The organism is Trueperaceae bacterium, from assembly GCA_036381595.1.
Taxonomy (GTDB): Bacteria; Deinococcota; Deinococci; order Deinococcales; family Trueperaceae; genus DASVCN01.
The window spans coordinates 115,343-207,772 of the sequence record DASVCN010000041.1 but is presented as its reverse complement, the minus strand read 5'-3'; the positions used below and the strand labels follow the sequence as shown (position 1 = coordinate 207,772).

89 protein-coding genes (1 of these 89 running past the window's edge) are annotated in these 92,430 nt (G+C 65.5%); 44 read left to right on the top strand and 45 right to left on the bottom strand.

Annotation, left to right across the window (positions count from 1 at the left end):
* Together VF168_15020 and VF168_15015 are read right to left on the bottom strand one after the other, a co-directional pair.
* A partial coding sequence (locus VF168_15020) for an ABC transporter permease (GenBank protein ID HEX7005495.1) occupies window positions 1–585 on the bottom strand: 585 nt, incomplete at its 3' end.
* Window positions 582–1,658 carry an ABC transporter ATP-binding protein gene (locus VF168_15015; GenBank protein ID HEX7005494.1) on the bottom strand — a complete coding sequence of 359 codons (1,077 nt, stop codon included), beginning with the start codon at window positions 1,656–1,658 and terminating at the stop codon, window positions 582–584. The genes VF168_15020 and VF168_15015, both read right to left, overlap by 4 nt.
* A gap of 149 nt (window positions 1,659–1,807) precedes the next feature.
* Here VF168_15015 and VF168_15010 point away from each other — a divergent pair, with 149 nt between their 5' ends.
* Window positions 1,808–2,785 carry an ABC transporter substrate-binding protein gene (locus VF168_15010; GenBank protein HEX7005493.1) on the top strand — a complete coding sequence of 326 codons (978 nt, stop codon included), beginning with the start codon at window positions 1,808–1,810 and terminating at the stop codon, window positions 2,783–2,785.
* Window positions 2,786–2,924: 139 nt separating this feature from the next.
* Here the strand turns inward: VF168_15010 and VF168_15005 are convergent, their stop codons facing one another.
* The 7 genes from VF168_15005 to VF168_14975 all read right to left on the bottom strand — a co-directional run bounded on the left by VF168_15005 (window position 2,925) and on the right by VF168_14975 (window position 15,382).
* Window positions 2,925–7,124, bottom strand: coding sequence for a VWA domain-containing protein (locus tag VF168_15005; protein HEX7005492.1), 4,200 nt, complete (start codon window positions 7,122–7,124; stop codon window positions 2,925–2,927).
* On the bottom strand, window positions 7,121–7,651 hold the full coding sequence (locus tag VF168_15000) for a hypothetical protein (GenBank protein HEX7005491.1): 531 nt from the start codon (window positions 7,649–7,651) through the stop codon (window positions 7,121–7,123). The genes VF168_15005 and VF168_15000 overlap by 4 nt, the downstream gene beginning before the upstream one ends.
* 353 nt (window positions 7,652–8,004) lie before the next feature.
* Window positions 8,005–9,012, bottom strand: a complete 1,008-nt coding sequence (locus VF168_14995; protein ID HEX7005490.1) for an AAA family ATPase — start codon at window positions 9,010–9,012, stop codon at window positions 8,005–8,007.
* Window positions 9,013–9,047: 35 nt separating this feature from the next.
* A complete protein-coding gene (locus VF168_14990) occupies window positions 9,048–10,493 on the bottom strand; it encodes a hypothetical protein (protein ID HEX7005489.1) in 1,446 nt (481 codons plus the stop codon).
* Window positions 10,494–10,547: 54 nt separating this feature from the next.
* The gene (locus VF168_14985) at window positions 10,548–12,575 is read right to left on the bottom strand and encodes an ABC transporter substrate-binding protein (protein ID HEX7005488.1); all 2,028 of its coding nucleotides are present in this window, start codon (window positions 12,573–12,575) and stop codon (window positions 10,548–10,550) included.
* Window positions 12,576–12,767: 192 nt separating this feature from the next.
* Entirely contained in the window at window positions 12,768–14,480 is a 1,713-nt protein-coding gene (locus tag VF168_14980) for a PQQ-binding-like beta-propeller repeat protein (protein ID HEX7005487.1), read from the bottom strand.
* Between the two features lie 89 nt (window positions 14,481–14,569).
* Window positions 14,570–15,382, bottom strand: coding sequence for a c-type cytochrome (locus tag VF168_14975; GenBank protein HEX7005486.1), 813 nt, complete (start codon window positions 15,380–15,382; stop codon window positions 14,570–14,572).
* 654 nt (window positions 15,383–16,036) lie between these two features.
* On the opposite strand from VF168_14975, the gene VF168_14970 reads away from it, so the two are divergent.
* Entirely contained in the window at window positions 16,037–17,002 is a 966-nt protein-coding gene (locus VF168_14970) for a hypothetical protein (protein ID HEX7005485.1), read from the top strand.
* Window positions 17,003–17,245: 243 nt separating this feature from the next.
* Here VF168_14970 and VF168_14965 read toward each other — a convergent pair whose 3' ends face one another.
* Window positions 17,246–17,923 (bottom strand): metallophosphoesterase family protein, encoded by a 678-nt coding sequence (locus tag VF168_14965; protein HEX7005484.1) that lies wholly within the window; start codon window positions 17,921–17,923, stop codon window positions 17,246–17,248.
* Window positions 17,924–18,176: 253 nt separating this feature from the next.
* On the opposite strand from VF168_14965, the gene VF168_14960 reads away from it, so the two are divergent.
* Window positions 18,177–19,172, top strand: coding sequence for a hypothetical protein (locus VF168_14960; protein ID HEX7005483.1), 996 nt, complete (start codon window positions 18,177–18,179; stop codon window positions 19,170–19,172).
* A gap of 59 nt (window positions 19,173–19,231) precedes the next feature.
* On the opposite strand, the gene VF168_14955 is transcribed toward VF168_14960, so the two are convergent.
* From VF168_14955 to VF168_14930, 6 genes are all read right to left on the bottom strand, one after another.
* Window positions 19,232–20,233, bottom strand: a complete 1,002-nt coding sequence (locus VF168_14955) for an aldo/keto reductase (GenBank protein ID HEX7005482.1) — start codon at window positions 20,231–20,233, stop codon at window positions 19,232–19,234.
* 81 nt (window positions 20,234–20,314) lie between these two features.
* Window positions 20,315–21,466, bottom strand: coding sequence for a hypothetical protein (locus tag VF168_14950; protein HEX7005481.1), 1,152 nt, complete (start codon window positions 21,464–21,466; stop codon window positions 20,315–20,317).
* A gap of 235 nt (window positions 21,467–21,701) precedes the next feature.
* The gene (locus tag VF168_14945) at window positions 21,702–22,823 is read right to left on the bottom strand and encodes an amidohydrolase family protein (protein HEX7005480.1); all 1,122 of its coding nucleotides are present in this window, start codon (window positions 22,821–22,823) and stop codon (window positions 21,702–21,704) included.
* On the bottom strand, window positions 22,823–23,854 hold the full coding sequence (locus VF168_14940) for an SIS domain-containing protein (protein ID HEX7005479.1): 1,032 nt from the start codon (window positions 23,852–23,854) through the stop codon (window positions 22,823–22,825). The genes VF168_14945 and VF168_14940 overlap by 1 nt, the downstream gene beginning before the upstream one ends.
* Before the next feature lie 43 nt (window positions 23,855–23,897).
* Complete coding sequence (locus tag VF168_14935; GenBank protein ID HEX7005478.1) at window positions 23,898–24,809, bottom strand: N-acetylmuramic acid 6-phosphate etherase; 912 nt, start codon at window positions 24,807–24,809, stop codon at window positions 23,898–23,900.
* 134 nt (window positions 24,810–24,943) lie between these two features.
* The gene (locus VF168_14930; GenBank protein ID HEX7005477.1) at window positions 24,944–25,426 is read right to left on the bottom strand and encodes a hypothetical protein; all 483 of its coding nucleotides are present in this window, start codon (window positions 25,424–25,426) and stop codon (window positions 24,944–24,946) included.
* 141 nt (window positions 25,427–25,567) lie between these two features.
* Between VF168_14930 and VF168_14925 the strand changes: the two genes are divergently transcribed.
* Window positions 25,568–27,166: a DEAD/DEAH box helicase gene (locus VF168_14925; protein ID HEX7005476.1), complete on the top strand. Its 1,599-nt coding sequence runs from the start codon at window positions 25,568–25,570 to the stop codon at window positions 27,164–27,166.
* 148 nt (window positions 27,167–27,314) lie between these two features.
* Here VF168_14925 and VF168_14920 read toward each other — a convergent pair whose 3' ends face one another.
* From VF168_14920 to iolD, 7 genes are all read right to left on the bottom strand, one after another.
* Complete coding sequence (locus tag VF168_14920; protein HEX7005475.1) at window positions 27,315–28,481, bottom strand: PAS domain S-box protein; 1,167 nt, start codon at window positions 28,479–28,481, stop codon at window positions 27,315–27,317.
* A 224-nt stretch (window positions 28,482–28,705) separates the two neighbouring features.
* On the bottom strand, window positions 28,706–29,737 hold the full coding sequence (iolC, locus tag VF168_14915) for a 5-dehydro-2-deoxygluconokinase (protein HEX7005474.1): 1,032 nt from the start codon (window positions 29,735–29,737) through the stop codon (window positions 28,706–28,708).
* A 13-nt stretch (window positions 29,738–29,750) separates the two neighbouring features.
* Window positions 29,751–31,253, bottom strand: a complete 1,503-nt coding sequence (locus tag VF168_14910; protein ID HEX7005473.1) for a CoA-acylating methylmalonate-semialdehyde dehydrogenase — start codon at window positions 31,251–31,253, stop codon at window positions 29,751–29,753.
* Between the two features lie 40 nt (window positions 31,254–31,293).
* A complete protein-coding gene (locus VF168_14905; protein ID HEX7005472.1) occupies window positions 31,294–32,217 on the bottom strand; it encodes a sugar phosphate isomerase/epimerase in 924 nt (307 codons plus the stop codon).
* A gap of 52 nt (window positions 32,218–32,269) precedes the next feature.
* Window positions 32,270–33,100, bottom strand: coding sequence for a 5-deoxy-glucuronate isomerase (gene iolB / locus VF168_14900; GenBank protein HEX7005471.1), 831 nt, complete (start codon window positions 33,098–33,100; stop codon window positions 32,270–32,272).
* Complete coding sequence (gene iolG / locus VF168_14895) at window positions 33,097–34,140, bottom strand: inositol 2-dehydrogenase (protein ID HEX7005470.1); 1,044 nt, start codon at window positions 34,138–34,140, stop codon at window positions 33,097–33,099. The genes iolB and iolG overlap by 4 nt, the downstream gene beginning before the upstream one ends.
* Window positions 34,141–34,162: 22 nt before the next feature.
* Window positions 34,163–36,034 carry a 3D-(3,5/4)-trihydroxycyclohexane-1,2-dione acylhydrolase (decyclizing) gene (gene iolD / locus VF168_14890; GenBank protein HEX7005469.1) on the bottom strand — a complete coding sequence of 624 codons (1,872 nt, stop codon included), beginning with the start codon at window positions 36,032–36,034 and terminating at the stop codon, window positions 34,163–34,165.
* Between the two features lie 206 nt (window positions 36,035–36,240).
* On the opposite strand from iolD, the gene VF168_14885 reads away from it, so the two are divergent.
* A complete protein-coding gene (locus VF168_14885) occupies window positions 36,241–37,005 on the top strand; it encodes an alpha/beta hydrolase (GenBank protein ID HEX7005468.1) in 765 nt (254 codons plus the stop codon).
* A 45-nt stretch (window positions 37,006–37,050) separates the two neighbouring features.
* Here the strand turns inward: VF168_14885 and VF168_14880 are convergent, their stop codons facing one another.
* The 7 genes from VF168_14880 to VF168_14850 all read right to left on the bottom strand — a co-directional run bounded on the left by VF168_14880 (window position 37,051) and on the right by VF168_14850 (window position 44,330).
* Window positions 37,051–37,812, bottom strand: a complete 762-nt coding sequence (locus VF168_14880; protein ID HEX7005467.1) for an HAD hydrolase family protein — start codon at window positions 37,810–37,812, stop codon at window positions 37,051–37,053.
* A 21-nt stretch (window positions 37,813–37,833) separates the two neighbouring features.
* Window positions 37,834–38,898 carry an ABC transporter ATP-binding protein gene (locus tag VF168_14875; protein HEX7005466.1) on the bottom strand — a complete coding sequence of 355 codons (1,065 nt, stop codon included), beginning with the start codon at window positions 38,896–38,898 and terminating at the stop codon, window positions 37,834–37,836.
* A gap of 25 nt (window positions 38,899–38,923) precedes the next feature.
* A complete protein-coding gene (locus VF168_14870) occupies window positions 38,924–41,140 on the bottom strand; it encodes an iron ABC transporter permease (GenBank protein HEX7005465.1) in 2,217 nt (738 codons plus the stop codon).
* 116 nt (window positions 41,141–41,256) lie between these two features.
* Entirely contained in the window at window positions 41,257–42,264 is a 1,008-nt protein-coding gene (locus VF168_14865) for an ABC transporter substrate-binding protein (GenBank protein HEX7005464.1), read from the bottom strand.
* 96 nt (window positions 42,265–42,360) lie between these two features.
* Entirely contained in the window at window positions 42,361–43,422 is a 1,062-nt protein-coding gene (locus tag VF168_14860) for a Gfo/Idh/MocA family oxidoreductase (GenBank protein HEX7005463.1), read from the bottom strand.
* A 31-nt stretch (window positions 43,423–43,453) separates the two neighbouring features.
* Window positions 43,454–43,819, bottom strand: coding sequence for a VOC family protein (locus tag VF168_14855; protein ID HEX7005462.1), 366 nt, complete (start codon window positions 43,817–43,819; stop codon window positions 43,454–43,456).
* Between the two features lie 160 nt (window positions 43,820–43,979).
* On the bottom strand, window positions 43,980–44,330 hold the full coding sequence (locus VF168_14850) for a hypothetical protein (GenBank protein ID HEX7005461.1): 351 nt from the start codon (window positions 44,328–44,330) through the stop codon (window positions 43,980–43,982).
* A gap of 80 nt (window positions 44,331–44,410) precedes the next feature.
* Between VF168_14850 and VF168_14845 the strand changes: the two genes are divergently transcribed.
* A complete protein-coding gene (locus tag VF168_14845; GenBank protein ID HEX7005460.1) occupies window positions 44,411–44,932 on the top strand; it encodes a hypothetical protein in 522 nt (173 codons plus the stop codon).
* A 91-nt stretch (window positions 44,933–45,023) separates the two neighbouring features.
* On the opposite strand, the gene VF168_14840 is transcribed toward VF168_14845, so the two are convergent.
* Window positions 45,024–45,416 carry a VOC family protein gene (locus VF168_14840; protein HEX7005459.1) on the bottom strand — a complete coding sequence of 131 codons (393 nt, stop codon included), beginning with the start codon at window positions 45,414–45,416 and terminating at the stop codon, window positions 45,024–45,026.
* A gap of 147 nt (window positions 45,417–45,563) precedes the next feature.
* Between VF168_14840 and VF168_14835 the strand changes: the two genes are divergently transcribed.
* The 18 genes from VF168_14835 to VF168_14750 all read left to right on the top strand — a co-directional run bounded on the left by VF168_14835 (window position 45,564) and on the right by VF168_14750 (window position 62,495).
* The gene (locus VF168_14835) at window positions 45,564–45,824 is read left to right on the top strand and encodes a hypothetical protein (protein ID HEX7005458.1); all 261 of its coding nucleotides are present in this window, start codon (window positions 45,564–45,566) and stop codon (window positions 45,822–45,824) included.
* Window positions 45,825–45,830: 6 nt separating this feature from the next.
* Entirely contained in the window at window positions 45,831–46,223 is a 393-nt protein-coding gene (locus tag VF168_14830) for a M23 family metallopeptidase (protein HEX7005457.1), read from the top strand.
* A 100-nt stretch (window positions 46,224–46,323) separates the two neighbouring features.
* On the top strand, window positions 46,324–47,256 hold the full coding sequence (locus tag VF168_14825) for an ABC transporter ATP-binding protein (GenBank protein HEX7005456.1): 933 nt from the start codon (window positions 46,324–46,326) through the stop codon (window positions 47,254–47,256).
* Window positions 47,256–48,074, top strand: coding sequence for an ABC transporter permease (locus tag VF168_14820; protein ID HEX7005455.1), 819 nt, complete (start codon window positions 47,256–47,258; stop codon window positions 48,072–48,074). The genes VF168_14825 and VF168_14820 overlap by 1 nt, the downstream gene beginning before the upstream one ends.
* A gap of 71 nt (window positions 48,075–48,145) precedes the next feature.
* Window positions 48,146–49,282, top strand: coding sequence for a sensor histidine kinase (locus VF168_14815; protein HEX7005454.1), 1,137 nt, complete (start codon window positions 48,146–48,148; stop codon window positions 49,280–49,282).
* Window positions 49,279–49,878: a response regulator transcription factor gene (locus tag VF168_14810; protein HEX7005453.1), complete on the top strand. Its 600-nt coding sequence runs from the start codon at window positions 49,279–49,281 to the stop codon at window positions 49,876–49,878. The genes VF168_14815 and VF168_14810 overlap by 4 nt, the downstream gene beginning before the upstream one ends.
* 75 nt (window positions 49,879–49,953) lie before the next feature.
* Complete coding sequence (locus VF168_14805) at window positions 49,954–51,141, top strand: glutamyl-tRNA reductase (GenBank protein ID HEX7005452.1); 1,188 nt, start codon at window positions 49,954–49,956, stop codon at window positions 51,139–51,141.
* The gene (hemC, locus tag VF168_14800) at window positions 51,138–52,055 is read left to right on the top strand and encodes a hydroxymethylbilane synthase (protein ID HEX7005451.1); all 918 of its coding nucleotides are present in this window, start codon (window positions 51,138–51,140) and stop codon (window positions 52,053–52,055) included. Before VF168_14805 ends, hemC begins: the two co-directional genes overlap by 4 nt.
* Window positions 52,052–52,738: a uroporphyrinogen-III synthase gene (locus tag VF168_14795; GenBank protein HEX7005450.1), complete on the top strand. Its 687-nt coding sequence runs from the start codon at window positions 52,052–52,054 to the stop codon at window positions 52,736–52,738. Before hemC ends, VF168_14795 begins: the two co-directional genes overlap by 4 nt.
* Complete coding sequence (gene hemB, locus VF168_14790; GenBank protein ID HEX7005449.1) at window positions 52,735–53,796, top strand: porphobilinogen synthase; 1,062 nt, start codon at window positions 52,735–52,737, stop codon at window positions 53,794–53,796. Before VF168_14795 ends, hemB begins: the two co-directional genes overlap by 4 nt.
* Window positions 53,787–54,956 (top strand): HAMP domain-containing sensor histidine kinase, encoded by a 1,170-nt coding sequence (locus tag VF168_14785; protein ID HEX7005448.1) that lies wholly within the window; start codon window positions 53,787–53,789, stop codon window positions 54,954–54,956. Before hemB ends, VF168_14785 begins: the two co-directional genes overlap by 10 nt.
* Window positions 54,953–55,696 (top strand): response regulator transcription factor, encoded by a 744-nt coding sequence (locus VF168_14780; protein ID HEX7005447.1) that lies wholly within the window; start codon window positions 54,953–54,955, stop codon window positions 55,694–55,696. The genes VF168_14785 and VF168_14780 overlap by 4 nt, the downstream gene beginning before the upstream one ends.
* Complete coding sequence (gene hemE, locus VF168_14775) at window positions 55,693–56,811, top strand: uroporphyrinogen decarboxylase (protein ID HEX7005446.1); 1,119 nt, start codon at window positions 55,693–55,695, stop codon at window positions 56,809–56,811. Before VF168_14780 ends, hemE begins: the two co-directional genes overlap by 4 nt.
* Complete coding sequence (hemF, locus tag VF168_14770) at window positions 56,808–57,749, top strand: oxygen-dependent coproporphyrinogen oxidase (protein HEX7005445.1); 942 nt, start codon at window positions 56,808–56,810, stop codon at window positions 57,747–57,749. The genes hemE and hemF overlap by 4 nt, the downstream gene beginning before the upstream one ends.
* A gap of 65 nt (window positions 57,750–57,814) precedes the next feature.
* Window positions 57,815–58,558, top strand: a complete 744-nt coding sequence (locus tag VF168_14765) for an SDR family oxidoreductase (protein HEX7005444.1) — start codon at window positions 57,815–57,817, stop codon at window positions 58,556–58,558.
* A gap of 83 nt (window positions 58,559–58,641) precedes the next feature.
* Window positions 58,642–59,796, top strand: a complete 1,155-nt coding sequence (gene hemH, locus VF168_14760) for a ferrochelatase (protein ID HEX7005443.1) — start codon at window positions 58,642–58,644, stop codon at window positions 59,794–59,796.
* A 105-nt stretch (window positions 59,797–59,901) separates the two neighbouring features.
* Complete coding sequence (locus VF168_14755; GenBank protein HEX7005442.1) at window positions 59,902–61,728, top strand: S9 family peptidase; 1,827 nt, start codon at window positions 59,902–59,904, stop codon at window positions 61,726–61,728.
* An 11-nt stretch (window positions 61,729–61,739) separates the two neighbouring features.
* On the top strand, window positions 61,740–62,495 hold the full coding sequence (locus VF168_14750; protein ID HEX7005441.1) for an endonuclease/exonuclease/phosphatase family protein: 756 nt from the start codon (window positions 61,740–61,742) through the stop codon (window positions 62,493–62,495).
* A 106-nt stretch (window positions 62,496–62,601) separates the two neighbouring features.
* Here the strand turns inward: VF168_14750 and VF168_14745 are convergent, their stop codons facing one another.
* From VF168_14745 to VF168_14725, 5 genes are all read right to left on the bottom strand, one after another.
* Window positions 62,602–62,946, bottom strand: coding sequence for a hypothetical protein (locus VF168_14745; GenBank protein HEX7005440.1), 345 nt, complete (start codon window positions 62,944–62,946; stop codon window positions 62,602–62,604).
* A gap of 130 nt (window positions 62,947–63,076) precedes the next feature.
* Window positions 63,077–64,846, bottom strand: coding sequence for a GMC family oxidoreductase (locus VF168_14740; GenBank protein ID HEX7005439.1), 1,770 nt, complete (start codon window positions 64,844–64,846; stop codon window positions 63,077–63,079).
* Between the two features lie 31 nt (window positions 64,847–64,877).
* Entirely contained in the window at window positions 64,878–65,909 is a 1,032-nt protein-coding gene (locus tag VF168_14735) for a gluconate 2-dehydrogenase subunit 3 family protein (GenBank protein HEX7005438.1), read from the bottom strand.
* A gap of 26 nt (window positions 65,910–65,935) precedes the next feature.
* The gene (locus tag VF168_14730) at window positions 65,936–66,805 is read right to left on the bottom strand and encodes a cytochrome c oxidase assembly protein (protein HEX7005437.1); all 870 of its coding nucleotides are present in this window, start codon (window positions 66,803–66,805) and stop codon (window positions 65,936–65,938) included.
* Between the two features lie 166 nt (window positions 66,806–66,971).
* Window positions 66,972–67,544, bottom strand: a complete 573-nt coding sequence (locus tag VF168_14725) for a DNA-3-methyladenine glycosylase I (GenBank protein ID HEX7005436.1) — start codon at window positions 67,542–67,544, stop codon at window positions 66,972–66,974.
* Window positions 67,545–67,615: 71 nt separating this feature from the next.
* Here VF168_14725 and hemG point away from each other — a divergent pair, with 71 nt between their 5' ends.
* The 5 genes from hemG to rplI all read left to right on the top strand — a co-directional run bounded on the left by hemG (window position 67,616) and on the right by rplI (window position 71,176).
* Complete coding sequence (gene hemG, locus VF168_14720; GenBank protein ID HEX7005435.1) at window positions 67,616–68,986, top strand: protoporphyrinogen oxidase; 1,371 nt, start codon at window positions 67,616–67,618, stop codon at window positions 68,984–68,986.
* A 244-nt stretch (window positions 68,987–69,230) separates the two neighbouring features.
* A complete protein-coding gene (gene rpsF, locus VF168_14715) occupies window positions 69,231–69,578 on the top strand; it encodes a 30S ribosomal protein S6 (protein HEX7005434.1) in 348 nt (115 codons plus the stop codon).
* A 45-nt stretch (window positions 69,579–69,623) separates the two neighbouring features.
* Complete coding sequence (locus VF168_14710) at window positions 69,624–70,445, top strand: single-stranded DNA-binding protein (GenBank protein HEX7005433.1); 822 nt, start codon at window positions 69,624–69,626, stop codon at window positions 70,443–70,445.
* Window positions 70,446–70,733: a 30S ribosomal protein S18 gene (gene rpsR, locus VF168_14705; protein HEX7005432.1), complete on the top strand. Its 288-nt coding sequence runs from the start codon at window positions 70,446–70,448 to the stop codon at window positions 70,731–70,733. It abuts the gene before it with no gap.
* Window positions 70,730–71,176: a 50S ribosomal protein L9 gene (gene rplI, locus VF168_14700; protein HEX7005431.1), complete on the top strand. Its 447-nt coding sequence runs from the start codon at window positions 70,730–70,732 to the stop codon at window positions 71,174–71,176. Before rpsR ends, rplI begins: the two co-directional genes overlap by 4 nt.
* A 50-nt stretch (window positions 71,177–71,226) precedes the next feature.
* Here rplI and pyk read toward each other — a convergent pair whose 3' ends face one another.
* The 4 genes from pyk to dnaA form a co-directional block, all read right to left on the bottom strand.
* The gene (pyk, locus tag VF168_14695) at window positions 71,227–72,651 is read right to left on the bottom strand and encodes a pyruvate kinase (protein ID HEX7005430.1); all 1,425 of its coding nucleotides are present in this window, start codon (window positions 72,649–72,651) and stop codon (window positions 71,227–71,229) included.
* On the bottom strand, window positions 72,648–73,922 hold the full coding sequence (gene eno / locus VF168_14690) for a phosphopyruvate hydratase (GenBank protein HEX7005429.1): 1,275 nt from the start codon (window positions 73,920–73,922) through the stop codon (window positions 72,648–72,650). Before eno ends, pyk begins: the two co-directional genes overlap by 4 nt.
* 54 nt (window positions 73,923–73,976) lie before the next feature.
* Window positions 73,977–75,065, bottom strand: a complete 1,089-nt coding sequence (dnaN, locus tag VF168_14685; GenBank protein ID HEX7005428.1) for a DNA polymerase III subunit beta — start codon at window positions 75,063–75,065, stop codon at window positions 73,977–73,979.
* 550 nt (window positions 75,066–75,615) lie between these two features.
* Window positions 75,616–76,971, bottom strand: a complete 1,356-nt coding sequence (gene dnaA, locus VF168_14680) for a chromosomal replication initiator protein DnaA (protein ID HEX7005427.1) — start codon at window positions 76,969–76,971, stop codon at window positions 75,616–75,618.
* Between the two features lie 210 nt (window positions 76,972–77,181).
* Here dnaA and mnmG point away from each other — a divergent pair, with 210 nt between their 5' ends.
* The 13 genes from mnmG to dnaJ all read left to right on the top strand — a co-directional run bounded on the left by mnmG (window position 77,182) and on the right by dnaJ (window position 87,829).
* Entirely contained in the window at window positions 77,182–79,008 is a 1,827-nt protein-coding gene (gene mnmG / locus VF168_14675; GenBank protein HEX7005426.1) for a tRNA uridine-5-carboxymethylaminomethyl(34) synthesis enzyme MnmG, read from the top strand.
* Window positions 78,989–79,594, top strand: a complete 606-nt coding sequence (locus VF168_14670) for an RsmG family class I SAM-dependent methyltransferase (GenBank protein ID HEX7005425.1) — start codon at window positions 78,989–78,991, stop codon at window positions 79,592–79,594. Before mnmG ends, VF168_14670 begins: the two co-directional genes overlap by 20 nt.
* On the top strand, window positions 79,576–80,334 hold the full coding sequence (locus tag VF168_14665) for a ParA family protein (GenBank protein ID HEX7005424.1): 759 nt from the start codon (window positions 79,576–79,578) through the stop codon (window positions 80,332–80,334). The genes VF168_14670 and VF168_14665 overlap by 19 nt, the downstream gene beginning before the upstream one ends.
* Window positions 80,318–81,133: a ParB/RepB/Spo0J family partition protein gene (locus VF168_14660; protein HEX7005423.1), complete on the top strand. Its 816-nt coding sequence runs from the start codon at window positions 80,318–80,320 to the stop codon at window positions 81,131–81,133. Before VF168_14665 ends, VF168_14660 begins: the two co-directional genes overlap by 17 nt.
* Before the next feature lie 332 nt (window positions 81,134–81,465).
* Window positions 81,466–82,443 carry a malate dehydrogenase gene (locus tag VF168_14655; protein ID HEX7005422.1) on the top strand — a complete coding sequence of 326 codons (978 nt, stop codon included), beginning with the start codon at window positions 81,466–81,468 and terminating at the stop codon, window positions 82,441–82,443.
* Between the two features lie 170 nt (window positions 82,444–82,613).
* Window positions 82,614–82,952, top strand: coding sequence for a helix-turn-helix domain-containing protein (locus tag VF168_14650; GenBank protein HEX7005421.1), 339 nt, complete (start codon window positions 82,614–82,616; stop codon window positions 82,950–82,952).
* 203 nt (window positions 82,953–83,155) lie between these two features.
* Window positions 83,156–83,587: a Fur family transcriptional regulator gene (locus VF168_14645; GenBank protein HEX7005420.1), complete on the top strand. Its 432-nt coding sequence runs from the start codon at window positions 83,156–83,158 to the stop codon at window positions 83,585–83,587.
* Complete coding sequence (locus tag VF168_14640; GenBank protein HEX7005419.1) at window positions 83,574–84,545, top strand: GNAT family N-acetyltransferase; 972 nt, start codon at window positions 83,574–83,576, stop codon at window positions 84,543–84,545. Before VF168_14645 ends, VF168_14640 begins: the two co-directional genes overlap by 14 nt.
* An 82-nt stretch (window positions 84,546–84,627) precedes the next feature.
* Complete coding sequence (locus VF168_14635) at window positions 84,628–84,837, top strand: hypothetical protein (GenBank protein HEX7005418.1); 210 nt, start codon at window positions 84,628–84,630, stop codon at window positions 84,835–84,837.
* Window positions 84,837–85,733 carry a hypothetical protein gene (locus tag VF168_14630; protein ID HEX7005417.1) on the top strand — a complete coding sequence of 299 codons (897 nt, stop codon included), beginning with the start codon at window positions 84,837–84,839 and terminating at the stop codon, window positions 85,731–85,733. The genes VF168_14635 and VF168_14630 overlap by 1 nt, the downstream gene beginning before the upstream one ends.
* Window positions 85,726–86,211, top strand: coding sequence for a hypothetical protein (locus tag VF168_14625; protein ID HEX7005416.1), 486 nt, complete (start codon window positions 85,726–85,728; stop codon window positions 86,209–86,211). Before VF168_14630 ends, VF168_14625 begins: the two co-directional genes overlap by 8 nt.
* Window positions 86,211–86,606 (top strand): DUF2089 domain-containing protein, encoded by a 396-nt coding sequence (locus VF168_14620; protein ID HEX7005415.1) that lies wholly within the window; start codon window positions 86,211–86,213, stop codon window positions 86,604–86,606. Before VF168_14625 ends, VF168_14620 begins: the two co-directional genes overlap by 1 nt.
* Before the next feature lie 47 nt (window positions 86,607–86,653).
* The gene (gene dnaJ, locus VF168_14615; GenBank protein ID HEX7005414.1) at window positions 86,654–87,829 is read left to right on the top strand and encodes a molecular chaperone DnaJ; all 1,176 of its coding nucleotides are present in this window, start codon (window positions 86,654–86,656) and stop codon (window positions 87,827–87,829) included.
* 13 nt (window positions 87,830–87,842) lie between these two features.
* Here dnaJ and VF168_14610 read toward each other — a convergent pair whose 3' ends face one another.
* Window positions 87,843–88,094 carry a hypothetical protein gene (locus VF168_14610; protein HEX7005413.1) on the bottom strand — a complete coding sequence of 84 codons (252 nt, stop codon included), beginning with the start codon at window positions 88,092–88,094 and terminating at the stop codon, window positions 87,843–87,845.
* 67 nt (window positions 88,095–88,161) lie between these two features.
* Window positions 88,162–89,082, bottom strand: a complete 921-nt coding sequence (miaA, locus tag VF168_14605) for a tRNA (adenosine(37)-N6)-dimethylallyltransferase MiaA (protein HEX7005412.1) — start codon at window positions 89,080–89,082, stop codon at window positions 88,162–88,164.
* A gap of 44 nt (window positions 89,083–89,126) precedes the next feature.
* On the opposite strand from miaA, the gene VF168_14600 reads away from it, so the two are divergent.
* Together VF168_14600 and VF168_14595 are read left to right on the top strand one after the other, a co-directional pair.
* Window positions 89,127–89,504 (top strand): Hsp20/alpha crystallin family protein, encoded by a 378-nt coding sequence (locus VF168_14600; protein ID HEX7005411.1) that lies wholly within the window; start codon window positions 89,127–89,129, stop codon window positions 89,502–89,504.
* Between the two features lie 3 nt (window positions 89,505–89,507).
* Complete coding sequence (locus tag VF168_14595) at window positions 89,508–90,509, top strand: heme-dependent oxidative N-demethylase subunit alpha family protein (protein ID HEX7005410.1); 1,002 nt, start codon at window positions 89,508–89,510, stop codon at window positions 90,507–90,509.
* Here VF168_14595 and VF168_14590 read toward each other — a convergent pair.
* The 3 genes in view from VF168_14590 to VF168_14580 are tightly spaced (each overlapping or abutting the next) and all read right to left on the bottom strand, a layout consistent with a single transcriptional unit that may run on beyond the window.
* A complete protein-coding gene (locus VF168_14590; protein ID HEX7005409.1) occupies window positions 90,478–91,266 on the bottom strand; it encodes an LptA/OstA family protein in 789 nt (262 codons plus the stop codon). The genes VF168_14595 and VF168_14590 overlap by 32 nt on opposite strands.
* The gene (locus VF168_14585; protein ID HEX7005408.1) at window positions 91,266–92,189 is read right to left on the bottom strand and encodes a hypothetical protein; all 924 of its coding nucleotides are present in this window, start codon (window positions 92,187–92,189) and stop codon (window positions 91,266–91,268) included. The genes VF168_14590 and VF168_14585 overlap by 1 nt, the downstream gene beginning before the upstream one ends.
* Window positions 92,174–92,430 carry the final stretch of a hypothetical protein gene (locus VF168_14580; GenBank protein ID HEX7005407.1) on the bottom strand. The gene runs 337 nt beyond the window's last position, so 257 of the gene's 594 nt are visible here — the last part of the coding sequence; its start codon lies off the right edge, out of view; the stop codon is at window positions 92,174–92,176. Before VF168_14580 ends, VF168_14585 begins: the two co-directional genes overlap by 16 nt.

Below are 92,430 nucleotides of genomic sequence, written 5' to 3'. Positions count from 1 at the left end.
GAAACCCTCGAACGTGCGCATCCGGTTGGCGATCACGATACCCAGCGTTGTCAGCGTGAATCCGAGTAGCGCCATGAATGCGACCCCGGTGAGCGCCCGGCTGAAGCTCAAGCTGACGTCGGTGAATCGGGCCAGTAGCAGGACGATCAATCCGTGACCTAGCGACACGGTAGTTCCTCCCAGCACTTTGCCGAGCAGGACCGCGCTGCGGGACATCGGTGACACGAGCACTTCTCGAAGAAAGCCGAACTCCCGGTCCCAGATAACGGAAATCGCCGACTGCACTGCGGTGTACATCATGTTCAGGACAATCACAGCCGGGAAGATGAACTGAAGATACGTGTAGGGCACGACGAAGCGGACTTCGCCGTAGACCTCGCCCCTGAAGTATGGATTCAACCCGATGCCAAGGATCAAAACCCAAAGGAGGGGACGGCTGACCCCGCCGATCAGTTGCCCCCGGTCGCGTGCGGCGCGCTTTATCTCACGCAGCCAGATCGCATAAATGCCATAGACGATGTGCAGAGCCCATGGAACTGTCGTTTGTGGTGGCCCCTTCGATTTCGCATACCCGGCCTCGGTCACCGCGTGTGCTCCCCGCCTCGACTGCCGAAAGCCCTCGTACGCTCTTGGGGCGTGGCTTCACGATCGCGCAGGTCCCGCCCAGTGAGGCTCAGGAAGACAGTCTCGAGGCTAGAACGTTCAGCGGCCACCGAGACGACCGATGACCCGAAAGTTGAAATGAGGTCGGCCAGCGAACTGCTGTCCGTCACGGGAACGACCAACTCACCGTCCTCAGCTTCGATACTACCTGGATAGCGAGTGACGACTGCTGTCCGAACGTTTTCGTCGACCATCACCCTGAGGAACTCGCGTCCGTGTTGCCGTCGGAGTTCATCGGGGGATTCGGTCGCGATGACCTTGCCACCGTCGATGATGCACACGCAGTCGGCCGCCTCGACCTCCGCGATGTAGTGAGTGGTTACCAGGATCGTGAGCTCTCGCTGGTTATGAAGTTGGGCCACGTAGGACCAGATCCGCTCGCGGGACTGTGCATCCAACCCGACGGTCGGCTCGTCGAGGAAGATCACGCGGGCGTCGTGGACAAGTGCCCGAGCTATCTCGAGTCGGCGCTTCATTCCTCCCGAGAGGGTACGCACCATCTTGTCGCGCCAGTCTCCCAGGTCAACGACCTCGATCAGGTCGCTTATTCGCTTGCGCCTCAAACTCGTGGGCACCCCGTAGATGAGGCCGTGAAATTCGAGGTTCTCGCCGACGGTGAGTCGATCATCAAGCGTCGACTCCTGAAATACCACCCCTAGATTCTTCCGCACGGAGAGCGGGAAACGCCTTACATCGAAACCGGCCACGGTCACCGTGCCCGAATCGGCGCGTTGGATGGTAGCGAGAATGTGGACGAGGGTCGTCTTGCCGGCGCCGTTCGGTCCCAAAAGCGCAAAGACCTGGCCCTGTTCAACTGACAGGGATACGTCGTCGAGGGCCAGGGTCGCGCCGTGTCGCTTGGTCACCGACCGCACATCTATTATCGGTTGTATCTCGATTCTTCTCACCGCTTTCCCGCGAGAACTGTGAGCTAACACAGCAAGAATACCAGTGCCAGGATCGGGCGCCTCCAGATGGCGAGTGGCGGTCCGCAAGGGTTCATATCGTGAGCTCGGCCGGCGGGGCATTTCTCTTTTACCGCCTCGCCTGTTCTACAAAATCACGTACAACGGATCACCCAAACCCGTCCGCTTGGTGCTACCTTGATCTCCTAGGTGCAGCAGCGAAAAGGAGGCGATAAGCCTTGGGACTGTTTCTCAAGCAGGTCACGGCGGTTGCCATATTGCTTCTGGGGTTCTCGCTCGCCCAGCAGCAGCGGGTCCTCAACGTGGGCATGGAGGCGGTTGGAACCTTCTCCTGGATCAACTTCGCCATGCAGCACTACGGTTTCGACGAAGAGTTGGACTTCGACATCCAGACAACAACCTACGGCACCAAGCAGGCGAAGCAGCTGGCGCTCCAGGCGGGGGAAACGGACCTCGTTGTCGATGACATCACCGGCGTGGCCGTATGGCACGATCAGGGGTTGGAAGTAAAGGCGATCTATCCCTATAGCCTCGCGACCGGTGGGATCGTGGTCCGGGCCGACAGCGACATCAGAACCATCGAGGACTTGAGAGGACGCACGATCGCCGCGACGGATCTGGGGGACAAGAGCCTGTTGATCCTCCGCTCTCTTGCCGTCAGCCGGTTCGGCTTCGATCCACAGCAGGACGCGGAGGTAGTAGCGGCGGCGCCACCGCTCATGTCCGAGCTGCTCCGACGTGGCGAGATCGACGCTGCCATCCCGCCCTGGCACTTCGTCGCTCGCATGGTGGGTAGCGGGGAGTTCCGGGAGATCGCCTCGGCGGTCGACATGCTAGACCAGTTGGGTGTTTCGGCCGACCTGCCGATACTCGTGGTGGCCGCCCGCACGTCCGTCGACCCGCAGCTCCTGACTGACTACCTGGCCGCCATGAACAAGACGATCGAGCGGATGCGTAGCGACCCGCAGATCTTCCAGATGATCCTCGACCAGGAACTCTACAGCCTGCCGGACGAGTCCGTCTTTCCGCAAGTGATCCAACGGTGGGAAGAGGGCGTGCCGCAGCGGTGGGACCAGGAAGTGATCGACGGCATCGTCGCGTTGATCGACGACATGGTTGATCTTGCTGGACCCGAGGTGGTGGGAGTGGAGGCCGGGGACGCAGAGGCGTTCACGGCGGAGTACAACCCGGACTAGACTAGTGCGGCGCTAACCCAACAAGTCCGCAACCTGGGCAGCAGCTGTGAAGCGACGGTGGGAGCCGTCGTGTTGTCCAGGGGCTCGTCTGGTCTCTTCCGCGTGCCGGCCCTATGCGAGCCAGAGCCGAAGCTTAACTCTAGGCTGCCCACCTCCCGGCACCACGCCGTTTCTGGCGTCGGCCGGAATGGTTGGAACCAGGTCTCGAAGCGCGATGCATCCCCAGTGCTTCGAGCGTCAGCGCTACCAGCCAGGCGGTTACGGCCAGCCACGCCCAAACGGCAAGGCGAGGGGTCAGCTCGATGGTCAGACGGTCGCTCACCAGGCCTGATCCATCGTCTAGTAGTAATCGGCCACCGCTCATTCGCATCAGTTCAGAAACAAGCTCTGCCCTGCCCGTACCGGGGCGTTCGCTGGAATGGCGTGAAACGAACGCTGAGGCCTCGTCGGTCCAATCCTCTCCGCCGGTAACCTTTGCTCGCACCTCGTAGCGGCCTTTGTCGAAAGCGTCGAGGCTACCAGCGTAGGCACCTCTGCCGACTTCATCGAGAAGGACGGGGCCCACGCGGCCTTGCGGTCCGTTCGCCCAGGCGATGACTCGCGCCCCCTCTACCGGTTGCCCCGTATCATCCAAGATCCTCGCCTCGGCGAGCAGTGAATCGCCCACTTGCCGGAGATCGAGTGCGAGTCCGGGTTGCTGTATGGGGGCGGCCAGCCATAGCAGCGTGTTCTGCAGGAACTCGGTTGCGAACTCGGAGTCCGTCCAAGCCTCCCCCCACTCACCGGTAACAGGAGTGGACAGCGCTACCACTCGACCGATGCCGTGGCGCCAGGATGCGAGAAGAGGGTCGCCTTCTTCCGTCCTCGCGTGTACTTCGGCCTCCGGCTTGAGGGTTGTGCGCACGTAGCCCTGCACCTGCGGGAACTTCTCAGGCAGCTTCTCGAGAAAAACTGCGCGCCGCGGGTCGAATCTCGGCTCGACGGGTCCCTTTCGAACCGGATTTCCGGATAGAAGCATCGCCTCCTGTGAGAGGATGCTTGGCAGCGACCTCACGTCCTCGCTGCGGTGGAAGGCGCCTCCGCCCAACCGGGCTATGTCCTCCAGCAGAGCTACATCGGCACCTTGTCCCACGGCCACGGTGCTGACGGTGATGTCGGCAGCGGCTATTGACTCGAGGAGCGGGCCGAAGGGCGCGTTCTGAGAAAGGCCGTCTGTCATCACGATGATGTGTTTTGCCTCGGCGTCTGTGGCCTGGAGTTGCCGGAAAGCAACCTGCAGGGCCGGGTAGATGTTGGTTCCGCCGCCAGGAGTGATCTGTTCCAGCCGCTCGCCAACATCTCCGGGCGGTCCGATCGGTTTGAGTACGTGAGCGATATCGTCGAACAGGATGATGGCTACCCGACTGTCGGGGTGGAGCAGTTCGACAGCTTCGATGGTCGCTTGTTTGGTGAACGCCAGCCTGGAGACTCCCGCAACGGTCTGTTGCATGCTGCCGGAACGGTCGAGAACGAAGGCGATTGCCGCTTGGGGCTGCTCGCCGGGAACCCGGGCCGATAGAGGCGAGAGCTCTTCGAGGGGTGTACGCAGGTAGCCGCCGGGCCCGAAGGCATCCTTTGCGCCGGCTATCAATACGCCCCCGCCGTACTCGCGAACCCAGCGCTCGATGCTCTCCTGCATCAGGGGGTGCAGGTCGACCGCAGGCACGTCGAGCAGAACGACAGCATCAAACTCGAGTAAGCCCTCAGGCGATACCGGGACATCGTATGGTGTCCAGGTTGTTACCTCAAAGTACTGCTTCTCGAGCAAGGCCGCGAGTTCGGCAGCGGCCTCCTCTTCGTTTACCAGCAGCGCCACCCTCCCGCCCGGCTCGACCTCGACAAGGCGTACCAGCTCATCTTCCGAGCCAACGAAACGGGCTCTCACTCGGTGCGGGCCCGGCTCCTCGGCGCGCCACTCGAAGACGTGTCCGGTTCCGGAGCGCTCCAGCCGCTCGTCGTCGAGGAATACCTCTACATCATGGCTTTCTCCAGCAGGAACACTCGAAGCGATGCGAATCTCGATCACGTCGCCAGATCTCACCGTATCGGGTAGCTCGACTGCCGTTATCCGAGCCTCCTCGCTTCTATGCGGTAAAGGCAGCAAATCCACCTTCACCCCGGGTGGCGCGACGATGCCCGATGAAGCGTCATCCCCCTCGGGGACCCCGACAACTAGCCTGCCCCCCTGCGGCCCGAGCGACGCGAAACCTAGTTCCAGTGCCGAGACCAAGTCGTAGCCGGAACTGCTCTCTAAGCGTGCCTTCGGCGTGGATAAGGAGACGCGTGGTGCCGCAAGCTCTCCCGGTCCTCTCATCGAGACGACGGCGCGAGCCCGCTCAAGAGCAGAACCCAACACTTCGCGAACAGGCGGGTTAGTAACGGTCGACGGATCGATCACCAGCGCTGTGCGCTCGTGCCTCAAAAGGGTTGGCGAGTCGACGCCGAGGGCAAGGAGCAGAAGTGCCGCAACCGAGGCGAGACGGGCGACCACCGACGCCCAGTGGGCGATAGGCCCGACTTCTCGGTTGCTCGCGAGTCGCCTGCGCAAGGCCCTGAATGAATCCAGGGCAAGGAGCAGCGCCGCAAGCAGGGCCAGAAGACGGTCGATACGTGCCCAGGGAAAGGGAACCTTGGCTTCCGATCCGAACTTCTCGAGCTCGACATCGAGGTCGGTCTCGGGGCTCGCCTCCATATCCACGACGATCGGTCGACCGTCGTGCTCGTGAACGCCAGGTTGCACCCGCGTAAGACGCGACCCGGTCGCGAAGCAGTACTGGCCGATGATGCACCGGGCTCCGGTCAACTGACCGTGTAGCGGCTGCGCTGCAACCGCCAACTCCGTCAGGAATTGGGCGAAACCGAGCTCTCTCGCCCACGATCCTTCGCCAATGGCCCAGGCCGACTGCACGTCGATAGTGTCATCGCCCTCGACTACCTGCAGCAGCGGACCCTGATCGGAGCGCAGGAGGACGATGGCGTCGCCAGCAGGCGGTAGGGCGTGCAGCTCCATCGTTGCGAGCGTCGGTATGTCTGTTACGCCGCTCCAGCGTAGCGCTCCGTGCCCAGGCCACAGTTCGGTAGGCACCGCAAGCGGCGCGCCCTGGCCACCTCCTTGCCGCATTCCCGACAACCAGAGAACGACGGGAGCCCGACGATCGGTTGCTTCATAGCCTGGTCCTACCACCGCTAGGTCGAAGGTGCTATCAAGCTGTGCAGTCGGCTCTGCCTCCACGAATGCCGCTCCCGGAATCATCCTCAGTGCCTCGGTCAGTGCCTTGGGTACCTCGCCGGCGAGCAGCACTCGCAGCGGCAACGGCTCGGTCCGCACCAGGATCCGGGCGGTGTTATCGAGAGGAAGCTCGTCATCGGGCAGCTCCAGGTGAAGCAGGCCCGGTCCAGGGAACTCTGTTTCGAACGCAAAGTTCGCCTGCTCGCCTCTGAACCGCACGCTCAGCTCCTCCCATGGCAGTGCTCCTTCAGTTCCTGCCGGCAGGAACGTTGCCTTAACGGTAAGCGGTTCGGCCGGCGGCGGATATGCCGAGATCCGCCCCTGGACCAGCCAGCCACCCTCCTCTGTGTCGAGGGGACTCACGTTCAGGCCAGAGAAGCCATGGGTTTCCAGCGGAGTGCCGAAGGGTGAAAGGTCTATCTCGAGCTCCCCCTGCTGCAGCCAGGGCTCCAGTATCTGTCTGGCTGTACGACTACCGGGGGTATCGGTAAGCACGGTTATTCGCGTGGAATCGCTGGCCAACAGGCCTCGCAAAATCAGCCTCGCCCTGGAGATCGGCACGGGCCCGTTTCCGAACTCTGGGCTCACGCCGTTCAACGCCAGGACCGCCTCTCTCGGCTCGTCAGCCCGGGCCAGGAGCACCGTTGGATCCTCGGCAAGGGTCACGACCGAGAGTTGAGGACCTCCTCTCTTGGCAGCGTCAGTTGCCCCGAGTGCTTGCCGGAGCCAGGTCGTGGCCGCATCGAGCCTGCTGCCCTCGCCGTCCGGCGCCGTCATGCTGCGGGAAACGTCCAGAAGGAAGATCTGATGCTCGACCACCTCGTCGGCGGGACGGGGTCCAGCTAGCGCTACGATCAGTGCGAAGAGTGAAAGCAGCTGCAGTAGGAGCGATGAGTTCAAACGCCAATGAAAGCGGCGGCGGGCGCTCTGGATCGGCGTCAACTTCGCGGCTATGGTCTTCCAGATCAGCAGGCTGGGCACCGTCACGAACCGCGGGTTCCGAGCGTGCCACAGCACGAGCGGCACAGCCAGCAACGCCAGCAACCACCACCATGGTTGGAGGAAGATCATCCGAGGAGGCCTGCCCTTTGCAAGTCTCCGTGCAGGACCTCCGAAACATCTCTATCCGTACGCATCGTGAAGAGCCGCCCGCCAACCTCTTCTATGCCCGTCCCGAGCTTCTCCCTCCACGAGCCAAGTTCGTCCAGATAGGCGGCGTGGGCTTCCGCTTCGAGCGAGAGGTCGAGCATGTCGCCACTCTCCGCGTCCGTCAACCGAGCCCAGCCCTCGACCAGGAGCCGCGGATCCTCTTCTTCTGGAGCCAGCAACTGGATCGCCACGAGTTCCCGCCCCGAGCGCCCGAACGCCTTGGCCGCGATGTCAGGCTCCCGGGTCCACCAATCGCTTATGACGATCGTCAGGCCGCTGGGCCCGAGCATCGAGTTTACATTCGTCGCTACGGTTACCAGGTCGGTCTCTTCGTCATCGGACTTCAGCGGCCGATCCAGCCCGTCGACCAGTTTGGGCAGGTTCCGCGTCGAAGTAACAACGGGCCGCCAGTCGAGGCGGTCCTTGCCGCCGAAGTTCGCCAGCCGCACGCGATCGCCTCCAGAAATTCCGACGAATGCGAAGGCCGTAGCAAGCTGGGCGGCCACTCGAAGTTTGGAAGGTCGCCCGAAAGCCATCGAAGATGAGGCATCGACGAGTATAGCGACATCGAGACCTCTGTCGGCAGCGAAGAGCTTGACGTAGGGCCTGCCTAATCGGGCATAAGCATGGACGTCCAGATGTCTGAGGTCATCGCCGGCGTGATACTCGCGATGGTCGGCGAACTCCATTCCGGCGCCCGGCTGAGTGCTTCGCCTTTCTCCGTCCGGAACCGTTGGAGAGGTCCTGCTCGGCATCAGCCTGAATCGTGCGATGCGTCCCAGCAACTCGTCGTTGACGAGGGTCATCTTGCCCTGGCGACCTCACCCTTGAAGACGGTTCTGAGCACATCGCTTACCGTAATTCCCTCGTTCTCGGAGGCGAAACTCAGTTGCACACGGTGGCGTAGCGCCGGCAGGAGCATGGCATCCAAGTCTTTCACGTCGGTTGCGAACCTGCCCTGCAGCAGTGCGTGAGCCTTGGCCGCGAGCAGCCAGGACTGCGCACCCCGTGGACTAATGCCGAACCTCACGTGTCTCTTTACCTCTTCATAACGGCTTCTGTCCGGGTGGGTGGCCGCGGTGAACCTGGCCACTCGTAGCCTGAGGTCCTGGGCGACCGGCATCGCCCTCACCAGTTGGGTAAGGGCAGGCACGTCGGCCGCTTCGAACTGCCGCTCGAGTTGCCCGGTCTCGGGACCGGTCGTGCTCCTCAGGACCTCGTCGAGTACCGCTTCGGTGGGGAACTCAACGACGATCTTGAGGAAGAAGCGGTCGATCTGCGCCTCCGGAAGGACATACGTACCTTCCATCTCGATCGGGTTCTGCGTCGCCATCACCATGAAGGGCCGCGGCAGTTCTCGCTCAATGCCGGCAACCGTCACCGTTCGTTCCTGCATCGCTTCGAGGAGTGCGGACTGGGTCTTGGGCGTGGCCCGATTTATCTCATCGGCCAGGAGCAGTTGCGTGAACACCGGCCCCTGTTCGAATCGGGTGTGCATTCCCGCGGCCTCGTCATGAACCAAGACGTTGGTTCCGGTGATGTCGGCCGGCATCAAATCCGGGGTGAACTGAATACGCTTGGTGATCAGCCCGAACACATTACCCATCGTCCTGGCAAGCAGGGTCTTGCCAAGTCCGGGCGCTCCTTCGATCAAGGCGTGCCCATTGGCAATCAGGGCGAGCACGAGCTGTTCCACCACCTGCTCCTGCCCCTTGACGATTTTTCCTACCTCGCGTCGAGCAGCAGTAAGGCGCCGCACAACCTCTTCGACGTAGGCGACGTCGAGAGTACTTTCGGTCTCGAAATTCAAATCGGCCCTCCCTCTGGTCGCTTCGCCTGCTGCCTTCACTTCTCAGACTCCTCTTCCTTCGGTTCGAATAGCCGTTGAGCGAGTTGCCGGGCGTGGGCGCCCAGGGCCTGACGGCGCCAGTCGCCGGCGTCGCGACGGATGCTGTCCGTCGTTTCGACTTCCGACAGCGGTCCGGCTGCCACATCCGCCTTCGAGGCGGCCTGGCCGAAGATGGTGGCACCGCCTTCTGCCTCGGAGCCTACCTCGGCGCTCACCTGCACCCTGTTCCCACCATTCACCTCAGCCTGCGGCAGGGCGAACTCGGCTCCTTCCTCGAAGGCCTTTGGTCCCTCCCTCTGGCCTGCGTCGAGGTCCAGCGAGCCACCACCTGCCGCATCGCCAGGCGCATCCGTGGATCTCTGCGCGGCACCTGCAGGGGCAGCGCCCTCCCCGCTCTCTGCTTCCGCGATCAAACCGGCCTCCTCGATCTTCCCAGCGGGAGGCCCCGGATCTACCTGGAAAGAACCTCCGTAAGGATTGTCCACCCGCCGCGACAGCACCATCTCGAGTCGCTCTCGCACGCTCCTCACATTGGAAAGAAGGTCGCTCCCAGAAGGGGGGGCAGAGGGTAATTGGAGACCTGCCACGGGGACGTCGGCACTCTCCATGGACCGCATACTGACGTTTGGGTCGGCGTTGGAGAGTTGCCCTGTTCGTCTCGAGGCAAGCCCGTATCGTTCGCCCACAGCACGTTCCACGTGCGCCAGCAGACTAGATATGTCGCTCTGCCCGACCATGCCGCTCCCCCCCGACTCGCGTAGTTCGAGCGACAGAGTACGAGCCTGTTCCGCGACAGCCAAAGCATAGGCATCCCCCGACCGTCGCGCCTCCTCCTCGAGCGCATCCGCCAGCCGCTCTAATTCAGCCGCGAGCTCACCCGTATCGACTCCTTCCAGCATCGGAGCCGACTCCGTCTGCGCCTGAACGACCTCCCTGTTAAGGTCCCACACTTCGACCATCCTCGCCACACCCAATGAACCGATCGCCACCGCGAGGGCAACGGCATGAAGTGGCAGGAAGCGTAACGGAAGCAGCCGATCCACTCGCACTACCGGGTCGATCCTTTGTAGATCTGCGATCAGGGCTTGCTTCAAGACCTGTGTCAGTCTGTCTCGAGTTGAAGATGTCTCAAGTTCGTAAGCCGTTACGAGTCGCGACTGCAGCCCAAGCGAGTCATCCAGGTAGCGAATCATCCACGCCTCGTCGGGGGTGACCCGCCACGAGTAAGCAACTGCGGCCGCTGCTGCAACGGCTGCCGCAGCACCTATTAGCCACCAGGTGGTCCTCGGCTCGATCGAACTGTTATCGAAGATGCCCAGACCCAAGCCGATCGAAATGATGGGACTGAGGGCGGCAGTTACAACGGCGAGGCTCGTGATCGAGCGGCGCAGGAACCAGCGCCGCCTGCTATGGCGCACTATCCTGGTCAGGTTCTCGAGCAAAACGCCTCCCTCGGGCGACTGCAGCTCAAGCGGTCCATACGGTCAGTCGCGACGCTAGTTCCCTTCTGCTGGCTCTACGCACGCTGAAGACTCCCGCGAAAAACCCAAGACATCCAGCGATCCGCCTGAGCCGCTGGGCACCTGCCCGACTATCTCACCAAATTGCGCTTGGGCTCGCGGGTCGATATCCCACTCGGCCTTTGCACGGGGCCGAACCAGATAGATCGGTTGCCTCAACTGGTGGTTCCACGGCCGGAACGAGAGCCCGACTCCCTTGCCGAGTTCGAACGATTGATCGGGTGACTCCAGGTATTGCGCCAGCGACTCCCCGCTCAGATCCGCGTTATCGGATACAGCCTGGAGGAAGATCATCACCGCGGCGAAGGTCGTCCAGGCGGGAGGGTCCATAGGCGCCGCTTGCCGTGCAAGGAAGGCTTCGTTCAACTCCGCCCCGTCGCCTTCGGACAAGGCAGGGTCCCAGGTGGCGGGCCTAACGAGCGCGCCTAGAGCCGACACATCGGCGAACCGCCGCAGGAAGTTCCGGGTCTGGGCCCGGGTACGAGGCACCAGCACGACGATGGGGGCCTCTTCATCTTTCGGATACTGAGAGAGGAAAAGCTCCTGTTCAGCCGGGGCGAGTGCAAGCAGGACGGCGTCGGCGGCCGATTCCACTGTCTTCTCGATGATGTCTGTGTACACGAACTGCGAGGGAGGAGCGGCAAGGGAGCCCTGAAGCGCATCTTTGAGATGTTCTTTCAGCGCCTCGCCTGCGGGCGACTCCTCGTACACCAAAAACCAGTTTTCGACGCCCTGGTGATCGCCATACCATGTGATCGCCGCATCCGCTAGCATAGCGTCGCTGGCTTCCACATGGAACGTGAGGGACGAGCACTGTTGCCGGAGATTTGTTGCCGTCGAACCAACGTTGAAGAAGATGACATCGGCTTCCTCGGCGATCTCGCTCAGCGCCGAAGCCTGTTCGACACCGAACCCACCGGCAAGGGCGCCAACATTCTCGGTGGCAACCAAACGTTCGGCCGCACGAACCGCAGCAGCGTCGGTCGGCGCATTGGCATGAAGGATGTGTGACGCCGAATTACTCAGGCCGATTCGGCCCTGATACACCTCGGCCAAGAGCGCCCCTCGTCTTGCTGCGTCACCGACTTCAACCAAGTCGATGATGCCGCCAGTCCGACTGGGCGTGATGACGCCGATACTAGTTCTAGGTTCTCTTTCCACTTCTCCTGCATAGGGCGCAGCAATCTGAAGTTCCGGAATCCCGAAGTCTGCGATAACTGCACGGATGTCATCCCATCTTTCGGCCAGGGCGATATTGAGCCTGTCCCGGAACGATTCGTCGCCGGGGCGTACGCCAATAGTCCACGTCCGGGACATGACGATCAGCGACTCTCCGGGAATTACTTCTGGCGTGACTGGTTGAATGCGAAAATCTACTGGGTTCATCTCGTCGAAGGCGATCGCCCCGGGGGCGTAAAGGATCGCGAGGTCAATTTCTCCTTCGGCAAGCGCCTGTAGGGCTGCCAGGTCTAGGTTCGTCCCTCCCTCAGTGCCCACCGGCGGATAGCCGGTCACGTTCTCGGAGAGGCCGAGGTTGGTCAGCACGAGCGCGGGAAGCCCATACTGGTACGTGCCTATCTTCAGCTCTTCGAGGACCGGATCGTTGATCGACTCGATCTCGATGTCGTCCTCTACCCGGGTCACGAATACAAAGGGGACCTTTAGATAAGGCACAGTACCCAGCACATTCGAGGCGCCCTCGGCGATCCCCACAATCAGGTCGCAACTACCCGACAACAGTGTCCGTTGAACATTAGCCGAGTCGAGCTGCACCCACTCGTAGGTGAGGTGCGCCCCCAGCTGGTCGGCAAGGATCTCGGCAATTCGATTGTTGAAGCCGCCGTCCTCACGGCTAGACGCGGGATAATCGAACGGCGAAGCGCACGCTCTCATCTCCCATCTGTCCTGCGCCCACGCAGTCGATAGTAGCCCCATCAGGGCTGCGGTCAGGGCAATCAACATAGAGCGAACGGGTCGCACATCGGGCAGGCGTCGAACTTCCATCCTCATGCCTCCGGGCATTCAATCAGTCGAAGACCGCCCGACGTGAAATGTGCCGGGCCAGTGATAATGGACATCAGATACAGAACAGCTAGAAGCATGGGCTGGGGAACTTCCCCAGCCCATGCGCTTCGAGGACAGGAGCGATCGGCCATTGCCACGACTTGAACGTCGGAGCGCTCCCGCCCCACTAGCTCACTGGTCGAGCGCGAAGACGAATACCGCAGCGTTGCCCGCGACGGGGGGTGATACTTCATTCGGATTGTAGTCGGGAATCAATCCAACTTGAGGTGTCCCAAATCCGACGATCGACGCGACGTACTGCACCCCGTCTACGGCGTAGGTAATCGTGCCACCTTGGGAACCAGCGGTAAGCACCTGTTCGAACAGAACCTCCCCCGTCTCAGCATCGAGGGCACGGAAGCGCCGGTCGTGATTAGTAAACATCACCAGTCCACCAGCGGTGGCCACCGGACCCGAATTCATCCCGTAATCGGTGCCCCACTCCCAAACGACTTCGCCGGTAAGCGGGTCAACGGCGGTCAGCTGGCCGAGGTTATCGAACCAATAGGTCTCGTCCCGTGGACCAGCCTGGGCCCGCCATGCCTGCTCGCCGGGCTCCCAGTCTTCGGGCACAACATCCGCGCCGTAGTTGGAACAACCCATTTGGTTGGGACGATAGTAAAGGCCTGTTTCTGGACTGAATGCAGCCGGCGCGATGTGGGCCCAGCGGAAGTGCGGACACACCCTGAAGTACTCTCCGACCTCCTCGAAACGCGCGGCCGGATTGATGATCGGGTTCCAGTCCTCGTCGAAGCCCAAGTGCACAGTGGTTTCTTCTGCAACCTGGTTGCCGGCATAGACCTCGCCGGTCTCAGCGTCAAAGACCATCACGAAGCCGGTCGTAGTTGCGGCGATGACGGCACGGCGCTCTTCACCGTTGACTTCGAGGTCGACGAACATAGGCACAGTGTGCTGGTCGTAGTCCCACTCGTCGCCAGGAACGATCTGGTGGTACCAGTTGAGTTCGCCCGTGTCGACGTCAAGGCTCACGAAGCTGGAAGTGTACAGGTCTGCACTTACCTCGCCATCAGGGTCCCTACGGGCTTCGGACACGCGATCCCACGGGGTCGGTTGACCGGTGCCATAGACGACCGAGTTGGTTTCCGGATCGTAGGCGCCGGCGTTCCAGGCGGAGCCACCACCTACTCCCGTCTCCCAGGAGGGAGGATTCGGCTGCCAAGTGTCGTAAGCGGGGTTGCTGGGGTCGAGCGGAACGGTGTTGAAAGTCCACAGGATCTCGCCGTTCTCGACGTCTAGGGCGTGAATCTTGCCGGGAGCGCCACCGGAATCCGCACCGGTACGGCTCACTATCAGCTTGCCGTCACCGAAGATGGGGTTGGTGGAAAATCCTTCGTTCAGCGACTTATCAGTGATCTGAACGGCCCAGACCTCTTCCCCGGTCTTGGCGTCGACTGCAACTGTCATACCGTAACGAGTGTTGAAGAAGACCTTGCCGTCGAAGACCACGGGGCTACCACGAACGGCTGAGTCAGCGATAACCTCGCCGTCGTTGGGCTTGCTGTACTCCCAGATGACATCGCCGTTGGTGGCGTCCAGGGCGATAACTCCAGTCTGCGTCGACACGTACATTACGCCATCCCAGACCACTGGGCTACCCTGATGACCCTGCTGGAAACCCAAATCCCGGGCCCAGACGAGGCCCAGGTTCTCGACGTTAGAGCGGTTGATCTGGTCGAGCGGGCTAAAGCGCGTCTCCCTTACGTCTCTCCCAAACATCGGCCACTCTTCGGCAGGGGGATTCACGAGCTGTTCATAGGTCTGTGCAGCGCCGAGAGCGAGTGCAGCGGTCATCACTGTCGCGACTGCGCTTCGAGCCAAATTCATCTTCACGTTTTGCCTCCAAAGGAAGGAGATGTCTTTCAGGTGTCGCTTACAACTGGGTGGGGTAATCCTGCTCCAAACGGCGGAACCATTCAATTGAAACGCTCCCGCTCTGTTACCACCTCCTCTTCAGTGACAGGGCCGAAATCGTACCCGAAGGAATTTCGTACATAACTAGCGACGGCCTGAATCTGCTCGTTGGAGAGCACGTCTCCAAAGCCGGGCATGTAGGCGCCGCCGTACATGATCTGTCGGATGAGATCGGGGGCGCTCGATACGGTCTCTTCAGCTTCCGTAATCTTACGAACATGGGTGGCCAGTTCCTGATCACCGTTCATACCGTGGCAACCCGCGCACATCGAGTTGAAGATACTTTCGCCTTCAGCCATTAGGGCTTCCAAGTCAATTTCTTCCTCGGCGACCGAAGCCTGATCTTCAGCTTCAGATCCACCGGCTTCGCCGGAGGCCTGCAAATCAGCACCGATGACAGTGCCATCGGGTGAAATCAGGAACCATTCATCGCCAGATCCTTGCCCTGCCGTGCTGCCTGGGCTGCGGTCGACGAGATAGTGGTAAAGAGGCCAGCCATCGTAGGTGACTTGTTGATTTCCGTCGGGCCGTTCGATAGTACCGACGAGTTGGGGGTCCGCGCCCTCACCGGCCGTAACCTCCCCATCTGTGGTTAGGGGTGGCCAGGCGGCAGCGCAAGCAGCGTTGCAGGCACTGCCCTCCGCCTCGGCATCGCCGAGGAAGACGTAAAGGCTAAGGCCCTCGCTATCCACCAAGTGAGCACCGTATTCTTCGTGCTCCTCGACCTGAACCGTTGCTTGCGCCGTGGCAAAGGCGGAAGTCCCGCCCAGGACTGCCGCAACAAGCGCCCCAACCAAGACTCGTTGCCTGAACATAATAGATCTCCTTTCACTCCCCCAGCTACTGCCCCGAGCTTGTGCATAACGCGGACTCCTGGCCCCCGTCCCCGTTCGGTCTTGTCCTCGTGAAGCCGAGCCGCTGACATATGCCCGCGCCAGGATCTAATTGGCCAACAGACAAGAGAGCTGCTCAACTGCGTCTGGGCCAAGTTAGCGTGCCGGCATGATACACCCGGCCGCCGAAAGATGGTCAACTGACTTCGTTGTCTAAAGGGCACCCCGGACATCGCGTTTGAGATGTGGTAAAGGGGTTCTGCCAACCTTTGTCGGTGCGAAGACCGGACAGAAGACAAGAACCTTGGTAGTGCGCATCCCAAGGGTAAGCCAGTTCTCCTTTATTCCCAGGGTCACGGTCGGTGTGTGGTTCCCTGGCTATCTTTCGGGTAGGTGTCTGGCAGGTCGGCCGGAGACTCAGGTTCTTTGGAATGGGGGAGAATGATGACGAAGTTAAGGCTTGCACTGGCGCTCCTGGTCGTCTTATGGGGTGCCCCGGCGCTCGGTCAGTCCGACCAGGATTCAGGCGGCCCGGCGGGAAGTGGGGCAGCTAGTAACCAGCAGGAGCAAGATTCTGCTAGTGGCGCTTCTGAGAACGGCGAAGCGGCTGGCGAGAAGGCCAGTGAGGACGGGGCTGTGGGCGAAGATGTCGGCGCCGCAGAGGGTGAGGAAAAGGAAGGCTCGGTTTCGGGCGAAGGGGTCGAAGAGGCCGAATCGGCCGAGGGTGCGGCTGCGGAAGGCGAAGCGTCGGATGCAGCTGCCGCGGAAGAGGAAACCGAGGAAGGTGTCGCCGGCGGAGGCGCTGTCGGACAGGCGCCTTGGACATTCCCAGCCTTCGATGCCGATGGGGACGGCGCAATATCGGAGGCGGAGTTCGAGGAGTCGCTCTTCGCATTTGTATCGGCGGGCGCCGGTGAGGCGGGTCTCGAGTCCATCACCTACCTCTCGGCCGTTGAAACATTCGGCCTGAACCAGGAGCAGTTCTCGCTGGTCAAGGTCGATGCGAACGATGATGGGAGCGTTGGCAAGGACGAGTTCGGCGACCTGGCCTCGGCAGCATTCGATCGCTGGGACGCCAACAATGACGATTCACTGGCCAAACAGGAGTTCGCCAGCGGCATGTTCGTCGCTTTCGATAACAACGAGGACGGAGTCATCGCGGCCGAGGAGTTGGAGGATTACGCTTTCTGGTTCGCAAGCGGGCTCGATCTCGAACAGGTGGCCGGCGGCGGTGGTGCAGGAGGCGGCTTCAGCCAGGACTTCTTCCTTACTGGGGATATGACGATGGTTGAACCCCAGGAAGCGGAGGCAGGAGAGCCGGGTGACGCTGGAGCCATGCCGGGTCAGGAAGAAGAACAAGAGGAAGATGCGCCAGGTGAGGTCGGCGAACAGGGTGCACCTGGAGATGTTGGCGTCGGCGGCGAAGAGGACGAGGCTGACGAGTTTGCTGCTGAGGGAGACGAGATCATTCCCGACGACGAGCAGGCACCGGGTGAAGTCGGCGAGCAAGGAGCTCCGGGAGACGTTGGAGTGGAAAAGGTGCCCGGGGCGGAGCCGGAAGGCGGTGACGCCGGACAATCCGGCGAAGCTGGCGATCAGTAAGGAGTTGCCGTAAGCGAAGGATCAGGATACTCGGCAAACTGACTGCGGGCGCTACTTGGGTGGCGCCCGTCAGTATGTCGGCAAGCAGCAGAGGCGAATAGGTTCAGTAATTTCTGGAGCGGTAACTGCGTGGGCACCGGAGGTACTGCAGAGCCACTGGGATTCGAACTCCCACTCTTGCGCATTGGCTAAGACCCTGTGTTTCTGGAGGGCAAGCGCAGCGAGACGGACCGTCACCGAAAACTAATGAGAGCTTCGAGCCGGCGGAGCTAATGGGGCTCGCCCGACTCTGAACTCCCTCTCCCCCTCATCGAAGATCGCGTAGCTCGCCCCCGCCACGCCATCCCTCGGTACGCTCACGCTTCCGGGATTGAGGAACGCCCTCGCGCCTTCGGCCAGTCGTATTCGCCCGCCATTTGGCCCGAAAGGCCGGAGCGACCAGCCGGCTCCCGGCTCCTGGATGTAGGCGGCCGGGACGTGCGTATGTCCAACGAAGTAGAGGTCGCGCTTCATGTGGCTGGCGTTGGAGCGGGCGAGAGGGACGCTTATCAGGTACTCGAAGCGCCGGCGAAGGGCGCCATGGACGGCTCCCCACGACTCGTCCAGGTGCCGCTCTCGCAACCCGTCGAGGTAGGAGAGGTCGTCGGGCGCGAGCTGGGCGAGATTCCTACTTAGCGTGGCGACGACGGGGCGAGCCGCGTTTGGCCTGCGCCCGGCCCGCAGTTCGTCGAGCATCTCCTCGTGGTTGCCCTTGATACCGGCGCGCAACGGGAGTGACCGAAGCAGAGCGACTGCGCCGGCGGCGTCCTCGCCGTAACCAACGGCGTCTCCAAGGAAGATCGCCTCGTCCCACCCCTCAGCCCCGGCATGCGCAAGGACCAGTTCCAGCGAGCGCGGGTCGGCGTGGACATCGGACAGCACGAGGAGTCGCACACCTCATAATCGCATCCGTGCCGAGTTGGTGATCCATTGGGACCAGGCGCTCCTCCTATCCTGCTGCAGCCGCGCCAGGAACCCGATGCAGGGAGTCCGGATCTGCTGTCGAGCCGGCGGCGGCCGGGCCCCGGGGCACAGAATCCGCACGGTCCCACGGTGTCCACCTCGGGGCACTGCCTACGTTGGATTGGTATCGGCCCACCTCGAGGTGGGCAGCAGTCGACAAAGGGGGGAAGATATGAAACGGATCTGGTTGATGCTCATCGCCGTGGCGTTCTTCGTAGCGGCGCCGGTGGTCGCTCAGGAAGCGGGTAGCGCAGGAGAGGGGGGCGCCGCGGAGGAGAGCGCTCCGGGCCTGCCCGGTGACAACGAAGGCGATGATGCGGTCCAGGATACGGAGGTGGTCGGGGCCGACGAAGGTGAAGGCGCTGAACCCGCTGAAGACGCTGCGGGCCTGCCCGGAGACAACGAGGGGGACGACGCCGTCCAGGATGCCGAAGTGGTCGGTCAGGATGAAGGTGAAGAAGGTGCCGACGCTGCAGTAGCCGGCGGTGGAGCGGCGGGCGATCAGCCCTGGACGTTCACAGCCTTCGACGAGAACGGTGACGGCTTCCTCAGCGAGGCCGAGTTCCGTGGCGGATTCTTCGAGTTCATCTCCGACGAGCCGGCACGGATCTCACAGGATCGATACGAGGGTGCGATAGATACTTTCACTCTGGGAGGCGTGCCCGACTTCGAGACCGCGGACGCGAACGGCGACGGGTTCCTCGATGAGGAGACCGAGTTCTCCTCTGCCTTCGCTCCAGACCTGTTCCAGAGCTGGGACGCGAACTCCGACAGCCAACTTAGCGCCCACGAGTATGTCAGCGGCATGATGGCGACATTCGATGCCGACGCCAACGGCACGTTCGACCAGCAGGAGTTCCAGGCCAACGCCCAGTGGTTCGAGACCGGATTTCGGGTTGCCGGTGGCGGCGGAGCCGAGGGAGGCTTCGACGAGTCGTTCTTCCTGGGCGAGTCGGCGGGAAGCAGCTTCGAGTCAAGCCCCGCGGACGACGCCGGCATGGACGACGCCACCGAAGAAGTCGACGAAGCCGCAGCAGGTGACGCAGGGGACGACGCCACCGAAGAAGCTGAGGACGCCGCCGCGGATGAAGCAAGTGACGACAACGCCGCGGACGACGAAATGAACGACCCCGCAGAGGACGCAGGGGACGACGCCAACCAGCAGTAACCCGGAGCCATGTAGGAGGGGAGGGGCGCGGCACGGTGCCCCTCCCCTGCTCGTGATGCCTACCGCCTCTCGCGCAGATCCGGTAGTGGAGCGGGCCGATTGTCCACTATCCGTTCGATCCGCTCCAACACCTGTGGGGTGAGCTTCTCGACCAGGTCGAGTGCCTTCATGTTCTGCTCGACCTGCTCGGGTCTCGTCGCCCCGGTTATGACGCTCGAGACGTTCGGGTTCTTCAGGCACCAGGCGAGCGCCAGTTGCGCGGTGGAGGCTCCCAGCTCCTCGGCCAGCGGTCCCAGCTTCCGGACGGCCACGAGTTGCGCCTGCCCTTCCGGGGATTCCAGGCGCTTGCGTAGCCACTCGTAACCCTCGGTCGCGAAGCGGCTTCCCTCGGGGATGCCGTCGTTGTACTTCCCGGTAAGGAGCCCGCTCGCCAGCGGGCTGAAGGTAGTCAGGCCCAGGCCGAACGCCTCGTAGAGCCTCGTGTACTCGACTTCGACCCGTTGGCGGTGGAACAGGTTGTACTGCGGCTGCTCCATCGTCGGGCCAACCAGGTGCTCGCGGCGAGCGACTTCGAACGCCTCGCGGATCTGTTCGGCAGACCATTCGGAGGTCCCCCAGTAGAACGCCTTGCCCCGCTCGAGCAGGTAGTTCATCGCCCGCACCGTCTCCTCGACCGGAGTGTGCAGGTCGGGTCGATGGCAGAAGACCAGGTCGACGTAGTCGAGTTGCAACCGCTCGAGCGCCGCTTCCGTTCCCTCGATGAGGTGCTTGCGTGACAGGCCGCGGTCGTTGGGTCCGTCCCCACCCCAGAAGATCTTGGTCGAGACCACCAAGTCCGACCGTTTCCAGCCCGCCCGGCGGATGACGTTACCCATCATCCTCTCGGCCTGGCCGCTGGCGTACACCTCGGCATTGTCGAAGAAGTTGACGCCGGCACGGTAGGCAGTGTCCATGCATTCGAACGCCAGCTCCTCGTCGATCTGTTCGCCGAAGGTCACCCAGGCCCCGAAAGAAAGCTCGGAGACCTTGAGCCCCGAGCGTCCCAGATATCGGTAGTTCACGTACTCCTCCCAACGGTTCCCTAAGAACTGCGACAGGATAACGTCGGCCCGCCGCCTCGACGGTGCGGCTCGCTCCTGAAACTAACCGCTCAGCGGCGGCCGCGGCCACCTGCGCCTGAGCTGCGACGAGGAGAGGTCCTCCCGGAAATCCTCCTCGGCCAAGGAGAGGAACATCCCTTCGGACGCCTCGGGCACATCGAGTTCGTCGAGGGTGAGGAAGTTGCCGTCGCGCAGCCGGCCGGCGACCAGGAAACGCGCTCCCAGGTCTCGGAGCTCGGCGATCGCCCGGTCGCGCGCCGCGGGCGAGCCGTAGAAGCGGGCCTCCAACAGCCGGGCGGCGGTGTCGGCGCCGACCACGAAGGTGCGACCGGAGAAGAGCCTCGCCTTCTGACTGAAGAGCGGGACCCGAGTTAGCAGCAGATGGAAGTGTCCGAGGAACTGCCCAGCCCGCCGTCTGGCCTCCTCCAGCCCGATCTCGGCCTTCTCGGCATTGACGAGGGGGAGTTCGAACACCACCGGGGTTCCCAATCGTGACGAGGCGGCCTCGGCCAACCTCAGGTGGCCCCGGTGCACGGGGTTGAACGAACCGCTGAAGATAGCCGCGTTCTCGGGAAGCTCCCCACCCTGGCTGCCGTCGGGCGCCAGGAGCAACCACTCCCGCTCGCCGCGAACGAACTCCGCGGCCGGGCCTTGGGCCTCCAGCTCCAACCGCAACTCCTCGCCCTCCATCAGGGACGGGAGGGGGGCGCCGAGGACGCCGCTGGCGTCGGCTACCGCGCGGATCGCCAGCTCGCTCACCAGCTCTTCCTCACCCGCTCGGTCCCTCTCACCTTTGGCCAGGGTCACTCCGTAATGAGTGGTGCCGAAGCCGTCCCGGACGGCGATCTCGCAGCGGTGCTCGCCGCGCTTCTGTCGATCCGTAGCGATCGTGGCCGTTAGACCGAGGCCGAAGACAGCGGCCGTGGGCGCCAGTATCCCTGCCCGCTGCCGTGCGTGCCCGGCGAGGGCGGCAGCCACCTCCGGCGAGGTGAAGCGTCGCGGTTCGAAGCCAACGGCCTCCATCAGGGATGCGGGAGCGTAGCGGTCGGTCGCCTCGAGGATCGTTCGCGACGAGCCACCGACCGAGTGGAGCCACCAGAGCGCTCGAGAGCCCGCCCCGGCGAACTCCATCACCATCAGTGGCGCGCTGGCGTGGATCTCGGCCAGCAACGCCGCCCGATCGGTTTCGGTCACGGGGCCCAGCCTAGCCCACTTCGGCTGGCTTCGCCAGCTACATCCGGAGTCCGCCGGAAACGCCTCCAGGACGCTCCGAAGAGGTCTAGGGTGCAGCTCACTGCCACCTCAGGTCCAAGAGTTCATCATCGTTCGCGAGCCGGGGGCGGCTTGGCAGCATTTGGGTTCTGGCCGCATCTGGCGAGGCATCCCGCAGAAGAGCGGGATGCTTTGTTTCAGCGGCCCCCGTCCAGTCTCAGTGGGCCCCGCCGAAAGCCGGCCGCCCGCCCACCCACACCGCCTCGACGCGGTACTCCTCGTCGAGGGTCACCAGGTCGGCACGCATGCCCACGGCCAGCTGGCCACGGTCGGTGAGCCCCAGGTAGCGAGCGGGAGAGCCGGAGACCAGGTCGGACGCCTGCGCCAGCTGGACTCCGCAGGCGAGAGCGTTGCGCAACGCCTGGTCCAGGGTGAGTACGCTGCCGGCTAGCGTTCCGTCGGGCAGCCGCACCGCGCCACCGCTCACCTCCACCGCCTGGCCGCCCAGTTCGCTCGGGCCGTCGCCGAGGCCCGCCGCCCGGATGCAGTCGCTCACGAAGTGGAGCCGCTTCCCCTTGGCAGCCCGGGCGGCGTGGAAGCTGCCCGGCGCTACGTGATGCAGGTCGAAGATCAGCTCGGCGTGAGCATCGAGAAGGCCCAGTGCGGCCCCGGCCACGCCAGGATCGCGCCCCTCGATCCCGCCCATGGCGTTGAACAGATGGGTGAAGCCGTACTCGGTCTGCTCCTCTCTCATCAGCACCGCGAGGTCGAGCACCTGTTCGTAACTGGCGGTCGTGTGGCCCACGCTCACCCTCACGCCGGCGCGGGCGAAGGTCCTGGCAGCTTCGAGCGCCCCCGGCAGCTCGGGCGCGATCGTCACGACTCGCACGACGCCGGGCTCGAGCACCTGGGCGATGAGGTCCGGCTCGGGCAGCTGGGTGCAGGGCGGCTGGGCCCCCAAACGGCGGGGACTGATGAAGGGGCCCTCGAGGTGGGCTCCAGGGATGTCCGGCAGCGGGCCGTCGCCCGGTTCCGCCCGGACCTCCCGGACACCCTCGAGCGCTCCGAGCACTCGCTCCCAAGGGTTGGTCATCGTCGTGGGGAGGATGGTGGTGGTGCCGTGCCGCAGGTGGAACTGAGCCAGGGCGCGCACCCCGTCGGGACCATCCATCGTGTCGCCTCCACCGCCGCCATGGACGTGCGAGTCGATGAAACCCGGGAGGATCAGTGGCCCGTCGACGTCTCCGGGGAGTAGCTCCTCGATCCGTTCGCCGAAGCGGATGGTGCCACGCTGGAGGCCGGACGGGGTCAGGAGGAGCCCCCGGAGCTCGCGCGACATCAGATGGTCCTCGTGACCTTGGAGATGTTGCGGGGCCTGTCGGGGTCGTAGCCCCGGGCCGCGGCGAGCTGGAGTGCGAGCAGTTGGCCGGCGAGCACCAGCAGGAACGATTCGGTGACGGGGTGGCGGTTCCCGGGCAACCGTACCGCGGCGTGAGCGCCGGCCAGCAGCGATCCGGCGCTGGAGATCACCGTGAGATCTGCGCCCAGGCCTAGCAGCCGCGCGGCGACCTCCGAATTGGAGTCGAGCGTGTGATCGGCGGTCGCGAGCAACAGGACCGGCTCCCGCGGAGAGACCGCCGCGATCGGCCCGTGCTGGAACTCGGCGCTGGAGTAGGCCTGGGTACCCATGTAGCTCGTCTCCTTAAGCTTGAGGGCGACCTCCTGGGCGATGGCGAACGAGTAGCCTCGGCCCAGCACGTAGGCATCGGCGGCATGGGTGAGGCGCAGCGCGGCGTGGCTCACGGCTTCGCGTTCGGCCAGCAGCTCGCGCATGGCCCCGGGCACCGCCTGCAGGGCGGCGAGCAGCTCCTCGTCGCCCGACCAGTGGGCCACCAGCAGGGCCAGCAGCATCATCTGAGTCGAGAAGGTCTTCGTGGCGGCCACCGCCTTCTCCTCACCGGCGCCTTGCGCCAGGTGATAGTCGGCCGCCGTGGCGAGCGGGCTCGAGTCGTCGTTGGTGATCGAAACGGTGAGCGCGCCGGCCGCCTCGAGCGCCTCCAGTGAGAGGCGCACGTCCTCGGAGCGACCGGACTGGCTTACTGCTATCGCAACCGCTTCGGTGACCCTCATCCTCGAGCGGTACACGGTGAGCACACTTGGCGGCAGGCTCGCCACCGGCAGTCCCAGGTAGTTGCCGGCCAGGTAGGCGAAGAAGGAGACGGCGTTGTCGGACGATCCGCGGGCGAGAGTGACGACCATGGGGCAGTCCGCCTCCCTCAGCGCCCGAGCTACCGCTACCGGCTCAGCGGCGTCGAGGAGCCGCTGCAACACCTCCGGCTGTTCGAAGATCTCCCGTTCGAGATTGCTCACTCGAGATCAGCTCCACTCCAGCCGAGGTTCGACGCTCTTGCGCTCACCCGGCGTCGACCCCCAGCGCTTCGAGCGTGTGGCGCACCCGCTGCCCGTGCTGCTCGAGGAACTCCCTGGCTTCCGGGGCGCCCACGCCTGCTCTCAGGATAACTATCGCGACTCGGATCTCCCCGCCGGCCGCCTCCAGCGCTGCCCTGGCACGGCCGGGGTCGGCGCCTGTCGCCCTCACCACGATCGCAACGGCCCGCTCACGCAGCTTGGCGTTCGACGGAGACATGCCCACCATCAGGTTCCGGTAGGCGCCACCGAGACGTACCAGAGCCGCGGTGGAGAGGGCGTTCAGGGCGATCTTCTGGGCGGTGCCGGCAGAGAGGCGGGTCGACCCGGCCAGCACCTCGGGGCCGGTGTCGAGGCAGACCGGGTAGCGGGCAGCGGCCAGCAGAGGGGTGGCAGGGTTGTTGGCGACCCCGACGGTGGCGGCGCCACGTTCGGCGGCGGCGCGCACGGCAGCGACCGTGTAGGGCGTCCGGCCGCTGGCCGCGATCCCGATCAGGACGTCCGGTTCACCGACTCCCGCCTCTTCGACCGCTCGGTCCGCGGATCCGATATCGTCCTCGGCCCCTTCCCGGGCTCGCGCCCCGGCGTCGACCCCGCCGGCCAACAGCACCACGGTGCGGTCGAAACCGAACGTGGGCGGTAGCTCGGCGGCATCCTGCAAGGCGAGCCTGCCCGAGGTGCCGGCACCCGCGTAGAGCAAACGGCCGCCTCCGGCGAGTCGCTCGACGATCGCTTCGGCCGCGGCCTCGAGTTGCGGCAACGCCCTCTCGACCGCCTCGACCGCGCGCCGGTTGCCGTCGACCAGTTCGGCCAGGGTCCTCGACAGAGGCCAGCGGTCCAGCTCCCAAAAGCGCTCGCTCGCGGCCTCGGTTCCCGCCAGTCCGAACGGCTCAGCCATCCCCGTTCGCTTTCGCCCTGACGGGTAGCAGACGCTGTGACACGGCGCGACTCCCGCCGCTTGTTCCGAAGGTGAGTAGCATGACGGATGTTACCGCGGGCGCTCGCCCGCTCTGCGAGGGCCTCTCCCACGGCTCAGGCCGCGACCGTCAGCCGCTCCTGCTGCCGGCGCCGTACCGTCTTCCCCTTACCGACGTCATCGGGGTAGACGAAGCCGATCATCCAGAGCAGCCAGAGCGACATGACGCGCATGGGCCGCCAGCCCAGAGCGACGGTCAGCAGTCCCACTCCCAACAGAGCGAAGGTGATCCCTTCGAAGAAACCGTAGGCGAGTACCAGGAAGAGACCCACCAGGAAAGTTACGACGCTGGCGAAGAAGAAGCTGAGGGGGATGGCGATGAGCTCGTTGCCCTCGAGCCTCCTGAAGCGAGAACCGCAATAGGGGCACTCGTCTTTCACTCCGAACGGTCCCTTGGTGACCTTGGCCCGGCCGCAGGCAGGGCAGCGGAGGCCTAAGTTCGTGGTGAAGAGCCGGCGCAGGGCGAGGCCCACGTCGTCCACCGCGACCTCTCGGTAGAAGTCCTGCATCTCTTTGCCGTCTGAGGGGGTAGCGGCCACCGCTCGATTCTATGCCCGGGTTCGCGGGGCGCCTGTCGGCGGGGAACGGTGAGTCAGAAGGTTCAGCTCGAGTGGATGGCACGGTAGATTCGTAGTCGGGCGCCCCGACAGCGGCCGACCTCGTTGCTCAGATTGGAACCGATGTTCGAACAGTACGATCTCCCCGAAAGCGTAGAGAACGCACTCCGGGAGCGGAAGATCACCAGCCCGACACCGGTGCAGTCGGCGACCCTGCCGCACGCGCTGGCCGGCGGCGACGTGCTCGGCCAGGCCCGCACCGGTACCGGCAAGACGCTGGCCTTCGCCATCCCCATAGCTCGCAGGTTGGCGGCAGACCGCAGCCGTGGGCGTCCTCCGCGGGCCCTGGTACTCACGCCGACGCGAGAGCTTGCGCTCCAGGTGGCGGGCGAGCTCGCCTGGTTGGCCCGCCACCTCGACATAACCACCGTCTACGGCGGCACCGGCTACGGAAGCCAAGCGGCCGAGCTGAATCGCGGCACGGACGTGGTAGTGGCCACCCCGGGCAGGGCGCTCGACTACCTGGGCCGCGGCATCCTCGACCTCTCCGCGGTGGAGATAGCCGTCCTCGACGAAGCCGACGAGATGCTCTCGATGGGCTTCGAGGAGGATGTCGAGAAGTTGCTGGGGGCCACTCCGCCGGAGCGGCAGACGCTGCTCTTCTCCGCCACGCTGCCCGACTGGGCTCGGCGCCTCTCCGAGCGGCACCTGCGTGATCCGCTCAAGGTGAACGTCGTGCGTGAGGAGGCTGTCGGGTATCACGAGCTCGCCATCGAGTCGTCACTCGGGAGTCGCCAGTCGGTACTGGCCGACGTGCTCCACGCTCATGGCGGCGCCCGCTCGATCGTCTTCGCCAACACCAAGGCCGAGACCGACAAGCTCGCTCAGGCGCTTACCCAGTCGGGCATCCCGGCCGAGTCGATCCATGGCGACCTGAACCAGGCCCAGCGAGAGCGGGCGGTGGAGCGCCTCAGGTCCGGGCAGGTGAAGGTCCTGGTGGGAACCGACGTGGCCGCCCGCGGTCTGGACATCCCCGAGGTCGACCTGGTCGTCCACTACCGGTTGCCCAACGACCCGGGCAGCTACCAGCATCGCTCGGGCCGCACGGGCAGAGCCGGGCGCTCAGGCAAGGTCGTGATCTTCCACGGGCCGCGCGAGCGCAGCGCCCTGACGCGACTCGAGCGGGCCGTGGGACGCCGCTTCGAGCACGTCCCCCCACCGCGACCCGAGGAGGTGCAGGACGCCAAACTCGAGTCGCTGCTGGCCCGCATCGAGGAGCAACCCGCTGCCGACCGCGAGACCTGGCAGGGGGTAGCCCAGCGCTGGCTGGCTCAGGGAAACGAACAGGCCATCGCGGGTCTCCTGGCCATTACGCTGGGGGGCAAGCCCGCCCCCAGGAGCCTGCTCACCGGAGAGGAGGGGTGGGTGACCCTGGCCGTGCGGGGCCGCGTCGTCCGTACCCCACAGGTGGTGCGATTCCTGATGGAGTCCGGCGCCAAGGATGTCGGCCGGATAGTCGAGGTCGGCAAGGCAGGGGCGCTCGCCGACGTGAGGCCGGCCGACGAGGAGCGCCTGGTAGGCGTCGAGAACGCCGGACTGACGGTCGAGCGGGCTACGTCCGTTCCGCGCCACGCCACGGACGGCGGTGGACGCAGTGGAAAGCCGCGCAGCGGACGCCGCCGCGAAGGACGCAGTTCGAGGACCGGAGGCTCGGGCCGCTGAAGACGTGAGACGAGACCGAATCGGCCTCGTCTCACCAACGCCCCCCGGCGTCAGCCCCGTAGGGCCGTGCCGAATTACAACGCGCGGGGCCTGGCGGGAAGTAGGGGCGGGAGTACCGGAAGTACCGGTTGAAGGGTACTGCCCACGACTACAGGCCCAGGCCCCGCTCCCGGGCCCAGACGACCGCTTCGACGCGCGACCTGACCCCAATCTTCTCGTAGACCGAGGTGATGTAGTTCCTGACCGTCTGCGTGGCGATGCCGAGTTCGTGGGCGATATCCGCGTTGCTTCGCCCGCGCGCCAGCTGCTCCAGCACCTGCCGCTCGCGCCGGGTGAGTTCGCCCACCCGAGTGCGGTCGACGGTACCGGAACGGATCTCGGCCAACCTCTCGACGACGGAGCGCGAGAACCAGCTGGCATCCTGCATCACGTCCTGGATCGCCTGCATCAGCTCCTCCTCGCCCCGCTTGCGCTCGGTGATGTCGAAGAACATGAGCAGTCGCCCGCCTTCCCCGTTGAGCGGGACCCTCACCTCCGACGCCAGCACCGTCCTGAGCTCGTCGTCCCTGGTGCGGAACTGCAACTCGCGGTCACGGAAGCCGTCCCGTCCATCGGGACCACTGTTGGTGCGGCTCGGCTGAGACGAGTAGTGGTCGGTCAGGTCGTCGATCGTCAGCTCGGTGACCTCGTCCTCGCGATAACCGCTCAATCGGCAGAATGCCTCGTTCACCTCCACGAAGCGCCCGTCTGCGCCATGGATGACGGCAGCCGCGAACGGGCCTGCCCGGAAGATGGCGGCGAACAACCGTTCGCTGCGCTTCAGTTCCTCGAGAGTCTCCCTCAGCTCGGCGGTGCGCTCCTCGACCCGCCTCTCCAGCTCGAACTGGGCCCGCTGCAGGGCATCCTCGGCCTCCTTCTGCTCGGTGTTGTCCCGCATCACCTTCACGAAGCCGAGTACCTCGCCCGCTTGGTCGTGGATTGCCGAGAGCACCCCGTTGGCCCAGAACCTGCGGCCGTCCTTCTTCAGGTGCCAGCGGTTGTCACCCGCAGTGCCCTCGCGCACGGCCGTCTCGATCTCCTTGCCCGGCTCCCCGTCGGCCACGTCCTCGGGTATGAAGAGGATATTTCCCGACTGGCCGATGAACTCGTCGCGGCCGTAGCCGAGCGTCTCCTCGACGCCGCGGCTCCACGACGCGATGCGGTTGTCACGGGTCAGCATGAAAACGGCGTACCCTCGGATCTCTTCGAGGAGTTGACGGTAGCTGGGGTGGGGCTCGAACGGTATGTGACGCTCATCCTCACGTGGGTCCGGCACTCCAAAGAGGTTAATGGGCACCGGTAGGCACAACCGTATGACTCGCCAGCAACCGATCTGAGAGGCGTGAGGGGTCGCAACCAGTTGATCGAGAGGCTCGAGGGGTCGCAACAGCTTCACGGAGAGGCCCGAGGGGTCGCAACCGTTCTACTGAGAGGCGTGAGGGGCCGAAACCGCTTCCCGGAGATGCTCGAGAGGTAGCCGGTCGAGTAGCGAGCTAGCGGCTAGAAGCCTCCGCGCTCCTCGACGAAGTTCAACGCCTCCTCCTCGAAAGCCATGAAGTTGGCGCAGCCGTGGCGGGTGACGACGATGGCTCCGCAGGCGTTGCCCATGCGAGCGCTGCGGTACCAGTCCCAGCCTCTGCTGCGGCCGTAGATGAGACCGCCGGCGAAGGCATCCCCGGCCCCCAGGATGTTGTGCACCTCGACGGGGAAGCCCGGTGCGACGACGGGCTCCTCGCCCCTCACGTGCACGGTGGCTCCGGCGCGGCCGCGCTTGACGACCAGCACCTGCGGACCGGCCGGCAAGCCGAGGATGGCCTCGATGTTCGCATCGATGTCTCCGCCGATCTCGGGCGCCGAAACCTGCTGATCGACTATCCGCAGCTGCTCCGGGTCGGTGAGCATGGCGGCGTTGATCTCCTCCTCGGTCCCGATCGCCACGTCGACCAGGCCCAGCAGCGCCCTGACGTTGACCCCGAACGCCCTCGGGTCGTGCCACTGGTCGGCACGGAAGTCGAGGTCCATGTAGACGGTGGTACCCGCCTGGCGTGCCCGCTCGGCCGCGAGGAAGGTGGCGCTGCGACTCGGCTCCCGGCTGAGGCCGGTACCGGAGACCTCGATCGCCCCCGAGTCGTGGATCGGCGTGCGCAGGACGTCGTCTATGGTGATCTGCATGTCCGCCGCGTTGTCCCGGTAGAACACCAGCGGGAACCGGTCGGGCGGTTCGATCCCCAGCAGGACGGCGCTGCTCCTGGCGCCCGGCTTCCGGGCGACGTAGCCGGTCTCGATCCCCTCTTCCTGGAGGAAACGGAGGATGAACGATCCCACCTTGTCGTCCCCTACCCCGGTGAGCAGAGCAACATCGAGTCCCAGCCGCCTCGCCGCGACCGCGATGTTGGTAGGGCTGCCGCCCACGTAGGCAGAGAAGCTCTCGATCTGCTCGAAGGGCCGGCCGATCTCATTGGCGTATAGGTCGATCGAAGAGCGGCCGATAGTGATCAGGTCGAACCTGCGGCCGCTTCGCCGATCCCCCATCAGGCCCTCGCCATCAGAACTGACGGCTCCACTCCTTTGGCCACCGCTCTACGACCACCTTCGTCTCGGTGTAGAACTCGACCCCGTGCCGGCTCTGAGCGTGCAGGTCGCCGAAGAAGCTCTCGCCCCAGCCGCTGAACGGGAAGAACGCCATCGGCGCCGCGACACCCAGGTTTATGCCCACGTTGCCGGCCCGTACCCGGTGGCGGAAAGCCCTGGCGGCTGCGCCGGAGCTGGTGAAGAGGCAGGCCTGGTTGCCGAATCTGCGGCGGTTGACGATGTCGATGGCCTCATCGACGTCGGTGGCATGCATCATCGACAGAACCGGGCCGAAGATCTCGGTGCCGGCGATCTCACCCGCCGGGTCGACATCCTCGAGGATCGTCGGGTACATGAAGTAGCCGTTCTCGAACCCCTCGACCTTGCGTCCCCTGCCGTCGACCCGCAGTTTCGCTCCCTCCGCGACTCCCTTGTCGACGAGACCGGCGATCCGCTCCCTGCTCTCGGCGCTGATCACCGGACCCATCTCCACGCCCTCGTCGAGGCCGTAACCCACCCGCCGCTCGCTGGCGATCTGCGCTATGCGCTCGCCGATCTCCTCGCGCGCCGCGCCCACGGTGACGGCAACCGACGTCGCCAGGCAACGCTGGCCCGCACAGCCGAATGCGCTGTCGGCCAGGATCCTGGCCGACATGTCCATGTCGGCGTCGGGGAGGATCACGGCTGGGTTCTTGGCGCCGCCCTGGCACTGGGCCCGTTTGCCGTTCGCGGTCGCCCGCGAGTAGATGTACTTCGCGACCGGCGTCGAGCCGACGAACGAGATCGCGCGAACGCCGTCGTGGTCGAGGAGCGCATCCACGGTCTCCTTGCCGCCGTTAACCAGCTGCACCACACCGGCCGGGAAGCCCGCCTCCTCGATGAGCCGGTAGAGGAGCTGGGTCGTCATCGGTACCTTCTCGCTCGGCTTGAGGATGAAGCAGTTGCCGGTCGCCACGGCGTAGGGGAGGAACCAGAGGGGGATCATGCCGGGGAAGTTAAACGGTGTGATGGCCGCCACCACGCCCAGCGGCTGGCGGAACATGTGTTCGTCGATGCCGGAGGCTATGTCTTCGTTGTTGTACCCCTGCATCAGGATCGGCGCGCCGCAGGCGACCTCGACGTTCTCGATGCCGCGTTGCATCTCGCCGAAGCTCTCCTTGTAGGTCTTGCCGCACTCGTTGGTAATGAGCCGTGCCAGTTCATCCTGGTGCGAATCGAGCAGGGCCTTGAGGCGGAATAGGTGCTGGATCCGGTCCACCACCGGGGTGTCGCGCCATGCGGGGAAGGCTTGGGCCCCCACCCGGACCGCCTCGTCCACCTCCTCGGCAGCGCTCATCGGTACCTTGGCGATCGTTTCGCCCGTGGCCGGATTGCGCACCTCGCCATACTCGCCAGCCGAGGACCTTTTCCAGTTGCCGCCTACGTAATTCAGCAGTTCCGCGCCGAGCAGTTCGGTGCTGTCTAGAGTCGCGTCCATCTCTTCCTCCTCCACCACGCCCTACTGGGCGTGCTGTCGTCTAGAGACCCAACGAGCGCAGGAACTCGCGGTTCCGCCTGGCGCTCTCCTTGGGGCTGCCCATTCCCGGCAGAACGTCCTGCTCCACCGTTATCCAACCCTGGTAACCGCGGCCCCGCAACCAGGCGAGCACCGCCCCGAAGTCCACGCTGCCCTCTCCGAGCTCGCAGAATACCCCTTCGCCCACGGCGGCCCGATAGTCGAGCCCCTGCCTTCGCGCCCGATCGGCGACGCCGGGGTCGAGGTCCTTGAAATGGACGTAGCGAAGGTTCTCCTCGAAGCGCTCGAGCCCGTCGAGAACGAGGTTGCCGTCAGAGGAACCGGTGCCGTAGAGGTAGTGTCCGGTATCGAAGACGATACCCAGACCGCTGAGCTCGCAGAAGCGCTCTATCTCGTCCGGAGTCTCGACGTAGCCGGCGCAGTGAGGGTGGAAGACAGTTTCGATGCCGGTTTCCCCCGCGACCCTCTCCGCGAAAGCCCGGGCCCCCTGCGCGAATACCGACCGGTCGTCGGCAGTCAAGCCGAGTTCCTCGGTGATCCGGCCGGCTTTCGCGAGGCGAACCGGGTCGCGGCTGTGTTCGTCGGCCAGCACCAGGAAGGGGCGCCAGTTCCGGTCGCCAACGTCGGCAACCGCCGCCAGCAACCTGGCGATGGCAACACCCTTCTCTGCGCCTTCCGGATGCGCCTTCGGGTCGCGCAGGTAGACCCCGTGATAGGCCCCCAACATCGTCAACCCGCGGGAGGCGAGCTCCTCGCGCAGCCTCGCGGGATCGGTGGGCATGAAGCCGTAGTCTCCGAGCTCGGTGCCGCGGAAGCCGGTCTGCGTGAGCTCGTCGAGCATCTGCGAGTACGGGATCGTCTTCTCGAAGCCTTCGATAGTGCCCCAAGAGCAGGGAGCGTTGCCCACCTGTAACCGGTCGCTCACTCGTCCACCCTGCCGCCGGCTCCGACGTCGGTGAGGACGGCGTCACGTCGGCTCATCTGCCCGAACCTTCCAGCGGAAGACGCAACCTCTCGGCCGAACCCTCCCAGTTGCCACGCACCCAGGCGAGTTGCGGCTCGTCACGCGCTACCCACAGCGGCGTCTCGCCGGCGAGGAAGTTCAGGTAGTAGCAGTCGTAGCCCGGAGCCGCAGCCACCGGGTGATAGCCCTCGCGCACCAGCACGGTGTCACCATTCTGGGCGATGATCACCTCGTCGAGCGAACGGTCGTCGTTGTAGAGCCGCTGCAGCGCCCAGCCGTCGGGCGGCTGGATCCGGTAGTGGTAGACCTCCTCGAGGTCGACCTCGTCGGGCAGCGCCTGCACGTCGTGCTTGTGGGGCGGGTAGGAGCTCCAGTTGCCGGAGGGGGTGTAGACCTCGACGCACAGCAGGTGCTCCGCATCGCCGGGATCGATTACGTGGCTTATCTGCCGGGTGGCGTTGTGGCCCCCTCGGATCTCGACCTTCACGTCATCGGGGGTGATGAGGCGCGGTGCCAGTTTCCCTTCGGCAGGCGCCGACGCCAGGGCGACCTCGATGTCGGTCTCGGCCTTCAGCTCGAACTGCTCGCCGGGCGGCACGTACACGGCATGAGGCAGGCCCGCGAAAACGTCCCTCCGGCCCTCGATGCGCCACTCCTTGCCAGCGGCCGCTACGGTAGCGTCCCCCGAGAGGAAGACGATGCACAACTCGCTCCCGCCGGTTTCATGTGCGACGCCCTTGCCGGCGGCATACCTCTGCACCCCGAACTCGAGGCTCTTCCAGCCGGCTCGTTCCGGCGTGATGTGGACGCCGTTGCCCAGCTCGATCTTGTGTTCCACGTTCACCGCACCTGCCTCTTATGAATCTCCGCCACCCTCACGGGCTTCCCGGTATGGAGGCTCTCGGTGGCGGCGACGGCGACCCGGAGCGACTCCACCGCGTCCCTGGTTCCCGGGCTCGGTGGGCGCCCCTCCCGCACCGCATCGACGAACGCCTGCACCTCCAGCCGATAGGCGTCGCGGAAGCGTTCGATGAAGTAGAAGATGTAGTCGCCGTGGATCCCCTTCTGATCGTAGCGCCAGACGTCCGTCGCGCGTTCGGCCTCGGTGACCAGTTTGCCCTTCTCGCAGTGCACCTCGACCCTCAGGTCGTAACCGTAGATGGTGCGGCGGTGGTTCATCAACACGCCGATCGGTCCCGGATCGCCGGCGAATTCGAGGCTGAGGATGCTCACGTCGATGTCTCCCACCTGGGCCAGGTACGGGTCGGCCATCACCCTGCCCAACGCCGAGACGGTCTCGATCTCACCTACGACGAAGCGTGCCGTGTCGATGTCGTGGATGACCGTGTCACGGTAGATGCCCCCCGACGTGGCAGCGTACTCCCGTGGTGGCGGCGCCGGGTCGGAAGACTGGCTGCGGAACATCTCCGGACGACCCAGCTCGCCCGCTCGAACCGCTCTCGCCAACTCCGCGTAGCCGGGATCGAAACGCCGGTTGAAGCCGATCTGGAAGGGCAGGCCTGCCGTCTCGACCGCGTCCATCGCCTCTATCGTCTCCCCCAGGTCGAGGGCTATCGGCTTCTCGCAGAAGATCGCCTTGCCCGCGGCCGCCGCTGCCATGAGCTGCTGCGCGTGGAGCGAGGTGGGCGAGGCGATGAGCACGGCGTCGACCGACTCGTCAGCCAGGACGCGCTCGAGTTCGGTGGTGGCGTATGCGCCTGCGAACGCGGCCCTCTCGGCTGCAGTCTGGTCGGCGTCCATCACCGCGACCAGCGCGGCTCCGTCGACCGCACCGGCGATGTGGCGGGCGTGCAGGTTGCCGATCCTTCCGGCGCCGATTACGGCGAAACCCAACCGGTCCTTGCCTTCGAAACGGCTGCTCATCTGATCTCCTGTCGGTGAGGGCTCATCGGTAGACCCGCTGCTTCTTTCGGCCTTCTTCGTACTCGGTTCTCGCTCGCTCGACGCTCTGCTGCTCCGTGGCCTGAGCGATCGGAACGTCCCACCAGCCCTCGAAAGACGGCACGCGCCGCTCGGGATCCACGGGAACGACTATCACCCTCACCCCGCCCCGTTCGGCGGCTAGTGCCCGCTTCAGCTCGTCGGCGGTATCTGCCCGTACGGCTCTGGCGCCCATCGCCTCGGCGTGGCGCACGAAGTCGATCGGCACGTAGGGCCCATCGAGTTCACCGTCGGGCTCACGGAAGCGCAGCTCGTTGATGAACGAAGGGGTGCCCGAGGCCCGCTGAAGCCCATGTATCGACTGGAAGCCGTGGTTGTCCACGAGCACGACGGTGAGGTCCAGCCTCTCGGCCACAGCGGTCACGATCTCGCTGTTCATCATCAGATATGAGCCGTCGCCGATGAAGACGACGACCTCCCGCTCCGGTTCGGCCAGTTTGACGCCCAGGCCGGCTGGGATCTCGTAGCCCATGCAGGAGTAGCCGTACTCGAGGTGGTACGCCTTCGGGTCCTCTGGTCGCCACAGCTTGAGGAGGTCGCCCGGCATGCTCCCGGCTGCGCAGACCACCGTCGCACGGCCGCCCACGGCATCGTTCACGAGGCCCATGACCTCCGACTGCGCGAGTTTCGCCGGCTCGCGGACCCGTCGCAGGTCGTCGACGCTGCTCTGCCACTGGCGCTTCAGTTCGCCTAGCTCTGCGCGGTAGGCGGCGCCGGTGCCCCGGTAGCCGCTCGCGCTCAGGAGGTCGCTCAGGTCCTCCAGCGCGCTGCGCGCATCGGCGACGAGCGGGAGGGAGCGGAGCTTGTGGGCGTCGAACGAAGCCACGTTGACCGAGACGAAGCGGACTGCGGGGTTCTGGAAGGCTGTCTTCGATCCGGTCGCGAAGTCGCCCAGCCTGGTGCCGAGGGCTATGACGAGGTCGGCGTCGCGCGCCAACCTGTTCGCCGCCGTCCCCCCGTTGGCCCCCACCGGTCCCGCGTTCATCGGATGGTTCCAGGGGATCACCCCCTTGCCCGCCTGTGTCTCGCAAACCGGAACCCCGAATTCGGAAGAGAACCGTGCGAGCGACTCGCTCGCTCCTGAATAGATCGCGCCGCCGCCGGCGACCATAAGTGGCCGTTGCGACTCGGCGAGCAGCCGGGCCGCCTGTTCGAGCGGTTCCCGTTCGGAGCGAGGCCGCCTGACGCGCCAGACCCGGCGCTCGAAGAAGGCCGCGGGCCAGTCGTACGCTTCGGTCTGCACGTCCTCGGGCAGGGCGATGGTGACCGCACCGGTCTCGGCCGGGTCGGTGAGCACGCGCATCGCTTCGGGGAGGGCCGAGAGCAGCTGCTCGGCTCGACCGATGCGGGTGAAGAAGCGCGATACGGGTCGGAAGGCATCGTTGACGCTCACGTCGTGCTCGGTAGGATGCTCGAGCTGCTGGAGGACCGGATCGGGGATCCGGTTGGCGAAGTAGTCGGAGGGGAAGAGCAGCACCGGGAGCCGGTTGATGGTCGCGCCCGCGACGGCGGTGAGCATGTTGCTCGAGCCGGGGCCTATCGAGGCGGTGCAGGCGAAGGTCGCCAGCCTGTCTCGGTGCTTGGCGAAAGCCGCGGCTGCGTGCACCATGGCCTGCTCGTTCTGCGGCCGGTAGGTCGGCAGGTCGTACTGCGAGCCCAACTCCTGCAGCGCCTGACCCAGGCCGGTGACGTTCCCGTGTCCGAGGATCGCCCAGAAACCGGGGATGAGCCGCTGCTCCTCCCCGTCACGCTCGCTGAACTGCGCAGCCAGGAACCTGACGATCGCCTGGCCGACGGTCAGCCTCGAAGTCTTCATCTACCGCACCTCCGGACTTTCCTCCAATATGACACCTGACCAGGTCGCCAGAAAGGCTGCGGCGGGGGCAGCGGCGACAACTGTTGACACTACACATGAGTGCATCTACACTCATCGCACGCCGGGTAACTGGATCTACCTCTATTCAGGCCGACACGCGCCGCACCGGTCTCCCGACCCCAGTGACGACCAGCATCGGAGGTCAGATGAGGCGAGTACGATCGAAAGACGGAACCGTGATCGCAGTCGAACAGTGCGGCGACGGTCCGCCGGTGGTGCTGGTGGGCGGCGCCTTCAACACCCGCAGCTCTCCGGTTTCCGGGATGCCGCTTGCCCGGCTCCTTGGCAGCGACTTCTCCGTGTTCACCTACGATCGGCGGGGCAGAGGAGATAGCGGGGACGCAGCGCCGTACGCCATTGAGCGGGAGTTGGAGGACCTCGAGGAAATCTTCTGGGCGGCCGGCGGCACCGCCCACCTCTACGGCCACTCGTCGGGGGCGATCCTCGCCCTCACTGCCGCGGCGAACGGCTTGGCGGTGTCCAAGCTCGCGGTGTACGAGCCGCCGATCCGGATAGGTCCCGCTGGCGACCTGGCGACCCGGGTAGCGGGGCTGGTATCCGCAGGCAAGCGCGAGGATGCCGCTTCGCTGTTCATGACCGAAGCGGTGGGCATGCCGCCGCAGATGGTCGCCGGGATGCGCGACGCGCCCTTCTGGCCCGGTCTCGCGGGCCTGGCGCACACGCTCGTCTACGACCTGAGGATCACCGAACGGTTCGAGATGGCCGACGCCTCCCGGATCACCGTTCCGACTCTCGTGATAGACGGTGAGAAAAGCCCGCCAACACTCAGAGAACCGGCGAAAGCGCTCGCCGGGGCGCTACCTGATGGCCGGCTCCTGTCGATACCGGAGCAGACCCACGACGTCGACATCGAGGCGTTGGCGCCGGTGCTGAAGGAGTGGTTCGGCTAGGGAAGCGTCGCGAAAGACGAGCGCCGGGAGCCGCCTGGACCGCGGCTACTCGGCGAGGCTCGAGGTGGCTCTCCGGTTCCGCTCGATCACGGCCCTGTACAGCTCTTCGACCGCGCGAACGTCCTCGAACTCCGAAACCGAGTCGACTCGCAGCTGCACCGCCTCCACGGCATTCGCCGGGGCGCACGAGAACCCGCACAGCTCGAGCCAGGCCAGGTCGCCCAGGCTGTCGCCGATGCCCGCGATCTGAGACAACGGAAGCGCCAGCTCGTCGGCGAGCCAACGCAGGCCCAGACCCTTGTCCACGCCCCGCACCAGCACATTGACGCACTCCTGCGCCGGGTCGAGGACCAGTTCGAGCGCCTCTCGCTCGACGATCTCCTCGAGCAGCCGCTCGATCCCCTCGATGCCTTCATCGGGATCGACTGGGAACACCGTCAGAGAGGCGCTCTTCCCCGGTTGGATGGTGAGTTCCGGCCGACCCCCCAGCTCGCGCGCCAGTACGGCCAGCGACACGCGCCCCCTCTCGACCTCGGCGCGGTAACGAGCGGTGTAGGGCGAGCGAACCGCCAACCCCGCGCCGTTCTCGAAGATGGCGGGCACCCGGATGTCGAGGACCTGCATCAGCGCGTCGACGTACGGATGGGGCCTCCCCGAGAGGATGGTCAGTGGCGGCACGGCTGGGTCGGTCAGGCTCGAGCGGTTCAACTCCGCCACTCGGGCGAGATTCCCGAGGTCGTAGGCAGCGTGTTCGACCGCCACGAGGCAGCCGTCTATGTCTACGACCAGGAGGCGTATCGGTTCCATCCGGAGTCGCTCGAAGCCGTGCTACGCCTGAACCGCCGGCAGCAGGTAGATCCCCGCCGGGTGGAATTCGAGCGAGACCTGATCGCCGCGACGGAGGTCGGGCCTACCCTCGCCACTGATCGTAGCGGCAAGTTCGCCGACGGGCGTTTCGAACAGCACGTCGGTGGCGAGACCGAGGTAGCTGACGCTCTTGACCGTTGCCGGCAGGCCGGGCCCGTCGACGGACACGCGGACCGCTTCTGGTCGGACCATCACGGTGACATCCCCGGGCCCCGTCTCCTGAGCGTGGCGGAAGGTGTGCTGAGCGAGCGTGACGCACTCCCCGTCGAAGCTGCCGGGCAGGAAGGTCGCAGAGCCGATGAAGTCGGCGACGAACCGGTTCGCGGGCCTGGTGTAGAGCTCATGCGGAGAACCGGTCTGCTGGACCTTGCCGTCCCGCATCACGACGATCACGTCGCTTATCGCCAGCGCCTCCTCCTGGTCGTGAGTGACGTAGACGCTGGTTATGCCCAGGCGCTGCTGAAGGTCACGGATGTCCTGACGGACCCGGCGCCTGAGCTTCGCATCCAGATTCGAGAGCGGCTCGTCGAAGAGCAGGACCCGGGGCTCCATCACCAGCGCCCGGGCGAGAGCGACCCGCTGCTGCTGGCCTCCGGAAAGGGCTGCCGAGGAGCGCCTCTCCAGGCCCTGCATGCCCACCATCTCCAACGCCTCGTCGACGCGCCGAGCGAGCTCCGACCCCGAGACCCCTGCGACCCGTAGCCCATAGGCGACGTTGTCGAAGACGTTCATGTGGGGGAACAGCGCGTAACTCTGGAACACCATGGTCACGTCGCGCAGGTTGGCGGGCAGGCGGGTGACGTCGCTGCCGTCGATGAGGATGCGGCCACCGGTGGCCCGCTCCAGACCGGCGATCATCCGCAGGGTGGTCGTCTTGCCGCAGCCCGACGGTCCCAACAGGGTGACGAGGGAACCGGGCTCGATCGCGAGATCGAGCGCGTCGACCGCGACCACGTCGGCGCCGAACTTCTTGGTCACGCCCTCGAGGGCGACCGGCGCGGCGCCGGTTTCCTTGGCGAGCGTCATGCGAACACCTCTCTGTCCGAAGGGGTCATGGCACCACCTCGCCCGGAGCGAATCCCCGTTTGCGGGTGAGGAGCATCAGCAGCAGGATCACCGTGAGCATGGAGACTATCAAGAGAGTACCCATCGCCGCAGCCCGGCCCGTCTGACCCTGCTCGACCCAGCCGAGCAGCAGCACGGTCGTTAGCATGTTGCCGGGACTGACCACGAAGATCACCTGGCTGATGGCGGTCATCGCCCGCACGAAGGCGAAGATGAGTCCACCGATGAGGGGGATGATCAGGAGCGGCACCAGGATCGTTCGCAGGGTGCGGCTCGAGCTGGCCCCCAGTGTCGTCGAAGCCTCCTCGAGACTAGGGTCCACTTGCGCGAGGCCGGCAACGCCGCCTCGGATGGCGACCGGCATGTTCCGGAAGATGAACGCCAGCACGATGATGGTGGCCGTCGAAGTGAGGAGCCACGGGCCGGTGTTGAAGGCGAGGATGTAGGCGACGCCCATCACCGTTCCCGGCGTGGCGAACGATAGCATCGAACCGAACTCGAGGAACCTCCGCCCCCAGAAGTTCTGTCTGACCACCAGATAGGCGATGAGGAAGCCGATGAGGGCTGCCGGAACGGCGCTGATGGCGGCGATCCGCGCGGTGTAGAGGAAGACCGGGATACCGGCATTGCCCAGGTCGCGCCAATGCTCCAGCGTGATGGTCGAGTCCACGCCCCACAGTTTGACGAACGACCCGTAGACGATCGAGGCGTAGAGGCCGATGACCGCGAGGGCCCAGATGAGGAAGCCCGCCAGCAGCAGACCCTCGAGGAACCGCGGCAGCGGGCTGAAGCCTCCCCGCGAAGGCTTGCCGGTCACGGTTACGAACGAGCTCTGCCCGAGCCACCGGGACTGCGCGTAGAACACCAGCAGCACGATGATCAGCAGGAATACGCCGTAGACGGCGGCCTCACCGGGATCGAAGCGGGCCGAGAAGGAGGCGAACACCTCGGTTGCCAGATAGTTGCGGTCACCGCCCAGGATCAGCGGGTTGCCGAAGTCGGCGAACGATTCGATGACGCTGAGCAGGAAGGCGTTGGCCAGCGCCGGCCGCACCAGCGGCCAGGTGATCGTGCGGAAGGTGTGCCAACGGCTCGCGCCGAGGGTAGTGGAGGCCTCCTCGAGGGCGGCGTTGAGGCCGGCGACCGAGCCCTGGATGACCAGGTAGGCGATCGGCGTGAAGGCGAGTATCTGCGCCAGCGCAACTCCCGACATGCCGAAGATCCAGCTGCTTGACATCCCGAGGATGTCGTGGGTGAGGAGTCCTCGCCGACCCAGCAGGAAGATCATGGCGAACGCCAGGATGAACGGTGGAGTGATGATCGGGAGGAGGCTGACCGCTCCCAGGGTGCGCCGGACAAGCCCCGACCGGGTTCGTTGTCCCAGCAGGGCGAAACCGAATCCAAGGATCGTAGCCACGGTGGCGACGACGACGGCGAGCGTCATGCTGGTGACGATCGCTCCGCGAGCGAAGAGCGCGAGACCCAGCGCAAGGCCGCCAACGGCTCCCAGCAGGCCACCCAGAACGATACGGGCCAGCCGGGCGTTGCGCAGTATCGGCCAGAGGAAGCCGGCGGCCGCGCCCCCCGCGCTGAAGTAACCGATCAGAGCCGGTTCGTTGCGAGCCGTGTACGGGTTGCTGATGAACAGGAAGCGCGGGCTGTTGACGGTAGCGATGATCTTGTCGAAGGTGAAGCGGCCATCGATATAGACGGCCGCCTGCAGCACCATGAAGAGTGGGTAGATGATCAGAAGGACGATCAGCAGACCCACGAAGAGGATGCACGAGGCGATGAACGGGTCGCCCTGTATGCGCCCGGAGAGGCTGAGTCCGTAGCCGCTCACTACCACCAGGGCAGGCAGCGAGATTAGCGCCCCCAAACCGAAGGGGACGCCGGTGGCGATCAGCCAGCCCACGCCCGCGACGAAGCCCACGAGTCCGGCGGCGGCGAGCGCGTTGCCGCGGCGTGGGGGTTCGGCGGGAACGAACGAGGCGACCAGAGCGACGATGGCCATCAGCGGGACCAGCCAGAGCCAGGGCGAGTCGATGTTCCAGGGCCGCAGGGCCGGTTCGATATCGAAGAAGGGGCGGTCGGGCCGCCCGAACGGTAGCGCAAGGAAGGCTGCGAGGCCGACTAGCGCGAAGATCCAGGCCGAACTTCTGCGGGTGAGGGAACGTGACTTGGAGATCGTGCTGACGGCCAACTGCTGCTCCTGTCGGTTTGCGGCGGACTCCCTCGAAAGCGCAAGCCCTCGAAAATCGTGAGGCGCCCCCGCCCGGTAGTTCCGGGAAGGGACGCCGACTGCTCAGGTGTTCGTGCTCAGCGGGGCAGTGGGAAGATCTCGTTCGTCCAGCGTTGCACGAGGCTGTCGCGCACCTCGGGGCTGCCGTACTTCTCGAAGTCGTAGTCGATCAGGTTGATCTCGCTCAGCTGCGGCGAAGCCGGGTGTACCGGGGTCGCCTGATTCGACTGGATCTGGAACGAGTTGCCCTGCTGCGCTGCGATCGTCTGCGCCTCGGGCGTGAGGGCCCATTCGATGAACTCGATGGCGGCGTCGCGGTGAGGCGCATTGGCGATGAGGCTGAGCCCGCCGATCTCGTAGCCGGTGCCCTCGCATGGAGCGACGGTGGTTACCGGGAACCCTTCCTGGGCGAACTTGACCCCGTCGTGCATGAACTGGATCGCGACCGCGACATCACCGCGACCGGCCAGTTGGCCAGGGGCGCTCCCCGACCGGGTGTACTGCTGGATGTTCTGGTGGAGCGCGGCCAGATACTCGAACGCCTGCTCCTCGCCCATGATCTGCACGAGCGTCGCGATGATCGTGTAGGCGGTGCCCGAGGAGTTGGGGTCGGGCATGGCGAGCAGGTTCTTGAAGCCGGGGTCGGTGAGGTCCTCCCAGCAGCGCGGGACTTCGAGGCCTTCCTCCTCCAGCACGCCCTCGTTCACGGTGAAACCGATGGCGCCCGTGTAGAGCGGGATGTAGGTCTCACCTACCGCCCGGGTGAGGCTGGGGATGAGCTGGTCCCAACTGGACGGCTTGTAGAACTCGGTGAGGCCCTCGTTGAACGCCACCAGGTGCGGATCGCCGGTACCCCCGAACCAAACGTCGAACACCGGGTTGGCGGCTTCGGCACGGATGCGGGCAAGCGCCTCGCTCGAGCTCAGCCGGACGAACTCCAGTTCGTTGCCGGTCGCCTCTTCGTAGGCCGGTCCCAGCGCTTCGCACCAGGCCAGGTCGGGGCTGCACAGCACGTTCAGGGTCTGCGCCATGGCTGCGCCGCTCAGCAGGAGAAGGATGGCCGCTACGAGGGTAATACGCTTCATCGTTACCTCCAGGGGACTCGAGGCCCCTACTTTCCGACGCGTTGATGGTATTCGTTTATGGCTACAGGAGCAGGATAAGACGGTCCCCGGCGGGTGTCAATTCAGATTCGCGCCGGATGTGCTGCCCGGCGAGGTGGCGCCGCCCGAGGGCAGGGGAGCGAACTCCTCGACCCTCACCGTCTCGCCGCCCTTGAGCGAGTGCTGGGCTGCCAGTGCGAGCCGCAGGCTCAACCACGCCTCGCGTGGCGCCGGATCGAGGGGAACGTCCTCGAGTACGTTGGAGACGAACGCCTCCAGTTCGCGCTGATAGGCGGGTCCGAAGCGCTCCTCGAAGCTCCGGGGCCGGTCGAAGCCGCCGCCCCGCTCGTCGTAGACCAGGAGGTCGGGCTGGCGGTCGATCTCCAGGTGGAGCCTGCCGCGCTCACCGAGCACTTCGGTGCGTATCTCGTAACCGTAGGCGGTGCGTAGTGCGACCTCGAGCGTGCCTACTGCCCCGTTCTCGAAACGCAGAGTAGCCACGGCCGTGTCGAACAGGCCGTGCGGTGCCAGTTCCGGCACTGCGAGGGCCGAACCGATGGCGCTCACCTCTGCGACCTCGCCGACCAGGAAGCGAGCGCAGTCGAGGTCGTGGATGCCCATGTCGACCAGGAGGTCGCCACTGGTGATGAGGTATTCGAGGGCGGGTGGATATGGATCCCGGGCGACCGCTCGGTACCCCTCGAGGCGTCCGAGCTCCCCGGAGCGGAGCCGCTTGCGCGCCTCCACGTAAGGAGGGTCGAAACGCCGATGGAATCCCACCATGGCTGGAGTTCCTGTTCGTTCCACCGCTTCGACCACCCGCCACCCTGCCTCGAGATCGTGAGCGAGAGGCTTCTCGACGAAGAACGGCTTGCCGGTTTGGGCAGCCGCCACCGCCAGTTCTACGTGGCTGCCCACCTGGGTCGCGATCGCAACCGCGTCCACATCGCGGTCGGCGAGAACCTCCCGGTAGTCGGTGGAGAAGCCGGCGCCGAGAGGCTGCGCGACCTGCCTCGCCCGCTCCATATCGTTGTCGACGACGGTGACGAGCTGACAGTCCGGGATCGATGCCAGCCGACGGGCGTGCCCGGCTCCGATCCGGCCCGCCCCTATGAGTGCGACCCGCAAGCGTTTAGGCATGCGGCGATATTACGTCACCAACGTCGCTGTTTCAGCGGCCGGCGGCCCGTCCGATTATGGAGATCTCGTTACCGTCCGGGTCGAGCAGTTCGAAGTAGACGAACTCCCCGAGCGCCTTCGGCTCCGTCACCCGCTCCCCCATCTCCGCCAGCTCTCGCCGCACTCGCTCCGGCTGCGGGGAAGTGAGGTTGAAGTCGTCCGTCCCGGGGGGCGGGACCTCGTCGACCCGGTGCAGCGTGATAGTGGCTTGCTCAGAGGAGCCGGCCAGGAAGCGCATGTCGAGGTATTCACCCCAGTCGGCTACCGCCTCCAGTCCGAGCACCCGCTCGTACCAGGCTCGGGATCGCTCCATGTCGCTCACCGGGATGAAGACGGTGTTTACTCGAAGATCGTTCATGAAGAGACCTCTTCCGGTTCGACGAGCACTATCTCGTTCCCGTAGAGGCCCGCGAAGTGTCCGTCGTGCGGACCAGTAGCACGGTTCGCCAGATGTAGTCGATCATTTCCCTCCAGCCCGCCCTCCCCGTGGCCCCGGACTTGATAACACGACGCGGCGACTAGCTTTCAGGAACGGCGCGGGTGGTGAGCGAAGCGACGATCGAGAAGAGTCCGATGACCAGGTGTGGCCACCGGATGGTGTCGGCGAAAGCGAAGAGCCAGGGTGAGAGTCCGAGCAGCACTCCTGTGAACAGGTCCAGGCCCAGGTGGCCCGGCATGGCCAGGCGCCGCCAGACGCCGACCTCGTAGTCGGTGACCGAACTGTAGAGAAGTACGCCGACGCCGAAAGCGACGGTCACCCAGGTCTCGGCACCCCCTCGGGAGAACCCAAGCAGCCACGGCGCCGCTAACAGCAGAGCAGCCACGACGTAGTCGACTACTCCGTGGACGAGTGTCGGTATGACTCTCAAGCCTTGCCCCTCCCTCCTTCGGGAAGCCCGCCTCCCCGGCCAGCGCACCTGGATGGTGCAGGCCGGTCGGGACGACCGGGATGAACTTCCTCATGCCACGCAGCCCGGTCCTGCTCTACTCTCTGCCCATGCCGAGAAGCCGGAAAGTGTCCATCCCGCGCATCCAGCGTACGCTCGCAGCGGCCCTGATCCTGACCGTCGTCGGCGGCACCGCCTGCGCCCAGCTCCTTGCCGAGGTCGTCACCGTCGCTGCGGCATCGGCACAACTCGATCCCGCCATCCGGTTGCCCTCTGGCAGCTACCGGGTCATGGGTCAGATCCCACCGTCGCTCCTCGCCAAGGTCGAGGGCGCCGGCGCTTACGGCGATTGGGAGGCTTACACGGCTCGCGGAGTGGCCGCACGACTGTTCCCGGCTCAAGTCCACCAGCTGACCAACAGTTTCGCCCTGGCCGGCTACTTCCAGCAGAGCCGAAGCGAGCGAACGGTAGGCGATGAGACTCATACCCGGCACATCTTCGCAGATATGGAGGGCGGAACGATCCTCCTCTACGTCATCGAAACGCCCGAAGAACTCGTCTGGCTCATCGGGCGAAGCGGCTGAACGCCCGCGCTCTCGCACCTGATCGGCACTCCCGAATGACAGAAAGCCTGGTCTCGGGGACGTTCACGAGGTCGTTCGCGAGGAGGCGTAGTCAGCCGCCGCGCTGCTCGACCAGCATCAACCTGTTGCCTTCGGAGTCTTCTATCGTCGCGTAGGTTCCCCACGGCTGGGGGTCGGGGTCGTGCAGGAACTTCACTCCCCGCTCGAGCAGCTCCTCGTGCGTCGACTTCATGTCGGTCACGGCGAGCGTGATCGACTGTGTCTTGCCCATCGTCTGAGCGTAATGCTGCCAGTTCTCGTCCATCAGGTAGAGGATCAGTTCCGTTTGCCCGGCAGGCGGCGCGACGGCTATCCACCTCGCGCTCGAACCCGGGCCTAGCGGAGCCTCCACCTTCAGCTCGAAGCCCAGCTTCTCCGTGTAGAAGGCCTTGGCGCGGTCCTGGTCCTTGACGAACACTGAAATGGTGCCGACGAAGTCGATCATCGCTTCCCACGATCCCTTCTGCTGACTGCGGTGCTCCCGTCAGATGGCAGATTCTAGCGCTGAGCGTCGGCAGGAGTGGCGGCTCCCCGCATCCGGCACCACCGGTCGCTACCACGGAACGACCCCCCGATGCCCTACTATCTGGGCATGCCATCGCTTCGGGGCGCTCTTCTCTGCCTCTGTATGGCAGCGCCCAACCTTGCCCTGGGCCAGGTGCTGCCCGACGGCGTGACCCAGATTCCCTTCACCTGCCCCGCGAGGGAACGGCGCCAGGAACCCGTGACAGCGACGAACCCGGCCGAAGCTCCCGACCTGGCGCGGCGGGCCCGCTACCGTGAGGTCTTCCCCGCCTACGTCGCCGCCGTGCCGCCCGAGCCCGACGCCGTCCTGCTGATGCCCCTACCCTGAGTGGGCGTGAGATCTGTAGCCGACACCTGGGGAGGTCCCCGCGACGGCGGCAGTGCCCACGAGGGCCAGGATATCTTCGCGCCCGTGGGCACGCCCGTCCTGGCAGCCGCTCCGGGCTTCGTCTACCGGATCGGGGATCAGCGCCGGGGCGGGAACGTCGTGATCGTGGTCGCAGCCGGCGGTCACCGCCACTACTACGCCCATCTCGACAGCTTCGCCGACATAAGGGAGGGTCAGTGGGTCGACGACGACACCGTCCCCGGTTACGTCGGCAACAGCGGCAACGCCGCCGGTACCCCGCCCCACCTGCACTTCGGCGTCTACGCTAGCGGCCAGGGCGGGTGCGACTGGAACGCGATAGACCCTCTCCCCCTGCTCATCGACCGGCCGCCGCCCTAGCGGCGTGCGGCAAATATGACAACTGTCAACCGGAGCTGATGACGACCCTCAATGTTACGGGAACTCCATCGTGGGGGATGCTCGGGCAGAAGGAGGAAACATGTCGATCACACCAGTAGACGGTGCAGAACCTATGGCCACGATGTCGGCGGTGAGCCGCTCGTACGGCCCGGTTCGGGCGCTTGCGGACGTCGACTTCGAGATGGGCGCCGGCGAGGTCGTCGCCCTGCTGGGCCCTAACGGTGCGGGCAAGACGACCCTCGTGAGCCTGCTCCTGGGGATCATCCGGCCCACGGTCGGGAGGGTCCGGCTCTTCGGAGGCGATCCGCGCGACCCCGAGAACAGCGCCCGGGTCGGCGTCATGCTCCAGTCGTCCGGCGTCCCCGATACGCTCCGGGTACGTGAGCTCGTCGACCTCTTCTCCAGTTACTACCCGAGGCCGCTTCCTCTCGAGGAAACCATCGGCAGGGCGGGACTGGGTGGGTTCGAGGAACGCCTCTTCGGCCGGCTCTCGGGTGGTCAGCGGCAGCGACTGCTGTTCGCGCTGGCCATCTGCGGAAACCCCCGGCTGCTCTTCCTCGACGAACCAACGGTCGGACTCGATGTCGAGTCGCGACGCGCCTTCTGGCGCCAGGTACGGGAGTTCACCGGCGAAGGCCGCTCCGTTCTACTGACCACCCACTACCTGGAGGAGGCTGACGCCCTCGCCGACCGCGCCGTCGTGCTGGATGCCGGCCGGGTGATCGCCCAGGGAACGAAGGAGGAGATCAAGAGCAGGACCGCCGGAGCCAGGATCCGCTGCGTGAGCCGGGTGGAACCTGGAACGGTGGCGACGTGGCCAGGAGTTACGACGGCTCGGATGATCGGAGAGTCCCTGGAGATCCTTGCCACGAGGGCCGAACCAGTAGTGCGGAGGTTGCTGGACGAGGACCCTGAACTGGGCGCGCTAGAGGTCGGCCGTGCCGCACTGGAAGATGCGTTCCTCGCCCTCACAGACGTGTCCGGTGATCGGGATGAAGGGATGGCCGCCTGATGGCCCTACTAACGAACAGGGCGGCGTCTCCGGTCGCCGACAGCGGAAAGGGCCGCGGCCGGCGCGCCCTCGCCTTCCTCAAAGAGGCGAAGTACGAGTTCCTCAAGCTCTGGCGCTTGCCGGTGTACTCGCTCTCGACCCTCGTCTTCCCCGCCATGTTCTACGTGATCTTCGGCCTGACGTTCGCCGGTCAGTACACCGCCGGCGTGTCGCTCACCACCTACATGCTCGCCACCTACGGGGCTTTCGGCGTGATCGGTTGCGCCCTCTTCGGCTTCGGGGTGGCGGTCGCGGTGGAGCGGGGTCAGGGCTGGATGCTGCTCAAACGGGCCTCGCCGATGCCGCCCCTCGTCTACTTCGCGGCGAAGCTGGCGATGGCGCTGCTCTTCAGCGGCCTCGTGATCACGATGCTCTTCTCCCTCGGCGCCCTCGTCGGCGGAGTCCGGCTGCCCGTTCTAGGCTGGCTGCAGCTCTTCCTCACCCTCCTCGCCGGAGCTTTGCCGTTCTCGATGATGGGCCTCGCGTTCGGCTACCTGCTGGGTCCGAACTCGGCCCCGGCCGTCCTGAACCTCGTCTACCTGCCGATGGCCTTCGTCTCCGGCCTGTGGATCCCGATAGACGTTCTGCCCCAGGCCATCCGCCAGTTCGCCCCCCTCCTGCCCCCCTACCACTACTCCCAACTCGCCCTCGGCACCATCGGAGCAGACCGGGGCGGTGATCCGCTCCTGCACCTCGCGGTACTGGCCGGCTACACCCTCCTTTTCCTTGCGGTGGCGCTCGTCGGTTACCGCCGTGACGAGGGCCGGACGTTCGGGTGAGCACTGATCCTCCTCGCCTCCGCTCGGGGGAGCCGTCGGCTGGCTTCCCCGAGCCAGGCCGGAGATAATCGATGTCGATGCCTCGACTCGACCTCCCCCGGGCGGCGCCCGTGGCCTACATCTACCTGATCTGGCTGCTCTTCCTCTTCTCGCAGCCGATCTTCGATCCGCAGGCGACCTGGCTCGACTGGGCACTGGTGCCGCTGATGATCGCGATCTTCCTGCCCGTCTATTTCTACAGTTGGACGAGCGGGAGGCGCGGTCGGCTCCTCAGCATCGCCGTCATGAGCCTCCTCGGGCTCCTCTTCGTGCCGCTCAACTCCGGGGCGGGGAGCTTCTTCATCTACGCCTCAGCTGCCGTCGGTTTCGCCCTGCCGCCGCGCCGGGCCGCGGGCCTGATCGTGGGCATCCTCCTGCTGGTGCCCTTCTCTGCCCTCTACTCGGGTATCCCCTGGCCGTACACCCTCTTCTACCTGGTGCCGGTCTCGCTGATGGTCGTGCTCATCGGCACCGTCAACATCTTCGAAGCGCAGCGGGAGCGAGCGAACTCCAAGTTGCGGCGCGCCCAGGAGGAGATCGAGAACCTCGCCAAGATCGCCGAGCGGGAGAGGATCGCGCGGGACCTTCACGACCTCCTGGGGCACACCCTCTCCACCATCACCCTCAAGGCCGAGCTCGCCTCACGGCTGGTCGAACGCGATCTGGAGCTCGCCGTCAGGGAGATGCGCGACGTGGAGGACATCTCACGCCAGGCACTCGCCGAGGTGCGGGCTGCGGTGCGCGGCTACCGGTCCCGGGGCATCCGCGCGGAACTGGCGAGCGTCGAATCGGCACTCGAGGCGGCCGGCATCCGGTTCGTGAGCAGCCTCGAGCCGGTGGAGCTCCCTCCGGTCGCCGAGGGCGTGCTGGTGCTGGCGCTGCGCGAAGGGGCCACCAATGTCGTCCGCCATTCGGCCGCCAGCAGCTGCCAGGTGACGCTGTCGGCAGAGGGCGGGATCGTCAGGCTGACGGTCGAGGACGACGGCAGGGGGATGCAGGAGCCGGAAGGGTCCGGCCTGACGGGGATGCATGAGCGGGTCGAGTCGTTGGGCGGCAGTGTCGAGCACGGTTCCGGACCGGGAGTGGGGACGAGGCTCGTCGTGACCCTGCCCAGCGAGCAGCCGTCCACGAGACCCCTCGAGAGCCGCGAGGCGGAGCCGACCGGATGATCCGGGTCGTGATCGCGGAGGACCAGGGGATGGTCCTGGGCGCGTTGGCGGCGCTGCTGGAGCTGGAGAGCGACATCGAGGTAGTCGCGCAGGCCGGCGATGGCGCCCAGGCGCTCGAGGCGGTCGAGCGCCTGCAGCCCGACATCCTCCTCACCGACATCGAGATGCCCGAGCTCAGTGGCCTCGAGCTGGCGACCAAGGTGAAAGGCCTCTCCGGAACCCGCGTCATCATCCTCACCACCTTCGCCCGCGGCGGCTACCTGCGCAGGGCGCTCGACGCCGGCGCCTCCGGCTATCTGCTCAAGGACTCCCCGGCGGCGAAGCTGGCCGAGGCGATACGACGCGTTCACGCCGGGGGCCGCGCCGTGGACCCGGAACTGGCCGCCGAGGCGTGGGGCGAGCAGGACCCGCTCAGCGATCGGGAGCGACAGGTGCTGCGGCTGGCCGGGGCGGGGCGGAGCAGCGCCGAGATCGCCCGCTCCCTGCACCTGAGCGACGGCACCGTTCGGAACTACCTCTCCGAGGCGATATCCAAGCTCGGCGCAGCCAACCGGGTGGACGCTGCCCGCATCGCCAGGGAGAAGGGGTGGCTCTGACCCGGGGACTGGAAGCGACCCTTGCCGGCACTCGAGACATTTGCCCTGCCACGGACGAACTAAGATGAGGATTCGGTGGAACGACTTGCCCTTATCGGCGTATCCCACAGGCGCGGCGGCGCCAGCGCGCTCGAGGCGTGGCAGAGCGCGTTCGGCGACGACGCACAGGGAAGCCTCAACTCACTCGGCCTCTCCGAGTTCGTGCCGATCGTTACCTGCAACCGCTGGGACGTTGTCCTGGCCCTTCCCGAAGGCCTCTCGGCCGAGGAGGCGAGAACCCGGCTGACCCCCGCAGGGGTGGAGCGAAGGCCTTACGCCTACCTGGGTGACGCCGCGCTCGAGCAGCTCATCCGTATCGCCGCCTCGCTCGATTCGCTGAACCCGGGCGAAGACCAGATAATGCGCCAGGTGCGCGAAGCGTACGCTCAGGCTCAGCGCCAGGGCACTACTGGCGCCACCACCGCCTACGCCTTCGACGCCGCGCTGAGGATCGCCAAGAGGGTGAGGCGAGAGGTTGCCCTGGCCCCCATGAACACCTCGCTCTTCTCGCTGGCCAGGCCCGAGCTGGAGAGGACCCTCGCACCCGGAGACCTCGTGGCCGTGCTGGGCGCCGGCGAGATGGGCACGCTAGCGGCCAAGACGATCGCTGCTCTCGATGGGGTGAGGCTGCTGGTAGTGAATCGTTCCGAGGAGCGGGCTCGCCAGCTGGCGCGCCATCTGGGGGGGGAACACGCCACCCTGGACAGGTTCATCGAGGCTCCGCCCGACGTCACCGCCGTCGTCACCGCCACTCCCGTGGGCAAGTTGCTGGGCCGCGAGACCCTTGCGAGGATGCCCGGCTTGCGCTTGGCGATCGACATGGGAATCCCGCGCAACGTCGATCGGGAGGCGGCGGCAGCCAGGAGCATCCGCGTGCTGGACGTCGACACGCTGCAGTTGGCGGGCGCGCGCCGGCGCGAAGAGCTGGGGGGCCGTCTGGCCGAGGCCGAGAAGCTCGTACGCGACGAGCTCGAGCGTGCGATCGACGAGTGGGCCGAGAGGCAGTTGGGGCCCGCGATAAAGCGGTTGCGGGAGCTGTACCTGCAGACGATCGGCGAGCGCTTGCCCGATGACGAGGCGAGGCGCCTGGCCCACAAGTTCGCGCACGTGCCGGTCAAGGGGCTGCGCGCCGTCGCGCGGGAGCACGGACTGGAAGCGGCCAAGACGTTCCTGTGGGAGGCGGGCCTGCTCGACGAGGAGGAAGGACGGGGGGCGGTGGAATGAGCGGCTGGAGTGGTGGAACGATCCGCATCGCCACCCGCGGGAGCGCCCTGGCCCTGTGGCAGGCCGAGTACGTGCGCTCCCGGCTGGGCGAGCTCGGGCACCGAGCCGAACTGGTCCCTGTGGTGACGCAGGGCGACATCGACAGCCGACCGTTCGAACGGATGGAGGGCCAGGGCTTCTTCACCAAGGCGGTGCAGGATGCGGTCCTGGCGGGTGACGCGGACCTCGCGGTGCACTCCCACAAAGACCTCCCCTCTGAGAGCGCGCCCGGTCTCGAGATCGCGGCCGTTCCCGAAAGGGCCGACCCGCGCGACGTGCTCCTCGCGCTACCGGGCGCCTACGACGAACGGCCCGCGGCCCTGCCGTTGCGCAACGGCTCGCGGGTGGGCACCAGCGCGGTCAGGCGCCGGAAGCAGCTGGCGGCGCTGCGGCCCGACCTGGAACTCGACGACCTGCGAGGGAACGTGCCGACCCGGGTAGGCAAGCTGCGCAGCGGCGACTACGAAGCGATCATCCTGGCCGCTGCCGGACTCGGACGGCTCGCTCTCGACCTGGGGGGCCTCGAGGTATACACCCTCGATCCCGCACTCCTCGTCCCCGCGCCAGCCCAGGGTGCGCTCGCGCTCGAGATCCGCCGCGGGGACTTCGAGCTGGCCGCCGTCCTCACCGACCTCCACAACGTCCGAGATCACCGAGCGATTTCAGCCGAGCGCGGGCTGATGGCGATGCTGCAGGGAGGCTGCCAACTCGCCCTGGGCGCTCACGCCCAGCTCGACGGCGAGCTCGTGCGACTGCGCGCCTGGTACGAGGGGCAGGGCGTCCTCGTCGAGCACGCCTCCTCCGAAGGAGCGGCCATGCTGGCCTTCGAAGCGCTCGGCCGACCCGACCCGGCGGTCCTGAGGGGCAACTCGTGAAGCGACCGAGAGTCGCCCTCACTCACTCGGCGGGCCGGCTCGACGACCTCGCGGCCCTCCTCGAGGAGCGCGGTTTCGAGGTCGTCAGGAGCCCTCTGGTGGAGACTGTTCCCCGCACCGACGAGCGGACGGCGGCCGCCGCCGCGACACTCATGTCGCTCCCCTGGCTACTCATCACCAGCCGCAGCACGGTCGAAGCGATCGAGGAACTCGGCGGCTTCGCCGAGGGACCGCTCATCGGGGCGGTAGGACCGGCCACGGCCGCAGCTCTGCAGGAAGTCGGTGCCATGGTCACGTTCGTCGCCACCCCCAACAACGCGCGAGGGCTCGCCCACGCGTTCCTGGCGCACCCTCTGGCCCGAGGCCCGGTCGGCCTCCCGCGCGGCAACAGGGCGCTGGAAACGCTCGAGCAGGAGCTGGGCGAGGCGGGTTTCGCCACGCGGCCCCTCGTCGTCTATGACACCCGCCCGCAGCCGTGGCGGGGGGACGGTGCCGACGCGCTGGTGCTGGCCAGCCCGAGCGCCGTCGAGGCGTTGCCCACCGAAGTCGGCAGCCGCTCCCGACTCGTTACCCTGGGAGAGACGACTTCCGCTGCCGTCCGCTCACGCGGCTGGCGCTGCGAGGAGGCTCAGGAGCCTACGGCTCAGGCAACCCTGGCTGCCTTGGAAAGGGTGCTGGCATGATCGAAGATCGAACCGATCGCGAACGCGGTCCCTCCGCTACCGAGGGGTTGCCCCGCCCTCTGGAGCGGCCCCGGCGGCTGCGGAGTGGGGCGGCGCTGCGTTCCCTGGTCAGCGAGACCAGGTTGGCGCCCGAGCAGTTGGTGATGCCCTACTTCGTGGTGCCGGGCAAGGACGAGGTGCAACCGATCGCTTCGCTTCCCGGCGTCTCACGACTCTCGGCCGACCGGCTCCTGCCGGAACTTGAACGGGCGCTGCGCCTGGGCGTCCGTTCGGCGGTGCTCTTCGGCGTGGTGGCCGCGCGCGACAAGGGTCCCGGAGCGGACCGTGCCGACGACCCGGAGGGGCCGGTGGCCTCGGCGCTGCGGGCGGCGCGGCGCGAGTTCGGCAGCGACCTGGTTCTGATCACCGACGTCTGCCTCTGCGGTTACACCGATCACGGTCACTGCGGCTTGCTCGCCAACACTTCGCGCGGGGTGGTCGTCGACAACGACTCGAGCCTGGCTCGTCTGGCGAGCATGGCGCTTACCCACGCCGAGGCCGGTGCCGACATCGTCTCCCCTTCCGACATGATGGACGGCCGGGTCGGCGCCATCCGGGGGGCCCTCGACGCCGCCGGTCACGAGCAGGTCGGCATCCTCTCCTACGCGGTCAAGTACGCGTCGGCCTTCTACGGTCCCTTCCGCGACGCCGCCGGCTCGGCCCCCAAGGGGGACGACAGGGCGCCGAAAGACCGACGTACCTACCAGATGGACCCGGCCAACGCCCGCGAGGCGCTTCGCGAGGCGAGCCTGGACGAACGGGAGGGGGCCGACATGCTGATGGTCAAACCGGCGCTCCCCTACCTCGACGTCCTCGCGCGGCTGCGGCCTCAGACCAACCTGCCGCTTGTCGCCTACCAGGTGTCGGGCGAGTACGCCATGCTCAAGGCGGCGGCCGCGGCCGGGGCGCTCGACGAGAGAGGCGCGGTGAACGAGAGCCTGCTGGCGATCCGCCGCGCCGGCGCCGACCTGATACTGAGCTACTACGCGGTCGAGGCGCTCGAGAAGGGGTGGATCTAGGCCTGGTGTCGGCGAAGTCGTCGCGTGGGAAGAGACAGCGGACCCCGGCCTCGCAACTGGGCACTCGGATAGCGTTCACCGTCATAATCCTGTTCGTGCTGGCCCAGGTCGGTTGGTGGGTCCTGTTCCAGGAACGGTACCTGTCCAACGTCACGGAGTACCGACTGGAGGATTGGCAACGCGACCTGGAGACGGCGAACGAGGCTCTGGCAGCCGGAAGCGTAGCCGCCGATGTGCTGCTCGAGCGGTATCCGCACCTGGCCCTTGGCGAGGACGGCCGCTTCACCATCGACAGCCAGGTGCGAGACCGATTCGTCGGCCAGCAGCGTGGCTACCTGAGGATGTTCGCCTACGAGGTTCCCTTCTTCGTGCTCACCGTCCTGGCGAGCCTCATCTTCATCGCTTCCACGCTGCGCAACGAGCGTGAGCTCAAGCGCCGCCAGCAGAACTTCATGTCGGCTGTCACCCACGAGTTCAAGACCCCCCTCAGCACTCTGCGGCTGCTGGTGGAAACGGCGCTGATGAGGCCGCTCAACCAGGAGAAGTCCAGGAACTACCTGCAGCGGATGGCGGCCGAGATCACCCGGCTCGAGCAGACCTCCGAACAGGTTCTGGCCAGTGCCCGACTGGAACAGGCGAACGTGCCGGCGCCGCTCGCCCCTCACGACCTCAACCGGCTCGTGAGGCAGCAGGTCGAGCACCTGCGGCCCAGCCTGGAAGCGCGGGGGGCGGTCGTCACCCTCGAGCTGCCCCCGGAACCCGTCTCCGTTTCGCTCGACGAGAACGCTTTCGCAATCGCCCTGGGGAACCTCCTCGACAACGCTGTGAAGTACACCCCGGGAGACGTGAAGCAGGTGACGGTGCGGGTCGAGAACGAGGCCGATCTGGCGCTGCTGCACGTGGAGGACCGGGGGGTAGGCATCCCCGAAGGGGAGCGCAGCCGGATCTTCGAACGTTTCTACCGCTCGGGTGATGAGATGACCCGCGAGGCGCCGGGAATGGGGCTGGGGTTGCACCTTGTGAGGAGCACGGTCGAGGCCATGAACGGTTGGGTGCGCTGCGAGAACCGAGACCAGGGAGGCTCGCGTTTCACGGTGGTCCTTCCGCTCAGGCAGGCAGCTGCCGGGGCTCCGCTGCGGGGAGCGGAGGGCGCGGGGTGACGGCGGCCAGGGAGACAGCCGCGCCCGCCGCGGAACGGCCCACGGTCCTCATCGTCGAGGACGAGTCCACCCTCGCCGAGGTCCTGGCCGACAACCTCGTGGACGAGGGCTACCGGGTCGAGGTGGCCCGGGACGGCACCTCGGGAAGGCGTTCTTGGCGGGCCGACAAACCGGACTTGGTCGTCCTGGACGTGATGCTGCCAGGCATGAACGGCTACGAGCTGTGCGAGACGATGCGACAGGAGGGTGACGCCACACCGGTCCTCTTCCTCTCGGCCCGCGGCCTTCCCGACGACCGCGTTCGGGGGCTGCAGGCCGGCGGCGATGATTATCTGCCCAAACCGTTCCATCTACCCGAGTTCCTGCTGAGGGTGAGCAACCTGCTCAAGCGGAAGGGCTGGGGTGCGCCGGCAGGCTCCGAACTCGCCTTCGGCGGTCATCGAGTCGACTTCCGCGCCTGGACGGCCCAGCTGGCGGACGGCCGACGCGAACTGCTGGGTGAGCGGGAGCTGGCGCTCCTCGAACTGCTCGCCTCCCGACCGGGCCAGGTCGTGAGCCGCGACGAGATCCTCGACGAGGTGTGGGGCGAGGACCCGTTCCCCTCCAGCCGGACGCTGGAGCGGCTGGTCACGAGACTGCGCCGCCTCTTCGAACCCGATCCCGAAACGCCGATCTACTTTCACACCGTCTGGGGCGCCGGTTACCGCTTCACCCCGGATGGAGAGGAGACTGTCCCTTGAGCCTGTTCCTGCGCGCCGCCAACGGCGACGACACCCCGAACGCTCCAATCTGGATAATGCGGCAGGCCGGCCGTCACTTGCCCGAGTACCGGGCCCTGAAGGAGAAGCACAGCTTCTGGCAACTGGCCCGAACTCCGGAACTGGCCGCCGAAGTGACCCTCCAGCCGGTCAGGCGCTACGGCGTCGACGCTGCCATCCTGTTCTCCGACATAATGACGCCGCTGCCGGCCATGGGCCTTGCCCTCGACTTCCAGCCGGGGCCGGTTTTCGAGCAGCCGGTGCGGACAGCGAAGGAGGTGGAGTCCCTCCGGATCCCATCTCAGGAGGAGATCGCTCCGTTCGTCGCCGATGCGCTCCGGTTGATACGCAGGGAGTCCCCGGTGCCCGTCATCGGCTTCGCCGGCGCACCGCTGACCCTCGCCACCTACATGGTGCAGGGAGGCGGCTCCAAGGATTATGCCGAATTCCGCGCCTTCCTGCGGCAGGAGCCGATCGCAGCCCACGCCCTTCTGGACAAGCTGACCGAGGTCACGATCCGCTACCTCACCCTCCAGGTCGAAGCCGGCGCTCAGGCCGTCCAGCTCTTCGACTCGTGGGCTGGACTTCACGACGCCCGCTCCTACGCCGAGTTCGGCCGCCCGTACAACAAGCGGGTGCTGGAGGCCATGGCGGGGCTTCGGGTAGCGCGCATCTACCTGGCCGTGGACGCCGCCCACCTCTACGGCGAGATCGCCCAGCTTCCGGCCGAGGTGGTGAGTGTTGACTGGCGGCAGCCGCTCTCCTTCGTCCGCGAACGACTCCCCGGCAAGGTCCTGCAGGGGAACCTTGATCCGTCTCTGCTGCTGGCGCCGCCAAGAACCCTCGTCGCCGAGGCGCAGCGCGTCCTCCACGAGGGCCTCGGCGGCCCCCACATCTTCAACCTGGGACACGGGATCCTGCCGCAGACCGATCCTGGAGCGGTCACCCTGCTCATCGACACCGTGAAGACCTTCGACCGCCAGGCCGCGCGAGATGCTCCGGCGCCGGAAGGGCTCAGACCGGTAGGAGCTTCCATCTTCCTCGACGGCATCGAGGTGGAGCCGGCGGGTCCGGGCAGCGGCGAGGACGACGGGTGAGCCGACGCGACCAGGTCGTCGAGGTTCTCCGCGAGGGCCAGCGCCGACTGATCGAGGCCTACGAGGGCATCGACGGTCTTGGCTCCTTCCGGTCCCACGACTGGGAACGACCCGGCGGAGGAGGCGGCAGCGCACGCGTCCTCGAGGGCGGCCGCGTCTTCGAGAAGGCCGGGGTCAACTTCAGCGCTGTCCACGGCGAAAGGGTCCCTCCTTCGCTGGCGAGGCAGCATCCGCAGGCCGTGGGGAAACCTTTCTTCGCCACCGGAGTTTCGCTGGTCCTGCACCCCCAGAACCCATACGTACCCGCCTTCCACGCCAACTTCCGCTATTTCGAGGTGGGCGAAGCAGGGCGCGAGAGCGACATCTGGTGGTTCGGTGGGGGCGCGGACATGACGCCCAACTACCCCTTCAGGGAGGACCCAGCTCACTTCCACGGATCTCTGCGTGACCTGTGCGAGCGCCACCCGCAGGCCGACTACCAGGCGATGAAGGAGACCTGCGACGACTACTTCTTCATCAGGCATCGAGGCGAGATGCGCGGTGTGGGCGGGATCTTCTACGATGAACTGTCGCCGGTGGGCGAAGGTTCGTTCGAGAGCGATCTGGCCTTCACCGAAGACGGTTTGAAGACCCTCCTGCCCGCCTACCTGCCGATAGTCGAGCGCCGGATGGAGATGCCGTACGGCGAACGGGAGCGCGAGTGGCAACTCTACCGCCGGGGCCGCTACGTAGAGTTCAACCTCGTCTACGACCGGGGCACGCTCTTCGGACTGCAAACCCAGGGGAACATCGAAGCGATCCTGATGAGCATGCCCCCCTACGCCCGCTGGCAGTTCGACTACCAGCCCGAGCCGGGCACTCCGGAAGCCGAGCTGCTGGAGCTGCTGAAGCCGATGGACTGGGTCGACGCGGGCGTTCGCGAAGCCGGTCGCGGTTAGGGAGGAGCTGGAACCGAATCTCGGCCGCCGGGCACCTGCACGTCGCCGCGCGATACTGTCTGACCGTGGAACCGAACGGACGGGTGGCGATAGTTACCGGCGTGAGCCGAACTCGTGGGATAGGTTCAGCCATCGCCTTGGCCCTCGCGGCGGACGGCTGGAGCCTGCTGCTTTCCGGCTGGCCCGCCTACGACGAAGGTCAGGGGCTGCCGCAGGGCGATGGCGGGCACATCGAGGAGCTGCTCGGCGTCGGGGTAGCGGTGGAAACCGTGGAGTGCGACCTCGCTCAGCCCGATGCGGCGAGGCAGTTGTTCGACGTGGCCGAGACGCTGGGCCCGGTGCTCGGCCTGGTCAACAACGCGGCGCACTCCGAACGGACGGTGTTGGCCCAACTGGACGCGGGAACGCTCGACCGTCACTACCGAGTGAACCTTCGCGCGCCGGCGCTGCTGGCTCGCGAGTTCGCGGCCAGGTTCCAGGGAGGGTCGGGGCGGATCGTCAACATGACGTCGGGCCAGGGGATCACCCCGATGCCCGGCGAGTTGGCGTACGCGGCAACGAAGGGCGGGCTCGAGGCGCTGACGTTGAGCCTCGCTGCGGCGCTCGCCCCCAAGGGGATCACCGTGAACGCGGTCGACCCCGGTCCTACCGACAGCGGCTGGATGACCGCGGAGCAGCAACGCTCGCTCATCGCTCCGCTGGGACGGGTTGGTCTGCCCCAAGACGCGGCCAGGTTGGTCACTTTCCTGATGTCCGAAGGGGCCGGCTGGATAACGGGCCAGGTCATCCGGTCTCGAGGAGGCTCGTGAGTCGGAAGGTCGCTCAACGGGGTGCGAATCATCCGAAGCTCGCGACACCTGTACTCCCGAGGCCCTCGCGGTACGATTCCGTCATGAGTTCAGCGAGCGATATCTCGGCGAACGGCCGCACCCCCACAGGGATCGTGATGATGAACCTGGGGGGTCCGAAGGACCTGGACGAGGTGCAACCGTTCCTCCTCGAACTGTTCGCCGATCGCGAGATCATCCAACTGCCCATGCAGGATCAGCTGGGGCCGTTCATCGCCCGGCGGCGCACGAAGGGCGTGCAGAAGAACTACCAGGACATCGGGGGTGGCTCCCCGATCCTCAGGTGGACGGAGGAGCAGGGCCGGGGCATGTGCGAGCGCCTCGACCTCCTGTCTCCGGCGACCGCGCCCCACAAGTTCTACGTCGCCTTCCGCTACGTTCAGCCGAAGAGCGAGGACGCCCTGCAGGCTATGGCTGAAGACGGGGTGAAACGAGCGGTGGCGTTCACGCAGTACCCGCAGTTCTCCTGTGCTACCACCGGGAGTTCACTCAACGAGCTTTGGCGCGCAGCACGTCGGCTGGGATTGCAGAACGCGTTCGAATGGAGCGTCATCGACCGCTGGCCCACTCATCCGAGGTTCATCGAAGCGATGGCCGAGACCGTGAAGCAGGGCCTGGCGCAGTTCTCGGACGAGGACCGCGACGATGTGCTCATCGTCTTCAGTGCGCACTCGCTGCCCATGTCGGTGATCAATCGCGGCGACGCCTATCCTCAGGAGGTGGGCGCCAGCGTCCACGAGGTGATGAAGCGGCTGGATTTCTCGCACGAGTACCTTCTCAGCTATCAGTCCGAGGTCGGCCCCGTGCCGTGGCTCGGACCGTCGACCGAGTCGGTCATCGAGCAGCTCGGCGAGAAGAAGCGGCGCAACGTCCTCATCGTGGGCATCGCGTTCACGAGCGATCACATAGAGACGCTTCACGAGCTCGATATCGAGTACGGTGAGCTGGCGCACGAGGTGGGCATCAGCAACTACAAGCGGGCGCCGGCCTTCAACGGGATGCCCCTGTTCCAGGAGGCCCTGGCGGAGGTCGTCGCTGAGCACCTGGCGAGCGGGGAGGCCTGCTCGAAGCAGTACGGGCTTCGCTGCCCCGGCTGCGTCAACCCACAGTGCCGCAACATCCTCGATCCGGTTGCGCCCTACAAACGCACGAACGTGAGCGTGACCAAGGAGACCAAGAAGTACGTGGAGATGCGCTGAGGTACCGATTCTGGCCCGCACTCCGGATCGCGGCATATCAGCTCGCGCGTCCGCTACATTAGACTGGCCCCTGCCTGTCCCGCCGCGAGCCTTTCGGAAGGAACGATGATGCCTCTACCCACCTTCGAGCAGTTCTCCGCAGTCCGTATCTTGGGCGCCCCCAAATATTCGCCTGACGGATCCCGCATCGCTTACATCGCCAACACGACCGGCTACACGAACCTGTGGACGATGCCCGCCGGTGGCGGTTTCGCCAGCCAGCTCACCAGCTTCAGTCATCGCCGGGTCACCGACTTCAGCTGGTCGCCCGACGGCTCCAGGATCGCCTTCACGAGCGACCTGCACGGCGACGAGATGCACCAGGTGTTCGTGGTGGAGGCCGGTGGCGGTTGGCCCCGGCAGCTCACCGATGCTCCGAGCGTGCAGTACACGCTCGTCGACTGGACCCCCGACGGCGAACGGGTGGTCATCACCGGCAACGACCGCGAACCGACCCAGATGGACCCTCAGCTACTCGACGTCGAAACCGGCGAGACGGAGAGGCTGATGACCGGAGGGCTCTACTACGGGACCCTCGTCTCGCCCGATGGTCGTTATCTCCTTATCCTCGAGATCATCAGCAATACCGACCAGAACATCTACGTTCTCGACCTGGAATCCCGTGAGCGCACCCTGGCCACCCCCCATGAGGGAGAGGCGACCTTCCAGCCGTGCGCCTGGGCGCGCGACAGCAGCGGCTTCTACCTGCTGACCAACCATGGACGGGAGTACGCGGGCCTCGCCTTCTACTCGCTCGAGGGGGGCAAGTGGGGCTTCGCTCACGCACCCGACCACGACCTGGAACTGTTCGACCTGGCCAAGGATGGCCGCACCACCGTCGCCGTGATGAACGTCGACGGGGCCAGCAGGTTGCAGGCGTACTCGCTGGGTGAGGGCAAGGAGTTGCCGGCTCCCGAGCTCCCGCTGGGGGTGGTTGGTTCCGTCTCGCTCCACCCGAACGAAAGGCGCCTGGTGATGTCGTTCGCCCGCGCCACCGAGGCCACGAACATATACGAGGTGGACCTGGAGAGCGGGAGCGTGCGGAAGCTGGAGCAGAGCATGCTGGGGGGAGTCCCGGCGGAGTACCTGGTCGAACCCGAACTCATCAGCTACCCCTCCTTCGACCGTGAGATCCCAGCCTGGCTCTTCCGACCGAAGGGCGACGGTCCCTTCCCGATGGTGCTCTCCATCCATGGCGGACCCGAAGCGCAGGAGCGGCCGCAGTACATCTACTCCGGCCTCTACCAGTTCCTGTTGAGCAGAGGCATAGGGGTGCTGGCCCCGAACATCAGGGGCTCCACCGGTTACGGGGCCAGCTACCAGAAGCTCATACACCGCGACTGGGGAGGGGCCGAACTGCAGGACATCCGCCATGCCGCCGAGTACCTCCGCTCGCTCCACTGGGTCGACCCGGAACGGCTTGCCGTCTTCGGCGGTTCGTTCGGTGGCTTCGCCACACTCTCGGCCGTGAGCCGCCTCCCCGAGTACTGGTCTGTGGGCGTCGACGTGGTCGGACCGTCCAACCTCATCACCTTCGTGGACAGCGTCCCACCGCACTGGAAGCAGATGCTCAAGGCCTGGGTGGGTGACGCCGTGGAGGACCGGGAGATGTTGGTCGAGCGTTCACCGATAACCTACGTCGACGACATCCGGGTACCGATGCTGATCATCCAGGGGGCTAACGATCAGCGAGTGGTGAAGGCAGAGAGCGACCAGATGGTCGAACGCCTGCGCACTCTCGGCCGGGAGGTCGAATACTACGTAGACGACGAGAGTGGCCACGGCCCCGCGTCCCGCGAGGCGGGGGAGCGCTGGTGGCGGATGGTGGCCGAGTACCTGGTCGACAGGCTGCATGGCGAGAGGGTGGATAGCCGCGACGAGGCGGTCGTCTGAGCGGGCCTCAGGTGCAACTTAGGCTCGTCACCTACAACATCAAGTCGGGCCTCTACCACCCGGACGGGCTCGAGGCGGTGGCCAGGGTGCTCGAGGAGGCCGATCCGGACGTCGTGGCCCTCCAGGAAGTCGACCGCGGGACCCGCCGGGCGCGTAACGAGGATCAGACCGCGTGGCTTGCAGCCCGCCTCGAGATGCCCTACCACTGCTTCGGCGCCGCTACCCCGTGGGATGGCGGCGGCGAGTACGGTGTCGGACTGGTGAGCGACCTCCCGCTGGTCGGGCCGAAGGTAGACCACCTCTGGGTGCCGCACGGGGAGGGGGTGGGGCACGGCGCTCGCGAGCCGCGCGTCGTCCTCTCTGCCACTGTCGAGGCGAACGGTAAGGGCGAAGCGCTTACGGTCATGGTGACTCACCTCGGCCTCACCGAGGAGCAGCGGGCCCGACAGGCGCGTCAACTCCTCGAGAGGGTACAGGAGATGGGCGGCAGGCCTGTGGCACTGGCGGGCGATCTGAACGCACATCCCGACTCGCCTGAGGTGCGGCTACTGGCCGAATCGCTCCATGACGTACTCGCTCACGTGCCTGAAACCGAGCGTGTCACCTTCCCCTCGGGTGACCCCGAGATGCACGGGCACGATTTCCTCGCCCGCACCATCGACTACATCTTCGTAAACGGAGCGGCGAAGGCGGTAGAGGCCCGGGTGATCGCAGACTACAGCCTCGCCTCGGACCACAATCCGTGCGAGGCGGTGATAGCCGTCTGAGGCTGGGCTATAGCCGTAGGAGGCTGTCAGCGGCCAGCGCCGCGTCATATGCGAGCCCCGCTGGGGATCGATCGCCGGGTAGGTGGCAGGACTCCCCCTGCGCCGCTCAACTCTCCTTGAACGCCGCGTTGGCCTCCTGCATGACGCTCATGGCCCGGTCGCCGTTCTCGCCGTCGGCTCGAACGACCACCAGCAGGCTCTCCTCGTCGAGCTCCTCTTCGTAGAACTCGGCCTCCTCGCGGTCCAGCCCCAGGCGCATCAGTTCACTCGAGACGGCGCCGTTGCCTGCCCGGAACGCCCTCGCCAGGTCGCCGATCAGCGACCCGTCCCGCTCCAGCTCCCCGCGGCTCAGGACGTGGATGCTCCCCTCCTCCAGGCCAAGGGCGTCGAGTCCCGTCACCGCCTTCTGCGCTGCTTTCTGATCGTCGAACATGCCGACTATCGTGCTCATAGACCGCCTCCTTGCTGTAGTGCACGTTGGATGACGCGGTAGATGACCTGATCATGAGAGGTAGGTCGCTCGTCCACAGTGGCCTGTGTTCCCGTTGCCCATTGATGCAGCGCGCGTGCTGCACGCGCATCTAAGTCAGCAGCTCGGCCGGATCGTCGAAGTAGCGTCGGCTCATCGCGTCACCTGTCATATAGGCGAGCGCGGCCAGGGTGCCGGTGGGATTGGCGGCCGGGTTCTGCGGGTATAGAGCCGCCCCGGTAACGAAAACGTTCGGCGTGTCCCAGACCTGCCCGTACTTGTTGGTCACCGAATCGCCAGGATCTCGCCCCATGATCGCTCCGCCGGTCATGTGGGTGCTGTTGTAGGTGTGGATGTTGTAGTCGGGCATCTCATCTTTGGTGCTGCTGCTGGTCGGACCCATCTCCCGCAGGATCTGGGCTGTGCGATCGCGCATGAAGCGGTAGAGGTTGCGCTCGTTGTCGGTCCAATCGAAGGTGTAGCGCAGGAGAGGCTGACCGTAGACGTCCTTGTAGTTCGGGTCGAGGTCGTAATAGAACCAGCGGTAGGCGGGACTTTCGCCCTGGATGGTCACCGGCACGTACGAGTCCCAGTTGCGCCTCATGGCCTCCTTCCACTCACGCCCCCACCGCTTGCCACCGGTGACCGGCATCCCTCCCACCGAAGTGACCGGTTCCCGCTCACCGATCGTAGAGAAGGCCGAGGAGCCGCCGATGAAGTCGACCTCGCCGTGGTCTATGGCGTTGCCGTAGAAGTCGTAGATGACCTGGAGCGTCGAGGTGTTGCCCATGTAGAGGTTGAAACGACGGCCCTCGAAGACACCGGTAGCGGGGCTGTCCCAGATCTGGTGGGTGCAGTTCATGCCCAACTGGCCGCGGTCGTTGCCGATCCCGTCCGGATGCTCGCGGGAGCGGGAGAGCAGCAGCATCCGCACGTTGCTCAGCGTGTAGCCCGCGAGGACCACCACTTCGGCCGGCTGGAAATGCTCCTCGCCGGTGAGCTGGTCCACGTAGGTCAGCCCGGTCGCCAACCCTTGGTCGTTCGTTTCGACCCCGATGACCTTGGCATGGGCCCTGATACGGTAACGGCCGCTCTGGAGGGCCAACGGGGTATGCGTGGTGATGCCGGTCGACTTGGCGTCGACTTCGCAGCCGAAGCGGGTGCAGAAACCGCAGTAGAGACAGCTGCTCCGGGTCCGACCGAACGGGTCGGTGTAAGCCCGCGACAGGATCCCCGAGGGTTGCGGGAAGGGGTGGTATCCGAGGCCGCGGGCGGCGTCGGCGAAGATGTAGGAAGGGATGGTCGAATCCAGCGGAGGATTGGGGAAGGGCCGGCTGCGAGGGCCCTCGAACGGGTTGCCGCCCGGTATAAGCTCACCGCGCAGATTGCCGGACCTGCCCGAGGCGCCGATGTCGTACTCGAAGGCGTCGTAGTAAGGCTCCAGTTCCTCGTAGCTGACCGGCCAATCCCTTACCGTGCTCCCCTCCGGCAGCTTCTCCTCGCCGTACCGCTCGACGTAGTAGGAGCGGTAGTTGAAGTCGTACGGGGTGAAGCGCCAGAGCATCGCGGACCAGTGAGCCGCGGATCCCCCTACCCCCTGACCTGGATGGAAGGCGCCGAAGCGCCTCATCGGCAGTGAGGGGGAGCGGCTGTCGGGCCGCCAGGTCCAGGTCTCCTCGCTGATGTTCTGCATCATCGCCTTGCGGACCGAGTAGCGCAGGCTGTCGTGATTCCAGGCGAAGTCGGGATCGGCGTAGCGGGTGGGGCCCTGTTCGAGGGAAACGACGCTGCGACCGGCGTTGGTGAGCTTCCAGGCGATGATGGCTGCGGTCCAGCCGGCGCCCATGGTTACTACGTCGACTTTCGGATGGACGACCGTCATGGCGTCCTTCCGATCGGTCGGCAGCCGGCCGTCATCTGCGGCGCTTCCGGCTGTCGCTGCCGGTGACCGGCAGGATCACGTACTCGTTCACCGGTTGGCCCGGATGGAAGTGCGGCAGCTCGGCTATGCTCTGCGGCTCCTTGACGGTGCCTTCGGTCTGGAACTCGACCGGCGTGTATGCCCGCTGCGCCCCCGGATAGCCGAGCAGGTACCAGCCGGCCAGGTTCCTGTTGCCGCCGTAGAGCGGGTCGGCGAACATCCCCTCGATCACGTGGTTACGCACTACTTCGAAGAACTCCCGAAGAGCCGGCGCATGGAAGCCCACCTCATCCTGTGGGCCGCCACCCCTCTGCGGCTGCCCCGGTGCTACCGGGCCGAACACTTCACCCGGCGACTCGGCCATCGTCTCCACCACGGCCTCCTGGTCGCCTTCCGCGAGTTCCACGAAGGGCGCGCCGAAACGCTCCCGGCAGTAGGCGTCGACCTGCTGCACCCCCTTCCGGTAGATCTCTCGAGGCGTGAGGCTCGACTGGTATCCGTAGCGCGGCAGCTTGTCGGCCTCTACCCAGATAGGTTGCGGGCCCTCGGCCTCTTCCGGAGGCTCCTCGCCGAAGTAGGGTTCGGCGAACGGAGGCATCCGGTAGATCGGTTGGGCGAAGCCGTGCCGGTGGGCCAGCAGGTGGTCTATGTAGTTGAGGACCCCGCCCTCACGGGCGCCGGGATCGTCCGCCGTGCCGGGAAGGATGGTTGCTGCCAGGGCTTCTACGGTTCGCGCTTCGTGCGACGAGAAGAACTCGAGGACGTTCGGGTCGGGCGCTTCGGAGGGGGTCATCGGCACCTCCTCGTAAGGGCCCGGTACGAACGACTCGGGGGCGCTGGGCGGCAAGGGCCGAGGCGGGACGGGTGTCGGTTCCCGCGGCGTCGAGGCGTCGCACGACGTCAGGATTCCGGCTGCGATGAGCACCCCTCCGACCTTGAGGAATCCGCGCCGGTCTATCTGCGCCAGCTTCCGCTCTCGCCTCCCATCTCGTTCAGATACTTCGTTCGAGTGGTCGTCTGACATCGGGCTTCCTTTCCCGGCCGGGGCCGTCAGGTGAGCGTTCGCTTCACCGCCGCGGCGCCGAGCATCGACAGTCCGACGCCGAGGGCGAGAAGCGCGTTGAGCCGGGCGGCGGGCCGCGGATCGCTGAGCCCGTGCCCGGCTCGGGAAGCGGTCAGGCTGCGGTAGAGCATCCAGCTTGCGACCCCCAGGTATACGGCCGACGGGGGGATCCACATGAGCAGTCCTGCCAGTTGCTGGTCGGTTGCGGCCGAGTAGCCTTGAACCTGGGCGATACGCCGGTACTGGTCGTACCAGGGTTCGGGCGATAACGTGATCATCGCTCCCAGTACGCCGCCCTGGAGGGTGGCCAGGAAGAGGAACAGCGGCGCGGCGATCGGGGCCAGACGCCGCCGCCCCAGCGGCTGGAGCAGCACCCACCAGAAGAGCATGGCTGCCCCTGTGAGCGAGGCGTGCTCGATGACGTGGACGCTACCTCTGGTCAGCGCTGCCTCGTAGACGGAAGGCAGGTGCCAGAGCCAGAGCAGCAGCACGAACGCGCTCCAGGCGACCACCGGATGAGTGGCGCTCATCCACAAGAGGCCGCCTGCCCGGCTCCTCTTCAGAGTCATCGTTACGGTCCGGCGCCGGCCCGACGGCAGAAGCCAAAGCAGCGCCAGCAGCGGTACGCCTGCCACCAGCAGCGGAGCTGCCACCAGCACCAGGAGGAGGTGCTGGGCCATGTGGGCAGAGAAGAGGAGGGCCGACAGCGCCTCCAAAGGAGGACTCAGGGCGATGCCCAAGGCGATGAAGCCCAGGGATCCTGCGATCGCCCGGCCCCAGGAGATACCCCTGCCGATCCCGGCCCGACGCCAGGCGCGAGCCACGCCACCCAGGTAGAGGAGGACAGCCGACGTCACCAGCAGCGATGACGCGGCTACTGATTGGTTCGCGCTGATCAACTCGCCCCCGATGATGGTCTATCCGTCCGGACCTACTCCGGTGTGGTTCACTTCCCAGCTATAGCACCGCATCCGCAGGAGCCAGGGTCGTGTGGCTCCCAATCGAAGCGAAGAGACCCCTCGATCAGGGGCGCCGCGTCCAAGGCGGGGAGAGCTCGAGGATACGCGCGGCGACCGGGCAGTCGGTCCGGTGCGCTCCAGGCAGGTAACCCGTGCTCATCAGGAACTCGCCCACTATCTCTCCCCCTGTGAAACGGAACGTCGCGCGGAACAGCTTCGTCCACTCGTCGTGTCGAAGTGGGTGATGAGCGTCCAGCCACCCTTTGAACGAGCCGTACTCCTCACGCAACCCTAGTATCCGGCGGGCGTTCTCGATGGCGGCGTCGACCTTCAGCCGGTTACGGATGATCCCGGCGTCGCCGAGCAGTCGCTCGCGCTCGACCGCCCCGTAATCGGCGACCCGTTCCAGAGAGAAGCCATCGAAGGCTGCTCTGAACGCCTCCCGCTTCCGCAGCACGGTGAGCCAGGATAGGCCCGCCTGATTGATCTCCAACACGAGCCGCTCGAACAGCACGTCGTCCTCGGCAACGGGGAAACCGTACTCCTCGTCGTGATAGGGGCCGTGGTACGGATGCCCGGGCGCGATGTCGCAGTAGCTGGAGGCGTTCGCCTGGATCTTCTCGGCAGCCGGGGTCATGTGGGGGAGTATAAGGTCGGCGCGAGCAGCGGGCACATTGTCCCTGCTCCGCTACCCCTGGCGAAAGTATCGTGGGGTTCGTGAGTTTCGACGTCGCAGTTGTTGGTGGGGGAGTAGCGGGGCTCAGCGCCGCCTTCGAGATCAGGCGGAGGCGCCCGGACTGGTCGATCAAGGTGCTGGAGAGAGAAGAGGTCGCAGGCGGGAAGGTTCGCTCGAGCAGCTCCGGCGGTTTCACGTTCGACTGGGGTCCGAACGGCTTCCAGCCTTCCCAGGCGACGTTCGACCTCATATCCCTGCTGGGTCTGGAAGAGGAGCTCATCGAGGCCTCGCCGCGGGCGCGCAAACGTTATCTCTACCGCGCTGGCGGCCTGCGACCGGTACCGCTCAAGCCCCAGGAGTTCCTTTCGAGCGAACTCCTCTCCCCCGCCGGCAAGGTTCGGGCGCTGCTGGAGCCCTTCCTGGCGGGAACACCTCCTTCCGGCGAGGAGACGGTTTTCGCTTTCGCAGCCCGCCACTTCGGCCCTGAGGCGGCCCGCTCGCTGGCCTCTCCGATGGTCCTCGGGGTCGCCGCCGGCGACGCCCGGCAGCTGAGCGTCGACGCTCTCTTCCCCAGGATCAGGCAACTGGAGCGCGAGCACGGCAGCCTCCTCAAGGGGATGGCGAAGATGCAACGGGCTTCGAGAGGAGCCGGCAGACCGGCGAGCGCGGCCCTCTACAGTTTCGCTCCAGGATCGATGGGAACCCTCACTGCCGAGCTGGCCCGGCAGTTGGGGGAGAGCGTCGTCGCAGGCGCCGAGGTCGAATCTTTGAAGTGGGCTGCGGACTCCGGGTTCGAGCTGACGCTGGCAGGGGGAGAGAGGCTGGCAGCGGCCCGCGTCGTCCTCTCTACCCCCGCCTTCGTGAGCGCCGACCTGCTGCACCCGCTCTTGCCCGCGGCAGCCGCCCCACTGCGGCAGATCCCCTACGCCGACGTCACCGTCTTCGCCCTCGCGTTCGGTCGCGTCGACGTGCCGCACGCTCTGGACGGCTTCGGCTTCCTCGTTCCGCGCGGCGAAGGGGTCAGGAGCCTGGGCGTCATATGGACCTCCGCGCTCTTCGAGGGGAGCGCCCCGCCGGGAACGGTACTGCTGCGGGTCATCGCGGGCGGCAGCGTCGATCCGGCCTTCGCCAGCTTGGACGAGGCCGAGGCCTTGGCAGCGGTACGCCGCGACCTTCGCCTCACCATGGGCATCACAGCAGAGCCGCTGATGAGCGAGACCGTTCGCATCCCGCGCGCCATCCCGCAGTACCTGCCGGGCCATCTCTCCAGGATCGGCGAGGCGCTCGCCGCCGTACGGTCCATGCCCGGACTCGCGCTCGCCGGGAACGCCTTGAGCGGCGTGGCGGTGAACGACTGCATACGGGACGCCCAGCGGGTGGCGGATGAGGTGACCGGCAGCTAGGACCACCATATTCCTCGCTCTGCTCCTGCTGGGCTGCCGTCGCCGGGGGGCCGGCCCGGACCAGGGAACACGTGCTACAATCGCAATTTGCCGCATATGCGGCGAGCCTGTGCTGGAGAGGGCGGAGACCTCCCGGCCCATCTTCGGAACCGGCACCCGGTCGATTTCCCTCGAACATCGTCGGATCGTGAACGGAACCGAAGCGTCGGGCGGACCGCCACCGGCCACGTGAAGGAGGTGACTCATGCCGAGCCAAGGTGTATACGATCTCAACCTCATCCTCGACCCGAACCTCAGTGAACAGCAGCTTCAGACGGAGAAGGACGCCGTCGCCGCTCAGGTCGAGCGTGTCGGAGGGGAGGTCGTGGATGTCGACGAGTGGGGCTCCCGACGGCTTGCCTATCCGATACGCAAGCTGAACGAGGGGTACTACATCATCTATCGCCTAAACCTGTCTGGCGAAACGCCCAAGGCGATCGAAGCGGCCCTGAGACAGCGTGATAACGTCATGCGAGTGCTGGTCGTGAAGGATCGTCCGGAGTGGAGGACGAGAAAGCCCGCCGCTCCCCAGGAAGCACAAGCAACCGATTGAGGCCAGCTTAGTGTCTACCGCTTCACCAGGGCGTAGGAGAAGATCATGGCTAGAGGACTGAACTACATATACCTGGCAGGTACCCTTACCCAGGCTCCGGAGTTGCGTTACACCCCGGGTGGCCTTGCCATCCTCGAGATGAACCTGGCCGGCAACGACCACGTCATCGGGGATGACGACCAGCCACGTGAGCTTGCCTGGTATCACCGGGTAACCGTGTTCGGTGCTCAAGCCGAGTCTCTGGCGAACCAGCTCGAAGCCGGAATGCCCGTTCTCGTCGAAGGACGGCTCGACTACCGCTCGTGGGAAAGCCAGGAAGGTCAGCGCCGCAGCGCGCTCGACGTCAAGGCGAACCGGGTCGAGGTGATGGGTTTCGGTCCGCGCAGAGACAGCGCCACCGTCGAGGACGCGAGGGGGCAGCAGCGCCTTCGCAATGCCCTCAACGAGGTGATGATCATCGGCAACCTAACCCGTGATGCCGAACTCCGTTACACCCCTTCGGGAAGCGCTGTCACGCGCTTCAGTGTCGCCGTCAATGAACGATTCCGCGACAAGAGCGGCGCCGATCAGGAGCGCACACACTACGTCGACGTGAACGTTTGGCGCGAGTTGGCCGAGGCCTGCGGAGAGCTGGCCAAGGGTGATCCGGTCTTCGTGATCGGCCGCCTGGTGAACGATTCCTGGACGGACAAAGAAGGTAATCGCAGATACACGACGCGCATCGAAGGGTCGCGCGTCGAGTTCCTGACCCGTGGTCCCGGTGTTGGTGGAGCCGGTACCCGCCCGGAGCCCGTGGCTTCGCGCGCCCAGGCGAGTCAGCTTGATATAGACGAAGAGTTTCCACCGGAAGAGGATCTACCCTTCTAGATGGCAAGAGATAGAGGAAGAGACAGCCGCAAGGGCGGCCGTGACAAACGCGGAGGCGGCCGCAGGGGTCGTCGTCCGAAGGTATGCCAGTTCTGCACCGGCGACCTCGAGATCACCGCATACCACGACGGCAGGATGCTGCGCCGCTTCATCAGCGATACCGCCAAGATCCTGCCCCGTCGCCGTACCGGCACGTGTGCCAAGCACCAGCGCAGGCTCGCTACTACGATCAAACGTGCCCGCACGCTAGCGATCATTCCGATCACGGAGAAGTTGGTCCGCAGATGAACGTCATCCTGCTCGAGCCCGTCGAAAAGTTGGGCGATGCGGGCGAGATGGTCAAGGTCCGGCCCGGGCACGCCCGCAACTTCCTGATCCCTCAAGGTCTGGCGTTGCCGGCTACCAGGTCGAACCGCGCCGAGCTCGAGGCCCGGCTCGCCCAGCGCGCCCGCCAGCTTTCGGAGCAGAAGGGCGACGCCGAGCGTCTCAAGGAGATGCTCGCTGATGCCGTCATCGAGATCCGGGTCAAGGCCGGGGAAGAGCGCATCTACGGCTCGGTCGGCAACCGTGACATCGCCGAAGCGGTTCAGGCCGCCTACGACGTAGAGATCGAACGCCGGAAGATCGACCTCCCCGAGCCGATCAAAACCATCGGGGAGTACACCATCCCCTACAAGCCGCACCCCGACGTGCAGATCGACCTGCAGGTAAAGGTTCTGCCGGAGGAGTAATCCTCACCCGAACGATGGGCGGAGGCGGTTCCCGTAGGGTGCCGCCTCTTCTACTGCATCTTCTCCACGCGGATGAGATTCGTCGTGCCGCGCATCCCGAACGGAACTCCAGCGGTTATGACGAAACGGCTGTCCACCAGGCCCAGTCCGAGCTCCTTTATCGCCTGGCTCGCGACCGTGACCATCTCGTCCGTCGAGTGGATCTCGTTGCTGCGGTGGGGGATGACCCCCCACACGACGCTCATCTGCCGGAAAGCGCGTTCACTGGGCGTGATGGCCAGTATCGGCGATGCGGGTCTGTTCCTCGACACCCTCATCGCCGTCGTACCCGAGGAGGTGAAGGTGACGATCAGGTTGGCGTTCAGGTTGAAGGCCATCTGGCAGGCTCCCAGCGAGACCGCATCGGCGGTGGTCTCGTCGGGCTTGGGGTAATGCTCGCGCATGTTGGTCTGGTAACTGTCGTCTGCTTCTACAGAGCGAGCGATCCGATCCATCATCCGCACGGCTTCCACCGGGTACGATCCCACCGCCGTCTCTGCCGAGAGCATGATCGCGTCAGTGCCATCGTAGATGGCGTTGGCGACATCGCTGGCTTCCGCTCTTGTCGGAGTGGGATTCTGGATCATCGATTCGAGCATCTGGGTAGCCGTAACCACCGGCTTCCCTGCTTCGACGCAGGCGCGGACGAGTCGCTTCTGGATGAGCGGCACCCGCTCCGGAGGCATCTCGACACCCAGGTCTCCCCTGGCGACCATCACTCCGTCCACTTCACTGAGGATCTCGTCGAACCGCTGCACCGCACCCGGCTTCTCGATCTTCGCCATCAACTTGGCGCTCGAACCGGCACGCGCGAGGTAGTGCCTCGCCAGGAGCAGGTCGTCGCGCGAGCGCACGAAGCTTATCGCCACCCAGTCGACCTCGAGTTCCGCCCCGTAGAGGAGGTCTTCGACATCCTTGTCGGTTAGTGCGGGGATGCTCAGGTCGGCGCCGGGGATGTTGATCCCCTTGTTGTTCGACAGGACACCACCCAGCGTCACCTCGGTCTCGATGCGGGGTCCCTTGAGAGCGGTGACCTGAACCGCCAGGCGGCCGTCGTCGAGCAGCAGCGTGTCACCGATCTTCACGTCGTTGCAGAGACCCTTGTAGGTGACGCCGACCCGTTTCGAGTCGCCGGGCGAATCGTCATCGCAGGTGAAGTCGAACCGGGAGCCTACCTCCAGCAAGACGCGGCCGTCCGTGAAGGTGCCGGTCCTGATCTTGGGTCCCTGCAGATCCTGCAGCACGCCAACGGATCTGCCGAGCCGCTCGCTCTCGGTACGGATCATCTCGATGTTCTCGCGGTGCACCTCTCGGGTGCCGTGCGAGAAGTTGAGACGGAAAACGTTGACGCCGGCCTCTATGAGGTCGACGATCATCTCCTTGTTGCTGGTGACGGGGCCCAGCGTGGCCACGATCTTGGTACGGCGGGGGCTCACCCTCGGAACGCCTTCCCGCCCAGGTAGAGGGCCGCGTCACCGAGCTCGTTCTCGATGGCCAGGAGCCTGTTGTACTTCGCGAGCCTGTCGCTGCGGCTGGCGGAACCGGTCTTTATCTGACCGGCATTGACCGCGACCGCGAGATCGGCGATGAAGTCGTCCTCGGTCTCCCCCGAGCGGTGACTGATCATCGCCCGGTACCCGCTGGCCTTCGCCAACTCGATCGCCTCCAACGCCTCGGTCAGTGTTCCGATCTGGTTCACCTTGACGAGGATGGCGTTGCCTACCCCTTCCGCTATCCCCCGTCCGAGGCGCTCGACATTGGTCACGAACAGGTCATCGCCCACCAGCTGGGTGCGGTCGCCGAGGGTTCTGGTGAGCTCGGCCCAGCCGCTCCAATCGTCCTCGGCCAAGCCGTCCTCGATCGAGACTATCGGATACCGCTCCACCCATTCACCCCAGTAGCCGATCATCTCACTGCTGCTCAGGGTCCTGTCCTCGGCCGCAAGACGGTAGTTGCTGCCGTCGAAGAACTCGGTAGATGCGGGATCGAGCCCGACGGCTATCTGGGCGCCGGGCTCGTAACCGGCCTTCTCGATCGCCTCGAGGATCACTTCGACCGCTTCCTCGTTGCTTGCCAGATCGGGAGCGAAACCGCCCTCATCCCCAACGTTGGTGTCGTAGCCCCGGGCCGAGAGCACCTTCTTGAGGTTGTGGAACGTCTCGACCCCGGCCCGCAGCGCCTCGCGGAAGCTGTCGAAACCTAGCGGGGCGAGCATGAACTCCTGCATGTCCACCCGGTTGTCCGCGTGCTTGCCACCGTTGATCACGTTCATCATGGGGACCGGCAACACCCGGGCAGCCGGGCCGCCCAGGTATCGGTACAGCGGCACGTCGAGTGTGGCGGCAACAGCCCTGGCCGCCGCAAGCGACACCGCAAGGATCGCGTTGGCGCCGAGCCGCGCCTTGTTAGGGGTGCCGTCCAGGGCGAGCATCGCTCGATCCAGGGCGATCTGGTCGAAGGCGTCCATGCCGATCAGTTCCGCCGCTATCGTCTCATTGACGTTGCTTACCGCCTTGCTCACCCCCTTGCCCAGGTAGCGGCTGCCGCCATCGCGCAGTTCGACCGCCTCATGGGCTCCTGTGGAGGCTCCCGAAGGAACTAGCGCCGTGCCTTCGGCGCCACTCTCCAGGCGAACGGTGGCGCCAACCGTCGGATTTCCCCGGGAGTCGAGCAGTTCGAGGGCACGGATGTCTTCGATGCGAGTCATGACTGTCCTCCTGCGGACCCCAGCTCTGCATGCAGGCGGCGTGGGCCGCCGCAACTAGCCTGTACGGAGAGGTACCACCATCGCCAGGTAGCCTGGCTTCTCCGGGTTCACCATCACGCTCGGGGCCGTCTCGCGCGAGAGTGAGATGCTGACCTGGCCGGTGAGCGGCGAGACCGCATCCACCAGGTACTTGGCGTTGAACGCCACGGCGATCTCGGGATCGCTCCCCTCCTGGTTGACGGTCACAGCTTCCTGGGCGCGTCCGAAGGCGCCCTCGGCCGTGATCTGCATGGTGCCGTCCTTGACGAACATGTCCACACGATTGTTGGTCGTGCGGTCTGCCATGAGCGCCACCCGCGATACAGCTTCACTCAACGCTTTGGCGTTCGTAGTGACGCTCACCGGGAAGGAGGAGGGGATCACTCGCTCGTAGTCGGGAAAACTACCCTCCATCAGCTTCACGTTCAGGCGAGTGGAGGGCGTGGCAATCATCAGCTGTCCTTCGCCTACCGCCAGGCGCGCGGCTCCGTCATCGAGAATTCTCACCAGCTCCTCGACGCTACGGGCGGGCAGGACGAGGTTGGCATCGAGTCCGCTGGAGCTGTCGAGGTGGTAGTAGGCTAAGCGGAATCCATCGCTCGCCACGGCCCTGGTATGGTTGTCGGCCAACTCCAGCTTGACTCCCCGGAAGATCGCCTGGTAGTCGGCGGTCGCAGCGGCATAACGGACGTTCGAGAGCGCCGTGACGAGGTCGGCGCCATCCAGCTCCCCACCGAAGTCATCGGTGAAGTTTATGACCGGCGCCTGCGAGGCGTCTACCAGCTGAAGCTTCGTCGAGTAGGGCCCGGAGACGATCTCCATCTCCTTCTCGTCGAGGCTCAGCTCGACCTGGTCCCCCGGCAGCGCTCGAACGACCTGGCCGAAGACCTGGGCCGGTACCGCGACGGCACCCTCCCCGGTCACATCTGCCGTGACGCGCGTCTCGATGTCCATGTCCATGTTCGAGCCGCTGAATATGAGCGAGTCTTCCGCGAGCTCCAGCTTTACCAGGCTGAGGCCAGGGTTGGACGAGCGTGCCGGCACGATCCGCTCCACGTGTCCCAATACGTCGGCCAGATGATTCTTAGATACGTGGACCTTCATCAGATAACTCCCGGGGCCATGCCGCACAGAGCATACCCTCTCGGGGGCTCACGTGTCGCCCCTGCTCGGCCGCTGCCGGCGAAGCTTCCTCCTTAGCCAAGCAGTATCACAAGCCCCTCTCCCTCTCACTGGTTGCTCCCGATCCTTGAAACGAGGAGCCCTTTCTTTCCTCGATGATCCTGAGCGATCGGAAACCAACGGGTGAGGGTCTAGGGACTGGAATTTCGGTCTCGAAGAGTGGAAACGACAGTAATAGTAGGTGTTGTGGAAACTGTGGAAAAGGGTCGGCTGGGCTGTACCTCACGAAGATCCGGCTGTTGAGAACACTGTGGATAAGTAGGGGGTGGCTGTGGAGAATGTCCGATCTTGTCCACACGTTTTCACAAGGCGTGTCGGGCACGCTTACTCCACACCCGGGTCCACAGCTTCTCCACAACTTTTCAGCACGGTTGTCCACAGGCTCCGGTCGCGACGACCGTGCGAAGAGAGGAACGACCGCTGGATAGCTTCTGCCAGTGGTCGTTCCGACTCGTCCTTTCTGCCGGTCTGTTCAACCGATTTCGTCGCGGATCGACCTGATCCGCGCGTTCAACCCCCCGTCGCCCTCGAGGCGGTCGGTGACCTTCTGTACCGCGTACATGACGGTCGAATGGTCGCGACCCGAGAAGAACTGGCCGATCTCGGGGTAGGAGTGGCTGGTGAGCTCACGGATCAGGTACATGGCTACCTGGCGAGGAAGCACCAGCTCCTGACGCCTTCCCTTCGACTTGATGTCGGCTGCCTCCACCTCGAACTGTCGGGCCGTCGCCCTGAGCACGTCGTCCATCGTCACACTCATGTCGCCTTGAGTGAAGACGTCGGATAGTGCGTGGGCCGCAGTCTGCCGATCGAGAGCAGTATTGTTCATGCTGGCGTACACGATCACCCGGACGAGCGCGCCCTCCAACTCGCGGATGTTCGAGGTCACCTGACGAGCGATGAAGTCGATTACCTCGTTCGGCAGCTTCACGCCGCGATACTCCGCGTTCATGTTGAGGATGGCGATGCGCGTTTCCAGCTCCGGCGGCTGTATGTCGGTGATGAGACCCCACTCGAAACGGCTTCGGAGCCGGTTCTCGAGAGTGGGTATGTCTTTGGGCGGACGGTCGGAGGAGAGGATGATCTGCTTGCCTGATTCGTAGAGGGCGTTGAAAGTGTGGAAGAACTCCTCCTGGGTACGCTCCTTGCCGGCGATGAACTGCACGTCGTCCACGAGCAGCAGGTCGATCGAACGGTAGCGCTCACGGAACTGCGTCATCCGATCCTCGCGGATGGCGCTTATCAGGTCGTTGGTGAACGTCTCGGTGGTCACGTACTCGACCTGGAGATCCGCGAACCGGTCGGCAACCGAATGGCCGACCGCGTGCATCAGGTGAGTCTTCCCCAACCCGGCCTGGCCGTAGAGGAAGAGCGGGTTGTAGGCGCGACCAGGTGCTTCGGCAACCGCCAGTGCCGCCGCGTGGGCCAGGTTGTTGTTGGGACCCACCACGAAGTTGCTGAAGACGTACTTCGGATTCAGAACCGGTTTGGGTGCCTTGGCCCGCTTCGCCTCTTCCCCGTTCGAACTCTTGTCGGTTCCGCCGTCGCCGGCGAAGAGGTTCTGCTGTTCGTTCGTCTGGAACGGGACTACCTGGAAGCCCACGCGTGGAGAGCTGGCGCCGAGGTCCTTGAGGGCCTGCTCCAGGACGCCGCCGTAGTGGTTCTTGAGCCAGTCCCTGGCGAAGGAGTGGGGCACGCCTATCATGAAGGTGCCCTCCTCTATCCCCAGCGGCTTCACCTGCTTGAACCAGGTCCGGAACTCGACGTCCGGAATCTGATCCTGCACGAAGTCCAGGATATCTTCCCAGATGGCTGTTTCTCGACTCACTGCGGGTGGGGCCTCTCCATTGGCGAAGGGCAGTTTAACAGACCCGGCCGGCCGCTCCGAAGAGGAGAATCGCGCTCCATCGGCCTCCCCTGCCCAGTGTGCGATTCATGGCTCGAGCGACTCTGACGCTATACTGTGGGTTCGTTCGATCCGGTCCGGTACGGACTAGCCGTTCGGCCGGTCGTTGACGATTACCGGATGGGGGTATTGGTGAGCAGTTCGCGATTCGACGCGATCGTGGTTGGCGGAGGTCACGCCGGGATAGAGGCAGCACACGCTGTTGCCCGGCTCGGTGGGTCTGCCGCTCTCGTGCTGCCCAACCCCGATCGCATCGGCCTGATGCCGTGCAATCCCGCGATCGGCGGTCCCGGGAAGTCGCAACTCGTCTTCGAGATCGAAGCGTTGGGCGGCGTCATGGGTCGGCTCGCCGACGCCACCGCGATCCACGCCCGAACGCTCAACGGGAGCAAAGGCCCAGCTGTGCAATCTCTGCGAGTTCAGAACGAACGCGACGGATATGCAGCGGCCGCGAGGGAACTGATCGAGTCGACGATCGGTATCGAGATCGTCCGCGGTGAGGTCGCGGCGCTCCTGGTAGATGGGGGTGAGGTTGCCGGGTGCGCTCTTACGGACGGCCGTGAACTCGACGCACCCAGCGTCGTGCTGTGCACTGGAACCTTCCTGGCGGGTGTCGTCTGGTACGGCAAGATGAGGAGGGAGGCGGGACGGCAGGGCGAGGCGCCGGCACGCCACCTGTCGAAGAGCCTTAGGGCGACGGGGCACGACCTGTTGCGCTTCAAGACGGGCACCCCGCCGCGGATCCGCGCTGACTCGGTCGACTTCGAGGTGCTGCAAGTAGTTCCGCCCGACGATCCGGCAAACTCCTTCACCGGCAACCCCGGCCCCCGGGCGACCGAGAGTCCGACCTGGCTGACGCACACGACCAGGGAGACTCATCGTCTCATAGAGGAGAACCTCGCCGAGTCGCCGATGTACAGCGGTGACATCGCGGGGACCGGCCCCAGGTACTGTCCATCCATCGAGGACAAGGTAGTGCGCTTCGCCGACAAGGATCGGCATCTGCTGTTCGTCGAGCCGGATGGGGTGGAAACCAGCGAAGTATATCTGCAGGGCTTCTCGAGCTCTCTTCCTCCTGTCTTGCAGGACGACATGATCCGTACGCTGCCCGGCTTCGAGAAGGCCGTCATCCAGCGCTACGCCTACGCCGTTGAATACGACGCGCTCGATCCGACACAGCTCGACGTCACGCTCATGTCGAAGCGCTTACCCGGTTTGTTCAGTGCCGGCCAGATCAACGGCACCAGCGGTTACGAGGAGGCGGCGGCGCAGGGTTTGATCGCAGGGGTCAACGCTGCCCGCCGTGCTCGTGGACTGGGCGCCGTGACCGTTCGGCGGGACGAGGGCTACATCGGGGTCCTGCTCGACGATCTGGTGCGCTGGGGAATAGACGAGCCCTACAGGATGCTTACCTCGCGCAACGAGTACCGTCTGTTGCATCGGCAGGACAACGCCACTGAGAGACTTCTCCCGCGCGGGCACGAATGGGGCCTGGTCGGTGACGACAGGTTGGCCGCTAGTCAGCGGAGCCAGTCGCGAGTGATGCATGAGGTCGAGCGGCTGGGGACGGTTCGGGTCGGCGGTGAGTCTGGAGCCAAGCTTCTCTCGCGCCCCGGTATGGGCTACCGAGATGTGGTGGCGAAGGTCGGGGAGCCGGAAGGTCCTCTGTCCCGCAAGGAGGAGGAGCGCGTCGAGATCCTGGTGAAGTATGCGGCCTACATAGAGCGCAGTCGTCGGGAGCTGGAGAAGCGTCAGGAGTACGAGGCCTTGGAGCTGACAGGGATCGACTATGGCAGCGTGCAGAGCCTGTCAAACGAGGGACGGGACGTGCTTCGGCGAAGCCGACCCGCTACGCTAGGTGCCGCTCAGCGTCTTCGGGGCGTCCGTGACAGCGATGTCACCGCCCTGCTGGTACACGTGAAGCGGAAGAGTGTTTCACGTGAAACAGTCGCTGGCTGAATCACTCGAAAGATACGTAGGGCTGATCAGGAAGTACCACCGTTCTCTCGACCTGATGTCCGAGGCGGCTGTCACGGATATAGACAAGATGGTAGCGGAGGCGTTGCGCTACGGCGATCTCGTCGAGTCGCTCTCCCCCGCGCCCTGCCAAGTTATCGACCTCGGTTCCGGAGTCGGTCTACCCGGCATTCCGATGGCGCTCAGGCTGCCGCGACATCAGTTAACGCTGGTCGAGCGCCGCCGCCGGAGGGCGGCGTTCCTCCGCATCGCCGTTTCACAACTCGGCATGGAGAACGTATCAGTTCAGCAGGGGGATGTCCTGGAGATGTCGTCGCCCTGTGCAGAGGTGATCGTCGCGCAAGCGGTGGGCACGCTGAAAGAAGTGTTCGTCTCGACTCGGCACTTGCACGGTGAGAAGGTTTGGCTCGTGAGCCGCAAGGGCGGGGGGTGGAGGGAGGAGGTGAGCGAAGTCGAAGCCCAGACTGGCTCAGCTGTGGACGAGTGCCGTGAGGAGCCGCTCTCGACGCATGGTACGCTGGTCGCAGTTCTGGTGTCTGGAGGTTCCGCTTGCCCACCATCGGGGTGATCAACCAGAAAGGGGGCGTCGGAAAGACCACTACAGCTGTAAATCTCGCCAGTGCCCTGGCTGCGCGGCGGCGTATCCTCCTGGTAGATCTGGATCCGCAGGCCAACGCTAGTTCGGGTCTCGGCATAACCGCTCCGGAGAGGACGATCTACGACGTCCTGGTGGGGCGGGTGCCGGCCCGGCAGGCGGTACTTCACTACGGAGACCAAGGCCTATATGTGATCCCCGCCTCCGCCGACCTGGCCGGTGCTGCGGTCGAATTCGACGCCTCGACCGAGAACATGCAGTTGCTGGCGAGAACGCTTATAGGGGTCAGGCCCAATTACGACTTCATAATCGTCGATGCCCCGCCGTCGATGGGTGCGCTGACACTCAACTCGCTCGCTGCTGCCGATTTGCTCATCGTTCCGCTTCAGACCGAGTACTACGCGTTGGAAGGCATCGCCGGGATGCTCGATACCGTGAGTCGCGTGCAAAGCGGTCTCAACCGTGATCTGACGATCCTGGGGATCCTGCTGACGATGTTCGATACCCGTACCAAGCTCTCCCAACAGGTCGAGGACAACGTGCGAGCACATCTGGGCCCTCAGGTTTTCGAGACCGTAATCCCCCGCAGTATCCGCTTGGCCGAAGCCCCGTCGTACGGCCAGCCGATCTTCGATTACGCTCCAGGCTCGACCGGGGCCGAGGCCTATCTTCAGCTTGCCGAGGAGGTTCTGCGCCGTGTCAGCCAAACCTAGAGGATTGGGCCGGGGTCTGGACGCGCTCCTCCCCAAGGCGGAAAGGGCGCCGCAGACCCTTCCGCTCGACCAGATCAGGCCCGCGCCAGGGCAGCCCCGCAAGGTGTTCGATCCGGCCGCGATCGCCGAGTTGTCAGCGTCGATCGCCGAGAAGGGCGTTCTCCAGCCGCTGCTCGTTAGGCCGGTCGAGGGCGGCTACGAGATCGTGGCGGGGGAGAGGCGCTACCGGGCTGCAAAAGAGGCCGGACTCGAGGCGGTGCCGGTCGTGGTCCGGGAGTTGGACGACCAGGCAGCGCTGGAGATCGCAATCGTCGAGAACCTGCAGCGAGAGGACCTGAATCCGGTGGAGGAGGCGCGGGCGTTCCAGCAGCTGCTGGAGTTCGGCGCCAGCCAGGAGGATGTGGGCCGCGCCGTTGGGAAGAGCCGCAGCGCTATAGCCAACTCACTTCGGCTCCTTTCGCTGCCGCCGCAGGCTCTTGCCGCCTTGGAGTCAGGGAAGATAAGCGCAGGTCACGCGCGTGCGATCCTCGCCCAACCCGAAGCCGATCGGGCGTGGGCGCTGCAGACCATCATCGAGAAGCAGCTGACGGTTCGGCAGGCCGAAGCGCTCAGGAGGCCTTCTGGGAAGCGGCCGCGCGACGTTTCCGACGGCCGGTATCGCTCATTGGAGGAGGAGCTCGCGCGCCATGCCGGCACACGGGTTCGCGTCACAGGGGGCAAGAGGGGCAAGATAGAACTGCACTTCCACTCGGAGGACGAACTGCAGCGGTTGTTGGAACTGCTCGGTTACGAGGCGTAGCGGGGCCGTTTCACGTGAAACAGTGAGCAGGGTTCCAATCGTGTTGGTCGGCAGGGAGGGTGCTTGGTCGAGGAGTCCGCGAGCATGGCGATGCCAGTAGGCCGCGGCTCCTCCTCCCCGTACCAGTCGCGCACACAACTCGTGCGCCGAGCGAAAGTTGCAGTCCCCGATTCGCAGGCTCGCGTGATTGCCGCCCGCCCGGGCTCTGAACCAGAGGGGACAGGGGCTGCGGCCGTCCCGACGCCGCAGTTATGGGGCGTGACGGTCGACGGGTATCGGAACGAGGGGTGTTACCATGCGACCGCTAAGGGCAACAGCCCTCGGAGGTCAACATGAAACAACCCGTTCGCGTGGCGGTCACCGGTGCCGCAGGCCAGATAGGCTACGCCCTCCACTTCCGGATCGCCGCTGGCGACATGCTCGGCAAGGACCAGCCCGTCATCCTCCAACTCCTCGAGATAACTCCAGCCATGAAAGCCCTCGAAGGAGTCGTGATGGAGTTGAACGATGCTGCTTTCCCTCTCCTCCACGGTGTCGAGACGAGTGATGACGCCAATGTCGCCTTCCGTGGCGCGCAGCTGGCGCTGCTGGTGGGCTCGCGGCCGCGTGGTCCGGGGATGGAGCGGAAGGACCTGCTGGAAGCTAACGGCAAGATATTCACGGTGCAAGGGCGTGCACTCAACGACCACGCGGCCCGGGACGTGAAGGTACTCGTGGTGGGGAACCCAGCGAATACCAATGCCCTCATTGCCATGAGCAGCGCACCCTCACTCGCACCGGAACAGTTCTCGGCGATGACGCGGCTCGACCACAACCGTGCCAAGAGCCAACTCGCTGGTAAGACCGGCGCCAGAGTGGCCGACATAAGGAAGATGGTCATCTGGGGGAATCACTCGAGCACCCAGGTACCCGACCTCGACTTCGCCACGGTGGACGGCAGGCCGGCTGCGGAGCTCGTCCCGCGCGAGTGGGTGACCGAAGAGTTCATCCCCCGGGTGCAGAAGCGGGGGGCGGAGATAATCGAAGCTCGCGGAGCGTCGAGCGCCGCCTCCGCCGCTGCCGCCGCCATCGATCACGTACGTGACTGGGTACACGGAACCGCCGACGACGATTGGGTCAGCATGGCCGTACCGAGCCAGGGTCAGTACGGTATCAGCAAGGGCGTCATCTACTCGTTCCCCGTGACGGTCCGGAACGGCCGCGCCGAGGTCGTCGAAGGCCTGGAACCTTCGGATGACGTGCGTGAGCGCATGAAGCGCACCGAGGCGGAGCTCCTGGAGGAGAGGGAGGCCGTGGCCGACCTCCTCTAGGAGGAATTCGTGCGACCTGCTGTGGCTTGGCGCTCCACCGTGAACCGCGCTCATTTCTCGGGCGGTACCGGAGCTGGACGATCCACCATAGGGCAGCTATCGACTACCGACCGTTATGGAATGTCGAGTGGGAACACAAATCTAGCGCCGCTGTGGTAGAATCACGGCAGATGTCAGTCGAAGTTAAACCCTGTCCGGTGCACGCCGCGATCGACCTCCTGCAGACCAAATGGACGCTTCATCTCATCCGTTGTCTGCTCGATGGCCCGGCAGGGTTCAACGAGCTCAGCCGGGCGGCGGGGGGCTGCAATCCCACGACGTTGGCGCAGCGCCTCGAGCACCTCTGCCGGCTGGGTCTCGTCGAGAAGACCGTCATCTCCACGATGCCACCGAAGACCAGTTACGCCCTGACTAACGAGGGCGCGAGGCTGGAGCAGGTCATCGGCGCGATCGAGGGCTGGGCTCGCGAATTCGACGAGCCGCTCGTCGCGGCGGCAACCACGCCCTGAAAGAAGCGGTGCGGGCAACGTGACCGCAGTTCCCGGTTCGCGCCGGGCCTGCATGTCGCTTATGAGGACGGTCCTGACCAGGGCGCAAATCGGAAGTATTCCGACTTGCCCGGATACGTGCTAGACTTCGGCGAGATCCGACCGGTTCCCAGATCCATATGGTGGAGAGCAAGCGCACAGATCGGCAAGATGGACGCGAGGAGTTGAGGGCGTTATTGCGTCGTCACGGCCTCCGCTACAGCCGCCCGCGCGAGGCGATAATGGAGATCTTCCGGGACGGCAGCAGCCACATCAGCGCCGAGAGCCTCCACTGCTCACTCAAGGAGCGTGGCGAGGACGTCAGCCTCTCGACCGTCTACCTGAACCTCAACGTGCTCAGGGACGCAGGCCTGGTGCAGGAGTTCCGCGGCGTCGGTGGCGAGTCGCTCTACGACCACAACGTCTCGCCCCACTACCACCTCATCTGTCGCGAGACGGGGAGAGTCGTTGACGTACCGGCCATCGAGATAGAGGGCGTCCCCCTCGGCCGCTTCCTCAAGGAGCGGATCGAGCAGGAGACCGGGTGGACCATAGACGAGCCACGCTTCGATCTCAGGGGCGTGTCCCCGCAAGCGGCGTCCCGTGACGACGACTGAAGGTGGGATAGGACGGACGGAAGCCCCCGCCAACGTCCGACCCGAAGTGGTCGAGATCACCGGAATCGAAGACCTCAGAGCGTGCGTCGACCTGGAACGCACGATATGGGGCGCGGGCGACATCGATCTGGTACCGCTGAACCAGCTGCGCGCGGCCCAGCAGGCGGGCGGCCTGGTAGCCGGCGCTCGACTGAGTGGAAAGCTCGTCGGGTTCAGCTACGCCTTCCCGGCGTACCGGCCCCGGCTCCATAACGGCCCGGGTCTCCACTCCCACCTGACGGGAGTACTCGAGGCGGTGAGGGGCATGGGTGTCGGTAGGGCACTGAAGGAGTTCCAGAGAAGCTGGTGCCTGGAACGCGGGATCGGCTGGATCGAGTGGACCTTCGACCCGTTGCGGGCCGCGAACGCGAGGTTCAACCTCAACCATCTCGGAGCCGCCGCGGAAGAGTACCTGGTCGACGTCTACGGTCGGCTCGATGACGGCCTAAACCGGGCGCTGCCCAGCGACAGGCTGGTTGCGTCGTGGCGTCTCGACGACTATGCCGGTGCCGCCGCAATCGCCCAGGGTGCCGCCGCAATAGCCCAGGGTGCCGCCGACAAGGGTCCCGTCGACAAGGGTCCCGTCGACAAGGGTCCCGCCAACCAGCGTCCCGCCGACCCTGGTCCCGCCAACCAAGGTCCCGCCGACCCGGGTGCCCCCGAGCACGGCGTGCCGGTGCTCACCGCCAGCGAGCAGGACCTGCCCGGAATACCCCGTCTGGGCGAGACCGCCGACGCGCTCCTGCTGGCCGTGCCAGGCGACCTCGATCGGCTCCTCGCGACCCGACCGGAAGCCGCCTTGAGATGGCGGCTCGCCGTCAGGGCCGCCTTCCGCCACTACTTCGCGTCGGGATACCGGACCACGAGGTTCCTCGACTCTGCATACCTCTTGACTCGGCGGCAGAAGGAACCGCAATAGAAACCACGTCTTTATAGAATGTAAACCTCGGCTTGACAAAACGTTAGGGCGCCTCTACTATGCCTGTCGAGGAGGCGACGACGTGTCTTATCTGCTGGAGAGGGAGATGGAGTATCGGGTGAACCGCTACCACGGCGAGGCGGCCGTTCATAGGGCGGTGCCGCGAGGGCGGGCGTTGCACCGTCTGGCGTCCACACTGCACGGCCTGGCAGACCGGCTGGAGGAGCGCGCCAGATCCGCCGGTCACCCTTCAGAACCCAGCACCGTCGCACTCCAAGGAAGGAATCAGTGATGGACGACCGCCAGAGGATCGAAGCGATGGTCGAAGAGGGACGCATCACCAGGGAGGAAGCCGACCGGCTCCTCGGCGTACTAGACGACATCGATCAGGCCGAACAGAAGCTCGAGGGCATGGACGCCGAGGTGCACTCCGACCCGCTTCCGCCGCGTAGTCCGACCGCTACCCCGGCAGACCCACCGATACCGCCTTCCCCGCGTCGAGCGGACGGGGGGCGCGAGGAACGGCGGCTGCCGGAGGACATCCGCTGGCTGGAGATCAGCCTGCTCGCAGGTGACCTCCAGATCGAGGTATCGGATAGCGTCACGACGCCGTCTGCGTCCACCAGCGGAAGAAGCCATACCGAACTGGAGAGGACCGACGACGGTTTTCGGCTTGGAGGCTCCTCCGGCAACAGGGGGGACAACTTCCTCGAACGCATGATGAGCCGTATAGCTCGGGACGACACCAGGGTCGTAATCCCTGCCGACTGGGGATTGAGGATGAACATGAAGGCCGGCGACGTGGAGATCCACGGCCCACTGCGCTTCCTCGCGGGCCACCTGCTGGCGGGCGACCTCGACGCCGACGAGGTCCACGGCCTCGATCTCGATATAAGCGCCGGCGACATAGATCTGGGGCTGCTGCTGGATGAAGGCCGGCACCGGCTCCACGCCATCGCCGGCGACGTCAGAGTTCGCCTGCTGAACGGTTGCGATGTGAGGGTGAGCGGCAAGGTGAACATCGGCGACCTCAGCCTCCCCGAAGAATGGACGATGAAGAACAAGGGGCTAGGCGCTTCGTTCGAGCACAGCCTCGGGCAGGGGAGAGCCGAGCTGACGCTCGACCTGGGCACGGGTGACCTCGACGTCGGAACCAGGGCCCGGGGCGGTGAGATCCGGCATGGCTGAACAGGACGAACGCCGGCGGATCCTGGACATGCTGGCCAACGGGCAGATCAACGCCGGCGAGGCAGAGGAGCTGCTGAGGGCGTTGGGAGGCGGCAAGGAGGACCCGTTCGATATCGGGCGTACGGTCAGTGAGGCCGTCGACTCCGCACTCGGATCGGTGTTCGGCTCGGGCGAGAGCAGGCGCCGACACCGGGCGGGCCGGCACATCGCCCGCTCGCTCAGGATCGTCATCGATTCGGGCGACGAGGAGAACGGCAGAGGGGGCCGAACGGCGGTGACCGTGCCTCTGGCGCTGGCTAAGTTCGCCGGCAAGCTCATCCCCGAAGAGGTACGAGTCAGGCTCGACAGCGAAGGGATACAGCTTACCGACCTGCTCGAGGCCCTCGACGAGGAACTCCCCGAGGGGAGGCTCGTAGACATCGACACAGGTCCCGTCGAGGGCGGTCAGAGATCCCGGATCATAGTGGAGGTGGCCTGATGGCTGTGAAGCACGCGATGCCTACCCACTGCCCGGTGAGCGGGGAACCGCTCGAAGTAACCAGGCTGCACTGCCCCCAGAGCGGCGTCACCATCGAAGGTAGGTTCCAGCCCAACGAGTTCGCCCTGCTGCCCCCCGAGAACCTGGAGTTCCTGCGGCTCTTCGTCAAGGTCAGGGGAAACCTCAAGGAGGTCGAGAGGATCCTCGGCCTCTCCTACCCCACCATCAGACAGCGGTTCGAGACGCTCGTTTCGGTGCTCGGCTACGAGGCTGCCCCCGAACCCAAACCGGAGCGCAGCCAGCGAAGATCGGAGATCCTCGAGAGGCTGGAGCGGGGCGAACTGAACGCCGAAGAAGCAGCCAAGGCGTTGCAGAGCCTCAAGCGGACCGGCTGAGGGCTGACTAACAGCGTCACAATCGGCCTCGTTATACTGTTGGGTTGATGACTGACTACTATCAGCTTCTGGGAGTTGATCGGGCCGCCGACAACTCCCAGATCAAAGCTGCCTACCGAAAACTAGCCCTCAGATACCATCCCGATCGGAACCCCGGCGACCGGGAGGCGGAAGAGAAGTTCAAAGCGATCAACGAGGCGTACGCGGTGCTATCGGACCCGCAGAAGCGAAGCCGCTACGACAGGTACGGCAGCGTCGACGAGGGGGCACAGTTCACCGGCGACATCTTCGACATCTTCGCCTCCGTCTTCGGCGGCGGTTTCGCCGGAACGGGCGTGAGAACCCCTGCCGCTGGTCGTGGCCGGGCAGGCGAGAACATCGAGGCAGAGGTATCGATCACCCTCGAGCAGGCGCGTGAAGGCGCCGAGATCGAAGTGGAACTCGACCGGATGACCGCCTGCGACAGGTGTCACGGCGACCGGGCCGAGCCGGGCAGCGGCGGCAAGAAGACCTGCCCCACCTGTTCCGGGATCGGCCAGGTGAGAGCGCAGGCCCAGTCGTTCTTCGGCACCGTGATGACGGCTCAGGTGTGCCCCGAATGCCGGGGTCAGGGGGAAGTGATCACTACCCCCTGCGGAAAGTGCATGGGCAGCGGTCGGATGCGGAGCAAGGACAAGGTGACCGTAAACCTTCCCAGAGGGATCGACGGCGGATACCGTCTGCGTGTGCCCCGGCAGGGGAACGCGGGAGTCGACGGTGGCCCCGCCGGCGACCTCTACCTCTACATAGATCTAGAGCCCCACGAACAGTTCACGCGGGACGGCGACGACCTCTACTACGAACTGAGGGTCGGGCTCGCCCAGGCCGCACTCGGGTCGTCGTTCCAGGTACCGACTATGGACGGCCCCGAGATAATCGACCTCCCGGCCGGCACCCAACCGGGCACCGAGTTCAGGTTGCGTGGCAAGGGGATGCCGAGACTCAGGCAGGTAGGGATGGGCGACCAGCTGGTTAGCGTCAAGGTCGAAGTGCCCCTGGGCCTCTCGGCCAAGGCCAAACGGTTGCTGCACGAGTACGCCGAAGAGGCCGGCGAACAGATAGTCGAGCGTGAGACGCTGCTGGGCAAGCTGAAGGGGATATTCGGCAAGCGCGGCAAGAAGCAGTCGAGCGACGGAGACGACTTGGCCGCGGGCGAGGAGAACGCGGCGTCTACTGCCGGCTGATTACGACCTCGGCTCAGCGCTGCCCGTAGAAGATGAGGCCTACGCCGCCCAGCACCAGCAGCAGCATGCCGAGGTGGAGGAAGCCGTTTATCAGCCAGAAAGAGGCGAAGGTGTTGGACGGCTCGTCCACATCCTTGGTCTCGCCCTCTTCGAAGCGCTCCTCTATCCGTCGGTAGCGAACTATGTAGTAGACGACCCCTACGGCGCCGCTCACCGCCAGTATCAAACCGAGGATCGTTATCAGACTCAGGCCCAAGAGGCTCATCGCATACCCCCGGACGCAATCCTAGGATGCGCCCGTAGGCGTGAATGTAGGCTCGGGGCCGCCGGTACTACTCGAACCCCTTCAACCGTGCGAGCCATCCCACGAGTAGCGGCAGAGCGTCCTGGGCCAGCAGGGGAGACCTCAGATCCGCCGCCTGGCGTCGGAACCAGGTGAGCTGACGCTTGGCGTAGCGTACCGTAGCCAACTGCACCTCGCGTTCCGCCTCTTCCAGGGAGATCTCTCCGCTAAGAGCCCGGGCCACCTCCTTGTAGCCGATCGCCTGCATCGCGGTGAGCGGGGCCGGGAAGCGCTCGAGCAACGAACGAACTTCGGCTGCCAGGCCCAGCTCGAACATCCGCCGGCAGCGCTGGACGATCCTGGGCCGCAGCGCCTCGAGGGGCGGCTCGAGCACCGCCAGCGAGGTGCGGAAACGCGGTTCGTCGTAGGGGAACTCGCTGGGAGGCCGACCCGTACGTCTCAGTACCTCCAGTGCTCTGACCACCCGGCGCGGGTTCCGCTGGGAACGTTCGGCATCGATTGGGCTCGCCTCGCGTAGCTCTTCGACGAGGGCGTCGAGGCCGCGCTCCGCCAGCTCGCGCCAGATCGGCTCCTGCAGTTCTGGGTCGGCCGCCGGAACGGTAGGCAGACCGCGGGACAGAGCTTGCAGGTAGAAGCCGGTGCCGCCTACCACCAGCGGGAGACGGCCTCGAGCCAGGGTCTGAGCGATGGCCTCTTCGGCCTCCCTCACCCAGTCGGCGACAGAGAAGGTCTGGGCCGGAGTCACGAGATCGATCAGATGGTGCGGGACCAGGGACCGTTCCTCCACACCCGGCTTCGCTGTGCCTATGTCCATGCCGACGTAGACCTGCATGGCATCGGCCGTAATCACCTCCAGCGGGAGGTGTCGGGCCAGCTCGATAGCGAGCCCGCTCTTCCCTGATGCCGTTGGGGCGCCAAGCAGGGGTACGATCGGTCCGGCTTCGTCCATCGCCCATACCGTAACGCCGGAGGGCCGATGCTAGAATCCGGGTCATGGATCTGGAGAAGTTCGGCACGGCCGGTGACGTCCAGGAACTGCTGGCCATCCGCGACCGCATCGAAGGGCTGATGGACGAGCGCCGCGACGCCAGCGCCCCCAAAGCGGACCTGTTGGACGACGGCGAAGCGTTCCGGCTGGTCATCGAGGTGCCCGGGGTCCCCGAGGAGAACATCGAGATCGCGCTCCAGGGGCAGACGCTGCTGGTGGCCGGGATCAGGGAGCCGCAGGATGGATCCGCCACGATCCTCTTCAGCGAGCGGCAGAGCGGTCACTTCCAGCGGAGCATCGCCCTGCCCGAGCCGGTCGACCGCGAACGCACCAGCGCCCACCTCAAGTCAGGCCTGCTCACCGTAAACCTTCCCAAAGAGTAGGGCGTGTCCGTGGAGCTGCCGGCGCACCTGCCACCGGAGCAGGTGCCGTTCCCGGTAGAGTCCACCTACCGGATCCGTCCCGACCTGCGGAAACTGGAACCGGGCGAGCAGAGGTTCGTTCTCGACCGATCACTACCTCATTACCGGTCTCGCAAGCTGGAGTTGCTGAGCTCGTTCCCACAACAGTGCCGAGTTTTCAACGGTACGGAGGAGCGGTTGAGGTGTGGCCTCTGGCGGGTTGCGGAGCTGCTGGCTTCGGAACACCCAGAGGAGTGCCGGTTGGACGGCAACGTCGCGACCTTCCCGCGGCTCGGTATTCGCCTGGACCATGGCGGCGAGTTGGAAGAGCTCGAGTCGTCGCGGGACCAAGGCCGTGCCAGCGAGATCGCCGAGCACCTCGAGGCGCTCGGGTCCACCGCCCGTCTGGCCGACGCGCTGGCCCTGGCCGTACAGGAGGACCTGGTCCTGATCGCCGGTCCGGCCGGCGCCGACAGCTCGAGCATGCTGCACGTCTGCTTCCCCTCCCACTGGAACCCTGGGCAGAGGTCCGGCGCCTCCTTCGTGGAACTCCACGAGCCGGTGCCGCACAACGAACGGCTCATCGCAGGTTCCCGCAACCTCGTTTCGGCGATGCTCACCAAGGGCCCTTTCGTAAGGCACGTCTGGAGCGTTACCACGTCGCACCAGCTCGATCAGAACCCTGCGCGGTCACACCAGCCTGCGCCGCTACCGGATCGGCCGCTCGTCGACAGCCTCTACTTCAGGGCAGAGAGGCAGACCACCACTGCCCTCGGGGGTCTCGCGCTGTTCACTATCAGGATCTACGTTTCACCGTTACGCGGCGTGCTCGATCCCATTCGGGCCCGCCTCCTGGGATCGGCGATACGTTCGATGGACGCCGAGTTGCTCCGCTACAAGAGCCTGGTCGAACTGAAGGAACCGCTGCTCGAAGAGCTGGACGCGCTCGCGGCGGCTAGTCGAGGTCTACCTCGAGTTCACCCTTGACGTTGCCTACGACGATCACGTCGTTCGAATCGAGGTAGTAGAGGAGCGTGTTCCCGGCGATCTCGTCCTCGCCCTGGACGCTGCGGGCGGGGGTTCCGGTGAGGGTGGCGAGGCCGGCCGCCTCGTCCAGCTCGAGCTTCTCCGCCTCGGTCACCCGATCGCCGGCCTCTACCCGCACGTTGCCGCTCAGGGTCGAGCGGTCGGTCTCGAGGTCGTAGGTCATCGAATCGGCCGTCGCGCTCAGCTGCTCGGCGTCCCCCTCCGGCTCCCGCCGCAGGCCGATGGGACCCTCGAGCTGGGCCACATCGACCTCGCGGTCCAGGAAGAAACGGGTGGCGGATATCGTCGTTCTGCCCTGCTCCAGCACGACGGTCTGATCCTCGGCGGGGATGAACTCCTCTGGACAAGGCGGCCTGGGCGCGAAGACGATGGTGCCGTCGAGCATCTCGATGGTCTCCTGCCCCTCGCTACCCTCGTCCCCCTGCGGCCGTTCGATGATCGCGATCGACGAGCGGATAGTCGTCTCGTCGTCGATTACCATCTCCACATCGTTGGGTGGGCCAAGGAACACGCTGGTGCGAACGCCCTCACAAGGGAGATTGCCAACGGTTCTTGCGCCGTTCTCTGCCAGCGCCTCGTTGGTGATGACGATCGTGGTGTCGTTGCGCTCGATGCGAGCGACGTTAGGGGTCTGCCCCAAGGCGACACCACCGGCCAGAGCGAGCAGGAACAGGAGCGCGCCGACCCGGCGAGGCATCACTCAGCTTCTGCGGTCGGCTCGAACGCCTGAGGGTCGAAGTCGCTGGGCACGGTGGCGTCGATCGCCTCGAAGAAGTCGAACTCGATGTCCTGGCGGATCCTGTCGCTCGTCAACTCCACGCCGTTGGCCTCGTCCACAGAGTGCGCCGGCGAGCCGATGATCTCGGCTATCGACTGTTCGTCGTCGAAGAAGACCTGTTCGCCGGTGGAGGTGATGCTCCCGTCGACGACGGTCACGTTCCCCCTGGCGTAGAGCTTCTCGTCTTCGGTGAGGACGCAGGTCTCGTCGGCCGTGATGACGAGTTCCTCGCCGTTCTCGTCCGTCCTGGTGAGAGTTACCTGGCCGCTCTCGCTGTAGAGGCAGGCCAGGCCCCGCTCCTCTTCGTAGAGTAGCTCCCCCGAACTCGCCCGCTGGTTGCCGCTTACCAGTTCGACATCGCCACGGCTGATGCTACGGTCGGTGTCGACGTCGAACTCGACCTCCTGTGCGGTGATGAAGACCGGGTCCTCACCCTCCTCTTCGGGAGTTATCTCGATCTCGGCACCGCCCGCGAGGGTGCCAAGGCCGGTGGCCTCGCTGTAGCTGAGCTGAGGGCCGGTAGCGCTGAGGTCACCGCGCTGCACCTGGACGCCCCCATCGAATATCGCCTGCCGGCGACCGGCGGCCTGGCTGAGGGTGACATCGCCCTGCTCCTCGGGCGGGACGCGGAGGATCGCGTGTCCCGACAGGATCGTGAGATTCGAAACCGTGGCGACGATGCCGTCCGGCTCGGGGTGGGTGTACTCATGGGGGCCGTAGCGGAAGTCTCCGCCTATGTCGGCTCCCTGGCTGTCGATGCGTATGATCCGCTCCTCACTGACCTCCTGGGCCAGGGCGGTGAGCAGCGTCAGGCATGCGAGGAGGCTCAGGAGTTTGCGCACACTGTTTCCCTTCTGCTTTCGTCGGCGGGACCGATACGGAGCTCCGCGACTGTCGTCGTGCCCGGTCCGCCGCCGTCGAAGTCGGTGAGGTCGAAGGAGACGATCATGTTCTCGATCCGGGTGTCATCGCCCCAGTTGGGCCCGGTTACCTCCATGACCGGCACGATGAAGTCGCCCTGCTGCTGGTCGATGACGACCGGATTCTCGCTGGACCCACGCATCGTGAGGCAGTCGCCGCTCT

Excerpts from the sequence above, each read along its gene's own strand:
- VF168_15005 (HEX7005492.1), bottom strand. The coding sequence starts at position 7,124 with ATGATCTTCCTCCAACCATGGTGGTGGTTGCTGGCGTTGCTGGCTGTG.
- VF168_14985 (HEX7005488.1), bottom strand. The coding sequence starts at position 12,575 with ATGGAAGTTCGACGCCTGCCCGATGTGCGACCCGTTCGCTCTATGTTG.
- VF168_14980 (HEX7005487.1), bottom strand. The coding sequence starts at position 14,480 with ATGAATTTGGCTCGAAGCGCAGTCGCGACAGTGATGACCGCTGCACTC.
- VF168_14975 (HEX7005486.1), bottom strand. The coding sequence starts at position 15,382 with ATGTTCAGGCAACGAGTCTTGGTTGGGGCGCTTGTTGCGGCAGTCCTG.
- VF168_14960 (HEX7005483.1), top strand. The coding sequence starts at position 18,177 with ATGAAACGGATCTGGTTGATGCTCATCGCCGTGGCGTTCTTCGTAGCG.
- VF168_14945 (HEX7005480.1), bottom strand. The coding sequence starts at position 22,823 with ATGTCGCGCGAGCTCCGGGGGCTCCTCCTGACCCCGTCCGGCCTCCAG.
- VF168_14935 (HEX7005478.1), bottom strand. The coding sequence starts at position 24,809 with ATGGCTGAGCCGTTCGGACTGGCGGGAACCGAGGCCGCGAGCGAGCGC.
- VF168_14925 (HEX7005476.1), top strand. The coding sequence starts at position 25,568 with ATGTTCGAACAGTACGATCTCCCCGAAAGCGTAGAGAACGCACTCCGG.
- iolC (HEX7005474.1), bottom strand. The coding sequence starts at position 29,737 with ATGGGGGATCGGCGAAGCGGCCGCAGGTTCGACCTGATCACTATCGGC.
- VF168_14910 (HEX7005473.1), bottom strand. The coding sequence starts at position 31,253 with ATGGACGCGACTCTAGACAGCACCGAACTGCTCGGCGCGGAACTGCTG.
- iolG (HEX7005470.1), bottom strand. The coding sequence starts at position 34,140 with ATGAGCAGCCGTTTCGAAGGCAAGGACCGGTTGGGTTTCGCCGTAATC.
- iolD (HEX7005469.1), bottom strand. The coding sequence starts at position 36,034 with ATGAAGACTTCGAGGCTGACCGTCGGCCAGGCGATCGTCAGGTTCCTG.
- VF168_14885 (HEX7005468.1), top strand. The coding sequence starts at position 36,241 with ATGAGGCGAGTACGATCGAAAGACGGAACCGTGATCGCAGTCGAACAG.
- VF168_14880 (HEX7005467.1), bottom strand. The coding sequence starts at position 37,812 with ATGGAACCGATACGCCTCCTGGTCGTAGACATAGACGGCTGCCTCGTG.
- VF168_14875 (HEX7005466.1), bottom strand. The coding sequence starts at position 38,898 with ATGACGCTCGCCAAGGAAACCGGCGCCGCGCCGGTCGCCCTCGAGGGC.
- VF168_14865 (HEX7005464.1), bottom strand. The coding sequence starts at position 42,264 with ATGAAGCGTATTACCCTCGTAGCGGCCATCCTTCTCCTGCTGAGCGGC.
- VF168_14860 (HEX7005463.1), bottom strand. The coding sequence starts at position 43,422 with ATGCCTAAACGCTTGCGGGTCGCACTCATAGGGGCGGGCCGGATCGGA.
- VF168_14855 (HEX7005462.1), bottom strand. The coding sequence starts at position 43,819 with ATGAACGATCTTCGAGTAAACACCGTCTTCATCCCGGTGAGCGACATG.
- VF168_14845 (HEX7005460.1), top strand. The coding sequence starts at position 44,411 with ATGAACTTCCTCATGCCACGCAGCCCGGTCCTGCTCTACTCTCTGCCC.
- VF168_14840 (HEX7005459.1), bottom strand. The coding sequence starts at position 45,416 with ATGATCGACTTCGTCGGCACCATTTCAGTGTTCGTCAAGGACCAGGAC.
- VF168_14835 (HEX7005458.1), top strand. The coding sequence starts at position 45,564 with ATGCCATCGCTTCGGGGCGCTCTTCTCTGCCTCTGTATGGCAGCGCCC.
- VF168_14825 (HEX7005456.1), top strand. The coding sequence starts at position 46,324 with ATGTCGATCACACCAGTAGACGGTGCAGAACCTATGGCCACGATGTCG.
- VF168_14820 (HEX7005455.1), top strand. The coding sequence starts at position 47,256 with ATGGCCCTACTAACGAACAGGGCGGCGTCTCCGGTCGCCGACAGCGGA.
- VF168_14815 (HEX7005454.1), top strand. The coding sequence starts at position 48,146 with ATGTCGATGCCTCGACTCGACCTCCCCCGGGCGGCGCCCGTGGCCTAC.
- VF168_14810 (HEX7005453.1), top strand. The coding sequence starts at position 49,279 with ATGATCCGGGTCGTGATCGCGGAGGACCAGGGGATGGTCCTGGGCGCG.
- hemC (HEX7005451.1), top strand. The coding sequence starts at position 51,138 with ATGAGCGGCTGGAGTGGTGGAACGATCCGCATCGCCACCCGCGGGAGC.
- hemB (HEX7005449.1), top strand. The coding sequence starts at position 52,735 with ATGATCGAAGATCGAACCGATCGCGAACGCGGTCCCTCCGCTACCGAG.
- hemH (HEX7005443.1), top strand. The coding sequence starts at position 58,642 with ATGAGTTCAGCGAGCGATATCTCGGCGAACGGCCGCACCCCCACAGGG.
- VF168_14755 (HEX7005442.1), top strand. The coding sequence starts at position 59,902 with ATGATGCCTCTACCCACCTTCGAGCAGTTCTCCGCAGTCCGTATCTTG.
- VF168_14745 (HEX7005440.1), bottom strand. The coding sequence starts at position 62,946 with ATGAGCACGATAGTCGGCATGTTCGACGATCAGAAAGCAGCGCAGAAG.
- VF168_14740 (HEX7005439.1), bottom strand. The coding sequence starts at position 64,846 with ATGACGGTCGTCCATCCGAAAGTCGACGTAGTAACCATGGGCGCCGGC.
- VF168_14735 (HEX7005438.1), bottom strand. The coding sequence starts at position 65,909 with ATGTCAGACGACCACTCGAACGAAGTATCTGAACGAGATGGGAGGCGA.
- VF168_14725 (HEX7005436.1), bottom strand. The coding sequence starts at position 67,544 with ATGACCCCGGCTGCCGAGAAGATCCAGGCGAACGCCTCCAGCTACTGC.
- rpsF (HEX7005434.1), top strand. The coding sequence starts at position 69,231 with ATGCCGAGCCAAGGTGTATACGATCTCAACCTCATCCTCGACCCGAAC.
- VF168_14710 (HEX7005433.1), top strand. The coding sequence starts at position 69,624 with ATGGCTAGAGGACTGAACTACATATACCTGGCAGGTACCCTTACCCAG.
- rpsR (HEX7005432.1), top strand. The coding sequence starts at position 70,446 with ATGGCAAGAGATAGAGGAAGAGACAGCCGCAAGGGCGGCCGTGACAAA.
- rplI (HEX7005431.1), top strand. The coding sequence starts at position 70,730 with ATGAACGTCATCCTGCTCGAGCCCGTCGAAAAGTTGGGCGATGCGGGC.
- eno (HEX7005429.1), bottom strand. The coding sequence starts at position 73,922 with ATGACTCGCATCGAAGACATCCGTGCCCTCGAACTGCTCGACTCCCGG.
- dnaN (HEX7005428.1), bottom strand. The coding sequence starts at position 75,065 with ATGAAGGTCCACGTATCTAAGAATCATCTGGCCGACGTATTGGGACAC.
- VF168_14655 (HEX7005422.1), top strand. The coding sequence starts at position 81,466 with ATGAAACAACCCGTTCGCGTGGCGGTCACCGGTGCCGCAGGCCAGATA.
- VF168_14650 (HEX7005421.1), top strand. The coding sequence starts at position 82,614 with ATGTCAGTCGAAGTTAAACCCTGTCCGGTGCACGCCGCGATCGACCTC.
- VF168_14630 (HEX7005417.1), top strand. The coding sequence starts at position 84,837 with ATGGACGACCGCCAGAGGATCGAAGCGATGGTCGAAGAGGGACGCATC.
- VF168_14625 (HEX7005416.1), top strand. The coding sequence starts at position 85,726 with ATGGCTGAACAGGACGAACGCCGGCGGATCCTGGACATGCTGGCCAAC.
- VF168_14620 (HEX7005415.1), top strand. The coding sequence starts at position 86,211 with ATGGCTGTGAAGCACGCGATGCCTACCCACTGCCCGGTGAGCGGGGAA.
- dnaJ (HEX7005414.1), top strand. The coding sequence starts at position 86,654 with ATGACTGACTACTATCAGCTTCTGGGAGTTGATCGGGCCGCCGACAAC.
- VF168_14610 (HEX7005413.1), bottom strand. The coding sequence starts at position 88,094 with ATGAGCCTCTTGGGCCTGAGTCTGATAACGATCCTCGGTTTGATACTG.
- miaA (HEX7005412.1), bottom strand. The coding sequence starts at position 89,082 with ATGGACGAAGCCGGACCGATCGTACCCCTGCTTGGCGCCCCAACGGCA.
- VF168_14600 (HEX7005411.1), top strand. The coding sequence starts at position 89,127 with ATGGATCTGGAGAAGTTCGGCACGGCCGGTGACGTCCAGGAACTGCTG.
- VF168_14590 (HEX7005409.1), bottom strand. The coding sequence starts at position 91,266 with ATGCCTCGCCGGGTCGGCGCGCTCCTGTTCCTGCTCGCTCTGGCCGGT.